General features: G+C 58.3%; 109 protein-coding genes, 1 riboswitch and 1 other annotated feature (1 of these 111 running past the window's edge). Of the genes, 43 read left to right on the top strand and 66 right to left on the bottom strand.

The annotated features are described in order from the left end of the window. On the bottom strand, positions 1 to 154 hold the 5' portion of the coding sequence (gene hchA, locus G5332_RS13145) for a glyoxalase III HchA (protein ID WP_323969944.1). Its footprint begins 710 nt before the window's first position; the window shows 154 of its 864 coding nt (coding positions 1-154); its start codon is at positions 152 to 154; its stop codon lies beyond the left edge, outside the window. Between the two features lie 145 nt (positions 155 to 299). Further along, positions 300 to 1172, bottom strand: coding sequence for a LysR family transcriptional regulator (locus G5332_RS13140; RefSeq protein ID WP_042055160.1), 873 nt, complete (start codon positions 1170 to 1172; stop codon positions 300 to 302). A gap of 135 nt (positions 1173 to 1307) precedes the next feature. Between G5332_RS13140 and G5332_RS13135 the strand changes: the two genes are divergently transcribed. Next, a complete protein-coding gene (locus tag G5332_RS13135; protein ID WP_376888696.1) occupies positions 1308 to 2336 on the top strand; it encodes an NAD(P)H-quinone oxidoreductase in 1029 nt (342 codons plus the stop codon). A 308-nt stretch (positions 2337 to 2644) separates the two neighbouring features. Here the strand turns inward: G5332_RS13135 and G5332_RS13130 are convergent, their stop codons facing one another. Both G5332_RS13130 and tkt read right to left on the bottom strand, forming a co-directional pair. Further along, the gene (locus G5332_RS13130; RefSeq protein WP_376888698.1) at positions 2645 to 3565 is read right to left on the bottom strand and encodes an FRG domain-containing protein; all 921 of its coding nucleotides are present in this window, start codon (positions 3563 to 3565) and stop codon (positions 2645 to 2647) included. A 174-nt stretch (positions 3566 to 3739) separates the two neighbouring features. Next, positions 3740 to 5731 (bottom strand): transketolase, encoded by a 1992-nt coding sequence (tkt, locus tag G5332_RS13125; RefSeq protein ID WP_149153405.1) that lies wholly within the window; start codon positions 5729 to 5731, stop codon positions 3740 to 3742. A gap of 349 nt (positions 5732 to 6080) precedes the next feature. Here tkt and metK point away from each other — a divergent pair, with 349 nt between their 5' ends. The 7 genes from metK to ruvX all read left to right on the top strand — a co-directional run bounded on the left by metK (position 6081) and on the right by ruvX (position 11624). Then, positions 6081 to 7232 carry a methionine adenosyltransferase gene (gene metK, locus G5332_RS13120; protein ID WP_005343827.1) on the top strand — a complete coding sequence of 384 codons (1152 nt, stop codon included), beginning with the start codon at positions 6081 to 6083 and terminating at the stop codon, positions 7230 to 7232. Between the two features lie 68 nt (positions 7233 to 7300). After that, entirely contained in the window at positions 7301 to 7828 is a 528-nt protein-coding gene (locus G5332_RS13115) for a SprT family zinc-dependent metalloprotease (RefSeq protein ID WP_075114977.1), read from the top strand. A 73-nt stretch (positions 7829 to 7901) separates the two neighbouring features. Next, entirely contained in the window at positions 7902 to 8606 is a 705-nt protein-coding gene (locus G5332_RS13110; protein WP_376888701.1) for an endonuclease, read from the top strand. 63 nt (positions 8607 to 8669) lie between these two features. Continuing rightward, positions 8670 to 9401 (top strand): 16S rRNA (uracil(1498)-N(3))-methyltransferase, encoded by a 732-nt coding sequence (gene rsmE / locus G5332_RS13105; protein ID WP_376888703.1) that lies wholly within the window; start codon positions 8670 to 8672, stop codon positions 9399 to 9401. Positions 9402 to 9452: 51 nt separating this feature from the next. Beyond that, complete coding sequence (gshB, locus tag G5332_RS13100; protein WP_421249711.1) at positions 9453 to 10403, top strand: glutathione synthase; 951 nt, start codon at positions 9453 to 9455, stop codon at positions 10401 to 10403. Positions 10404 to 10603: 200 nt separating this feature from the next. Then, the gene (locus tag G5332_RS13095; protein WP_005349793.1) at positions 10604 to 11158 is read left to right on the top strand and encodes a YqgE/AlgH family protein; all 555 of its coding nucleotides are present in this window, start codon (positions 10604 to 10606) and stop codon (positions 11156 to 11158) included. 43 nt (positions 11159 to 11201) lie between these two features. After that, positions 11202 to 11624 (top strand): Holliday junction resolvase RuvX, encoded by a 423-nt coding sequence (ruvX, locus tag G5332_RS13090; RefSeq protein ID WP_005343821.1) that lies wholly within the window; start codon positions 11202 to 11204, stop codon positions 11622 to 11624. A gap of 60 nt (positions 11625 to 11684) precedes the next feature. On the opposite strand, the gene dtpB is transcribed toward ruvX, so the two are convergent. The 3 genes from dtpB to G5332_RS13075 form a co-directional block, all read right to left on the bottom strand. Further along, the gene (gene dtpB / locus G5332_RS13085; protein ID WP_421172806.1) at positions 11685 to 13190 is read right to left on the bottom strand and encodes a dipeptide/tripeptide permease DtpB; all 1506 of its coding nucleotides are present in this window, start codon (positions 13188 to 13190) and stop codon (positions 11685 to 11687) included. 710 nt (positions 13191 to 13900) lie between these two features. Beyond that, entirely contained in the window at positions 13901 to 14863 is a 963-nt protein-coding gene (gene yidZ, locus G5332_RS13080; RefSeq protein ID WP_421311276.1) for an HTH-type transcriptional regulator YidZ, read from the bottom strand. Positions 14864 to 14881: 18 nt separating this feature from the next. Next, on the bottom strand, positions 14882 to 16054 hold the full coding sequence (locus G5332_RS13075; RefSeq protein ID WP_421172804.1) for an MFS transporter: 1173 nt from the start codon (positions 16052 to 16054) through the stop codon (positions 14882 to 14884). 324 nt (positions 16055 to 16378) lie between these two features. On the opposite strand from G5332_RS13075, the gene G5332_RS13070 reads away from it, so the two are divergent. Genes G5332_RS13070 through G5332_RS13060 form a run of 3 tightly spaced genes read left to right on the top strand, consistent with a single transcriptional unit; the run spans position 16379 to position 20305 of the window. Continuing rightward, entirely contained in the window at positions 16379 to 17308 is a 930-nt protein-coding gene (locus G5332_RS13070) for an AAA family ATPase (RefSeq protein ID WP_421259450.1), read from the top strand. After that, positions 17308 to 18303 carry a DUF58 domain-containing protein gene (locus G5332_RS13065; RefSeq protein ID WP_421259451.1) on the top strand — a complete coding sequence of 332 codons (996 nt, stop codon included), beginning with the start codon at positions 17308 to 17310 and terminating at the stop codon, positions 18301 to 18303. Before G5332_RS13070 ends, G5332_RS13065 begins: the two co-directional genes overlap by 1 nt. Beyond that, positions 18290 to 20305, top strand: coding sequence for a transglutaminaseTgpA domain-containing protein (locus G5332_RS13060; RefSeq protein ID WP_421259452.1), 2016 nt, complete (start codon positions 18290 to 18292; stop codon positions 20303 to 20305). Before G5332_RS13065 ends, G5332_RS13060 begins: the two co-directional genes overlap by 14 nt. Positions 20306 to 20367: 62 nt before the next feature. On the opposite strand, the gene G5332_RS13055 is transcribed toward G5332_RS13060, so the two are convergent. After that, positions 20368 to 21798 carry an alanine/glycine:cation symporter family protein gene (locus tag G5332_RS13055; RefSeq protein WP_042055130.1) on the bottom strand — a complete coding sequence of 477 codons (1431 nt, stop codon included), beginning with the start codon at positions 21796 to 21798 and terminating at the stop codon, positions 20368 to 20370. A gap of 701 nt (positions 21799 to 22499) precedes the next feature. Here G5332_RS13055 and tal point away from each other — a divergent pair. Both tal and G5332_RS13045 read left to right on the top strand, forming a co-directional pair. Continuing rightward, complete coding sequence (gene tal / locus G5332_RS13050; protein WP_236381375.1) at positions 22500 to 23450, top strand: transaldolase; 951 nt, start codon at positions 22500 to 22502, stop codon at positions 23448 to 23450. A 160-nt stretch (positions 23451 to 23610) separates the two neighbouring features. Beyond that, the gene (locus G5332_RS13045) at positions 23611 to 23793 is read left to right on the top strand and encodes a DUF3545 family protein (RefSeq protein ID WP_005338547.1); all 183 of its coding nucleotides are present in this window, start codon (positions 23611 to 23613) and stop codon (positions 23791 to 23793) included. Positions 23794 to 24080: 287 nt separating this feature from the next. Here the strand turns inward: G5332_RS13045 and accA are convergent, their stop codons facing one another. From accA to rpsB, 17 genes are all read right to left on the bottom strand, one after another. Continuing rightward, positions 24081 to 25031, bottom strand: coding sequence for an acetyl-CoA carboxylase carboxyl transferase subunit alpha (accA, locus tag G5332_RS13040; RefSeq protein ID WP_005338549.1), 951 nt, complete (start codon positions 25029 to 25031; stop codon positions 24081 to 24083). 15 nt (positions 25032 to 25046) lie between these two features. Further along, positions 25047 to 28526, bottom strand: coding sequence for a DNA polymerase III subunit alpha (gene dnaE, locus G5332_RS13035; protein WP_042055125.1), 3480 nt, complete (start codon positions 28524 to 28526; stop codon positions 25047 to 25049). A 38-nt stretch (positions 28527 to 28564) separates the two neighbouring features. Then, a complete protein-coding gene (gene rnhB, locus G5332_RS13030; RefSeq protein ID WP_216951877.1) occupies positions 28565 to 29155 on the bottom strand; it encodes a ribonuclease HII in 591 nt (196 codons plus the stop codon). A 117-nt stretch (positions 29156 to 29272) separates the two neighbouring features. Continuing rightward, on the bottom strand, positions 29273 to 30412 hold the full coding sequence (gene lpxB, locus G5332_RS13025; RefSeq protein WP_040098041.1) for a lipid-A-disaccharide synthase: 1140 nt from the start codon (positions 30410 to 30412) through the stop codon (positions 29273 to 29275). Next, positions 30405 to 31196, bottom strand: coding sequence for an acyl-ACP--UDP-N-acetylglucosamine O-acyltransferase (gene lpxA, locus G5332_RS13020; RefSeq protein WP_005338557.1), 792 nt, complete (start codon positions 31194 to 31196; stop codon positions 30405 to 30407). Before lpxA ends, lpxB begins: the two co-directional genes overlap by 8 nt. A 5-nt stretch (positions 31197 to 31201) precedes the next feature. Next, entirely contained in the window at positions 31202 to 31663 is a 462-nt protein-coding gene (gene fabZ, locus G5332_RS13015; RefSeq protein WP_005338559.1) for a 3-hydroxyacyl-ACP dehydratase FabZ, read from the bottom strand. Positions 31664 to 31687: 24 nt separating this feature from the next. After that, positions 31688 to 32707: a UDP-3-O-(3-hydroxymyristoyl)glucosamine N-acyltransferase gene (lpxD, locus tag G5332_RS13010; RefSeq protein WP_421172798.1), complete on the bottom strand. Its 1020-nt coding sequence runs from the start codon at positions 32705 to 32707 to the stop codon at positions 31688 to 31690. A gap of 3 nt (positions 32708 to 32710) precedes the next feature. Next, positions 32711 to 33223, bottom strand: a complete 513-nt coding sequence (locus G5332_RS13005; protein WP_033116088.1) for an OmpH family outer membrane protein — start codon at positions 33221 to 33223, stop codon at positions 32711 to 32713. 149 nt (positions 33224 to 33372) lie between these two features. Further along, positions 33373 to 35904: an outer membrane protein assembly factor BamA gene (bamA, locus tag G5332_RS13000; protein ID WP_421172797.1), complete on the bottom strand. Its 2532-nt coding sequence runs from the start codon at positions 35902 to 35904 to the stop codon at positions 33373 to 33375. Between the two features lie 34 nt (positions 35905 to 35938). After that, positions 35939 to 37291, bottom strand: coding sequence for a sigma E protease regulator RseP (gene rseP, locus G5332_RS12995; protein ID WP_266134120.1), 1353 nt, complete (start codon positions 37289 to 37291; stop codon positions 35939 to 35941). After that, positions 37291 to 38487, bottom strand: a complete 1197-nt coding sequence (ispC, locus tag G5332_RS12990; RefSeq protein ID WP_005338569.1) for a 1-deoxy-D-xylulose-5-phosphate reductoisomerase — start codon at positions 38485 to 38487, stop codon at positions 37291 to 37293. The genes rseP and ispC overlap by 1 nt, the downstream gene beginning before the upstream one ends. Further along, positions 38487 to 39344 (bottom strand): phosphatidate cytidylyltransferase, encoded by an 858-nt coding sequence (locus G5332_RS12985; RefSeq protein ID WP_026034918.1) that lies wholly within the window; start codon positions 39342 to 39344, stop codon positions 38487 to 38489. The genes ispC and G5332_RS12985 overlap by 1 nt, the downstream gene beginning before the upstream one ends. Positions 39345 to 39371: 27 nt before the next feature. After that, positions 39372 to 40148: a polyprenyl diphosphate synthase gene (uppS, locus tag G5332_RS12980; RefSeq protein WP_216951881.1), complete on the bottom strand. Its 777-nt coding sequence runs from the start codon at positions 40146 to 40148 to the stop codon at positions 39372 to 39374. Positions 40149 to 40220: 72 nt separating this feature from the next. After that, positions 40221 to 40778 (bottom strand): ribosome recycling factor, encoded by a 558-nt coding sequence (gene frr, locus G5332_RS12975; protein WP_421172796.1) that lies wholly within the window; start codon positions 40776 to 40778, stop codon positions 40221 to 40223. Positions 40779 to 40826: 48 nt separating this feature from the next. After that, the gene (gene pyrH, locus G5332_RS12970; protein ID WP_005343782.1) at positions 40827 to 41561 is read right to left on the bottom strand and encodes a UMP kinase; all 735 of its coding nucleotides are present in this window, start codon (positions 41559 to 41561) and stop codon (positions 40827 to 40829) included. A 71-nt stretch (positions 41562 to 41632) separates the two neighbouring features. After that, entirely contained in the window at positions 41633 to 42514 is an 882-nt protein-coding gene (tsf, locus tag G5332_RS12965) for a translation elongation factor Ts (RefSeq protein ID WP_005343781.1), read from the bottom strand. 104 nt (positions 42515 to 42618) lie between these two features. Further along, the gene (rpsB, locus tag G5332_RS12960) at positions 42619 to 43347 is read right to left on the bottom strand and encodes a 30S ribosomal protein S2 (RefSeq protein ID WP_204385178.1); all 729 of its coding nucleotides are present in this window, start codon (positions 43345 to 43347) and stop codon (positions 42619 to 42621) included. Positions 43348 to 43718: 371 nt separating this feature from the next. On the opposite strand from rpsB, the gene map reads away from it, so the two are divergent. The 4 genes from map (at position 43719) to G5332_RS12940 (ending at position 48752) form a co-directional block, all read left to right on the top strand. Beyond that, the gene (map, locus tag G5332_RS12955; protein WP_216951883.1) at positions 43719 to 44507 is read left to right on the top strand and encodes a type I methionyl aminopeptidase; all 789 of its coding nucleotides are present in this window, start codon (positions 43719 to 43721) and stop codon (positions 44505 to 44507) included. An 84-nt stretch (positions 44508 to 44591) separates the two neighbouring features. Beyond that, entirely contained in the window at positions 44592 to 47240 is a 2649-nt protein-coding gene (gene glnD / locus G5332_RS12950; protein ID WP_421249717.1) for a bifunctional uridylyltransferase/uridylyl-removing protein GlnD, read from the top strand. A gap of 174 nt (positions 47241 to 47414) precedes the next feature. Continuing rightward, positions 47415 to 48242, top strand: a complete 828-nt coding sequence (gene dapD, locus G5332_RS12945) for a 2,3,4,5-tetrahydropyridine-2,6-dicarboxylate N-succinyltransferase (RefSeq protein ID WP_005338581.1) — start codon at positions 47415 to 47417, stop codon at positions 48240 to 48242. A gap of 126 nt (positions 48243 to 48368) precedes the next feature. Then, a complete protein-coding gene (locus tag G5332_RS12940; RefSeq protein ID WP_005338583.1) occupies positions 48369 to 48752 on the top strand; it encodes a DUF3461 family protein in 384 nt (127 codons plus the stop codon). 269 nt (positions 48753 to 49021) lie between these two features. On the opposite strand, the gene ptsG is transcribed toward G5332_RS12940, so the two are convergent. From ptsG to G5332_RS12910, 6 genes are all read right to left on the bottom strand, one after another. Beyond that, positions 49022 to 50452, bottom strand: a complete 1431-nt coding sequence (gene ptsG, locus G5332_RS12935) for a PTS glucose transporter subunit IIBC (protein ID WP_005338586.1) — start codon at positions 50450 to 50452, stop codon at positions 49022 to 49024. A 423-nt stretch (positions 50453 to 50875) separates the two neighbouring features. Further along, on the bottom strand, positions 50876 to 51847 hold the full coding sequence (locus tag G5332_RS12930) for a MalM family protein (protein WP_421172794.1): 972 nt from the start codon (positions 51845 to 51847) through the stop codon (positions 50876 to 50878). Between the two features lie 91 nt (positions 51848 to 51938). Beyond that, positions 51939 to 53258, bottom strand: a complete 1320-nt coding sequence (locus G5332_RS12925; protein WP_302054505.1) for a maltoporin — start codon at positions 53256 to 53258, stop codon at positions 51939 to 51941. Positions 53259 to 53788: 530 nt separating this feature from the next. Next, positions 53789 to 54229: a flavodoxin gene (locus G5332_RS12920; protein ID WP_216951888.1), complete on the bottom strand. Its 441-nt coding sequence runs from the start codon at positions 54227 to 54229 to the stop codon at positions 53789 to 53791. Between the two features lie 90 nt (positions 54230 to 54319). Then, positions 54320 to 55093: a tRNA pseudouridine(65) synthase TruC gene (gene truC, locus G5332_RS12915; RefSeq protein ID WP_041202291.1), complete on the bottom strand. Its 774-nt coding sequence runs from the start codon at positions 55091 to 55093 to the stop codon at positions 54320 to 54322. Next, positions 55090 to 55425, bottom strand: a complete 336-nt coding sequence (locus G5332_RS12910; RefSeq protein WP_005338596.1) for a YqcC family protein — start codon at positions 55423 to 55425, stop codon at positions 55090 to 55092. The genes truC and G5332_RS12910 overlap by 4 nt, the downstream gene beginning before the upstream one ends. A gap of 276 nt (positions 55426 to 55701) precedes the next feature. On the opposite strand from G5332_RS12910, the gene G5332_RS12905 reads away from it, so the two are divergent. The 5 genes from G5332_RS12905 to G5332_RS12885 all read left to right on the top strand — a co-directional run bounded on the left by G5332_RS12905 (position 55702) and on the right by G5332_RS12885 (position 58629). After that, complete coding sequence (locus tag G5332_RS12905) at positions 55702 to 56742, top strand: DUF3549 family protein (protein ID WP_421172792.1); 1041 nt, start codon at positions 55702 to 55704, stop codon at positions 56740 to 56742. Between the two features lie 111 nt (positions 56743 to 56853). Next, positions 56854 to 57153 carry a DUF3301 domain-containing protein gene (locus G5332_RS12900; RefSeq protein ID WP_042657215.1) on the top strand — a complete coding sequence of 100 codons (300 nt, stop codon included), beginning with the start codon at positions 56854 to 56856 and terminating at the stop codon, positions 57151 to 57153. Between the two features lie 74 nt (positions 57154 to 57227). Continuing rightward, positions 57228 to 57464 carry a DUF2789 family protein gene (locus G5332_RS12895; RefSeq protein ID WP_005338602.1) on the top strand — a complete coding sequence of 79 codons (237 nt, stop codon included), beginning with the start codon at positions 57228 to 57230 and terminating at the stop codon, positions 57462 to 57464. A gap of 79 nt (positions 57465 to 57543) precedes the next feature. After that, the gene (locus tag G5332_RS12890; protein ID WP_421249718.1) at positions 57544 to 57840 is read left to right on the top strand and encodes a DNA-binding protein; all 297 of its coding nucleotides are present in this window, start codon (positions 57544 to 57546) and stop codon (positions 57838 to 57840) included. Between the two features lie 3 nt (positions 57841 to 57843). Continuing rightward, positions 57844 to 58629 (top strand): Zn-ribbon-containing protein, encoded by a 786-nt coding sequence (locus G5332_RS12885; RefSeq protein ID WP_421249719.1) that lies wholly within the window; start codon positions 57844 to 57846, stop codon positions 58627 to 58629. Between the two features lie 104 nt (positions 58630 to 58733). On the opposite strand, the gene syd is transcribed toward G5332_RS12885, so the two are convergent. Continuing rightward, positions 58734 to 59282 (bottom strand): SecY-interacting protein, encoded by a 549-nt coding sequence (gene syd, locus G5332_RS12880; protein ID WP_201943214.1) that lies wholly within the window; start codon positions 59280 to 59282, stop codon positions 58734 to 58736. Between the two features lie 204 nt (positions 59283 to 59486). Between syd and queF the strand changes: the two genes are divergently transcribed. From queF to G5332_RS12845, 7 genes are all read left to right on the top strand, one after another. Further along, the gene (queF, locus tag G5332_RS12875; protein ID WP_101530823.1) at positions 59487 to 60335 is read left to right on the top strand and encodes an NADPH-dependent 7-cyano-7-deazaguanine reductase QueF; all 849 of its coding nucleotides are present in this window, start codon (positions 59487 to 59489) and stop codon (positions 60333 to 60335) included. Between the two features lie 177 nt (positions 60336 to 60512). After that, positions 60513 to 62795, top strand: coding sequence for a hypothetical protein (locus G5332_RS12870; RefSeq protein ID WP_421249720.1), 2283 nt, complete (start codon positions 60513 to 60515; stop codon positions 62793 to 62795). A 79-nt stretch (positions 62796 to 62874) separates the two neighbouring features. Next, entirely contained in the window at positions 62875 to 64488 is a 1614-nt protein-coding gene (locus tag G5332_RS12865) for a GGDEF domain-containing protein (RefSeq protein WP_216951894.1), read from the top strand. A gap of 148 nt (positions 64489 to 64636) precedes the next feature. Beyond that, positions 64637 to 65992, top strand: a complete 1356-nt coding sequence (ppnN, locus tag G5332_RS12860) for a nucleotide 5'-monophosphate nucleosidase PpnN (RefSeq protein ID WP_019445906.1) — start codon at positions 64637 to 64639, stop codon at positions 65990 to 65992. 135 nt (positions 65993 to 66127) lie between these two features. Beyond that, positions 66128 to 66928, top strand: coding sequence for a flap endonuclease Xni (xni, locus tag G5332_RS12855; protein WP_421172786.1), 801 nt, complete (start codon positions 66128 to 66130; stop codon positions 66926 to 66928). Positions 66929 to 67087: 159 nt separating this feature from the next. Further along, positions 67088 to 68095, top strand: a complete 1008-nt coding sequence (locus G5332_RS12850) for an isocitrate dehydrogenase (RefSeq protein WP_005349723.1) — start codon at positions 67088 to 67090, stop codon at positions 68093 to 68095. Between the two features lie 117 nt (positions 68096 to 68212). Further along, a complete protein-coding gene (locus tag G5332_RS12845) occupies positions 68213 to 68671 on the top strand; it encodes a hypothetical protein (RefSeq protein ID WP_139410971.1) in 459 nt (152 codons plus the stop codon). Between the two features lie 82 nt (positions 68672 to 68753). Here G5332_RS12845 and rlmM read toward each other — a convergent pair whose 3' ends face one another. The 6 genes from rlmM to dinB form a co-directional block, all read right to left on the bottom strand. Next, positions 68754 to 69848 (bottom strand): 23S rRNA (cytidine(2498)-2'-O)-methyltransferase RlmM, encoded by a 1095-nt coding sequence (gene rlmM / locus G5332_RS12840; RefSeq protein ID WP_005338617.1) that lies wholly within the window; start codon positions 69846 to 69848, stop codon positions 68754 to 68756. Beyond that, entirely contained in the window at positions 69841 to 70227 is a 387-nt protein-coding gene (locus G5332_RS12835) for a DUF423 domain-containing protein (RefSeq protein ID WP_421172785.1), read from the bottom strand. The genes rlmM and G5332_RS12835 overlap by 8 nt, the downstream gene beginning before the upstream one ends. Positions 70228 to 70278: 51 nt before the next feature. Beyond that, entirely contained in the window at positions 70279 to 70908 is a 630-nt protein-coding gene (locus tag G5332_RS12830; RefSeq protein WP_216951897.1) for an alpha/beta family hydrolase, read from the bottom strand. Next, entirely contained in the window at positions 70901 to 71821 is a 921-nt protein-coding gene (locus G5332_RS12825) for a transcriptional regulator GcvA (RefSeq protein ID WP_185227590.1), read from the bottom strand. The genes G5332_RS12830 and G5332_RS12825 overlap by 8 nt, the downstream gene beginning before the upstream one ends. Positions 71822 to 72105: 284 nt before the next feature. Next, positions 72106 to 74247, bottom strand: a complete 2142-nt coding sequence (locus G5332_RS12820) for a methyl-accepting chemotaxis protein (protein ID WP_421249722.1) — start codon at positions 74245 to 74247, stop codon at positions 72106 to 72108. Between the two features lie 66 nt (positions 74248 to 74313). Continuing rightward, entirely contained in the window at positions 74314 to 75369 is a 1056-nt protein-coding gene (dinB, locus tag G5332_RS12815) for a DNA polymerase IV (protein ID WP_421249732.1), read from the bottom strand. Positions 75370 to 75500: 131 nt separating this feature from the next. On the opposite strand from dinB, the gene G5332_RS12810 reads away from it, so the two are divergent. Then, entirely contained in the window at positions 75501 to 75707 is a 207-nt protein-coding gene (locus G5332_RS12810; RefSeq protein WP_019445898.1) for a hypothetical protein, read from the top strand. A 111-nt stretch (positions 75708 to 75818) separates the two neighbouring features. Here the strand turns inward: G5332_RS12810 and G5332_RS12805 are convergent, their stop codons facing one another. Together G5332_RS12805 and G5332_RS12800 are read right to left on the bottom strand one after the other, a co-directional pair. Next, positions 75819 to 76379 carry a DJ-1 family glyoxalase III gene (locus G5332_RS12805; RefSeq protein WP_421311275.1) on the bottom strand — a complete coding sequence of 187 codons (561 nt, stop codon included), beginning with the start codon at positions 76377 to 76379 and terminating at the stop codon, positions 75819 to 75821. A gap of 37 nt (positions 76380 to 76416) precedes the next feature. Next, a complete protein-coding gene (locus G5332_RS12800) occupies positions 76417 to 77370 on the bottom strand; it encodes a ketopantoate reductase family protein (RefSeq protein ID WP_421311274.1) in 954 nt (317 codons plus the stop codon). Positions 77371 to 77571: 201 nt separating this feature from the next. Here G5332_RS12800 and G5332_RS12795 point away from each other — a divergent pair, with 201 nt between their 5' ends. Beyond that, positions 77572 to 78054, top strand: a complete 483-nt coding sequence (locus G5332_RS12795) for a YajQ family cyclic di-GMP-binding protein (protein ID WP_216951900.1) — start codon at positions 77572 to 77574, stop codon at positions 78052 to 78054. A gap of 97 nt (positions 78055 to 78151) precedes the next feature. Here G5332_RS12795 and G5332_RS12790 read toward each other — a convergent pair whose 3' ends face one another. From G5332_RS12790 to G5332_RS12770, 5 genes are all read right to left on the bottom strand, one after another. After that, complete coding sequence (locus G5332_RS12790; protein WP_216951901.1) at positions 78152 to 78994, bottom strand: outer membrane protein OmpK; 843 nt, start codon at positions 78992 to 78994, stop codon at positions 78152 to 78154. Between the two features lie 156 nt (positions 78995 to 79150). After that, positions 79151 to 80530 (bottom strand): AmpG family muropeptide MFS transporter, encoded by a 1380-nt coding sequence (locus G5332_RS12785; protein WP_216951902.1) that lies wholly within the window; start codon positions 80528 to 80530, stop codon positions 79151 to 79153. Between the two features lie 172 nt (positions 80531 to 80702). Further along, positions 80703 to 81290 carry a peptidylprolyl isomerase gene (locus tag G5332_RS12780; RefSeq protein WP_335830618.1) on the bottom strand — a complete coding sequence of 196 codons (588 nt, stop codon included), beginning with the start codon at positions 81288 to 81290 and terminating at the stop codon, positions 80703 to 80705. A 2-nt stretch (positions 81291 to 81292) separates the two neighbouring features. Then, positions 81293 to 81877: a YajG family lipoprotein gene (locus G5332_RS12775; RefSeq protein ID WP_005349692.1), complete on the bottom strand. Its 585-nt coding sequence runs from the start codon at positions 81875 to 81877 to the stop codon at positions 81293 to 81295. 17 nt (positions 81878 to 81894) lie between these two features. Next, positions 81895 to 83028, bottom strand: a complete 1134-nt coding sequence (locus G5332_RS12770) for a methyltransferase (protein ID WP_421249723.1) — start codon at positions 83026 to 83028, stop codon at positions 81895 to 81897. Between the two features lie 204 nt (positions 83029 to 83232). Here G5332_RS12770 and G5332_RS12765 point away from each other — a divergent pair, with 204 nt between their 5' ends. The 9 genes from G5332_RS12765 to nqrM all read left to right on the top strand — a co-directional run bounded on the left by G5332_RS12765 (position 83233) and on the right by nqrM (position 91112). Continuing rightward, positions 83233 to 83547 carry a BolA family protein gene (locus G5332_RS12765; protein ID WP_005343682.1) on the top strand — a complete coding sequence of 105 codons (315 nt, stop codon included), beginning with the start codon at positions 83233 to 83235 and terminating at the stop codon, positions 83545 to 83547. A 451-nt stretch (positions 83548 to 83998) separates the two neighbouring features. Beyond that, positions 83999 to 85342 carry a Na(+)-translocating NADH-quinone reductase subunit A gene (locus G5332_RS12760; protein ID WP_216951904.1) on the top strand — a complete coding sequence of 448 codons (1344 nt, stop codon included), beginning with the start codon at positions 83999 to 84001 and terminating at the stop codon, positions 85340 to 85342. A gap of 3 nt (positions 85343 to 85345) precedes the next feature. Next, positions 85346 to 86575: an NADH:ubiquinone reductase (Na(+)-transporting) subunit B gene (locus G5332_RS12755; protein WP_227341210.1), complete on the top strand. Its 1230-nt coding sequence runs from the start codon at positions 85346 to 85348 to the stop codon at positions 86573 to 86575. Further along, positions 86565 to 87353 carry a Na(+)-translocating NADH-quinone reductase subunit C gene (locus G5332_RS12750; RefSeq protein ID WP_005343676.1) on the top strand — a complete coding sequence of 263 codons (789 nt, stop codon included), beginning with the start codon at positions 86565 to 86567 and terminating at the stop codon, positions 87351 to 87353. Before G5332_RS12755 ends, G5332_RS12750 begins: the two co-directional genes overlap by 11 nt. Beyond that, on the top strand, positions 87346 to 87978 hold the full coding sequence (locus tag G5332_RS12745; RefSeq protein WP_033114212.1) for an NADH:ubiquinone reductase (Na(+)-transporting) subunit D: 633 nt from the start codon (positions 87346 to 87348) through the stop codon (positions 87976 to 87978). Before G5332_RS12750 ends, G5332_RS12745 begins: the two co-directional genes overlap by 8 nt. Positions 87979 to 87981: 3 nt before the next feature. Next, positions 87982 to 88578 carry an NADH:ubiquinone reductase (Na(+)-transporting) subunit E gene (nqrE, locus tag G5332_RS12740; protein WP_227341212.1) on the top strand — a complete coding sequence of 199 codons (597 nt, stop codon included), beginning with the start codon at positions 87982 to 87984 and terminating at the stop codon, positions 88576 to 88578. 32 nt (positions 88579 to 88610) lie between these two features. Then, positions 88611 to 89834 carry an NADH:ubiquinone reductase (Na(+)-transporting) subunit F gene (gene nqrF, locus G5332_RS12735; RefSeq protein ID WP_216951907.1) on the top strand — a complete coding sequence of 408 codons (1224 nt, stop codon included), beginning with the start codon at positions 88611 to 88613 and terminating at the stop codon, positions 89832 to 89834. A 3-nt stretch (positions 89835 to 89837) separates the two neighbouring features. Next, the gene (locus G5332_RS12730) at positions 89838 to 90878 is read left to right on the top strand and encodes an FAD:protein FMN transferase (protein ID WP_216951908.1); all 1041 of its coding nucleotides are present in this window, start codon (positions 89838 to 89840) and stop codon (positions 90876 to 90878) included. Positions 90879 to 90887: 9 nt separating this feature from the next. Then, on the top strand, positions 90888 to 91112 hold the full coding sequence (gene nqrM, locus G5332_RS12725) for a (Na+)-NQR maturation NqrM (RefSeq protein ID WP_216951909.1): 225 nt from the start codon (positions 90888 to 90890) through the stop codon (positions 91110 to 91112). A gap of 66 nt (positions 91113 to 91178) precedes the next feature. On the opposite strand, the gene G5332_RS12720 is transcribed toward nqrM, so the two are convergent. The 17 genes from G5332_RS12720 to G5332_RS12640 form a co-directional block, all read right to left on the bottom strand. Beyond that, complete coding sequence (locus G5332_RS12720) at positions 91179 to 91724, bottom strand: DUF3833 domain-containing protein (RefSeq protein WP_421231401.1); 546 nt, start codon at positions 91722 to 91724, stop codon at positions 91179 to 91181. A gap of 14 nt (positions 91725 to 91738) precedes the next feature. Then, the gene (locus G5332_RS12715; RefSeq protein WP_421231402.1) at positions 91739 to 92281 is read right to left on the bottom strand and encodes a chalcone isomerase family protein; all 543 of its coding nucleotides are present in this window, start codon (positions 92279 to 92281) and stop codon (positions 91739 to 91741) included. Beyond that, a complete protein-coding gene (locus tag G5332_RS12710; RefSeq protein ID WP_421231403.1) occupies positions 92238 to 92459 on the bottom strand; it encodes a TIGR02450 family Trp-rich protein in 222 nt (73 codons plus the stop codon). The genes G5332_RS12715 and G5332_RS12710 overlap by 44 nt, the downstream gene beginning before the upstream one ends. After that, entirely contained in the window at positions 92456 to 92932 is a 477-nt protein-coding gene (locus G5332_RS12705; RefSeq protein WP_421236219.1) for a DUF2878 domain-containing protein, read from the bottom strand. Before G5332_RS12705 ends, G5332_RS12710 begins: the two co-directional genes overlap by 4 nt. A 2-nt stretch (positions 92933 to 92934) precedes the next feature. Then, positions 92935 to 94191 carry a class I SAM-dependent methyltransferase gene (locus tag G5332_RS12700; RefSeq protein ID WP_421249724.1) on the bottom strand — a complete coding sequence of 419 codons (1257 nt, stop codon included), beginning with the start codon at positions 94189 to 94191 and terminating at the stop codon, positions 92935 to 92937. After that, positions 94191 to 94973 carry a DUF1365 domain-containing protein gene (locus G5332_RS12695; protein WP_421249725.1) on the bottom strand — a complete coding sequence of 261 codons (783 nt, stop codon included), beginning with the start codon at positions 94971 to 94973 and terminating at the stop codon, positions 94191 to 94193. The genes G5332_RS12700 and G5332_RS12695 overlap by 1 nt, the downstream gene beginning before the upstream one ends. Then, a complete protein-coding gene (locus G5332_RS12690; RefSeq protein WP_421249726.1) occupies positions 94970 to 96229 on the bottom strand; it encodes an NAD(P)/FAD-dependent oxidoreductase in 1260 nt (419 codons plus the stop codon). Before G5332_RS12690 ends, G5332_RS12695 begins: the two co-directional genes overlap by 4 nt. Further along, entirely contained in the window at positions 96226 to 96960 is a 735-nt protein-coding gene (locus tag G5332_RS12685; RefSeq protein WP_421249727.1) for an SDR family NAD(P)-dependent oxidoreductase, read from the bottom strand. Before G5332_RS12685 ends, G5332_RS12690 begins: the two co-directional genes overlap by 4 nt. Beyond that, positions 96957 to 97385, bottom strand: a complete 429-nt coding sequence (locus G5332_RS12680) for a nuclear transport factor 2 family protein (protein ID WP_421249728.1) — start codon at positions 97383 to 97385, stop codon at positions 96957 to 96959. Before G5332_RS12680 ends, G5332_RS12685 begins: the two co-directional genes overlap by 4 nt. Position 97386: 1 nt before the next feature. Continuing rightward, positions 97387 to 98808: a deoxyribodipyrimidine photo-lyase gene (phrB, locus tag G5332_RS12675; RefSeq protein ID WP_421249729.1), complete on the bottom strand. Its 1422-nt coding sequence runs from the start codon at positions 98806 to 98808 to the stop codon at positions 97387 to 97389. Next, the gene (locus tag G5332_RS12670; RefSeq protein WP_421249730.1) at positions 98805 to 99692 is read right to left on the bottom strand and encodes a MerR family transcriptional regulator; all 888 of its coding nucleotides are present in this window, start codon (positions 99690 to 99692) and stop codon (positions 98805 to 98807) included. The genes phrB and G5332_RS12670 overlap by 4 nt, the downstream gene beginning before the upstream one ends. 69 nt (positions 99693 to 99761) lie before the next feature. Next, positions 99762 to 100709 (bottom strand): YbgA family protein, encoded by a 948-nt coding sequence (locus tag G5332_RS12665; protein WP_088869993.1) that lies wholly within the window; start codon positions 100707 to 100709, stop codon positions 99762 to 99764. A 180-nt stretch (positions 100710 to 100889) separates the two neighbouring features. Beyond that, positions 100890 to 101540, bottom strand: coding sequence for a porin family protein (locus G5332_RS12660; protein ID WP_216979351.1), 651 nt, complete (start codon positions 101538 to 101540; stop codon positions 100890 to 100892). 188 nt (positions 101541 to 101728) lie between these two features. After that, positions 101729 to 102301: a DUF3157 family protein gene (locus G5332_RS12655; RefSeq protein ID WP_227341230.1), complete on the bottom strand. Its 573-nt coding sequence runs from the start codon at positions 102299 to 102301 to the stop codon at positions 101729 to 101731. 106 nt (positions 102302 to 102407) lie between these two features. Beyond that, complete coding sequence (locus G5332_RS12650; RefSeq protein ID WP_227341232.1) at positions 102408 to 103244, bottom strand: hypothetical protein; 837 nt, start codon at positions 103242 to 103244, stop codon at positions 102408 to 102410. Positions 103245 to 103323: 79 nt separating this feature from the next. Continuing rightward, the gene (locus G5332_RS12645) at positions 103324 to 103602 is read right to left on the bottom strand and encodes a DUF6482 family protein (protein WP_216979354.1); all 279 of its coding nucleotides are present in this window, start codon (positions 103600 to 103602) and stop codon (positions 103324 to 103326) included. A gap of 18 nt (positions 103603 to 103620) precedes the next feature. Beyond that, positions 103621 to 104232 (bottom strand): HAD family hydrolase, encoded by a 612-nt coding sequence (locus tag G5332_RS12640; RefSeq protein ID WP_216951922.1) that lies wholly within the window; start codon positions 104230 to 104232, stop codon positions 103621 to 103623. A gap of 170 nt (positions 104233 to 104402) precedes the next feature. After that, positions 104403 to 104524, top strand: a sequence feature (Phe leader region). A 38-nt stretch (positions 104525 to 104562) separates the two neighbouring features. On the opposite strand from G5332_RS12640, the gene pheA reads away from it, so the two are divergent. Beyond that, complete coding sequence (gene pheA, locus G5332_RS12635; RefSeq protein WP_101323838.1) at positions 104563 to 105735, top strand: prephenate dehydratase; 1173 nt, start codon at positions 104563 to 104565, stop codon at positions 105733 to 105735. A 77-nt stretch (positions 105736 to 105812) separates the two neighbouring features. Here pheA and G5332_RS12630 read toward each other — a convergent pair whose 3' ends face one another. Both G5332_RS12630 and G5332_RS12625 read right to left on the bottom strand, forming a co-directional pair. Continuing rightward, on the bottom strand, positions 105813 to 106238 hold the full coding sequence (locus G5332_RS12630) for an LPP20 family lipoprotein (RefSeq protein WP_421172770.1): 426 nt from the start codon (positions 106236 to 106238) through the stop codon (positions 105813 to 105815). A gap of 10 nt (positions 106239 to 106248) precedes the next feature. Further along, positions 106249 to 106869, bottom strand: a complete 621-nt coding sequence (locus tag G5332_RS12625) for a FlgO family outer membrane protein (RefSeq protein ID WP_005338718.1) — start codon at positions 106867 to 106869, stop codon at positions 106249 to 106251. A 206-nt stretch (positions 106870 to 107075) separates the two neighbouring features. Between G5332_RS12625 and G5332_RS12620 the strand changes: the two genes are divergently transcribed. Further along, the gene (locus G5332_RS12620) at positions 107076 to 108230 is read left to right on the top strand and encodes a flagellar assembly protein FlgT (RefSeq protein WP_421172769.1); all 1155 of its coding nucleotides are present in this window, start codon (positions 107076 to 107078) and stop codon (positions 108228 to 108230) included. Positions 108231 to 108306: 76 nt separating this feature from the next. Here the strand turns inward: G5332_RS12620 and G5332_RS12615 are convergent, their stop codons facing one another. Beyond that, a complete protein-coding gene (locus G5332_RS12615; protein ID WP_216951924.1) occupies positions 108307 to 109251 on the bottom strand; it encodes a chemotaxis protein CheV in 945 nt (314 codons plus the stop codon). Between the two features lie 139 nt (positions 109252 to 109390). After that, positions 109391 to 112426 (bottom strand): glycosyl hydrolase family 18 protein, encoded by a 3036-nt coding sequence (locus G5332_RS12610; protein ID WP_421311273.1) that lies wholly within the window; start codon positions 112424 to 112426, stop codon positions 109391 to 109393. A gap of 116 nt (positions 112427 to 112542) precedes the next feature. Further along, positions 112543 to 112625: riboswitch (cyclic di-GMP riboswitch) on the bottom strand. A 293-nt stretch (positions 112626 to 112918) separates the two neighbouring features. On the opposite strand from G5332_RS12610, the gene G5332_RS12605 reads away from it, so the two are divergent. Then, the gene (locus G5332_RS12605; RefSeq protein WP_150997670.1) at positions 112919 to 115102 is read left to right on the top strand and encodes an ExeM/NucH family extracellular endonuclease; all 2184 of its coding nucleotides are present in this window, start codon (positions 112919 to 112921) and stop codon (positions 115100 to 115102) included. Positions 115103 to 115343 lie beyond the last annotated feature (241 nt).

Genomic DNA, 115343 nt, shown 5'->3' with positions numbered 1-115343 from the left:
AGCGCCCCTCCCGATAGGGAGCGGGATAGTCAGCCCCGGCAAGGTCAGATTTGCGCGAGGTGAACTGGCTCAGGGAGTAGGGCGACGGAAAGAAAGCATTCTGCTCTGCCGGATCCGGGGTCGGTTGTTTATCGTCAACAAGCATATCGGTCATGGGTCAGGCTCCAGTAGTGGTGGACTCGGTCTCACAGTATTGACTGGCAGAGACCAAGTAAATGAGGGTTTTCCCTCAACCGCCATGACGATGGCAAGAGGTGTGACCGCGCTGCGACAAAACCTGAACAGAATCCCCGCCAGACTTAGGCCATCGCGGCAAATGCCCTGACGATGGCATCCATGACCGCCCTGACCCGCGCGGCATGCTGCACATCCTGATGGGTCACCAGCCACACATCGTAGGATTGCTGTAACTGCCGCTCGGGCCAGACCCGCACCAACCCGGCTTGCTCGGCAAGCGGAACCGCCACCTCGCCAAGCCCCAGCCCCATCAGCAGGGCCTGACGCAGCATCAGGCTGGTATTGACCCCCGCGGCGACCGTGGCCCCCTCGGCCGCCTCTTCGAGCATCATTGGCGAGCGAGCGCTCTGCCAGTGGGGCTCATACACCACCAGCGAATGGCCCGCAAAACCGGTGCCCGCTTCGGGAATGCCATGGCGAGCCAGATAGTCGGCGGAGGCATACAACCCGACCGGCCAGGAGGCCAGCTTGCGAATAATCAGGTCGGGATTGTCCGGCTTCACCGTCCGGATCGCGATATCCGCTTCCCGCAGGGACAGATTGACCACCTGGGTCGAGGTATTGAGGATGACCCTGATATCGGGATAACGCTGATGCAGCTCGGTCAGGGCCGGTATCAGAAAATCCATCCCCAGGGTGTCTGTGGTCGCCACACTGACCTCCCCAACCAGGCGGTTGTCGACCCCTTGCGCCGCCCGCACAAAATCAATGGCTGCCAGCTCCATCTGCTGGGCGCTGGCCAGCACTATCTCTCCGACATGAGTCAGCACATACCCTTTGGATGTGCGGAGAAACAGCGTGGCCGCCAGACGATGCTCCAGTGCGGCAATCCGCCTGCCAATGGTGGCCTGATCGACCCCGACCACACGGGCGGCGCCCCTCAGGCTCCCTTCCCGATGCAACGCCAGAAAAATTTTCGCATCATCCCAGTTCATCACGACTCCCGGTTGAAATGCATTTTTGCATTACAGGTGAGGGATAATACTGCGTTTATTCATCAGCAATCTCCACTATCTTGGTGCTCATCCCATCCGGGGAACCTCATATCACCTCGTTACAAGGAGCCGCTGATGCATAACGCCTATTCCATTCCCGCCACCATGAGCGCGGTAGAAATTACCCAGCCCGGTGGCCCCGATGTCTTGCAACTGACCACCCGCGCCACACCGGCGCCCAAGCCCGATGAGGTTTTGATCCGGCACTATGCGACCGGCATCAATGGGCCGGATGTGATGCAGCGCAAGGGGCTCTACCCGCCTCCGGCAGGAGCATCGGATATTCCCGGGCTGGAGGTTGCCGGGGTCGTGGTCGCCAAGGGGGAGCAGGTTACCCATCTCAAGGTTGGCGACAAGGTCGCCGCGCTGATTTCGGGTGGCGGCTATGCCGAGTACAGCGTCGCCCACCAGAGCAATGTCCTGCCCCTGCCGCCCGGATTGAGCTTTGTCGAAGCCGCGGCGCTGCCGGAAACCTTTATGACGGTCTGGTCAAATATGTTTGAACGGGGTCAGTTTAAAAAAGGGGACATTATCTTGATCCATGGCGGTGCCTCCGGTATCGGCACGACAGCCACCATGCTGGCCAAGGCATTTGGCGCCGCCAAAATCATCACCACGGTCGGCTCACCCGAGCAGCAGACCGCCAGCATCAAGCTGGGCGCGGATGTGGCCGTACTCTACAAGGAGGAAGATTTTGTCGAGGTCGTGCATGCCGCCACCGATGGGCATGGCGCCGACATCATTCTCGATATCATTGGCGGGGAGTATGTCGCGCGCAACTATGCGGCGGCCGCCATCAATGGCCGCATAGTCCAGATCGGCATTATTGCGGGCGCCGCCCCCAATCTGGATCTGTTTCCCATGCTGCAAAAGCGGCTGACCCATATCGGCTCTACCCTGCGCTCGCGTACTCCTCAGGAAAAAGCCGAACTGATTGCCCAACTGCAAACTCATGTCTGGCCATTTATCGAACGCGGCGAGGTCAAACCGCAGGTTTACCAGACCTTCCCGCTGGATGAGGCCGCTGCCGCTCACCATTTGCTGGATTCAGGCCGTCATATCGGCAAGCTGGTATTAACCATGGCGCCGTTGTCGTCAGATTGATAAAGCCCATCGTGAAGCAGGCCGAGGTGGATGCGGTGATGTCCAACGCGGAAAGCACCCCGCCGCAGGTGTAAGGGTTGCAATAAATAGAGACCGGCTATATGTCGGTCTCTTTTTTGGTAACAGGAGGGAGCATTATTTTTATGGCATCGTCTTAATGAACGTGAACGTTCGATTACGCTTCGCTAATTTAACCTACGAACTACGAGCTAGCTCAAATTGATATCGTAACCTTCGATGCGTAAAACAACATGATTCTGTCGTAAGGTTTTCATGATTAACTATCAATCGTCACCCATCATTACATCCTATTTATATTGATGCATTGACAACAATTGTTTAGCAACCCCATCATAACCAGGGAATATACGTGCGGAGTCATAGCCCAACTTATCTAAAATACGACTCCCTTTAGCTGCTTCGCTACACGGTAAAATAAATCTCTTAAAAATATTAGGCACTCTAGTATCATGCTTAATTTGAGAAATTATTAGTTCATCTAATGGTCTTCTATCTGTTAGCGCAGCGACCTGACCCAACATCATAGCTTGTAGCTCTGAAGTATGAGGCTGAACCATAATAGGCCAATGTGTAAATAATCCTTTTTGTGCACTGATATTGGGGTTCGCGGCATAATGAGGGGTTACGAAATTGACATTAATCGAATTAACTGTAGGTTTTAAAAAAGAAAGGTACTCTTTATTTAAAGCCCAAACGCATAACTTTGTATTTTTATTTAATGCTCCTCTAAATGCAAAATATAATGCAACATAAATATCATATGTCCAGTCGAGTAAACGAGTTGGTATCCCATAATGTTGAGCAAGCCCTGCAGTTTCTAATAAATCACTGGGAATCCATGTTTCACTATAATTATTATTTGTCATCCCCATAAAATCAAAATCCTGAGACAAATTTTCTCGAACTCTTGATGATACTGGAACGTCTAAACCACGTTGGTCTGCCAGTCGATAAAATGAACGCAACAGATGATATTCAGCAGAAATTTGCCACCTTTGCCATAGATGCTGTGGCTCTATAGGCTTACCCAAACCGCAAACATGCCAGAATTGATCAATATATTCTAGCCGCAATGCAGTCGGAATTAGTTTATAGTGTTCTTGCCCATGCCCTCGAAAAATATAGCCATTAATATCAGTTTCATTTCCCCAAGGGGATATAAATTCAAAAAGTTCCTCTACCTTTCCAAATTCAACTGTTTCTATCATAGAAAGTCACCACAATCGTATTTTTCACATAACAACCATTCATTGACACTCAATGCAATATAAGTAACTAATTTATTTTTAACAGTTTCCATATTTGTAGGCATCGCAACGATTTTATAAAAAAAGCGCCTCCCGAAGGAGGCGCTTTTCAGTTCTATACACAGCAATTAGCTATTACAGGGACTCTGCGGTCGCAACCACGTTTTCCACGGTAAAGCCGAATTCCTTGAACAGCAGCTCGGCCGGTGCAGACTCACCGAAGGTGGTCATACCGATGATCTTGCCGCCGAAACCGACGTACTTGTACCAGTAGTCAGCGATGCCGGCTTCGATGGCCACACGCTTGGTGACGGAGGCCGGCAGGACGGACTCTTTGTACTCGGCAGACTGGGCGTCGAACACGTCGGTAGACGGCAGAGAGACCACACGCACGGCACGGCCCTTGGCAGTCAGCTGCTCATAGGCGGCAACGGCCAGTTCCACTTCGGAACCGGTGGCGATCAGGATCAGCTCCGGCGTACCGGCGCAATCCTTCAGCACGTAACCACCCTTGGCGGTATCAGCCAGCTGCTGGGCAGTACGGTCCATCTGAGCCAGGTTCTGACGAGAGAAGATCAGAGAGGTCGGGCCGTCGGTACGCTCGATGGCGTGTTTCCAGGCGATGGCAGATTCAACTTGGTCACACGGACGCCAGGTGCTCATGTTCGGAGTCAGACGCAGGGAGGCGATCTGCTCAACCGGCTGGTGAGTCGGGCCATCTTCACCCAGACCGATGGAGTCGTGGGTGTAAACGAAGATAGCGCGCTGCTTCATCAGGGCGGCCATGCGCAGGGCGTTGCGAGCGTACTCCATGAACATCAGGAAGGTAGCGCCGTAGGGGATGAAACCACCGTGCAGGGCGATACCGTTCATGATGGCGGACATGCCGAACTCGCGTACACCGTAGTGGATGTAGTTGCCGGAGGCATCGTCGTTGGTCAGGGACTTGGAGCCGGACCACATGGTCAGGTTGGACGGAGCCAGGTCAGCAGAGCCGCCCATGAACTCCGGCAGCAGCTTGCCGAAGGCTTCCAGAGAGTTCTGGGACGCTTTACGGGTCGCAATCTTGGCCGGGTTGGCTTGCAGGGTTTCGATGATCTTGGCGGATTCGGCAGCCCAGTTGGCCGGCAGTTCGCCAGCGGTGCGGCGCTTGAATTCGGCAGCCAGCGTCGGGTGAGCGGCTTCATAGGCGGCGAACTTGGCAGCCCAGTCGGCTTCCAGTGCAGCGCCCTTCTCCTGAGCGTTCCACTCGGCAGCGATATCGGCCGGGATAACGAACGGCGCGTGGTCCCACTTCAGGAAGGCACGAGCAGCTGCGATCTCGTCGTTGCCCAGCGGTGAGCCGTGGCAGTCGTGAGAACCGGATTTGTTCGGGGAGCCGTAACCGATGATGGTGCGGCAGCAGATCAGGGTCGGCTTGCCGGTCTCGGCCTTGGCGGCTTCGATGGCGGCGTTGATCGCTTCCGGGCTGTGACCGTCAACAGCCGGGATAACGTGCCAGCCGTAAGCTTCGAAACGCTTGACGGTGTCGTCGGTGAACCAGCCTTCTACGTGACCGTCGATGGAGATACCGTTGTCATCCCAGAACGCGATCAGTTTGCCCAGTTGCAGGGTACCTGCCAGGGAGCACGCTTCGTGGGAGATACCTTCCATCAGGCAGCCGTCGCCCATAAAGGCGTAGGTGTAGTGGTCAACGATGTCGTGGCCCGGCTGGTTGAACTGCTCAGCCATGGCTTTCTCGGCGATCGCCATACCAACGGCGTTGGTGATGCCCTGACCCAGCGGGCCAGTGGTGGTTTCCACGCCCGGTGCATAGCCGTACTCCGGGTGACCCGGGGTGCGAGAGTGCAGTTGGCGGAAGTTTTTCAGATCGTCGATGGAGAGGTCATAACCGGAGAGGTGCAGCAGGGAGTACAGCAGCATGGAGCCGTGGCCGTTGGAGAGAATGAAACGGTCGCGGTCGGCCCACTTGGGGTTGTTCGGGTTATGTCTGAGGTGGCTACGCCACAGCACTTCGGCGATATCCGCCATTCCCATGGGGGCGCCCGGGTGACCGGAGTTGGCTTTTTGAACGGCATCCATACTCAATGCACGAATGGCATTGGCAAGCTCTTTACGAGAAGGCATCTGAATCTCCTGCGATTGCTTCATTTGATGGCCAAGATTAAGGCGCGTTATTGTCCCAGCAGGGCGCGCGGCGTGCAAATATTATCTGGATGAATAAAGTGGCTTTGGGAGGACAATCGCTTTTCTTGCCCTCTATTGGCCAAAGCAACCAGAGAAAAACGTTTGATTTCCATCCCTTTCGGGATAGGAGAGCACCGCTTGTGACCCATTGGACACTGCGCGACAAAATAGTGCTGGCAATCGCGGGGGGCGCTAATTAATATAGACGTCCAGATGTAGATACCTCTACACCATCCCATTCACCCGGTTATTGCTGTGGCGATAACCCAGACAAGCTGAGATTCATATCATGGCAAAGCTGTTTACTTCCGAGTCGGTCTCCGAAGGCCATCCAGACAAGATTGCGGACCAGATCTCCGATGCGGTACTGGACGCCATCCTCAAGCAAGATACCAAGGCCCGTGTCGCCTGCGAGACCCTGGTCAAGACCGGTATGGTCATGGTGGCCGGCGAAGTAACCACCTCTGCCTGGGTTGATATCGAAGAGATCGTGCGTGATACCGTGCGTGAAATCGGCTACACCCACTCCGACATGGGCTTCGACGCTGACTCCTGCGCCGTGCTGAACGCCATCGGCAAGCAGTCCCCGGACATCAACCAAGGTGTTGACCGCAGCGATCCGCTGGAGCAGGGCGCTGGCGACCAGGGCCTGATGTTCGGCTACGCCACCAACGAAACCGACGTGCTGATGCCGGCCCCCATCACCTACTCTCACCTGCTGGTGAAGCGTCAGGCTGAAGTGCGCAAGAACGGCACCCTGCCGTGGCTGCGTCCGGATGCCAAGAGCCAGCTGACCTTTGCCTACGACGACGCAGGCAAGATCATCGGTGTCGATGCCGTTGTACTGTCTACCCAGCACGCTGAATCCATCAGCCACAAGGATCTGGTTGAAGCGGTACGCGAAGAGATCATCAAGCCGGTGCTGCCGGCCGAGTGGGTCAACAAGGACACCAAATACTTCATCAACCCGACCGGCCGTTTCGTTATCGGCGGCCCGATGGGTGACTGCGGTCTTACCGGTCGCAAGATCATCGTCGACACCTACGGCGGCATGGCTCGTCACGGTGGTGGCGCCTTCTCCGGTAAGGATCCGTCCAAGGTTGACCGCTCCGCTGCCTACGCCGCCCGCTACGTTGCCAAAAACATCGTGGCCGCCGGTCTGGCCGATCGCTGTGAAATCCAGATCTCCTACGCCATCGGTGTGGCCGAGCCGACCTCCATCAGCGTCGAGACCTTCGGTACTGCCAAGGTTGCCGAGGATCTGCTGGTCAAGCTGGTACGCGAGCACTTCGAACTGCGCCCGTATGGTCTGATCGAAATGCTGGATCTGAAGCGCCCAATCTATCAGGCCACCGCTGCCTACGGTCACTTCGGTCGCGACGAGTTCCCGTGGGAGCAGACTGACAAGGCCGAACTGCTGCGTTCCGCCGCTGGCCTGTAAGGCTCGCTGTTGTGATAAAAGGGGAGCCTGGCTCCCCTTTTGCTTATCCGCCATTTGACGAGATGTTGATGTCTGCCACCCCTGCCCAGCTTGTCGCCCTGCTGCAACAACGCGTAGAAGCCTGCTTTGTGCAGGCCGAGGCGCGCCTTGGCCGCACCTTCCCCCGCCCGCGGATCTACTGCAATATGCGGGGCCGGGCGGCGGGATCTGCGCGGCTGCAAACTTGGGAGCTACGCTTCAATCCCGCCCTCTATCAGGCCAACCAGCAGGCGTTTCTGGATGAGGTCGTGCCCCACGAGGTGGCCCATCTGCTGGTCTATGCCCTGTGGGGTGAAGGTCGCGGCAAAAGCCGGGTCTTGCCCCACGGCCGTCAGTGGCAATCGGTGATGCGGGAGGTGTTCGGCCTTGAGCCCAGAACTACCCACAGCTTCGATCTGGCGGTATTGGCCCAGCGCACCGTGCCCTATCGCTGCCTCTGCCAGCAGCATCAGCTCTCTATTCGCCGCCACAACAAGGTGGTGCGCGGCGAGGCCCGCTATCACTGCCGCCGCTGCAAGCAGCCGCTGGAGCGGGAACGGCCGGAGCCAGAGCAGTAAGCCAGCTTGTGTCGCGCCCCTGTGGTAGGGTGCCCGCCATCGTTCGTCAATCACCCCGTTTGCAAGGAATCCCATGCGTTTCATCTCCTCCCTCGCCCTGACCCTGCTGGCCGGTTTACCGCTGCTCAGCTCCCCCCTGCACGCCCAGACCTTTCGCGAAGCCAAGCAAGATCTGGTGAAGCTCTATCGCAGCCAACCTGCGGTCACCACCTTCTACTGCGGCTGTGACATCGACTATCAGGGCAAGAAAATGAGCCCGGATCTCGCCAGTTGCGGCTATGAGCCGCGCAAGCAGGCCAAACGCGCCGCCCGCATCGAGTGGGAACACGTGGTCCCGGCCTGGGAGTTCGGCCACCAGCTGCAGTGCTGGCAGGATGGCGGTCGCAAGAACTGCGAGAAGGTGAGCCCGGAGTTCAACAAGATGGAGGGGGACATGCACAACCTCTTCCCCGCCATTGGCGAAGTGAACGGCGATCGGGCCAACTACCGCTTCTCCGACTGGAACGGCAAGCCGGATCAGTACGGCCAGTGTCAGATGCTGGTGGATTTCAAGGATCGTCGGGTGCAGCCGCCCAAGGGGCCGGTACGGGGCCAGATTGCCCGCGCCTACCTCTACATGAGCCAGCAGTATGGGCTGCGTCTGGCAGCGCAACAGCGTAAACTGTTTGAAGCTTGGGACAGGCAGTACCCGGCAGAGGGCTGGGAGTGCGAGCGCAACCGCCGCATCGGCAAGCTGCAGGGCAATACCAATCCCTTTATTGAAAAGCAGTGCCAATAACCCCATCTATGGACACAAGGGATTTAAAATCCCTTTTCTTGAACCCGAGACTGACACTGAGCCATGCGCATTCCACGTATCTATGAACCGGCCACCCTGCAAGTTGGCCAGACCATCACCCTGTCGGAAGACGGCGCCAACCATATCGGCCGGGTACTGCGCATGCAGCCGGGCCAGCAGCTCGAGCTGTTCAATGGCGATGGCAATCAATATCCCGCCACCATCGCCAACGTCGGCAAGAAGTCGGTGGACGTGACCATCGACAGTTGTGACGCCCAATCGGTGGAGTCACCGCTGGCCATCCACCTCGGTCAGGTGATCAGCCGTGGCGACAAGATGGACTTCACCATCCAGAAATCGGTGGAGCTGGGCGTCACCTGTATCACCCCGCTCTTCTCCGAGCGCTGCGGCGTCAAGCTGCCAGCCGATCGACTGGAGAAGAAGCGCGAGCAGTGGCAGAAGGTGGTGATCAGCGCCTGCGAACAGTGCGGCCGCAACGTGGTGCCCGAAGTGCGTATGCCAATGGAGCTGGACGCCTGGCTGGCGGAAGAGACCAAAGAGCTCAAGCTCAACCTGCACCCGCGCGCCGAGTACAGCATCAACACCCTGCCCGTTCCCGAGCATGGCGTGCGCCTGCTGATTGGCCCGGAAGGGGGCTTGTCGAGCGACGAGATCGCCCGTACCGTGCAGGAAGATTTCAAAGAGATGCTGCTGGGGCCGCGGGTGCTGCGCACCGAAACCGCCGCACTGACGGCGATAACTGCGCTGCAGTGCCGTTTTGGCGATCTGGCCTGAAGCAGGTTTTAAGAATCTCACTCGCAATCGAGCCACAAGAAGGATATTCGGATGACCATTAAACTCGGCATCGTGATGGACCCCATCTCGGCCATCAACATCAAGAAAGATTCCAGCTTTGCCATGCTCGAAGAGGCGCAAAAGCGCGGCTATGAGCTCTTCTATCTGGAGATGAAGGATCTCTACATGGAAGCCGGTCGAGCCTTTGGCACCATGCGCCCGCTCACCGTCAAATATGACTATGCCGACTGGTACACCCTGGGCGAGGTGGTGGATCAGCCCCTCTCCAACCTCGATGTGATCCTGATGCGCAAGGATCCGCCGTTCGACACCGAATTTATCTACGCCACCTACATGCTGGAGCGGGCCGAGGATGAGGGTTGCCTTATCGTCAACAAGCCGCAGAGCCTGCGTGACGCCAACGAGAAGCTCTACACCGCCTGGTTTGCCGAGCACACCCCGACCACGCTGGTGACCCGCCGCGCCGACAAGCTGCGCGCTTTCCACGCCCAGCACAAAGACGTGATCCTCAAGCCGCTGGACGGCATGGGCGGCGCCTCCATCTTCCGCATGAAGGAGGATGACGCCAACGTCGGTGTGATTATCGAAACCCTGACCGCCCACGGCAGCCAGTACTGCATGGCGCAGACCTATCTGCCCGCCATCAAGGATGGCGACAAGCGGGTACTGGTAGTGAACGGTGAGCCGGTTCCCTACTGTCTGGCGCGCATTCCGGCGCAGGGGGAAACCCGTGGCAATCTGGCGGCCGGTGGCCGTGGTGAAGCACGTCCCCTGAGCGAAGCCGACTGGGCCATCGCCCGCGCAGTGGGCCCGACGTTGAAAGAGAAGGGGCTTATCTTCGTTGGCCTCGATATCATCGGCGACCGCCTGACCGAGATTAACGTCACCAGCCCGACCTGCATTCGCGAGATTGAAGCGGCCTTCGACGTGCACATCACCGGTATGCTGATGGATGCCATCGAGCATCGGCTGGGCAAATAATCACCAGGAAGGCTAACCGGCCTGTTGTGGGGTAACCGCCCCCGACAAGCCCGAAAAAAGAGAGGGTGGCCCGGCGCCACCCTCTCTGTTTCAAGACAATCCGGACAGGGGCGGGATCTCGCCCAGCCCAAAAAGCGGTTTTTCCCATGGGGATCAACTGCCATAATTGACCTCAAATACCTTTGCACTATTTGGCCTCTATGCAAACACTGCAAAATCACTTCCTGCTTGCCATGCCAAGCCTGACGGATCCTTACTTCGAGCGTTCGCTGGTCTATCTGTGCGAGCACAACGAAGAGGGCGCCATGGGACTGGTCGTCAACATTCCGGTGGAGATGTCGCTGGAAACCATGCTGACCCAGCTCCAGCTCAATCCGCCCAACAACCCGGAACTCAAGCAGCCGGTGCTGCAAGGGGGGCCGGTTCACGCCGATCGCGGCTTCGTGCTGCACAGCTTCCGACCCGGTTTCAACTCCACCCTACAGGTGGGGGATGAGATGATGGTGACCACCTCCAAGGATATTCTGGAAACTCTGGGTACAAGCGAGGCCCCTGCCCATTGGCTGGTGGCCCTTGGCTATGCCGGCTGGAGCGCCGGGCAGCTGGAGCAGGAGCTGGTGGATGGCGCCTGGCTGGTGATCCCCCCCAATCCGGCCCTGGTGTTCAAGACCCCCATTCACAAACGTTGGCAGCAAGCCGCCGCCAGCATAGGGGTGAACCCGGTTCACCTCTCCAGCGATATTGGCCACAGCTGATCGGCTGGCCCGCACCGCTCTCTATTTCGAGGATTTATCAGTTATGTCATCACGCAGCATCATGGGCTTTGACTATGGCACCAAGAGCATTGGCGTCGCCATCGGTCAGGAGCTGACAGGCACAGCCCAGCCTCTGCGCGCCCTCAAGGCCAACGACGGCATCCCCAACTGGGACGAGATTGAGAAGCTGCTCAAGGAGTGGCAACCGGACCTGCTGGTGGTCGGCCTGCCGCTGAACATGGATGGTACCGATCAGGAGATCACGGTACGGGCCCGCAAATTCGGCAACCGGCTGCATGGCCGTTTCGGCAAGCCGGTGGAGTTCAAGGATGAGCGACTCACCACCACAGATGCCCGCGCCCGTCTGTTTGAGCGAGGCGGCTATCGCGCGCTGGAAAAAGGCAGTGTGGACGGAGTATCGGCGCAGCTGATCGTCGAAGCCTGGATGGAAGAGCAGTACAACTAAGCCATCAACAGCAAGGCAAGGGTCGCAGCCCTTGCCTTGTCTCGCACTATCCTCCCCTCATTACGCCTGTGATTGACCCGCGACCAGCCCCTCGGCCTCTGTCGGCGTCGCATTCATCATCCGGTTGAGCCAGGGCACCATCAGCCCCATCACCACCGCAATCAGCAGGGTCGCCATTCCGATCTTGCCAAACACGCCGGTGTAAATGGGCAAGGTTTGCAGCGGATCCGTCATCCCTTGCGGCACGGCGGTAAAAGTCGCCACATAGCCCCCCAGCAGGGACGCCATCGCCTGAGTCAGGAACCACATTCCGAGAATGAAGCCCATCAGCCGTTGCGGCACCAGCGCAGCCACCATCGCCAGTCCCAGCGCACTGATCATCAGCTCTCCCAGACTCTGGAACAGGTAGATAAGCACCATAAACCAGGGGGAGGTCAGCCCCTGCTCATCGGCAAACCACCAGCCGGATGCCGCCGCCGTCAGAAAGCCCAGCGAGCAGAAGAACATCCCGAGGGTGAACTTGAGCGGCATGGTGAGATCCCGCCCCTTGCTGCCCATCCGGGTATAGATCATCGCGAGTACCGGGCTACCCACCACCACCCAGAAGGGGTTGAGCGCCTGGAAGCTGATTGGGTTGACGCTCATGCCCAGCATTTCGTGGTGCATGTTGTTGATGGCAAAGAAGTTCAGAGACGTCGGCATCTGGGCGTAAAGCACATAGAAGAGCACCGCCTCCAGCATCAGCACGAAGGCCACATACATCTTGTTGCGACCCACGGTGTCGAGCTTGAACGCCTCGCGGAAAAAGAAAATCACCACGGCGATAGTCACCGTCATCAGCACCATGTTGGCGATCACCACGTGGTGCATCAACCAGGCACAAAAGAAGACCATGACCACCGAGCCAGCCAATACCATCAGCAACTTGCCGTAGTTGAGGGGCAGATGATCCGGCTCGGAGCCAATGTCTTTCACCATATTGCGGCAGGCAAAGAAGGTGAGCAGCGCAATCACCAGCCCGACACCGCAGAGGTTGTAGGTGACGGTATAGCCGTAGTGATCGGCGATGACCGGAGCCAGCGACAGGGAGATAAGCGAGCCGATATTGATCGACATATAGAACAGGGTAAAAGCCCCATCCAGCCGCGGATCTTTTGGCTGGTAGCATTTTGACAGCAGGCTGGCCGGATTGGCCTTGAACAGGCAGTTACCAACTGCAATGGTGCCCAGCGCATAGAAAATCAGGTCGGGATTATAGATAGAGAGGCCGGTCATGAAATAGCCGATAACCAGAACCACGGCCCCCAGCACCATGGTGCGCTTGGTACCGAGAATATGGTCGCCGACATAGCCACCGACCGAGATCAGGCCATATACCAGCGCCGAGAAGGCACCGAAGGTAATAAAGGATTGCTCTTGGGAAAATCCCAGTTGCTGTACAAAGAAAACCGCCAGGATCCCCTGCACGCCGTAATAACCGAAGCGCTCCCAGAGTTCGACGAAAAATATCATGAAGAAGGGTTTGGGCTGTTGTAACAACCCGGTCGGTGCTGTTGCTGGACGCATATCAACCTGCCTTTGCTGAGTTTTATTTTTATTAATCTGGTGGTGGCTGCCGCACTATTTTTTGCCCCGCCATTGCCATAACGGGGAGCGCAGTCAGCCTGCCAATCTGGCTATTTTCGGGTGCACGCGCCCCGTTCGATGAAAGGTGTCTTTCATCTAGCCGGTTTCAATTACGGGTTATCGGGGGATGGTGAGTGGCGTCTCCCAGTACAGTTGCCGGCTCCGGGTTCGACCTTTGCTGCATCCCTTTACTCAAGCCGGTCTATCAACCTTGATGCTTATTCCCCTCTGCTCCGTCACTCATGGCTGGTGGCCAGATAGCCGGGGCATGGCACGGCTACAGACGACCTGTGGGGCTGGCTCACGCCGCGATCTACTGGCTATCACACTACACAGGCGCTATCTAACCCCGCCATTCCAAGGGGTGTCATGCTATATCACTGCAAATACAGGAACTTAATGGTCGATCACACTTTAAAAGTGACCATCAGTGAAGTTTTCTAATGAAACCACATGAATTTTTTTCGTGAAAAGAGCTTCACTCGAGACGTGCAACCAAGGCCAATCTGTGCATAAAGAGAGTTGAATGGCACACAGTTGAACCCGAACTCGGCACTTAAGTCGTGCTAAAGCCCACTCATCCGGGCGATCCAACAACAAAAAGCAGAAGCTGATGGCTCCGGCTGATCATGGGCACAGTCACGGCCACATTAGCGTGGCGATTCATCGTTGTAGAGTCGCCGGATCTCGTTGCGCAGCCACATCACCTTGGCATCCTGATTGTGCCGCTTGTGCCACAGCAAGATGAAGGCGATCTCCAGCTGGGCGTAGAGCTTCTCGGGGAGCGGCAGCGGCATGGCGATCAGATTGCCGTGATGCCGACTGGCATAACCACCACAGTAGGAGGGGGCCACCGCGATCAGCTCGTGGCTCGACTGGGAGGCAATATGCAGCGCCTGCTCGAAACTGGCGACCATGATGGGCACCTCCCGCTTCAGCCCCTCATCCTCCAGCAGACTGTCGAGGGCCCAGGTATCGTTCGCTTCCCACACCATGCTGATCTGGGGACAGGCCAGAAAGTTCTCCAGCGACCACTTCTGCTCTAGCAGGGGGTGATCCTTGCGCAGAAAAACCACCGGACGATCAGTGAACAGCACCTCGTGATCGATGTAATAAGGCAAGCGGTTGACCTTGGCCTGAGAGCGGCCATGGGTCTCGCGGGCGCAGAAGCCGAGATCTGCATCGCCATTGACGATGTCGTTGAGGGAGTGGTGATCCCACCCCAGCATCCTGACCACCGAGTTGGGGTACTTCTGGTAGATGGTCATGGGCAGATCGCTCAGGAAGCTGATGTAGAAGGGGGACTCCATCACCAGCGTGAAACGGGCACCGTCGGGGATCGCGTCGCTATTGAGCGAGGTGATGCTGTCGGTGAGCTGGAACCAGACCTTCAGCTCTTCCTCCAGGGTCAGGGAGAGGTTGGTCGGCTGCAACCCCTGCCGCACCCGCACAAACAGGGGATCGTCAAACCACTCCCGCAATTTGGCCAGAGACTTGCTCACCGCCGACGGAGTGACACAGAGCTTTTTGGCCGCCCCTGCCACACTGCGCTCCTGCATCAGGTACTTGAACACCACCAGCAGGTTCAAATCGAGTTCACCCAGATTGCGCATATCCCCTCTCATCTTCCATCAGCACTGCGACCGCGCTTCACGAAGCGCGAGCCATGGTAACAGCCCTTTGACAGCCAGGTAACTGAGCAGAGCCAGCATCAGGGCATAGATCAGCATCTCGGACGGAGTAAAGCCGAGCCGGCCAAGCAACCAGATATAGAGGCCGGAGAGGCTGATCTGCATGATGCAGAGCACGGCGCTGGCAAACGCCACATTGTGCTGGCAACCGTCGAGCGCCTCCCCCATCGCCACCCCGAAGCCACAGGAGAAGCCGACACAGACCAGCGCAAACCCCGGCAGCAACAGATGGATATCGCCCCCCGCCTGCCAGCTGCCGAGCAGTGAGCACGCTGCCAGCAGATAGCAGAGATGAGACACCGCCAGCACTTTCTGTTTGCCCAGCCAGCGCAACAGCAGGGGCGTCAGGAAGGAGGTGGACATGCTCACTCCGGCCATCACCATCATCACGATGGAGTACTGCTCGGTGGTGAAGCCAAACTCCTTCATCAGGATCAGCGGCGAGACGCTGACATAGACCAGAATGGCGGTCACGCTGGTGCTGGTCAGCAACGAGATCAGCATAAAGCGCGGGGAGCGCAACAAGGTAAATGGCAAACCTCCAGCACTCTCCTGCCTGTTTGCCGGCCGGGTCTCCTTGAGCAGCAGGAAGTTGATCAGACCGGTCAATGCCGCCACCAGAGCCATCGTGACGAAGATCCCCTGCCATTGAAAACGGGAGAGGATAAGGTAGCCCAACACTGGCGCCAGTACCGGAATGACGCAGATAACCCCGTTGATCATGGAGAGGGCCATCGCCAGCCGCTCTTCGCTCAGCACATCCCGCAACACGGTAAAAGTCATGATATAGAGCGCCCCCGCCCCGACCCCCTGCCAGAATCGCCCCAGATAAAACTGGGTGACATCGGCTGAATGGGCCGCCACCAGCGAGGCGGCTAGAAAGATGATGGCACCGCCCAGCACCACGGGACGACGCCCATAACGATCGGCAATCATCCCTCCCAGCAGGACTGTCGCAGCCATGCCAAAGAGGTAGATGGAGAAGGCGGTGTGGATCTGCGCCTCGTTCGCCTGCAGGCTCTCGGCAATCCGGGGGACGGCGACCAGATAGAGATCGATGCCAACCGGATAGAGGATGATCATCAGAAAGGCGCACAGCAGAAAAGTTCTCATTGAGGCTCCGTAACAGAAATCTGGCTCCTGTTCTGCCAAAAGCGCGGCAAACAGCAGGCAAGCAAGTGACTATGCGGAGCACTATAGGGGGGGGCTACCACCCCACCTAGTGAAGAGATGGCGATCGGTACATTCCAATCAGGAAATATTGTATTGGGCTACGTGCCTGAGCAGCCATATTTAATTGACCAGACCACAGCAATGAACCATGTCGCCTCCCGTTCATAACCATCCCTGCGCTGCGTTTTTACCACCCGTTAGTTATCCGCCTTCGCCCTTGCGGGCGTATTAAGCTGTAGGGGCGACGCAACACAGGGAATGTGTATGAAGGGAATGAATAGAGAAGATCAGATTGCCGGGCTGCTGGCGGCACTGGAGCAAGTCATTCTGGGCAAGCCGCTGCAACTGAAAATCGCGCTTGTGACCCTGCTGGCGCGCGGTCATCTGCTAATCGAGGATCTGCCCGGCATGGGCAAGACTACCCTGGCCCACGCGCTGGCGCAGGTGCTGGGGCTTGCATGCCGGCGGATGCAGTTCACCGCCGATCTGCTCCCCGCCGATCTGCTTGGGCTTCAGATTTTTGCCCCCCAGCAACAAACATTTCGCTTTCACCCCGGCCCCATCTTCACCCAGGTACTGCTGGCGGACGAGATCAACCGCGCCAGCCCCAAAGTACAAAGCGCCCTGCTGGAGGCGATGGCAGAGGGCAAGGTGAGCATTGAGGGGAATACGCACCCACTCCCCGATCCGTTTTTCGTCATCGCCACCCAGAATCCGGCGGATCAGGCGGGCACCTATCCGCTGCCGGAGTCCCAACTCGACCGCTTCGCCGTGCGACTCTCGCTGGGTTTTCCGCCGCGAGAGGCGGAGCGCCAGCTACTGCGGGGCCACCAACCGACTGGCCCATTGCCCGCCATGCTGAATGCCGCCGAGCTGGCTGCCCTGCAAGCGGAAGGTGATGCCATCCATGTTTCCGATGCCACCCTCGACTACCTGCTGGCGCTGGTGCACCAGAGCCGCTTTGATGGGGATCTGCCACAGCCCCTCTCCCCCCGTGCAGCCCAGACCTTGCTGGCGGTGAGCCGGGCCTGGGCGCTGGTTGCGGGACGGCGCTTTGTCACGGTGGAGGATGTGCAGGCAGTCTTCCCCTATGTGGCCGAGCATCGGCTGCGGGGCAGCTTTGGCGTGCAGCACGGCGAAGCCTGTCCCCTGAGCCAGCGGTTACTGGACAGGGTCGATCCGGACAATCCCTGATGAGCAAATTGCTAAACCGTTGGCAGCAGTGGCGAGCCCGCTGGCAGCGACGCTGGCTCGACCGCCGCATTCCCCCGGCCCGCCAGATCACGCTGGGTACCCGCAGCCTCTTTATCCTCCCCACCCGCATGGGGCTGCTCTATCTGCTGGTGCTGCTCGCCATCTATCTGCTAGGCACCAACTACCAGAACAATCTGGTGCTGCTGCTGGCCTACTGCCTCGGCAGCCTGTTTATGGCCGCAATGTGGCTTACCCACCGCAACCTGTTGGGGCTGGAACTGCTAGGGGGCCCGCTGGTGCTGGGGGAAGCGGGTAGCCAGCTACCTATCCGTATCTTGGTGCAAAGCCCTCGCCCGGTGCAGGCGCTCCGGTTTAGCCTCAACGAAGGCACCCTCTGGCTGGCACAGGCTGACGCTGTGCCCAGCACAGTTATCCTGCCAGTATCGGGCTCGCGCCGTGGGCCACTGCCCCTTGGCCGATTGCGGGTCGAGAGCCGCTACCCCCTCGGTCTGTTTCGCTGCTGGTCCCTGCTGGACTTGCAGTTGGAGGGCTGGCTCGCCCCCAAACCGGCGTTCGGGGCGCTAAGAGGGGAACATGCGACCGAAAGCAAGGGGCATCAGGGCCAGCCCGCTCCGGCCACTCTCGGTGACTTTGACTCTCTGCGGACACATCAGGCCGGTGAACCACTGAGCCGGGTCGCTTGGAAGCAACTTGCCCAAGGGCGCGGCCTGCTGACCAAGCAGTTCCATGAACCGCAGCAGGATGAGACTCACCTCACCTTGCAGCGGGTCGCGGGCGGGGATCTGGAGCAGCGGCTGGCGGTGCTGGCCTGGTGGTGCGCCGATTACGGCAAGCGGGGCATCCCCTTTACCCTGACACTGGCAAACCAGACGCTGGGGCCCGATAGCAGCGCCGCCTTTGTGCAGCGCTACCTGCTGGCACTGGCCCAATTCGATGCAACACCACCGAAGATCACGCCAGATGCTGCTCGATAACCGCCGCCTGCTGCCACTCATCGCCCTGCAACAGCTGCTGCTGGTCGCGGCGCTCTGGCCCCAGTTGCAACTCTGGGTAGTGGCAGTGGGCGCCATCACTCTCGGCGTCCGGGCCATGATGCTGTGGCGCGGCTTGCCGCCCCTGCCTGCCCGCTGGTTGGCGCTGCTGGCCATCACAACCGTGGTGTTGCTGGGGTTGCAGTGGCGCACATTGGGCACCCTGCCCGCCCTGATCAATCTGCTCTGGCTCGGCTATAGCCTCAAGATGATCGAGGTACGGCGCGAGCGGGATATCGAGCAGGTGCTGCTGCTCGCCTTCTTCCTCATCGCGCTGGCGCTGGTACAACGCCAAAGCATCGGCTGGACAGCCGGGATGGCAGTGGCACTCTGGCTGGCAGTGACCGCGCTGGTGACCGCCGTCGTCCCCGAGCAGAAACGGCCTTGGCGCAGTGCGGGGAGCGCCCTGCTGCTGGCGCTGCCCTTGCTTATCACCCTGTTTATACTACTGCCAAGGCTGCCGCCCCTCTGGCAGATGCCCACCACCAGCCGTGCCCTGTCCGGCCTCTCGGAAGAGCTGGCCCCCGGCGATATCAGCGAACTGGTCAACTCCTCGGAACTGGCGTTTCGGGTAAGCTTTGCCGATGGCCCGCCCCCTGTCCGCGAGCGCTATTTTCCGGTGATGCGCCAAGAAGTTTTCGATGGTCAGCGCTGGTTGCTGAGCCCCGAGGTCAAAGCATGGCAGCAGACAGTGCCGGTGCAGACCGGGCTGACCCTTCTGGCATCATCTTCACGGGCAAGCAATCAGCTGGCAGATAGTCCATTACCCGCCGGGAGCTACGAGGTGATCGCCGAGCCCCAGCGCCACCGCTGGGCCTTTGCCCAAAGTGAACCGACTATTCTGACTGGACCAGTGCTGCTCACCCCCATTCACACCCTCTATCGGCAGGGGAGCGGCGAGGTGGCAATCCGTTATCGCATTGGCCGCGGCGAAGCACAGATCGAGGACGACCACCAAGCCGCTCAGCGCAACCTGCAACTGCCTGGCGGGGGCAACCCAAGAGCGCGCGCCCATGGCCAAGAGCTTGCGGCACGCTATCCGGATCGCAGCGCGCTGGTAGCCGCCCTGCTCGAACAGTTTCGCAGCCAATCCTATTACTACACCCTGACACCGCCACGGCTTGGCAGTGACGGGGTGGATGAGTTCCTGTTCGATACCAGGCGCGGCTTTTGCGGCCACTACGCCATGGCGACTGCCTTCGTGCTGCGCGCCGCCGGTATTCCGGCACGGCTGGTCACCGGTTATCTCGGCGGCGAGTGGAATCCCAGAGGCAACTATCTGGCGGTACACCAGTTCGATGCTCACGCCTGGGTGGAGTATCTCGATGAAGGGGGCTTATGGCGGCGAGTTGACCCCACGGCGGCAGTGGCACCGGAGCGCATTGAAGGCGGCGTGAGGGAGGCCCTGAGCGACGAGTTTACCGCCGCCGACCCCCTCGCTCTGCAGCGTTATCGCAACTGGGCCCTGCTCAATCAGCTGCGCTGGTGGGGCAACAATATCGACTACCAGTGGAGTCGCTGGGTGATTGGTTACGATGCGGGCCAGCTCTGGCAGCAAATTGGCCTGCGCTGGCCTGCACTGGCGGGACACACTCCCTGGTTGATCCTCGCCAGCCTGATGCTGGTCGCCCTGCTGGTGAGCCTGCCCCTGCTGTTGCCCGCCCGTCTGCCGCCAGAGCGGCGCATCTGGCAACCCCTGCTCAAACGGGGCAAACGCAGCGGCTATTCCCCAGAGCCTGCCGAGAGCATGGGAGCATGGTGCGAGCGGCTGGCGCGGCTGCGCCCCGACCTTGCCCATCCCCTGCTAAAGAGTGCGTGGCTCTATCGCCGCTGGCGTTATGCCCCCCTCAACGACCGGCAACAAGGGCGCTGCTGGCGCCAGTTGCAACGGCGTGTCAGACAGCTCGCCCAGCGCTGGGATCAGCTGCAGAAGAGCGGCTCATAAAAGAAGGGGGAGCCACCGGCTCCCCCTTCAGGTTTTAATCAAGAGGTTTGACTCACCGCTTGTTATTTTTTGGTCGGATTGTCCCAGATCCCCTCTTCCAGCTGGGAGCGGATCTCGGGGTACTTGTTGGCATCAAAGGTAGGCACCTTGCCCAGCCTGAGCTGGTCGTTGTAATCCTTGGCCAGCTTGATGGCGACGCCGGAGAGCAGCAGGATAGCCACCAGGTTGACGATGGCCATCAATCCCATGGAGACATCAGCCATTGCCCAGACGGTCGGCAACTCGCCCACAGAGCCGAACATCACCATGCCCAGCACAAACATCCGGAACAGCATCAGGCCGCCCTTGTGGTTGTGCTCGAGGAACACCAGATTCGTTTCGGCATAGGAGTAGTTCGCCACGATAGAGGTGAAGGCGAAGAAGAAGATGGCCGCCGCGATAAAGATGTTGCCACCGCTGCCAATCTGGGAAGAGAGCGCCCGCTGGGTCAGCTCGACACCGGTCACGCCGGAGCCCGGCTCAAACTGACCTGACATCAGGATGATGGCGGCGGTACAGCTGCAGATGACGATGGTATCCATAAAGACCCCCAGCATCTGCACATAACCCTGGGAGGCCGGGTGCGGCGGATAGGGAGTGGCAGTCGCTGCAGCGTTGGGCGCAGAGCCCATGCCCGCTTCGTTGGAGAAGAGACCACGCTTGATACCGTTGATCATCGCCTGGGAGATGGCATAACCCAGCGCACCCGAGCCAGCCTGCTCAATCCCGAAGGCGGACTTGATGATCAGCATGAAGACATGGGGCAACTCGGTGATGTTCATCGCCACGATCACCAGCGCCAGCAGGATGTAGGCCAGCGCCATAAAGGGCACCACCAGCTCGGCAAAACGGGCGATACCACGAATGCCGCCGAAGATAATCAGGCCGGAGAGCGCCACCAGCGCCAGACCGCTGACCCAGTCAGGAATACCAAACGCCACCTTCATCGCCAGACTGATGGAGTTGGCCTGCACCGCGTTGAACACCAGACCAAATGCCAGGATCAGGCAGAGCGAAAACACCACCCCCATCCAGCGCATGCCAAGGCCTTTCTCCATGTAGTAGGCCGGGCCACCACGGTAGTTGCCATCCTCATCCTTGACCTTGTAGAGCTGGGCCAGGGTGCTTTCGACGAAGGCGGTCGCCATGCCGATAAAGGCAATCAGCCACATCCAGAAGATGGCGCCGGGGCCGCCCAGATAGATGGCGACAGCCACACCGGCCAGGTTGCCGGTGCCGACACGGGCGGCAAGGCTGGTACAGAGGGCCTGGAAGGAGGAGATGCCTGCATTGTCCGATTTACGGCTGTTTTTCAGCACGGAAAACATGTGGCCAAAGTGACGGATCTGGATAAAACCCAGGCGGAAGGTGAAAAAGATACCGACCCCGATGAGCAGGTAGATGAGCACGGCTCCCCACATCAGGTCGTTTAGCATCGCAATCAAGGTGTCCATAATTCTCTCGTTGTTATTCACATCCATGGCCAGTCTGCGCTGACCGTTTTCTGTCTGTCGTTTAATTAGCGTTTCGCTAAAGGGGCGGAATCTAGCACAGCGGGAGAGCCCGGAATAGTGATCCCGGTCACGCGAGACACAAAAAACGAACGGTAAAAGCCCATAAAGCTCCATTTAAATCGCAAACTTTCAACAAACTCAATAATTCAATCAGACAGGCCACCATTAAGCCCCATAAGAGAACCATTTTGATATATCCCTGATGAGCTATCCGAAAACGCAAACGCTTGCATGAAATGGCTTTCAAACGGAGACATTTCGCCAAACGTTTTCGCTGTAATTAAATTTCAAGTACGTAGCGAGATAATTTATGTGATCGACGACACAAATATGGATATTGGCTAAAAAAGTTCAGCTGAAAGCAAACCGGAGCGAGGTCGGGAGGAAATGTAAAAAACCTTACTAATCATATAGTTTCACGCCATAAAACGGGATGACTCAACAGCCTGAATGTTTAACAACCAAGCGCCCCTATTGCAGGATGCAGCACATCAGTATTAATTAGGCAGGCAATGACGATGGGCCGCCCCCATCGCGCTTTTCTGAGCCTGAGGCACCAAGATCCTGTAATTTTATTTCAGAACCACCGTCTCAAGCCCGCAACCCAGGGATTACTCCCTCATTAAGAGATGATATTCGCTATGGCCGATAAATTAACCCAGCTGAAAGCCCTGACCACTGTTGTTGCCGACACCGGTGATATCGAAGCCATCAAACGCTATCAGCCCATCGATGCCACCACCAACCCCTCTCTGGTTCTGAAGGCCTCCGAGATCCCCGAGTACGCTCCGCTGATCGAAGACGCCATCAAATGGGCCAAAGCCCAGAGCCAGGACAAGGCACAGCAAATCATCGACGCGGGCGACAAGCTGGCCGTCAATATCGGTCTGGAAGTGCTGAAGATCGTTCCGGGCCGTATCTCCACCGAAGTGGATGCTCGTCTCTCCTTCGATACCGAAGCCAGCATCGCCAAGGCGCGCAAGCTGATCCGTCTCTACAACGAAGCGGGTATCAGCAACGACCGCATTCTGATCAAGCTGGCCTCCACCTGGGAAGGGATCCGTGCCGCCGAGGTACTGGAGAAAGAGGGCATCCAGTGCAACCTGACCCTGCTGTTCTCCTTCGCCCAGGCCCGTGCCTGTGCCGAAGCCGGTGCCTTCCTGATCTCCCCGTTCGTAGGCCGCATCCTCGACTGGTACAAGGCCAAGCACAACCGTGACTACACCGCCAGCGAAGATCCGGGCGTGGTCTCTGTCACCTCCATCTACAACTACTACAAGCAGCACGACTACCCGACCGTGGTGATGGGCGCCAGCTTCCGCAATACTGGCGAGATCCTGGAACTGGCTGGTTGCGACCGCCTGACCATCGGCCCGGCCCTGCTGGAAGAGCTGAGCAAGACCGAAGGGGCCGTGGTACGTAAACTGGACTACACCGGTGAGCGCAAGGCCAAACCGACTCCGATGACCGAAACCGAATTCCGCTGGGAACTGAACCAGGACGCCATGGCTCACGAGAAGCTGGGCGAAGGCATCCGCATGTTTGCCATCGACCAGGGCAAGCTGGAAACCATGCTGGCAAGCCGCCTGTAATCGGTTCTTTTTTCTGATAAAAACCGGGCCCCTACCAAGGGGCCCGGTTTTTTTTCATGGGCTTTTTTAGCGCTGTCATAGAGTCGTCACGAAAACGTTTTAATTTCAGATTCGTTATGTTATACGGGTGGTGAAAACGATAAAAACCAAGGAGGGAGCCATGGAAATGTTCAACTTCGATTATGACGAGGTGGTTGAACTCGGTTCGCGTAGCCGCGGGACAACGGGAAAAAAACGTAAATGGCGTGAAATCGAGGCGTTGAAAGACAAACATCGCCTGCAGAAGGAGCTGCAATCCATCGATATCGCCTATGAAGGTCTTACAGACGAGATTGAACTGTAATACCGCCAGACACCTGTAAAAGCGCTCCGCACAGCCGGGGCGCTTTTTTATGCCGCAATAGGATGATCACGTGGCTTGTCATGCCATCGCCAGCGATGCCAAAGGATGCTGTAGGCTACTGACAGCCATCACCAACAGCATGGCATACCAACCCTGCCCCTCACCCGCGAAGACTGAGCTGTGCCGTTTCAGGGCACGTTGGGGCACTCACCTGAATGACAGAACAACCGCAATAAAAAGCCCCCGTCGCTGACGGGGGCCTGAATACTCGGGGCTGACGGCTGCGCTTAGCAGTAGCCGTAGCCCAGCAGACGCTGGTAACGCTGCTCCAGCAGTTGCTCGGTATCGAGCGGACGCAGTGCGTCCAGATCCTGCTTGATGCGGGCCTTGAGGTTTTTGGCCATCTTCTCCACATCGCGGTGGGCACCGCCGAGGGGCTCGTCGATCACATGGTCGATCAGCTTGAGCTCTTTCAGACGCTGGGCAGTGATCCCCATCGCTTCGGCAGCCACGGAGGCCTTGTCAGCGCTCTTCCACAGGATGGAGGCACACCCTTCCGGCGAGATGACGGAGTAGGTGGAGTACTGCAGCATGTTGACGCGGTCACCCACGCCAATGGCAAGCGCACCACCGGAGCCACCCTCACCGATCACGGTGCAGACCACCGGCACGGTCAGACCGGCCATCACTTTCAGGTTGCGGGCAATCGCTTCGGACTGGCCACGCTCTTCGGCACCGACGCCGGGGTAAGCGCCCGGGGTGTCAATAAAGGTGATGATCGGCATCTTGAAGCGCTCGGCCATCTCCATCAGACGCAGGGCCTTGCGGTACCCTTCCGGACGCGGCATGCCGAAGTTGCGCTTGATCTTCTCTTTGGTCTCGCGACCCTTCTGATGACCAATCACCATCACCGGCTCACCGTCGAGACGGGCGATGCCGCCGACGATAGCCTTGTCATCGGCATAGGCGCGATCGCCAGCCAACTCGTCGAAATCGGTGAAGATATGCTCGATATAGTCAAAGGTGTAGGGGCGCTGGGGATGACGCGCCATCTGGGATACCTGCCAGGCCCCCAGATCACCGAAGATCTTCTTGGTCAGCTCTTCGTTTTTCTTCTCCAGCCGGCGGATCTCGTCTTTCAGATCCACGGCGTGATTGCCTTCACTCACATGTTTGAGTTCATCAATCTGCGCCTGCAACTCGGCAATCGGCTGTTCAAAATCCAGAAAAAGACTCATAGGGCCTTAGAACCTCTAATCAAAAACCAATTCAACCCGCTCTCGTCCAAGCAGGACTCGCAAGTCATCTATCAGTTGATCGGTGGGCGTCACCCGCCACTCGGTACCGAGCGTCAATCGCACCCGGGAGCCGGGGCGACGATAGTTTACCTGAACCGGACAGACTCCGGCACGGGCGGGCTCCAAAATCTCGCACAAACGCGGGAAAAAGCGATCATCAATCCGCTGTTCATCGAGGGAGATGCGGATTGCTCTGGCAAAACGCTCCCTCGCATCGTTGATATCCAGTAATTCTCGAGCCGACATTTTAAGGCCACCGGAGAAGTCATCAAAGCTGACCTGTCCAGAAACCACCAAAATGCGGTCTTTTTGCATCAATTCTTCATATTTTTCCAGCGCTTCACTGAACAGGGTCACATCGAGGCGACCGGAACGGTCGTCCAGAGTGAAGATCCCCATCTTGTTGCCACGCTTGGTCACCATGCTGCGGGCCGCAATCACCAGCCCCGCCGCCGTGGTCACGGTATCGCGTGAAGTGGGATGCAGATCGCACAGGCGACCCGAAGTATAACGACGCAATTCGCTGCTGTACTGGTTGATGGGGTGGCCGGTGAGATAGAGCCCGAGGGTCTCGCGCTCCCCTTCCAGCCACACCTTGTCAGGCCAGTGCGGCACGTTGGCAAACGCCTTCTTGACGTCGTCAATCTCTTCGGTGAGCACGCCGAACATGTCGACCTGCCCCACCGCCTGCGCCTTGGCGTGCTGCTCGGCGGCCCGCATCGCCTCCTCCAGGGTCGCCATCAGGGCGGCGCGGTGGGGGCCGAGCCGATCCATGGCACCGGAGAGGATCAGCTTCTCCATCACCCGCTTGTTGAGCTTCTTGATGTCGACCCGGTTGCAGAAGTCGAACAGATCGCGGAACGGGCCGTCCTGATCCCGGGCGCTGAGGATAGCGTCAATAGGGCCTTCACCCACCCCTTTCACCGCCCCGATGCCGTAGACGATATGACCCTCTTCGTTGACCGAGAAGCGATAGCGGCCGGTGTTCACATCCGGCGGGATCACGGTCAGCCCCATCCGCTGGCACTCGTCCACCAGGGTCACTATCTTGTCGGTGTTGTCCATATCGGCGGTCATCACCGCCGCCATGAACTCGGCCGGGAAGTGGGTCTTGAGCCAGAGGGTCTGGTAGGAAACCAGCGCATAGGCGGCGGAGTGGGACTTGTTGAAGCCGTAGCCCGCAAACTTCTCCACCAGATCGAAGATCTTCATCGCCAGTTCGCCGTCGACGCCATTCTTGACGGCGCCCTCCTCGAAACCGGCCCGCTGCTTGGCCATCTCCTCGGGCTTTTTCTTACCCATCGCCCGGCGCAGCATATCCGCGCCACCCAGCGTATAACCCGCCAGGGTCTGGGCGATCTGCATCACCTGCTCCTGATAGAGGATGATGCCGTAGGTCGGTTCCAGAATCGGTTTCAGGCTCTCGTGCTGCCACTTCTCGTCCGGATAGGAGATCGCTTCATTACCGTGTTTGCGGTCGATGAAGTTATCCACCATGCCAGACTGGAGCGGGCCCGGTCGGAACAGGGCCACCAGTGCGATCATGTCTTCGAAGCAGTCGGGGCGCAGCCGCTTGATGAGATCCTTCATGCCGCGGGATTCCAGCTGGAATACCGCTGTGGTCTCGTAGCGTTGCAGCAGGTCGAACGACTTCTTGTCATCGATAGGGATGGCGGCGATATCCACCGGCGGCTTGCCCTCTTTGGCAAGACGCGGGTTTATCATGCCGAGCGCCCAGTCGATGATGGTGAGAGTGCGCAGACCCAGGAAGTCGAACTTCACCAGACCGGCGTACTCCACGTCGTTCTTGTCAAACTGGGTGACCGGGTGATGGCCCTCATCATCGCAGTAGAGCGGCGCAAAGTCGGTGATCTTGGTGGGTGCGATCACCACGCCACCGGCGTGTTTACCAGCGTTGCGCACCACCCCTTCGAGACGACGAGCCATGTCGATGAGGTCTTTGACCTCCTCATCCTGCTCGTAGAGTTCGGGCAGCTTGGGCTCGGCCTCGAATGCCTTGGCGAGCGTCATCCCCGGATCCGGCGGAATGAGCTTGGAGATGCGATCGACAAAGCCGTAGGCATGGCCCAGCACCCGGCCCACGTCCCGCACCACAGCCTTGGCCGCCATGCTACCGAAGGTGATGATCTGGGAGACCGCCTCCCGGCCATACATGTCGGAGACGTGCTCGATCACCTCGTCGCGTCGGTCCATGCAGAAGTCGACGTCGAAGTCGGGCATGGATACCCGCTCGGGGTTCAGGAAACGTTCGAACAGCAGGTCAAATTCCAGCGGGTCGAGGTCGGTGATCTTGAGGGCGTAAGCCACCAGAGAGCCCGCCCCCGAGCCCCGGCCCGGGCCAACGGGAATGCCGTTGTCCTTGGACCACTGGATAAACTCCATCACGATGAGGAAGTAACCCGGGAAGCCCATCTGGTTGATCACTTTCAGCTCGACATCGAGGCGCTCGTCATACTCGGGACGTCGCTCGGCCCGCACCGCCGGATCCGGGAACAGGAACTCGAGACGCTCCTCCAGACCCTCTTTCGATTTGGCCACCAGAAAATCTTCGGTGGTCATGTCGCCGGTCGGGAAGTTGGGCAGGAAGTATTCGCCGAGACGCACCGTCACGTTGCAGCGCTTGGCGATCTCCACCGTGTTTTCCAGCGCTTCGGGGATGTCGGCGAACAGCTCCGCCATCTCCTCCTGACTGCGCAGGTACTGCTGGGGGCTGTAGCGACGGGGGCGGCGTTTGTCCATCAGGGTATAGCCATCGTGGATGGCGACCCGGATCTCGTGGGCATCGAAGTCATCGGCGTTGAGGAACACCACCTCGTTGGTGGCGACCACCGGCAGCTCGAACTCGGTGGCGATGGCCACCGCCATGTGCAGGTAGACCTCTTCGTCGGGTCGACCGGTACGCAACAGTTCGAGGTAGTAGGCATCGGGGAAGTGAGTCTGATAGAAGGCGACACACTGCTCGGTCATCTGCCGGTTGCCCTTGAGCAGGAACTTGCCCACATCCCCCTCGCGCCCGCCGGAGAGGACGATCACCCCCTTGGCATGCTCGGCGAGCCAGCTCTTGTCGATAACCGGCCGCCCTTGCACGTGGCCGCGCTGGTAACCGCGGGAAATAAGCAGGGTGATGTTCTGGTAGCCGTCGTTATCCATGGCGAGCAGGGTGAGACGGAACTGCTCGTCGCCGAGCTCATCGCTCTGCACCCAGAAGTCGGCACCGACGATGGGCTTGATCCCCTTGCCGTGGGCCGCGCCATAGAAGCGCACCAGACCGCACATGTTCATCTGATCGGTCAGCGCCAGCGCCGGCATGTTGTTGGCCGCAGCCGCCCCGACGATGGGGTTGATCTTCTGCAGGCCATCGACCATGGAGAAGTCGGAGTGGACTCGCAGGTGGATAAAACGGGGGTCAGCCATCGTCATCTCCTCTCGCTGCTCAAACTAAATGGCATGGTCTACTCGATCCCCAGTGCGCGGCGCACCGGTTTGAAGCTCTTGCGATATTCGGGCAACGGGCCACGCTCGGCCAGAATGGCGAGGTGATCCGCAGTCGGATAACCCTTGTGACGGGCAAAACCATATTCGGGATGACGGCTGTCCAGCTCGGTCATCTCCGCATCGCGGGTCACCTTGGCGAGGATCGAGGCGGCGCTGATGGCGGCCACCAGGCTATCGCCCTTGACCACGGCACGCGCTTCCATCGGCAATGCAGGGCAGCGGTTGCCATCGATAAAGACCAGCTCGGGGGTGACCTTCAGTCCCGCCACGGCTCGCTGCATCGCCAGCATGGTGGCATGCAGGATGTTGAGCTCGTCGATCTCCTCCGGAGTTGCACGACCGATGGCCCAGGCGAGCGCTTTCTCTTTGATCTCGTCAAACAGGGCGAGGCGCTTCTTCTCGGAGAGCTTCTTGGAGTCGTTGAGCCCTGCGATCGGATTGGCGGGATCGAGAATGACCGCAGCGGTGACCACGTCACCCACCAGGGGGCCACGACCCACTTCGTCCACACCGGCAACCAGCTTGTCGTCAGGAATATCGATCATCATCTTGTAGCCTTGAATCAAAACAGGCCCCGTGGGGCCTGACAGGGGTCGACTGGCGCAGCATTACCGCTCGAAAAGGATGAACGGGTAGCGCGGCGCAATCGACGGTCCGAAATAGCGTTATCTGCCGAGCAGATCCGCCACCGCATCGGCGGCCTGCGAGTCGGCATTGCAGCGGATCAGCTGGTGCAGCTCGGTGAAGGTATTGACCAGCGCACTGTTGTCGTGCTCGAAGTACTTGCTCACCTCTTCCACCAGATTCTCCGGGGTGCACTCGTGCTGGATGAGTTCCGGCACCAGCATGCGACCGGCCAGCAGGTTGGGCAGAGAGACAAATTCGGTCTTCACCAGTCGCTGGGCCAGCCAGTAGCTGAAGGGCTTGAGCTTGTAGCCCACCACCATCGGCTTTTTCACCAGCATGGCTTCGAGCGCTGCGGTGCCAGAGGCCAGCATCACCACGTCGGCGGCGATCATCGCCTCGCGGCCCTGCCCTTCCAGCAGCACCATGTCGAGACCCGGCGCTACCTCGGCCTTGATGGCCATAAACTGCTCACGCCGTTTCTGGTTGACCAGCGGCACGATGAAGCCGAGATCCGGATAGCGCACCGTCAGGTGTTTGCACGCCTCGAGAAACAGGGGAGACATAAAGCCCACTTCTGCGGTTCGGCTGCCCGGCAGCACCGCCAGCCAGCGGCGATTGGCATCGATACCGAGATTACGACGCACGGCAGCCTGATCCGGCACCAACGGAATATCATCCGCCATGGTGTGACCGACAAAACGGCAAGGGGCGTCGAAGCGGTCGTAGAAGGCTTTCTCGAACGGCAGGAAGGCGAGCACCATGTCGGTAGCGGCCTTGATCTTGTGAATGCGGTTCTGACGCCAGGCCCACACCGAGGGGCTGACATAGTGAACCGTCTTGATACCGGCGCGGCGCAGTTTCAGCTCCACTCCGATATTGAAATCCGGTGCATCCACGCCGATAAAGATATCGGGCGGGTTGGCAATAAAGTGGCGCAACAGTTCGCGACGGACCTTGAGGATGCGCGGCAGACGGCCCAGCACCTCGGTGATCCCCATGACGGAGAGCTCTTCCATCTCGAACAGGGCCTTGACGCCGAGGGCCTGCATCCGCGGCCCGGCGATCCCTTCAAACTGCGCATCCGGGTAGCGGGCCTGCAGCTCGCGCACCAGACCGGCAGCCAGAATGTCGCCGGAGACCTCTCCGGCGACGATACCGATACGAACCGGATCAGGCACGGATGATCCCGCGCTCGTTGTCTTTGAGGAAGTCCACATAGAGCTGGACAGCCGGTTCGGCTTGCGCCATCTCGATCAGCACCGGCAGCACCTCTTCGATGGTCTTGCCGGAGCGGAAGATCTCTTTGTAGGCACGCTTGACGGCAGAGATGGCCTCGGCGCTGAAACCGCGGCGACGCAGACCTTCGGAGTTCACCCCGAAGGGCTTGGCGTAGTTGCCGGCAGCCATCACGTAAGGCGGTACGTCCTTGTTCAGGGCGGCGCAGCCACCGACGAAGGCATGGGAACCGACGCGGCCGAACTGGTGAATGGCGGATAGACCACCAAAGATCACGAAATCACCGATCACCACGTGGCCAGCCAGGGTCGCGTTGTTGGCGAAGATGCAGTTGTCACCAATGATGCAGTCGTGGGCAACGTGGACGTTGACCATGAACAGGTTGCCGCTGCCCACCTTGGTCAGGGATTGATCCTGAATGGTACCGCGGTGGAAGGTGCAGTTCTCGCGAATGACGTTGTTGTCGCCAATCTCGAGGAAGGTGCGCTCACCGGCGTACTTCTTGTCCTGGCAATCCTCACCGATGGAGGTGTGCTGGAAGATCTTGTTGCCGCGACCAATCTTGGTCGGGCCCTTGATCACCACATGGGAACCTACCCAGGTGTTGTCACCGATTTCCACCTCGGCGCCGATGACAGAAAAGGGGCCGATTTCAACCCCTTTACCGATCACGGCAGACTCATGGACGATGGCAGTATCGTGAATGATGGCAGTCTGGTCGATCACGTGTGTTAAACCTCGCGTTTGGCGCACATCAGCTCGGCGGTACAGACCACTTCACCGTCGACGGTAGCGACACCGGTGAACTTGGCAATACCGCGACGCTCTTTCAGGAACTCCACGTCGAGCACCAGTTGGTCACCGGGGCCGACCGGACGCTTGAAGCGAGCGTTGTCGATTGAGGCAAAATAGTAGAGTTCGTTGGGAGACGGCTTGCCCACCATGGTAAAGGCCAGGATACCGGTGGCCTGTGCCATCGCTTCCAGGATCAGTACGCCAGGGAACACCGGCTTGGCCGGGAAGTGCCCCTGGAAGATCGGCTCGTTGAACGAGACGTTCTTGATGGCGCGCAGGGTTTTGCGCTCATCGCTGATCTCGTAGTCGTCTACACGATCCACCATCAGAAACGGATAACGGTGGGGCAGCAGATCCATGATTTCCTGGATACCCAGGCTCTTCTTTTCAGTAGTCAAAACAGTACCCTATACCAATCGTGATTATTCTTGATCCAGCTTCTTCTCAAGCTTGCTTAACCGCTTGTGCATCTCTTCGATACGCATCACCCGGGCGGCGGTCTTGCGCCACTCTTTATTGGTTTGCAGAGGGATGCCGGAAGAGTAGACACCGGGCTCGGTAATGGGTCGCATCACCATGGCCATACCGGTAACGGTGGCCTGGTCGCAGATCTCCATATGCCCGTTAAAGACGGAAGCGCCGCCAATGATACAGTATTTGCCGACCTTGAGACTACCAGCCATCACTGTGGAGCCCGCCACGGCGGTGCCGTAACCGATCTCCACGTTGTGGGCGATCTGGCACTGGTTGTCGATGATGACGTTGTCAGCGATGCGGGTATCTTCCAGCGCACCGCGGTCAATGGTGGTACAGGCACCGATCTCGACCCGGTTGCCAATGGTCACACCGCCGAGCTGGGGGATCTTGATCCACTCGCCACGCTCGTTGGCATAACCGAAACCATCGGCCCCGATCACTGTGCCGGATTGAACCAGACAGTCGGTGCCCATGGTCACATTGTGATAGAGGGTGACGTTGGCCCACAGCCGGGAGCGGGCTCCCAGCCGGGTATTCTTGCCAACGAAACAACCCGGGCCAATGCGGACATCGTCACCCAGCACAACGCCGGATTCGATCACTGCATTGGCACCGATGGCCACTCTCTCGCCCAGTTGCACGTCAGCCGCGATAACGGCGCTCGGATGGATATCCATGGCCGGCTGCGGGGTGGTGTCCAGCAGTTGGGCTACCCGGGCAAAGCCCACATAGGGGTCTTTGAGCACCAGGGCATTGGTGGGACAAAATGGCAGATCCGCTTCTGTAATGAGCACGGCGGTCGCCTTGCTCTGCTCCAGATAGTGCCGGTACTTCTTGTTGGACAGGAAGGTAATCTCACCCTCCCCGGCCTTTTCGAGTGTCGCTACCTTGCGGATTTCCAGGGTTCCGTCGCCATGGACCTGGGCCCCCAGTTGCTGGGCCAGCTGTGCGAGAGTGAATGCCATCAATTAGTTGCTCTTGCTTACCTGAGAAATAACCTGGCCGGAGATGTCCAGCTTGCTGGCGGCATACGGGGCGGCATTGCGCTCCAGCACCAGATCGTAACCATTGCTCTTGGCGATGGAATCGATGGCAGCCTGTACCTTGGTCAGGATCTTGTTGCGCTCTTCGGACTGACGGCGGCCGTTGTCCTGCTCAAAGGCTTGACGCTTCTGGTTGAACTCCATCTGCAGCTTGGCTAGCTTCTCCTGGCTCTGCTTCTTCTGCTCGGCGCTCATGAAGGCCTCATCCTTGCGGAACTTCTCGACCAGCTTCTGGCCTTCCTGTTCCAGCTTCTGCAGCTCGCGCATACGCGGCTCGAACTCGCCTTTCAGCTTGGCGGCAACGGCTTCACGCTGGGGCAGCTTTTGGAACACTTCGCCCATGTCGACCACGGCAATCTTGGTCTCAGCGAAGGCAGAACCCATGCCGGCAGCCATCAGTGCAAAGCTCAAACCAGCTACTTTCAACGCTTTATTCACACTTACTCCTTGTTCCCTCATGGCGAGGGCTACCTGATTTACCCGATTATGCAAGCGGCGTTAGGACCGTCTTGTTACCTGGTGAGGCACGCATACCGCGCGTCCCATCATTGAAGACCCCCACCGCATGGGTGGGGGCGAAACTCTGCTTAGAAAGTACGACCGATGTTGAAGGAGAAGACTTCGGTGCGATCCCCTTCATATTTCTTGATCGGCTTGGCCAAGGCAAACACCAGCGGGCCCATCGGCGAGAGCCACTGCAGGGAGACACCGGCAGAGACCCGGATATTGCCCGGGTTGGAGTAGTCCTGACTCAGATAGTTGCAATCAGAACCGGCGGCGCAAGGATATGCTCCGTTGGCAAAATCAGTGCTCCAGACGGTACCTGCGTCCATAAAGACGGTGGAACGGATCTGCGGACGATAGGTCTCGGAAACAAACGGGGTCGGGAAGACCAGCTCCAGTGAAGCGACGGCCAGAGCGTTACCACCCACCGAGGTGTCGGAACCTTCGTAGTAGCCAGTTTCACACGGCTGAGAACCCGTGCAACTACCAGCACCCGGCTTGTTGTAGGTCTTGTAGATCGCCTTGGGACCAATGGTATTGCTCTTGAAGCCGCGTACTGTATCGAAACCACCGGCATAGTAGTTCTCGAAGAACGGCAGCATGGAGTCATCGCCATAGCCGTTACCGTAGGAGACACGACCCTTGCCGATCATTACCCAACTGTGATCCGCATCGAGCGGGAAGTAGTGGGCATCTTCGGCAGAGAGCTTGTAGTACTGCAGCTCCATGCCCGGCACGGTCACCTTGGCGTTGATACGCTGACGATCGCCAGAAGTCGGGAACATCCCCTTGTTCAGGGTAGAGCGGGTCCAGCCAGCGGTGACATCAACGGTCACAAAGTCGAGGTTGGAACCATCCTGTGAGTAAGCATTCCAGAACTGATCCATCTGTACCGACTGGCGGTTATCATTCCACTGATCCCAGCAGTAGGTATTGCCATCAGTATCCGGATTGTCCTTCAGACACTCCTGATAGTTCTGGGCATTGAATGACGGACGGCTCAGCTTGGTGCTCTCGATACCGGTACTGAAGTCGAGACGGTTGAACTCGTTGACCGGGAAGCCGCTGGAGAGACGGAAACCGATGGTTTCGTTCTCGTAATCGACGATATCGGCATCATCGGCGCGGAACTGGTTGTAGTAGACCCGACCACCCAGGCTGACACCATCCACGGTGAAGTAGGGGTCGTTGTAGCTCAGGTCAACGTTCTTGGAGTAGTCGTTGGTGCTGGCATTGATGGAGACCTTTTTACCGGTACCCATAAAGTTGTCCTGGGAGATCCCCGCCTGCAGGCTCAGACCCGACTCGGTACCGTAACCGATACCGGCATTGATGGAACCCGCTGGCTGCTCCTTGACCTTGAAGTCGAGGTCAACCAGGTCATCGTTGCCCGGCACCCGTTTGGTGTCCACTTCAACGCTCTCGAAGTAGCCAAGGCGGTTGAGACGGCTCTTGGACTGCTCGATATTGTCGGAGGAGAGCCAGGTGCCTTCCATCTGGCGCATCTCGCGACGCAACACCTGATCTTCGGTGGTTGCGTTACCGCTGAAGTTGATGTTGCGCACATAGACACGGGGGCCCGGCTCAACGTTGACGATCAGCTCAACTTCCTTGGTCTTGTCATTGACCTGCGGGAAGGTGACCACTTTCGGATAGGCATAACCGTAACGGCCGAGGAACTTGGAGAGCACCTCTTCGGTATGAGTCACCTGACTGGCAGAGTAGGTGCTGCCGGCAGCAATCGGGATCAATCCCTTCATCTCGCCACTGCGATCGATCAGGTCACCCTTGAGCTGGACGCCGGAGACCTTGTACTGATCCCCTTCCTTGATGTTGAGCGTGACGTAGACGCCCTTCTTGTCGGGGGTCATGGAGACCTGGGTAGACTCCTGCTGGAAGCGGATATAGCCGCGGTCCATGTAGTAGGAGCGCAGGGTCTCGATATCACCGGCCAGTTTCTGCTTCTGATAGCGCTGATCGGCGGTGAAGTTCCACCAGGGCACTTCGTCGCGCAGGGAGAGCTGGGCAATCAGCTTCTCTTCAGGGAAGACGCTGTTGCCGACGATGTTGATCTGCTGGATCTTGGCCGCTTCCCCTTCCACGAAGGTGAACTTGAGGTCGACCCGGTTGCGCGGCAACGGGGTGACGATGGCCTTGACCTTGGCGGAGTATTTACCCACGCCATAGTAGAAATCTTCCAGTCCCTTCTCGAGGGAAGTGAGTACGGTGCGATCCAGCGGATCACCCACACGAATACCGGAGGACTCCAGACTCTGGGTCAGTTGCTCCTCTTTGATATCCTTGTTGCCGGCAAACTCGATGCTGGAGATGGTTGGACGCTCCTTGACCATCACCTGCAGCACCTGGCCATCACGGTAAACCTTCACATCCTCGAAGTTACCCGAGGCATAGAGCTTTTTGATGGCGCTGGCCAGAGCCACGGAGTCGACGGTATCACCGACCCGGATCGGCAGGTTCAACAGTGCGGCACCCAGGGTCACCCGTTGCAGACCTTCGACCTGGATATCTTGCACCACAAAAGAGGCAGGGGCCGCCTGGGCCAGGAAACTGGCACCCAGCAGGCAACTCAACACCAATGCTTTTTTAACAGCCATTTTGTTCTTATGTGTCCTTGTTGATGCTCTGGCCTCAGAGGCGAGCGAAATCGTTAAACAGCGCAATGCCCATCAATAACATCAGAATGGCGGCACCGATCCTGAAACCCACTTCCTGTATTTTCTCTGATACCGGCTTGCCGGTGACCGCTTCGATCAGGAAATAGACCAGATGGCCACCATCAAGCACCGGCAGGGGGAACAGATTGATAATCCCCAGATTGACGCTGATCAGCGCCAGAAAACTCAAGAAATAGACCAGACCATAGTCGGCACTGCTGCCGGCGCCCTTGGCAATGGAGATGGGGCCACTCAGGTTGTCCAGCGACACGATGCCACCAATCAACTTGCCAATCATGTCAAAGGTGAGCGTGATCAGGCTCCAGGTTTTGTCCGCGCCATGCCACAGCGCCTGCAAAGGCCCATACTGTAACAGAATTCGATATTCATCCGGTAATGGAACCAGTTGCGGTGAGAGACCGACGAATCCCACCAGCTTGCCCTGCACCTTGCGGCTATCCGGGGTCAGGGTCACGTTGAGATCACTGTTGTTGCGCTCAACCACCACTTGAAGGGGTTCGCCCGGTGCCTGCTGCACCAGTTCGACAAACTGGGCCCACGCGGTAATAGGCTGATCGCCGACCTGTTTGATACGGTCACCGACCTGCAGCCCCGCCTTTTCACTGGCACTCTTGGCCACCACTGCAGCCACGACTGGCAGCACTTTGCCACTCAGGGGGACGATCCCCAAGCTGCCGATAGGCGACTCTTTATCCGGATCGAAGGTCCAGCCGGTCAGCGACAAGGTTTTATCGGTGGCATAGCTGGTATTGGGTGCCTGCACCTTGAGAGTCACTGCATCATCACCCAGATGACTTATAAGAGCGTAGGTGACGCTCTCCCAGTCACCGGTCAGCTCATCGCCGACCCCGACAATCTCCATCCCGGGCAGCACACCCGCCTCGGCCACGATGGATGCCGGACGCACTTCACCGATCACCGGCTTGACGCTCGGCACCCCGATGATAAACATCAGCCAGAGGGCAAACAGGGCAAAGACGAAGTTGGCCATGGGACCTGCGGCGACAATCGCCATCCGCGCCCAGACACTCTTGTGGTTGAAGGCATACTGCTCGTCACCGGGCTTGAGTTCATCGACCCGGCCATCGAGCATCTTGACGTAACCACCGAGCGGGATCAGCGCCAGCACATATTCGGTGCCATCTTTACCCATCCGGCGCCAGATCGCCTTGCCAAAACCGATGGAGAAGCGCTCAACCTTGACGCCACAACGACGGGCCACCCAGAAGTGACCAAACTCGTGCACCGCGACCAGCAGGCCCAGCGCAACAACAAAAGCACCGATATTCCACAACACACCGCCCATCAGCCAAGCTCCTCAATCAAAGTGTGAGCACGGGCTCTTGCCGCACCGTCCAGGGCAAACAGATCATCGAGCGAGCCGACGGCGCTGCTCTCCAGCGCCAGCATCACTGCCTCGTTGATCCGGGCAATATCCATAAAACCGATGCGCCCGGCCAGGAAGGCGGCAACCGCCTCCTCGTTGGCCGCATTGAGCGCAGTGGTCGCCGCTTGTCCCTTCTGGCAGGCATTGATGGCCAGCGCCAGACAGGGGTAGCGATCATAATCAGGCCGGATAAAGCTGAACTCTCCGACACTGAAGAAATCCAAAGGTTCCACACTGGAGGGGATGCGATTGGGATAAGCCAGCGCATGGGCGATGGGGGTACACATATCCGGATTGCCAAGCTGGGCCAGCACGGAGCCATCCTTATACTGCACCATGGAGTGGATCACCGACTGCGGGTGGATCACCACCTGGATCTGCTCGGGCGCCGCATTGAACAACCAGCGCGCCTCGATGTACTCCAGCCCCTTGTTGATCATGGTGGCGGAGTCGACCGAAATCTTGGCCCCCATCGACCAGTTGGGATGAGCGATGGCCTGCGCCGGCGTCACCTTCGCCAGCTCGCTGATCTCGGTGTAACGGAACGGACCGCCGGAACCGGTCAGCAAAATCTTGCTGATCCCCGCCGCCGCCAGATCGCAAAAACCGGGCTGGCGCTGCACGGCAGTCGGCAGACACTGGAAGATCGCATTGTGTTCGCTGTCGATGGGTAGCAGCTCGGCGCCATGCTCGCGCACGGCCTCCATGAAGAAAGCACCGGACATCACCAGCGCCTCCTTGTTGGCCAGCAAAATACGCTTTCCGGCACGAACCGCAGCCATGGTCGGGGCCAGTCCGGCCGCCCCCACAATGGCGGCCATCACGCTATGGGCGTCGGGGTGAGCGGCAACCTCGCAGAGGGCTGCTGCACCAGACATGACCCGGGTCGCACTGCCGTGCGCTTTCAGACGGGCAGCCAGTTCACGGGCGGCATCCTCATCGACCATCACGGCAAAACGGGGGGAGAATTCGAGGCAGTCCCGCAACATGGCATCCACGTTGCGGGCGGCGGTCAACGCCAATACTTGCCAACTGCCCGGGTTATGGCGCAGCACTTTCAAGGTACTCTGACCAATGGAGCCAGAGGCCCCCAGAATAACCAGTGACTTGTGCATCAAAACTCCTGACTGAGTAGCAGATAACTGAGCAGAAACACCGGCAGGGCGGCGGTCAGGCTGTCGATCCGGTCGAGAATGCCGCCATGACCCGGCAACAGGGTGCCGGAGTCCTTGATGCCCGCCTCGCGCTTGAACATGCTTTCGGTCAGATCGCCGAGTACGGAGGCTAGCACCGCCAGCAGAGAGCAAAACAGCACGGTGATCATCTTGGCAGGAACAAATCCCATCGACCAGGTGACACCGATGGCCAGCAGGCTGGCGGTAAAGAGGCCGCCGCACATCCCTTCGATGGTTTTGCCCGGACTCACAGCCGGTGCCAGCTTGTGCTTACCGAACGCCTTGCCGAAAAAATACGCGCCAGAATCTGCCGCCCAGACCAGTCCCATCACGAACAACAGGATCCAGGCCCCCATCATGGGGTCATGGTAAAAGTTGTAACCACGGATGGCGACCAGCGACCAGAAGAAGGGAACCAGAGTCACCAGACCAAACAGCGACTTGAGCCAGATAGACTCTTTCCACAGCTTGGCGCTTTGGGGATAGCGCAGCACCAGCAGCAGACCCAGCAGCCACCAGCTTACCGCGGTCCAGAGCACGCCCATCACCAGGGGGTGCAGGTGAGGCGTCCAGAGTTGCTCCACCGGCAGCCAAAAGAGGCTGGCACCGAGCAACAGACAAAATACGATGGGTAACCATTGCTGCGGAGCAGCAGAGACAAACCCACTCCATTCGCGACTGGCCAACAAAAACACCAGCGCTGCCAACAGGGCAAAAAATTTCAATGGCAGAAAGAAGAGCGCCCCCAACACCAGGGGGATCAACATCAAAGCAGTAATAATTCGTTGTTTTAGCAAAAGAAACCTCTCTCTTGGGAGCGGGGTTTAGCCGGTCTGCTGCTCGGCGATCAATTCCCGTATCTGTTCACCCGTGCAACCGAAGCGACGCTCGCGGGCAACGAAAGAGGCAACCGCCTCACTGAACTCGGCCTCGTTGAAATCGGGCCACAATACCGGGGTAAAATAGAGCTCTGCATAGGCGAGCTGCCATAACACAAAGTTGCTGATGCGATGATCGCCACCGGTACGGATCAGGAGATCCACCGGCGGCAGGTCGGCCATACACACTTCGCGACCAAGCATGGATTCATCGATGTCATCGGCGGCCAGTTCACCGGCAACAACCGCGCGGGCCAGCTTGCGAGCCGCCTGAGCGATATCCCACTGGCCGCCATAGTTGGCCGCAATATTCAGGGTCAATCCCTTGTTATTGGCGGTCAAGGCTTCCGCCTTGGCGATTTTGGCCTGCAACCGATCACTGAAGCGAGCGGTATCGCCAATCACCCTGAGCCGGATCCCGTGACTGTGAAGTTTGTTCACCTCGCGGCCCAGCACGGTAATGAACAGCTCCATCAAGGCGCTGACTTCCCCTTCCGGACGACGCCAGTTTTCGCTGGAGAATGCAAACAGGGTCAATGCCTCGATCTTGGCTCGCGCAGCAAAGGTAACGGCCTCGCGCACTGACTTGACGCCCGCCTTGTGGCCATAAACCCGCATCTTGCCTCGGTTCTGGGCCCAGCGACCGTTACCATCCATGATGATGGCGACGTGACGGGGTAAAGACGAGTTGGCACAATCACCCAACGCAGCCAAAAGCGACATGGTTTTCTCCCACAAAGACAAAAGCGCCGTGCAGGGGCACTACACGGCGCTCGTAATATACCTTTCAGACGGTTAGATTTCCATTAGCTCCTTCTCCTTTACGGCAAGGGCCTCATCGACCAGCTTGATGTAGGAGTCAGTCAGTTTCTGGATCTCTTCCTGGGCGCGACGGTCGTCGTCTTCGGAGATCTCTTTGTCCTTCAGCAGCGCTTTCAGGTCGGCGTTGGCATCGCGGCGAATGTTGCGCACGGCAACACGGGCGTTTTCCGCTTCGGCACGGACGATCTTGGTCAGGTCGCGACGGCGCTCTTCGGTCAGCGGCGGCAGCGGCACGCGCAGGGTCTGGCCATTGCTGGAGGGGTTCAGGCCCAGATCGGAGGTCAGGATCGCCTTCTCTACCGCCTGGATCATGGAGCGGTCAAAAATGGAGATGGAGAGGGTGCGAGCATCTTCTGCCACGACGTTGGCCAACTGTTTCAGCGGAGTGGCAGCACCGTAATACTCAACCTGGATGCCGTCGAGCAGGCTCGGGTGAGCACGGCCAGTACGGATCTTGGACATCTGGGTCTTGAGTGATTCGACACTCTTGCCCATACGCTCCTTGGCGTCGTTTTTAATCTCGTTGATCACAGCGGTTTTCCTTTTGGCGAACGAGCCGCCATGCGGCTCGCATCTATATTATTTGCTGACGTAATGGATCAGGGTACCTTCCGGCTCACCCATGATAACCCGGCGCAAAGCGCCCGGCTTGTTCATGTTGAACACCCGGATCGGCAGATCATGGTCACGTGCCAGAGTAAAAGCAGCAAGATCCATCACCTTGAGCTCTTTTTCAAGAACTTCATCATAACTCAATTCATGGTACAGCACGGCATCCGGATTCTTGACTGGATCTTCGTTGTATACACCATCAACCTTGGTGGCCTTGAGCACTACATCGGCTTCGATCTCGATCCCGCGCAGGCAAGCCGCAGAATCGGTAGTGAAGAAGGGGTTGCCAGTACCGGCAGAGAAGATCACCACTTTGCCTGCACGCAGCTGGCTGATTGCCTCGGCCCAGCTGTAGGAATCACAAACCCCTTGCAGGGAAATGGCAGACATCAGACGGGCATTCACATAAGCACGATGCAGAGCATCACGCATGGCCAGACCGTTCATCACGGTTGCCAGCATACCCATGTGGTCGCCCACCACGCGGTTCATGCCCGCCTTGGCAAGACCGGCACCACGGAACAGGTTGCCGCCACCGATGACCAGACCGACCTGAACACCCAGCTCAACCAGCTCTTTGATCTCTTGGGCCATCCGCTCCAGCACTGCCGGATCAATGCCGAAACCCTCGGATCCTTGCAGGGCTTCACCACTCAACTTCAGAAGAACACGTCTGTATGCAGGTTTGGGATTGGTACTCATGTCACTGATTCCTGGTCATATAAAGACCGCGACATAAGTCGCGGTCTGGGGAAACGGAAAAACCGGTTCGATTAGGCCTTTTGAGCGGCCGCGATTTGGGCTGCAACTTCAGCAGCGAAATCGGTCTCTTGCTTCTCGATGCCTTCGCCCACTTCGAAACGGGTGAAGGAGACAACGTCAGCGCCTTCTTTCTTCAGCAGCTCGGCAACAGTCATGGAAGGATCTTTCACGAACGGCTGACCAGTCAGGGAAACCTCACCGGTGAACTTCTTCATGCGACCTTCAACCATCTTCTCGGCGATCTCTTTCGGCTTGCCGGAGTTGATGGCGATGTCGATCTGGATTTCGCGCTCTTTGGCAACGACTTCAGCAGATACATCTTCAGGCTTGACGAATTGCGGGCTGTTGGCTGCAACGTGCATGGCCAGATCTTTGGCCAGTTCGTCGGAACCACCGGTCAGCTTGGTGATAACACCGATGCGGGAACCGTGAACGTAGGTGCCCAGGTTGTCACCTTCAACCAGCATCACGCGACGCAGGTTCATGTTCTCACCGATCTTGGCGATCAGGTTGGTGATGGTCAGCTCTACGGATTCGCCGTTGCCAAAATCAGCGGCTTTCAGCGCATCAACGTCTGCGATCTTCTGGGTAGCTGCGATCTCGACGATCTTCTGACCCATGGCCAGGAAACCGGCATCCTTGGAAACGAAGTCAGTCTCGCAGTTCAGCTCGATCATGACGGCAACGTTGCCTTCGGTACGGGCGAAAATCACACCTTCAGCGGCGATACGGCCAGCTTTCTTGGCGGCTTTGGCCTGACCGGATTTACGCATGTTCTCGATGGCCAGCTCGATATCGCCGTTGGCCTCTTCCAGTGCTTTTTTGCAATCCATCATGCCAGCGGCGGTGCGCTCGCGCAGTTCTTTTACCAGGGCGGCAGAAATGTTTGCCATGTCCAGTATCCTCGGTCTTGAATTGACAAGAAACAGGGGCCACAAGGGCCCCTGCTAACCAATTACATCAGCTTGGTTAATAAGGGCTTTGCAGACCTTATCAATTACTCAGCTTCAACGAAGCCATCTTGTTCGGCTTGAACAACGATGTCCTGCTCGCGAGCTTCCAGTACGGTGTCAGCAGCAGCATTCAGGTACAGCTGTACGGCACGGATAGCGTCGTCGTTACCCGGGATGACGTAATCAACGCCGTCCGGGTTGGAGTTGGTATCAACGATGGAAACTACCGGGATACCCAGGTTGTTGGCTTCTTTGATAGCGATGTGCTCGTGGTCGGCATCGACAACGAACAGAACGTCAGGCAGGCCGCCCATGTTCTTGATACCACCCAGGCTCTTCTCCAGCTTTTCCATTTCGCGAGTACGCATCAGCGCCTCTTTCTTGGTCAGCTTCTCGAAGGTACCGTCCTGGCTCTGGGTTTCCAGATCTTTCAGGCGCTTGATGGACTGACGAACGGTTTTCCAGTTGGTCAACATGCCGCCCAGCCAGCGGTGGTTAACATAGAACTGGTCGCAACGCTCAGCGGCTTCTTTTACGGCTTCAGACGCGGCACGCTTGGTACCTACGAACAGTACCTTGCCTTTCTTGGCAGCTACGGAGCTGATGAAGTTCATGGCATCGTCAAACATCGGAACGGTTTTTTCCAGGTTGATGATGTGAACTTTGCTGCGGGCACCGAAGATGTAGGATTTCATTTTCGGGTTCCAGTAACGAGTCTGGTGACCGAAGTGAACGCCGGCTTGCAGCATGTCGCGCATAGAAACTTTAGCCATTTTATACCTCTATATTGGGGTTAGGCCTCCACACATCCCATATAACCGACCCGTTAAGGCACCCCGGCATATGTGTCGATGTGTGTGTGTTGTTTAAGTAAGGGTGATGAAATCGGGACGCAAGTTCCCCATTCCGGCGCGCTTTATACCATAACTTTGTTCAGGACACCACCGGCCGACACTCTAAACAGGTGTAAATCTGGATCCCGCCAGAGGAGGTTGCGACTGCCATTTGACGCTGTGATGACAATCACACTGGAAGTACGCGGGGGTTGCGGATAAAATTTTGGCCTGATTGCAAACGCATCTATTTTTCATTACCTGATTGCCGGACATCGATAGATGCGCGATCAGGTCCCAAGAGAGATCCCATGTCCATTAAAATCAAGACACCGGAAGAGATTGAAAAGATGCGCGTTGCCGGCCAATTGGCCGCCGATGTGCTGGTCATGATTGCGCCCCATGTCAAAGCTGGCGTCACCACTGACGAACTGAACACCCTCTGCCACAACTATATTGTCGACGTGCAGCAGGCCATCCCGGCCCCGCTCAACTATCACGGTTTCCCCAAATCCATCTGTACCTCGGTGAACGATGTGATCTGCCACGGCATCCCGAACCACAAGAAGCTGCGTGATGGCGACATCATCAACCTCGACATCACCGTTATCAAGGATGGCTACCACGGCGATACCTCGGCCATGTTCATCGTGGGGGAAACCACCCCGCTGCGCCGCCAGCTCTGCAAGGTTGCGCAAGAGAGCCTCTACGCTGCCATCAAGAAGGTGCGTCCGGGTGCCTGCATCACCGAAATTGGCGCCGTGATCCAGCCCATCGTCGAGAAGGCCGGCTTCTCCGTGGTGCGTGACTACTGCGGCCACGGCATCGGTGCCGAGTTCCACGAAGAGCCGCAGATCCTGCACTACCGCAACAGTGGCAAGCTGGAGCTGAAAGCAGGCATGTGCTTCACCATCGAGCCGATGGTCAACAGCAAGAAGTATCACTGCAAGGTCAATCCGAAGGATGGCTGGACCGTGACCACCAAGGATGGCGGCGACTCCGCCCAGTGGGAACACACCCTGCTGGTGACCGAGGATGGCTGCGAGGTACTGACCCTGCGCCCGGACGACACTATCGACCGCTTCATCAAACACAGCTAACATCGAACCCCGGCCCTTGTGAAAAGCGCCGGGGTTTTTACTGCCTGTTTCAGCCAGATGCCTGCCACTTGTGTGTGAGATGCCATGGACGCCAGCCTGCTTTCCCCCCATTTGTTACCCGATGATCAGCTCACCCGCGATAACTGCAAAGAGTACCTGAGCCGCTTTCTCGGCTGGCTGCACGCCCGTTTCGATGCCGGTGACAACATCATCGAGCTGGTTGCCACCCGCTCCGAATACATGGATCAGTTGCTCTGCCGCCTGTGGCAGAAGTTTGGCTTCGACAAGAGCGACCTGACCCTGATCGCGGTGGGGGGCTATGGCCGCGGCGAGCTGCACCCCCACTCCGATATCGACCTGCTGATCCTCTATGACGGCGACGAACTGGACGAAGTGTTGGGACTACGCATTGGCGAGTTCATCACCCTGTTGTGGGATCTCAAGCTGGAGGTGGGTCAGGCGGTGCGCAACGTGGCGGAGTGCCTCGAGCAGGGGCGCGCCGATATTACGGTCGCCACCAACCTCATCGAGGCCCGCTACATCACTGGTCGCCAAGAGGGCTTTCGGCAACTGAAAGAGGCCACCGGCCCCCAGCACTTCTGGCCAAGTGAAGCCTTCTTTCGTGCCAAGCGCCAAGAGCAGGCGGAGCGGCACCAGCAGTTTCTCGGTACCGCCTACAAACTGGAGCCGGATCTCAAGTGCAATCCGGGCGGCCTGCGCGACATTCAGACCCTGGCCTGGGTCGCCCGTCGCCACTTCGGCGCCACCACCTTGTTCGAGATGACCAGCCACGGCTTTCTCAACCGCGCCGAGTATCGTGAGCTGCTCGACTGCCAGAATTTTCTCTGGAAGGTGCGCTTTGCCCTGCACATGGCCATCAACAAGGGAGATAACCGCCTGCTGTTCGATCGCCAGCGCACAGTAGCCCAGATGTTGGGGTTCGAGGGGGAAGGCAACACTCCGGTCGAACAGATGATGAAACGCTTCTATCAGACGGTGCGGCGGGTCTCCGAGCTCAACGAGATGCTGCTGCAGCTGTTTGACGAAGCCATCCTCGGCAACACCGCCATGGATGTGCGCCGCCTCTCCGACGAGTTCCAGCTCCGTGGCCGCCTCATCGATGCGGTGGATGCGGAACTGTTCAGCCGTGAACCGGCCGCTATCCTGCGCCTCTTCTATCAGATGGCCCAGCATCCCGAGATTGCGGGTATCCACTCGGCCACCCTGCGCCAGCTGCGCGAGGCGCGGCGCAAACTCAACTGCTGGTTGCAGGACTTGCCTGACTGCCGTCGCCTGTTTATGGCGCTGCTGCGCCATCCCAACGGCATCGGCCTGCCGCTCACCCTGATGCACAAATACGGCATCCTCGCCGCCTATCTGCCGCAATGGAACCTCATCGTCGGCCAGATGCAGTTCGACATGTTCCACGCCTACACGGTAGATGAGCACACCCACCGGCTGCTCAAAAACATTCACCAGTTCCCCAATCCGGCCAGTCGCCAGAGCCACCCGCTCTGCCACGAGGTCTTCACCCGGCTGCGCAAACCTGAGCTGCTCAGCATCGCCGCCCTGTTCCACGATATCGCCAAGGGGCGGCGCGGCGATCACTCGGAGCTCGGCGCCGTCGATGCGCTGGAGTTCTGCCAGCTGCACGGCCTCGATCGCTACGAGAGCCGACTGGTCGCCTGGCTGGTGCGCCACCATCTGCTGATGTCGGTCACCGCCCAGCGCCGCGATATCTACGATCCCGACGTGGTCACCGATTTTGCCCAGAAGGTGCGCGACGAACAGCATCTCGACCTGCTCTACTGCCTCACCGTGGCCGATATCTGCGCCACCAACGATACCCTGTGGAACGACTGGAAGGGCACCCTGCTGCGGGAGCTCTACTTCGCGACCCAGAAGGCGCTGCGCCAGGGGCTGGAGAACCCGCCCGACATGCGGCTGCGCATTCGAGAAAACCAGCGTCAGGCCAAGCAACTGCTGGCGCAACGGGATGTATCGGAAGAGGCGATCAACCAGCTCTGGGGCGACTTCAAGGCCGACTACTTCCTGCGCCACAGCCCGGAGCAGATCGCCTGGCACTGCCGCCACATCATCAAGCATGGCGACAATCCGGCACCGCTGGTGATCATCGGCAAACACCCGACCCGCGGCGGCAGCGAGGTGTTTATTTACTGCCGCGACACGCCGAATCTGTTTGCCACCGTGGCCTCGGCGCTGGATCAGAAGAACCTTAACATCCACGACGCCCAGATCATGAACTCGCGCAGCAACTATGTGCTCGATACCTTCGTGGTGCTGGAGCCGAGCGGCGAGCCCATCAGCCCCAACCGCACCGCCACCATCAAGAAGGCGCTGGAGAAAGCGCTGCAGGAGCCGGGCAAGCTGGTACTGCGCAGCAAGCCGTTGTCGCGCCGCCACCGCCAGTTCAGCGTACCGACCCGGGTAGTCTTCCTGCCCCGCTCTTCGCCCACTAAAGGGGAGAGCCGTCACACCCTGATGGAGCTGACTGCCCTCGATACCCCCGGCCTGCTGGCGCGGATCGGTGCGGTTTTCCAGCAGTGCGGACTGTCGCTACACGCCGCCAAAATCGCCACTTTCGGTGAGAGGGTCGAGGACTTTTTCAGCCTGACCAGCCTCGATGGCGAGCCATTGACCGCCGAGCAGCAAAAACAGCTGGAAGAGCGACTGGTACACCAGCTCAATCCCCAGCAGTCGGTACTGGATTAAGCGAAGAGTGATTCGAAAGAGGCTGATTGTCGGGCGTTTTTTGCCATACCAAACAACTGGTTGGCGCACACAGGATGAAGAAATGGCCGCTGGCCGGAAGAATTCCGGTCAACCCCTTAAAAACAGTCGGAAAAGTGTGATACAACAAACAGAATTTTTTAAAGGAAACCTGTTATGACCGAGTTGCAACAGATCATTGAAGCGGCCTTCGAGCGCCGCGACACCATTACTCCGGGCTCCGTGGATAGCGCCACCAAGTCCGCCATCCTGCAAGCCATCGACCTGCTGGACTCCGGCAAAGCACGGGTTGCCGAGAAGATCGCCGGTGAGTGGGTTGTCCATCAGTGGTTGAAGAAAGCGGTACTGCTCTACTTCCGCATCAACGACAACGGCATCATCAAGGGCGACGATGCCCAGTACTACGACAAGGTTCCCCTCAAGTTCTCCAACTATACCGCCGAGCAGTTCAAGGAAGCGGGTGTGCGCGTGGTGCCGCCGGCAACAGCTCGCAAAGGCTCCTTTATCGCCCCCAATACCGTGCTGATGCCCTCCTACGTCAACATCGGCGCCTTCGTTGACGAAGGTACCATGGTCGATACCTGGGCCACTGTCGGCTCTTGCGCCCAGATCGGTAAGAACGTCCACCTCTCCGGCGGCGTCGGCATCGGCGGCGTACTGGAGCCGCTGCAGGCCAACCCGACCATCATCGAAGACAACTGCTTTATCGGTGCCCGCTCCGAAGTGGTTGAAGGGGTGATCGTCGAGGAAGGTTCCGTCATCTCCATGGGCGTCTTCATCGGCCAGTCCACCCGCATCTATGACCGTGAAACCGGCGAGATCCACTACGGCCGCGTACCGGCTGGCTCCGTGGTCGTCTCCGGCTCCCTGCCCTCCAAGTGCGGTAAATACAGCCTCTACGCGGCGGTGATCGTCAAAAAGGTCGATGCCAAGACTCGTGCCAAAGTCGGCATCAACGCCCTGCTGCGCTCCATCGACGAGTAATCAGCATTGCTGTGATGAAAGGGCGCCTGATGGCGCCCTTTTCATTTTGGCGCCCCTGTCACAGGCAAGCCATGAGGCATCGGTTAAGATGGATGGGACAGGATCGTTTCAAACCGAGGAAGCCTGATGTACGAGAATCTGAAGAGCCTGGGGATCCAGGATCCCGCCTCCGTCGACAGCTATACCCTGCGCCAGGAGGCCAACCACGACATCCTCAAGATCTACTTCAAGAAGCAGAAAGGCGAGTTCTTCGCCAAGAGTGTCAAATTCAAGTATCCACGCCAGCGCAAGACCATGCTGGTCGACTCCGGTACCCATGAGTACAAGGATGTCACCGAGATCAACGCCAACCTCAAATATGTGGTGGATGAGCTGGACAACCTGACCCAGGGCGTCCATCAGCAGGCCGACCCGGACATCAAGCAAAAGATCCTGCGCGACCTGCGCCATCTGGAAAAAGTGGTACAAAACAAGATCAGCGAAATCGAACGGGATCTGGAGAAACTCTAACCCTCCCCCTCTTGCTTAAAGAGCGCCCAATGTGGCGCTCTTTTTATTGGCTGACTTTATATAGGTTTATCAGGTGATGACATGCGATAAGTCGAGCGAGGCACACCAGCGGTTGTGCCGACATAGGGCATCCCGTTACACATCGCATCTTGGGTAACGAGACTCCTGCCGAGTTCGACCTGCTGTGACTCGCACGATCCATAACCAGAAATAGCAAGAGGGAGGCTTTCGCCTCCCTCTTCAAACACGCTGATATTCAGGCAACAGGATTAGTTGCTCTTCATCCAGATGTCCATGTCGGTTTTCAGGTTGTCGGACTTGGTACCGAAGATGGCTTGAACGCCGGAACCAGCCACTACCACACCGGCAGCACCCAGTTTCTTCAGACCAGCCTGGTCAACCTTGGCAACATCTTTCACACCAACACGCAGACGGGTGATGCAGGCATCCAGAGAAGCGATGTTCTCTTTACCACCGAAGGCGGCAACCAGAGCAGCAGACATCTCGTCTTTGCCTTGGCCAACGGCCTCTTCAGCAGTCTCGTCTTCACGACCCGGGGTTTTCAGGTTCATGGCACGGATAACGAAGCTGAATACGACGTAGTAGATAGCCGCGTAAACCAGACCCAGACCAACCAGCAGCAGCATGTTGTCGGCACGCGGTGATTGCACCACGAAGTCGATGAAGCCGTTGGAGAAGGTGTGACCGTGTACGATACCCAGAGAGTTGGTCAGCACATAAGCCAGACCAGCCAGTACAGCGTGGATGGCGTACAGAACCGGAGCGATGAACAGGAAGGAGAACTCGATCGGCTCGGTGATACCGGTCAGGAAAGAGGTCAGGGCTGCAGAGGCCATGATACCAACGATCTTGGCGCGGTTTTCCGGCTTGGCAGCGTGAGCAATGGCGAACGCAGCAGCAGGCAGACCGAACATTTTGAACAGGTAGCCACCAGCCAGCTGACCAAAACCGTTACCGGCAGCGCGGGAAGCGTCATCAGCAGTCAGGAAGCAGGTCATGATACCGTGAACAGTTTCACCGGCACCGTTGACGCAGGTACCAGCCTGATAGAAGAACGGTACGTTCCAGATATGGTGCAGACCGAACGGGATCAGGGAGCGCTCAACCACGCCGTAGATACCGAAGGCCAGTACCGGGTTCTGGTTGGCAGCCCAGTCAGAGAAGGCACCGATGGCACCACCCACTGGCGGCCAAATCACGGACAGGATCACACCCAGACCGATGGAGAGGAAACCGGTGATGATGGGTACGGCACGTTTGCCCGCGAAGAAGCCCAGGTATTCTGGCAGCTGGATCTTGTAGAAACGGTTGAACGCCCAGGCAGCGATACCACCGGCCAGGATACCACCCAGCACGCCGGTTTCGATGGTTTCAACACCCATCACAGGTGCCATGACCTTCAGGGTTGCGACCATGATGCCGTAGCCAACGATGGCTGACAGACCGGATACACCGTCGTTATTGGTAAAGCCCAGAGCAACACCCACTGCGAACAGCAGGGCCATCTGGCCAAATACGGAACCACCGGCTTGCTCCATCAATTGGGAGACAATTTCCGGCATCCAGCTGAAGTGGGCAGCACCCACCCCCAGCAGAATACCTGCGACTGGCAAGACTGATACTGGCAGCATCAGCGCCTTACCAACCTTTTGCAGATTAGAGAAAGCATTTTTGAACATTGTGTGCGCTCCTGAATGGATTGTCGTCCCTGAACGATCTATCTGGATGAAATAAGGACTGATTCATTCAGATATCTTCGAGTCGGGCTTGTTTATTTTGACCATCAGAATATAACCCAGCGGGTCATAAATTGCTGCTTTCGAAGGCGGGGGAATATTGAATTTGGAGGGAAGATCACAACTTGTTTAGCGGCTAAAAAACGCATCTAATAGAAATTAATAATCCGCATTATCACTCTATTACAAAGACATATAAATAGCAGTTTCACTTTGTATTTTAATAATGCCATTTACATCAAATAGCAACTCACTGTAACAGAATGTAACGGCGTGATTTTTATTTATTACAGTCTACCGATTAAAAAGGCCTCCAACAAGGGAGGCCTCAATAAATATATCTGACCAATAAATGGTCGTATTATTCTATTTTTGCGACCGCTTGACCGCATCAATAAACACGCTTTTTGCCTTGGTTGAACCAGCCCGCTCGGCCTCGTTCACCAGCTTCATCGCCTTGTCGATATCCCCCGTCTTGACCGCTTTTTCGATCTGGCTCTGGTAGAAGGCTTCTGTTTCACTCAGCATGGCAGGAGCAGGTTTGGCTGCGACCGCAGCTGTTGCAGTTGTGGTAACGGCTGCAGTCGTCGCTATCGCGGCAACCTGCTGACCCTGGCTCATGGCCACCTTATCGGCATATTCGGGTTTGAATACCGCATCAAGACCACTTCCACGGGCCATATCTTTGACTTTGATCTGCACCAAACCCCAAGGGGAGTGCGGGATCACCGGATCCTTGATATCAGGCTCAACGGTACCATTAGCACGAGCAAACGCTTTTGATGGATGAAGGATTGTTGTGCTGCCAGAGAGTTGGTCCGCAGGCGCATAGACGATCATGTATGTTTCGCTGGCCGGGTTGCCAGGCATGCTGCGGTCAACAAAGAGACGCCCTTCGATACGGTCGTTATCGAGCAGGTGAGCAGGCTGATAACTGAATACAGACTCACCCAGTACGCGAGTCACCTTGAACTCGGCATCCAGCATAATGACTTTGGGCACCATCACGGTTTTGCTCACCTGTGATGCCAGGCTAATCGCCAGATTACCGGTGTTGGCCGGCAGGCGATAAGCCGCAAAGTAACTCATCCCCTCATCAAACTGAAAAGTGGGTTGCTTGCCATCGATGGCCAGCAAGGTCTCACCTTCAGGCAAGGGGGCATAACTGAAATCTTTAAACGCCACACAGCAGCTGGAGGCTTTGGCCAACGCTTGCTTGGCTTGATCTGCATCGCTCAAGATAGAGCCATGTTCTTGCAGAGGAACAACCATGTTGCCGGCACAACCGGTTAATAGCGCAGTGATTACGGCTGCAATAGACATCTTTACCCGTTTCATTTTTCTTATCTCCATAATCCGGTGGCCGTGATCCGGCGAAACAAAACTGCCCCCATAAGGGGGCAGTCACTAACTTAACTTAAACTTTTGCTTACCACCAAGCTTCTGCTTGCACACCAAACTGGTAGGTGTCTTTGGAGGTATTGCCTTCGAAGACTTTCTTGTCTTCGTCGTTAGCCAGGTAGGAGGCGAACACACGGATTTCCGGACGGGCCCAGAAGCTGGAACCAGCAGACCAGGCTTGAGCCAGGGTCAGCTTGTAGCCGGCATCTTTGTCTTCGCTGCCATTGGTGGACTTGTTGTTGTCCTTGAAGTAACCGCCTTCAAAGATGGTCTTGTTGAAGTCATCCCACTTGTACATCGGGCGAACAACAACAGACATGGTTTCCCACTTGTCGTTGCCGTCCCACATTTCGTTGCCTACACCGTAAACCAGCTGGTGACCCATCTCCCAGGAGTTGCCCATCGGAACAACGCCCCAGTTGATGATACGGAAACCGTCAGCACCGTCTTTGGCTTCAGCGCCGTACCAGGAACCATCGCCATAGAAAGCCATGGTCTTGGAGTAACCTTCGGTACCGTATTGCAGCACGGTTTTGTTGAAACCACCGAGGATGCCAGCGGTCAGTTCAGCAGTCAGCATCACGCCATCTTGCGGATTCTTTTTCAGTGCTTTCTGATCGTTGGTCTCATTGACCAGAGCATAGTCAACGCCCAGTTCCAAGGACGCATCGGTCCACAGCGGGATGCCGGCATAACGCAGATCCAAGGTGTTAACGTTCAGATCTTCATTCTTCTGATAGGTCGGGTTACCGTTGCCATCCACTCCGGTTTGGGTGTACTGGCCAAACACATCGGCAGCGCTGCGATCGTTGCGTACCCATGCGAAAGAAACTTTACCCGGACCAGCCTGGATGCCTTCGATACCAGCACCGGCACCGGAGATGTTCCAGTAGTAGAAGTCGGAGATGTGGATGTCATGGCGTTGATAGTAACGCTTACCAGCCCACAGGGTTGCTTCAGGAGCAAAGTTCAGCAAGCCTTTGGCTTGTACGTTGAACTGACGCAGAGCGAAGTCGGAATCACCATTGCACTGCTTGGCATCGAAGTTACAAACAGTACCGGTACCTTCCCAGTCGTTTGAACCGTTGGAAGCCATGGCAAACATGGAATCAACATAGAAAGTCTTGCCATCTTTGTTGAATACTTCCTGACCCAGTTGCACTTCACCGTAGGTATCATTTTCGTTACCAAGACGGCCAACTTTATTGACGTTGTATTTAACCATGTCGCCGTCGCCGGAAACACCGACGCCGGAACGGAAATAACCGTGGAAATCTACGGCAAAGGCGGCTTGGGAAGCCAGGGCGGCAGTAACAGCTGCTGCAATCGGGAGCCACTTCATTTTCATTGTCATATTCCTTATTTCCCGCAGTGAGGAGTGTGATCCTGAATATTCAACTTCTTATCACCATGTAATCCTCTTGGTGATAACCGAGGTTGATTATAGGGAGCGTATTTCACGACAAATATGAAGCGACTCACAAAATGGCGACAAATCGCTCGGCAAACGATCGCCACAACAACAACAAGTAAAAAAGCCATCAACTGCGCAATTAAAATCCGGAAAACAAGAAAAACACACAATAACAACAACTCTGAAAGCGTTATCATTAATTAATTCGCGATAGAACTAAAGTCATTATTTTACGTTCGAATGACAAAAACATGACTGAGATCGCTTTCAAGATGGAACTTTTATTTGGATGACGGGTCTGCGGTGCGCGTGAAACCATTACGGCAATGGAATGCTAAAAGGGGAAAATACCCCTCCGCCATCAGGGGAAATATGCGTTGCAGAGTGAGATGGTTTTTGTGCAAATAACAATCCCCTGCTACTTAAGGCTCAGGGGATTGATATGGCTCTATTCAAGAGAATATTCAGGGCTGAATATCCCACTTTTTCAGCCAGCTGAGTGCCACCTGTTCGGGTTCATCGTGCACGGTGGCATCCAGCTCCAGCGGGGAAATCACTCGCGTGGCCCCCAACTCTTGCAGCAATCCGTCCAGCCGACGGCCCGCGCCACAAAAATGGTCATAGCTGCTGTCCCCCATGGCAATCAGGGCATAACGCAATCCCTTAAGCCAAGGTGCCTTGTCGGCCAGCTCGCTGGCAAAAGGCTGCAGATTGGGTGGAATGTCCCCCTGCCCGGTGGTGGCACTGACCAGCAATAAAAAACGGCCGGGGTCGATGTCCGCCAGCCGTGCTTCTTCGTGCAGGGTACAGTGATGCCCCTTGCGTTCCAGCTCATCTGCCAAGGTCTCGGCCACCAGCATGGCTGCGCCGTAGACAGTTCCTACCACGATATCGATCTGCGCCATTCTCCTCTCCCTGCTTGAGTCACTCTTTTGAGCAACTCTATCAGCAAGCTGGCGTCAGATGCCACCGATTCAGGGCTGAGCATCAGGCGCTTAGTAGTCGCTCTCGCTGGCGGGCCAGCCCAGCTCGGCAAACAGGCGCAGCACATCCTGACCGAGTGGCGCCTGGATCCGCATCGGCACCTTGAGCACAGGATGGGTAAAGCTCAGGGTGCGGGCCACCAGCAGCAGCCGCTCGCAACCGAAGTGCTCGCGAAAGAAACGGTTGTGACGACCATCCCCGTGGGTGGTATCCCCGACGATGGGGTGGAACAGGTGATCCATATGGCGGCGCAACTGATGCTTGCGACCGGTCTTCGGGAACAATCTGACCAGACTGTAGCGACTGGTAGGGTGCTTCTTGGAGACCGCGTGGGGCAGCTCGACCTGATGCAGGCGACGGAAGGTGGTGACGGCATCCTGCGCCGGGCGATCCGGGTTGCTCATGGCATCGGCAATCTTGTCCAACTGCTCCTTGAGGGGATAGTCGATCACCCCCTGCTCGGGCGCCCAGCCACGCACCAATGCCAGATACTCCTTGTGCACCTGACGTTGGGTGAAGGCTTCAGTGAGTGCGCGGGCAATCACCGGATCGAGCGCAAACAGCAGCACGCCTGAGGTGGGACGGTCGAGGCGATGCACCGGATAGACATGGCGACCGCCGATGAGATCCCGGGTCATCTGCATGGCAAAACGGGTCTCGCCCTTGTCGAGCCAGCTGCGATGCACCAGCAGACCGGACGGCTTGTTGACCGCCACCAGCCACTCATCCTGATAGAGCAGGGTCAGCTTCAGGTCACTCTCTTCTCGGGTTTGATCTGGCATCATTGTTCTATCACTTTGCCGGAGAGCAGCAGATCGAAGCGGGCGATCAGGCGCAGCAGCGCTTCAGCTTCGGCCAGATCTTCTTTGTAGACTTCGCTGGCCATGGGATAAAGGGAGACGCTGGTGGGCAGCGGCGCCTGCAACATCACCAGCTGCTCCATGCGCGGGATCAGCACGAACTGCAGCCACTGATCAAAGCTCAGGGTATCGACACAAAAAGGCAGGGTGCTTGCCAGGGCTTCGTCACCGGGATGGTCAGCTTGCCAGCGCTCAAGGCGCTGCAACTCGGCGGTGAGTTCCCCCAACAGGCCAGCTACCAGCAAATATTGATTCATCTCGCTCTCTTCCTCATAACCACAGATTGATCCGCTGACCCGACAGGGTCAGCCAGGATGCCGATACATTCGGTCGCGCAGCACCGGCGATTCTGCCGGCTCATCGACATACACGGCAGCCAGCGCGGCCTGCCGACTTTAAAAAAGGGCGATACTATACACCTCCCCCCGCATGGCTGCCATGTTGATATCTGCCGCAACGCGCGTCTGCTGCCACTGGCTATCCTCGGCAAGGGCCTTATAATCGGCCCGCATCACCATTAGCCGGATCTCACCATGTCTGTGACGCCTACTGCCATCAATACCTTGACCGAATTTCTGACTCAGGCTGGCACCCAGTTCCAGCTGTTTGACATGGGCCGCCAGGTGCGGCCACTGGCCAGCGACACCTTTGTGCGCATCGAACAGCAGCAAGAGCCCTACCCCTGGCCGCTGCAACAGCACGCCTGGTTGGGTGTGCACTTCTTCCAGCCGAGCGAGTCTCGCCACTACCTCTGGTTCCTCAAGTTTGCCCTCGATGAGCGCGGCCTGCTGATGTCAAATGGCCCCAAGCTGTTCATGGATCAGGTGGTGGAAACCCTGGGCTACAAGCTCACCGGCGATCTGGATGAAGAGAAGGCCCAGCGCTTGGCCGACAATCCCTACACCTTCCGCCCGGCGGAGGCAAAAATGGCCAGTCTGCACGCCAAGCTGGCGCGCCAGCTGGAGCAGGCCCCTTCCGCCTATTACGATGCCCTCTGCCACTATCTGGCCGCCCCCAACGACACCGGTTGGCAAACGCTGGGGCTGCAGGGCTTTGCCGATCTGGCCGAGCGACTCCATGATGAGCGCAATCTGGCGCTGATCTGCAAGGCGCTGCCCAAACTACCGCAAGAGCCGCTCTATGCACTCTGCCAGAGCCTTGAAAACGCCCCGCTGCCGCCGGCAGTACAAGGCGCCCTGCTCGAGCGGATCGGCAAGGAGCAGGAGTGCGCCGCCCCCAACCCGGAGACCCTGGCCTACCTCTGCCGCGCGATGGCCTCCTGTCCCGGCAGCTCTTTGCGCACCAACAAGCTGCTGACCCTGCTGCAAACCCAGCCGAGCCCGGCGCTGCTGCTCGCCATTGCGGGCCGGCTCTGGCCCGACCTGAAAGATGCCAATCTGCTCAGCCACTATCTGGAACAGCTGGCACTGCAACCGACCCAGTTCTTCAATCAGGTTTTTGCCGAGTTGGTCACTTTACCGGCCCTGCGCAATGATATGCTGGCCAGACTGCGTGACCCCGACCGCAGCGATGCGCTGGGCAAGGCCATCGGCCGTCTGTTTGCCTCGGCCTGATCCCTCGCCCCCCCCTCACGCCACTAGGCAACACGGCGGGAAATAGAAAAGGAGATCGGGAGTACCGAGCAGGACTCCCGGTTATCGACATCACGATAAGGAAGCCCGCCTATGGGAGAGATGCTCGGAATTTTGTTGCTGATTGCGATTGCCGGCCTGTTCTGGCTGCAACGCCAACAGGCAGAAGTGGCCTGGCAATACATGCGCCGCTACTGCCAGCACCATGATCTGCAACTGCTGTCGCTGGCCCGCAACCGGCGGGAGCTGGCCCGCAATCCCCTGCGGCTGCTGACCCACTATCAGTTTGAATTCTCCAGCGATGGCGAGAGCCACTATCAGGGCACCCTCAAGATGCAGGGGCTGCACGTCGTAGGCGTTGATCTGCCACCCCATCGCATCCCCTCTGCCTGATCTCCACTCTCGTCTCTGCGCCCGATGGCTGTGCCTGTCTATAATCTCAGGGATTAAACAAAGGGAGAGACGAGATGGAACCCCTTGTCCACGATCTGCCAGCCCTGTTTGCCCAGCTCGGGATGGCCAACGACGAGCTGAGCCTGCACCGCTTTGTGCACGACCATCACCTCGACAATGAGACCCTGCTGCCGGAGGCCGGTTTCTGGAACGCCGCCCAGGCCAGCTTTCTGCGCGACGCCCTGTGGAACGACTCCGACTGGTGTGAAGCGATCGACCAGCTCGATGTGATGCTGCGCCAACCCCGCTAAGCCGCCCTTTCCTCCCCTGCCGGCTTTGGTTAAGATCCCGCCCCGATATCGATCCCCCCTTCTCACCCAGAGCATGCTTATGTCCGCCCACGAGATCATCCGAATTGCCAACGAGCTGGCCGCCAAGGGCCTGACGCCCACCACTGCCATGATCAAGGCCCGCCTCACCCAGCCTGTGCCGATGGCCGAGCTGCTGAAAGTGCTGAGCCAATGGAAGCAGCAGCCAGTTGCGACCGCCGAGAGCGAGCTCCTGCCAGAGGCTGTGCCTCAGCCAGCACCGGCGCTCACCCTGCAGCAACTCGCCGAACAGCTCGCGCGCATCGAACAGAAGGTGGATCGCCTGACCGACCTGCTCCTCCAGCAGAAGCAAGGCTGAACCATGTATATCATCGAACTCTGCTTTGAGTGCTACCGCGATACCTCCCTTGGCGACGCCGAGCGGGCCATCGTCAACTACCTAGACATGCTGCGTTATCAGGGCCAGATCCTCGGGCGGGAGTTCCCCACCAGCATGCATGAGGGCTATTTCGTCAGTCGGGTGGTCTGCCCAGAGCAGGATAGCCTGCACCCCGACAACCAGAGCGAGCTGGTCAAACTGGCCGAACAGCAGCTCAATCAGGCGGGGTTGCTGGCGCCCAAACTCCAGCTGCAGGGAGCGGATCTGCTCTCCGACAGCACAGATCCTTGCAGCCAGCAGGGCGAGCGGCCGAGCTGGATGATGCTCTACACCAGCTTCCTGCACACCTGCTCGCCGCTGCGCTGTGGCGACCACTTCGCCCCGATTCCGCTCTACCAGCTGCCCGCAGTCGCCAACGGAGATCAGAAGCAGATCATCAAGTGGCAGGAGGATTGGGAGGCGTGCGATCAGTTGCAGATGAACGGCTCCATCGCCGAACATGCGGCGCTGCACGAAATCGGCGAAGTGGGCAGCCGCCTCTACCGGCGCGGCACCGATCTGGCCAAACGGCTGGAAGTGCTGAGCGGCATCCCCACCTACTACTACCTCTACCGGGTGGGCGGGCTGAGCGCCGCCGAGGAGAAGGCGCGCCCCTGCCCCAGCTGTGGCGGTGAGTGGGCGCTGGCTGCGCCGCTGCACGAGATCTTCGACTTCAAATGCGACAGCTGCCGACTGGTCTCCAACCTCTCTTGGGATTTCAAGGATTGAGCCTTCACTTGAAGGCTGCTTTCGCTAATTGAGATGGCAAATGTCCGATTACGCTTCGCTAATCGAACCTACCCCTTGCTCTCAACTCCTGCTGGATGGGGAGCTTATTGCGGCAATGTCTCCAGCCGTTCCAGAAACGCCGGCAAAGAGGGCGCCAGCGTCAGACGGCGGCCTGAATCGAGCCACTCCAGCCACACCTGACCACTCTCGTTATCCAGCGAGATGAGCGTCATCTCGTTGCGGGTGGTGGCAATAAAGATGGAGGGGGTTCGTTTTAACTTCCGCAGCATCAGCAGGTGGCCGATGAGGTTCTCCCTGAGCAGGTCGAGATCCGCGTCGTTCCATGGCAGGATCAATTCAAGGCGCAGCCCCTTGAAAAGGCAGGGGATGGGGCGGCTGAACCAGTGCCCGAACAGGGCAATGGCGCCGGGATGAATCGTCAGCTCGAGGGCATCGGCCATGGCTGTAAAATCGGCGGGTTCGGGACGATGGTGAGGACGCCAGGCCACCCGACCATCGGCAGGCTCACCAAGCTGGCAGGGGGAACGCCAGTCCGCCTCCCACTCGCACAGGGGCAGGCCTCGTCTGGCCTCGCCATCCCGTTGCCAGCGGGCAAAAAAGTGCTCCAGGGCAGACAAAACTTGATCCGACATCGAAAATCCCCACAATTGCTGGCAAAGTCCGCTATTGCACCACCAAACCCGGTAACAGACAAGGTTGCCAGCCGACCTAGTGACCCGGGAAACAGAACCCGGGATACAGAGAGGCCGACGCCCAAGCCAAGCGGCTGCAACCATCCGGCCCTGCAATGGCCCGTTTCATTCCACTCATCATGAGCACATTACGTGAGCAACCCTGTGAGCAAACAAGATAGATACGCCGGGGCCAGCGCCCTGACCGGCCTGAGCCTGGGCCAGCAATCCGATTACATTAGCCAGTACACCCCCTCCCTGCTGCAGCCGGTTCCACGTAGCCTGAACCGGGATGATCTCAAGCTGGGCGATGACCTGCCCTTTAGCGGTTGCGATGTCTGGACCCTCTATGAGCTCTCCTGGCTCAATGCCAAGGGCAAGCCGATGGTGGCGGTGGGTGAAGTGGCCATTCCGGCCACCAGTGCGAACCTGATCGAATCCAAATCCTTCAAGCTCTACCTCAACTCCTTCAACCAGACCCGTTGCGACTCTATCGAGGCAGTCGCCGCCATGCTGACCAAGGATCTGAGTGCCTGTGCCGGTGAGACCGTCAAGGTGACCCTGTTCCCCCTCGACAAGGCGCCGCACCAGATTGCCCTGCTGCCCGGCGAGTGCATTGATGAGCAGGATATCGAGGTAGACAATTACGAGTTTGATGCGTCCCTGCTGCAAGGGGCGGCCGGCAGCGAGCAGGTTGAAGAGACTCTGCACAGCCACCTGCTCAAATCCAACTGCCTGGTCACCAGCCAGCCCGACTGGGGCTCCGTGGTAATCCGCTACAAGGGGCCGAAACTCGATCGGGAGAAGCTGCTGCGCTACCTCATCTCGTTCCGCCAACACAACGAGTTCCACGAGCAGTGCATCGAGCGGATCTTTATCGACCTCAAGCACTATTGCCAGCCTGAGCAGTTGACCGTCTATGCACGCTATACCCGCCGCGGCGGCCTCGACATCAACCCGTTCCGCTCCGATTTCGAAGCCGTGCCAACCAACCTGCGTCTGATCCGTCAATAAGAGCAGACGTTGATAAAGGGCTTCCCGGTATCACACCCGAGCGCCCTGCTATCTCAACCCTGCTGGCGCCTTGATGCATCCGGCTACAAAGGAGCCTGAGCACACCATCAGTAAACGCTGGACTCGCAGGGGTGGGCTTGGATAACATGCCAACACCTCTGCGCCGTCCTTAATCCAATGAATCAACTGTTTTTTCTGGCTATGATGATGTCTTCTCTGTCCGCTCCGAATCTGGATCTGGACAAGGAGCAACTATCCCTGGATCTGCAACAGGCCCAATCACTGGTGCTGACCGACCCTGCCAGATGTGTTCAGATCACCTCCGCCTTTCTGACGCGTGCGGCCAATAATCCCCAGCAAATCATCAGTAATCGTCAGGAGTTCGGCTATCGCGAGCCTCTGCTCAGCTACAGCACCGTTTCGCAAACCATCGGAGCACACCTGCTTGAAGGGGAGTGCCGAATCCAGCTTGGCCAATATCAAGCTACCCAGCAAACCCTCGACAAGGCGATGGAACTGGCGGAGAGAGAGCGCCAACCCGAACTCAAGGCCCACGCCCTCTATCTCAAAATCCGTAGCCAGGGGCTAAGGCAAGATGGCCAGAACAACAGCCGTATCCTGCTGGAACAATTGGACGAACAGCTGGCCCGTCCCGACCTCAAACAGAGCCAGTTACAGATCTATAGCCGCCTGCAACGCACCAGCTACGAGATTGAAAATCAGCATCTTGAAGACGCCAAGACCCATCTGGCGGATGCAAGGATCTGGGCTGCCAAAGCCACCAATCCTCTTGCCAGCGCCTGGGTCAGCGCCATCAGCGGCGACCTTTATCGTGTGCTGCAACAACCCCAGCTGGCACTGGGTGAATATATCGATGCCCAGCAGCAGGCCAAGAATCTCAACGACCCGCTCTTTCTCGGCTTGCTCTCCAACCAGATAGTCAAACTCTATCAGCAAGAGCAGGAGCCCCAGAAAGCACTGCAATATGCCAATGAAGCGGCCAACTATTTTCACTCCATCGGCAATCCGTCACTGCTATGCGACTCACTTATCGTGCTGGCCCGACTCAACCGCGATCAGGGCGACCTCAATATGGCGCTGGTCTACTTCTTCAATGCGCTGGATTTGCTTGATGAGGGAAGCAGTCGGCCGCAGGCCTCTCTGCTCAAGTACGAGATAGGCAAAACCTATCTGCAAAGCGGTAACCTCTCGCTGGCCGGCAACTACCTCAATGCATCCCGGCAGTCCCACGAGTTGGGCGATGCCAAAGAGCCGCTGATCGATACCCTGCTGTTGCTCGGCGAGCTCTATCTGAAGAAGCAGGAGGCGGCCATCGCCATCCTGCAGCTGGAAAATGCCCGGGCACTGGCCAATCAGGTAGGCGACACTCGCCGCCAGTACGAAGTATTCCGCCTGTTGTCACTTGCGTATGAACAGAAGGGATACCTGCACCAGGCCCTCGACAGTTACAAGCGCTTCCATCGTTTGGGAGAAGAGGTTCGCCAGCAGGAAATTGATCAGGAGCAGGCTGCGATCCGCGACAACTATGTCCAAGTTGAACGGGTACAACACATCAAGGAGCTGGAGCAGCAGCTTAACAACAGCCAGCACCAGCAGGAGCGCTATCTCTGGTCGAGCATTACCACCAGCCTGCTGCTGGCGCTCTTCATCTACCTCTTCTTCACCCTCTGGCTCAAATTGCGTACCGCCCGTCTGCAACTGAAACGCACTGGCGAGGCCCTGCTGATCGAACCCCGTTCCGGACTTGCCAACTGGCAGCGGCTGATGAATCGCTGGCCACGAGAGATGGCAAAACGCCAGCTGAAATCGGAGCGCTGGTATCTGAGCGAAGAGCACAGCGAATTCGATGACAAGCTGCACTACCTGTTGTTCAGGGTGCCCTTTATGGTCAACACCCTCGAGCGCCACGGCTATCAGGTCAGCCGTGAAATCGAGCAGGCGTTCGGCATCTATATGGATACCCTGACCCCGCAAGATGGCCGTATCTATGACTTGCGGGAAGGGCACATGCTGTACGTTGTACCGCAGCGCCACGTGACCAACCTGCATCAACTTGCGGGAGACCTGCTAACCGCAATCGCCGCCTTCCCTTGCCAATACGAGCTTGATCGCCAGATAAGCCTGGGGATTGTCAGCCACCCCTTCCTGCCCAAGGCGGCGACCGCGCTCGATCACAATGGCCTGTTCGACCTCTGCTATCTCGCCCTGTCGGGAGCCATTCAGCTCAGTGAAAAATACCGGCAAAACGCCTGGTTGGAGCTCGCCGCCATCGATTGCCAGCAGGCTGCATTTTTTAATGGGGATGTGTGGCAATGCGGCTTGATGGCAATTGACAAGGGGCTGGTAAAAGTCAATTCTTCTCATGAAAAGCAATGGGTTAACTGGCCCAGCCTCGCAAGGATGCAAGCTGCTGAAGGCCAGCTGGCAAATAATAGATAACAGACGACACTCAACCTCGGGTTCGGCCACTGTTGCTATCCAACACCAAAAACAATAATGACAACAGGGCGACCTGATAATGAATGACATCGCTGCCGTAGCAGGACAATTGGCCAGGCTCAGGGAATCCCTCCAGCAAAAACAGCTGGAGCTCGACGGCGTTCTCTCCTTTTCCGATGCAGAGCGAGCTCGTGGCATCCAGTTTATCAACAAGCTGATGCTCTCTTGCCGCGGCTTCGATCGCGAGCTGGATAATCGCTTCGCCAAACTCAAGCAGAGACTGGATAGCAATCCCGCATTCACTTCTCTGGATGCAGAGCTACTTGCCATCGAGAAGTTGCTGCAGCAGCACAGCAATGCACTGGAAGAGTCGCTCACCCTGACCCAGGCAGCCATTGATCTTGGCTCAAAACAGCTAAAAACCATCAAGGGCTTCCCGGAAGAGACCCGAAAATCCCTCAAGGAATTTCTGAAAAGCCCCGCCGGCTATGGTATTGCCGATCATCAAAAGAAGGTGATCCGCCTGCTTGAATTCTATCAGCAGGCGATCAAGATCCAGCTGCTGCCAAGCCAGCCACTGTCCGGCTCTTCAGCGCCCCAACAGCAAGAGAGCGAGCCCGGTTGTGAACCCCAACCTGATGTTGAGCCGTTTGACCTCAAAGATCATGCGCGTATCGCAGACGAACTGCAGCGGCTGATCACCGAACTTGATTTCGCCGGTTCAATTGGCGAGAGCCTCGGGGATATCCGCCGTCAACTGCTGATCGGCATCAATCCTGCCATGCTGGCAGAGACCTGTATGCAGGTCATCGAACTTATCATCGAAGGCACCCGCGAGGAGCGCAAAGCCTCCCGCGCCTTTCTCAGCTCCCTCAACGAGAGCCTGTCAGCAGTGCATGTCGGCTTTACCGAATCCCTCGATGAGGGGCGTGCGCTACAAAATGAAACCCGTGAAACCCGCGAAGCTCTGGTCTGCGAACTGCAGGCGATCGACCACTCCCTGGCCAGCCATAACTCCATCGATGCGCTCAAGCGTGCCATCTCCGGCCATATGGGCGCCATCAATCTGCTGCTGCAAGAACGGGAAAGTACCGCAGCACGGGAACGTCACCTGCTCACCCGCCTCTCCACCATGGAGTCCAAGCTGCGCTTGATGAAGGATGAGACCGCCGAATACAAGAAGCGGCTGACCATTCAGAAGCACAAGCTGTTCCTCGACAGCCTGACTCAGGTACACAACCGGGCCGCCCTCGACGAGCGGCTGGAGCAGGAGTTCAAGCGCTGGCTTCGCTACCGCACTCCGCTCTGCATGGCGATCATCGACATCGATCACTTCAAGAACATCAATGACAATTATGGCCACATGGCCGGCGACAAGGCGTTGAAGGTTGTTGCCAAAGCGCTGCAGAGCGCCCTGCGTGACACTGACTTCATCGCCCGTTTCGGCGGCGAAGAGTTCGTGGTGCTGCTGCCCAATATCAACCCGGACAAGTTCCAGAAGCCGCTGGAAACCCTGCGCCAGACCATCAAGAGCATCCCGTTCCGTTTTCGCGATGCCAAGGTGGAGATCACCATCTCCATCGGCGCAACCCTGTTCAAGGATGGTGACAACCCCTCCGATGTGTTCGAACGGGCGGACAGAGCGCTCTACCACTCCAAGAACGCAGGTCGGGATCAAGTGACACTGGCCTGAGTGGTGACTAAAAAAACAGCGAACAGTCGTCGCCCTATTTCCCTCCCCCCTCCGTTGCCACTACTATCAAACTCAGGGGATGCAACATGGCATCCCTTTTCTCCCCAGGGAAAAAACACAACGATAACAAGTGAGTAAAGGGGAACCTATGATTACGCACATCAATCCCGTCGGCAGCATGGATTTGCTGTCACAGCTTGAGGTGGATCGCCTCAAGCAGACTGCCTCCAGCGATATCTATCAACTGTTTCGCAACTGCTCGCTGGCAGTGCTCAATTCCGGTAGCCATACCGACAGCTCCAAGGAGATCCTGGAGCGCTTCAAATCATTCGACATTCATGTGATCCGGCGCGAGCGCGGGGTCAAGCTGGAACTGTTCAACGCCCCCGAGCACGCGTTCGTCGATGGCGAGATCATTCGTGGTATTCAGGAGCACCTCTTCTCGGTGCTGCGCGACATTCTCTATGTCTCCAACCAGCTTGAATCGAACCGGCTGGTCAACCTCACCAATTCGACTCATATCTCCAACGTGGTGTTCGCCATCCTGCGCAACGCCAAGGTGATCCTGCCTGGCGCCGATCCCAACCTGATCGTCTGCTGGGGTGGACATTCGATCAACGAGATCGAGTACCAGTACACCCGCGCCGTGGGCAGCGAGCTGGGCTTGCGTGAGCTGAACATCTGTACCGGTTGCGGCCCGGGAGCCATGGAGGGCCCGATGAAGGGGGCCGCCGTCGGCCATGCCAAACAGCGGGTGCGCAACGGGCGCTACATCGGCCTCACAGAGCCCTCCATCATTGCGGCCGAGCCGCCCAACCCCATCGTCAACGAGCTGGTGATCCTGCCGGATATCGAGAAACGGCTGGAAGCATTCGTGCGTCTGGGCCATGGCATCATCATCTTCCCGGGCGGGGTCGGCACCGCCGAAGAGCTGCTCTATCTGCTCGGCATCATGATGCATCCGGCCAACGAACGACAACCCATGCCCATCATCCTGACCGGCCCGAAAGAGAGTGCCGACTACTTCCGAGCCATCGACGACTTCATCAAGGCGACCCTCGGTGAACCGGCGACCAAGCTCTACCGGATCATTGTTGGCGATGCACCGGAAGTGGCCCGAGTGATGAAGGAGGCGATGCCGAAAATCCGCGAATACCGCAAATCGGTCGGTGATGCCTACTCCTTCAACTGGTCCCTCAAGATTGAGCCGGAGTTCCAGCTCCCCTTCGAACCGGATCACGCCAGCATGGCCAGTCTGGATCTGCACCGCAACCAGCCGCCCCAGTTGCTGGCCGCCAACCTGCGTCGTGCCTTCTCCGGCATCGTCGCCGGCAACGTCAAGGAAGGGGGCATTCGCGCCATCGAGAAGAAGGGCCCCTTCAAGCTGCACGGCGACAAGGAGCTGATGCACCTGATGGACAAGCTGCTGGAGAGCTTCGTCAAGCAGCAGCGGATGAAGCTGCCGGGCAGTCAGTATGTGCCTTGCTACGAAATCGTCCGCTAGGGTACAGATACATCATCGACAGAGGGGCGCATCGGCGCCCCTCTTTATTGGCGCTATGCCTTCCCGACCGCCATCAATCCCCCATAAGGCGAGCGGTTTGTTACAATGGGGCGTCCCGACCGCCAAGAGTGCCCCATGTCAACTATCCGGCCACACCTGCTCATCATCGATGCCCTCAACCTCATTCGCCGTCTGCACGCGGTACAGGCCCAGCAGGCACTGACCCCTGCCCAGGCGCTGGTTGCAACCCGCGCCAACCTCATCAATACCTGCCGCAAGCTGCTGGCCAATAGCGAGCCAACCCATGTCATTGCCGTGTTTGATGGCGAGGTGCACAGCTGGCGCAAGGAGGTCTATCCGGCCTACAAGGAGGGGCGAACCCCCATGCCCCCTGAACTGCGTGAGGGGTTGGCGCCCCTGCAGGATGCCTTTTGGGAGTGCGGGGTCGACGCTCTGCTCTCCGAGACCGATGAAGCGGATGACCTTATCGCCACCCTCGCCAGCGGCATCGCCAGCCATGGCCATCAGGCGACCATCATCTCCACCGACAAGGGGTTCTGCCAACTGATCTGCCCGCAGATCCGGGTGCGCGACTACTTCAACAAACGCTGGCTGGATGCCGCCTTCGTCCAGCAGCAATATGGGGTAGCGCCTAATCAGCTGGTCGACTTCTGGGCCCTGACCGGCATCGGCGGTTCCAATATCAAGGGGGTTCCGGGGATCGGCCCCAAGACCGCCACCCAGCTGTTGCAGCAATATGGCAATCTGGCAGCCATGCTCGAAGCCTGCCAGCAAGAGGACGCCGCCAAGCCACTGATCAAACTGCGCCAACATCAGGATGAGGCCCTGCTGGCCCAGCGGCTGGTGCGCTTGCAGCGGGATATTCCGCTGGGATTCAACCTGCGGGACATCCGCTACCCGCCCCAGCCAGACTGAAGTGCCGAACAAAAATGCAGGCAAGGGCGTGAACCATGACGAGACTCACCCTCGCTGTTGATAAAAGTGAGTAGAATGTAAAGGAATGTGGTTGGTTTGCTGAGTAAATGCTATAAAGCAGCCCCATCCTCCCCTATACCCTGGAAGTGGAACCCTCTCATGTCCAAAAGAAAAATTACCGTGATCCCCGGCGACGGCATTGGCCCCAGCATCATTGAATCAGCCATCCAGATCCTGACCCATGCGGGCTGTGACTTTGAGTACGAATACGCTGATGCGGGTCTGGTTGCCCTCGAAAAGCATGGCGAGCTGCTGCCCCAGGCGACCCTGGATCTGATTGAGAAGAACAAGGTGAGCCTGAAAGGGCCATTGACCACACCGGTCGGCGGCGGTTTTACCTCCATCAACGTCTCCCTGCGCAAGAAGTTCAACCTCTACGCCAACGTGCGTCCGGTCATCTCCTTCAAGGGCACCAGAAGCCGTTACGACAACATCGATATCATCACGGTGCGTGAAAACACCGAAGGGATGTACTCGGGTGCAGGTCAGAAGCGCAGTGATGACAACAAGAGTGCCGAGGCGATGAGCATCATCACCCGCGAAGGGGCCGAGCGCATCGTCAAGTTCGCCTTCGAGCTGGCCCGTCAGGAAGGGCGCAAGAAGGTCACCATCATCCACAAGGCGAACATCCTCAAGTCGACCTCCGGCCTGTTCCTCGAAGTGGCACGTGAAATCGCCAGCCACTACCCGGATATCCAGAGCGAAGAGATGATCGTCGATGCCGCCTGCATGAATCTGGTGATGTACCCGGAGCGTTTCGATGTCATGGTCACCACCAACCTGTTCGGCGATATCCTCTCGGACCTGTGCGCCGGTCTGGTCGGCGGCCTTGGCATGGCGCCTGGCGCCAACATCGGCGATGGCGCGGCCATCTTCGAAGCGGTCCACGGCTCTGCGCCTGACATAGCTGGCAAGAATATCGCCAACCCGACCTCGGTGATCCTCGCCTCCATCCAGATGCTGGAGTACCTCGGCATGCAGGATAAAGCAGAGCGGATACGCGAAGCAGTACGAGCCACCATCGAATCCGGTGATCGGGTCACCCGCGATCTGGGTGGCACGGCTTCCACCAGCGAATTCACCCAGGCCATCATCGATCGTCTGTGAGTTAATTCATTGATTTTAAAAGGGAGCTTCGGCTCCCTTTTTTATATTTCCGAATCCTTTGCCACTCCCCAAACAGCAACTATGTTCAATAGAGAAGAAGAACAGGGAGTGTTTTTCATGAAGGGATACGGGTGCTATCTGGTTTCGGGTCTGATGCTGATTTGTGGTACTGCCAGTGCTTTCGAGCAGGATCAACAGACCCAAACCGCCAAACTGCCGCAGCAGGAAAAACGGACTGCCACCGAGGTATGGCGCTCGAGCCTGAATACCAACGACCTGCTCAAGGCACCCAAACCCCTGTCGTTTGGTATTGAAGTCTCCACCGACAACTTTGGTAATCAAAAGATCACCTCCTACCCGCAGCTTAATCTGACCCCGGAAAAGAGCGTCAGTCTGTCGGTCGAACGCTTCAGACCCAAGGTCAAGTTCAAGGCTGGCGGAATGAACACCGCCCTCAGGCTGAGAGGAGACGGGATAAAGATGCAGTTCAATCCGGTAGACAAAACCATCCCGCTGCAGATAGAGATCAAGGTGACCGACGACGAATCCTCCCTGCGCCTCGATTACCGTTTCTGATATTTTCCGGCAGCCGAATAGCAAAAGGCCGACAGCTTTCCCTGTCGGCCTTGGTATTTATCGTACAGGCAGAACTGCTACATCACGCCTTGGGCTCGAGTTTGGAGACCCAGTACTTGTTGTAAACATGCACGGTGATCTCTTCTCGATCGTGATAGAGCTGCTTGGCCTGGATCACGAACGCGTTGTCGATCTCCTTGAGCATTTCGCGCAACACCTCGATATTGTGTACCGATTCAGCATAACGCTTCTTCATCGGCAGCTTGAGGTTGAACATCGCCTCCTGGCAGTCGCCCTCACGGAACCAGTCTGCAATCATGTGAACGACCCGCGCCGGTTTATCGACCATGTCGCACACCAGCCAGTAGGTGTTCTTCTTGCTCGGACGCCAGACGAAACCGTCATCCCGGATATGCTTGACCTGACCGGTATCCATCAGGGATTGGGCCATCATGCCGTTGTCGACCGCCGTCACCATCATGCCACGACGCACCAGCTGATAGGTCCAGCCACCCGGACAGGCACCCAGATCCACCGCCTTCATGCCTGAGCAGAGACGCACATCCCACTCTTCCCGCGGCACGAACACGTAAAACGCCTCCTCCAGCTTGAGGCTGGAGCGGCTCGGTGCATCGGCCGGGAAGCGCAGGCGCGGGATCCCCATGTGGAATCCGGAGTTGTTGAACGAATAGGAGTAACCCAGCAACACGTGATCATTGGCCATGAAGAAGGCGTGGAACACCGGACGGTTCGGCGTCTCCTTCTTGGTCAGGATCTCGTTGCTGCGCAGCGCCTGACGCAGCGGCACGGTGAACTTGCGGCAGAAGGCCGACAGCTCTTTCGCTTCGTTGGTATCCGCGGTTTCGACCCGCAGATCACCGCAAATGGTGTAGTCACTCACCGCCTCAAGGATCGGGGAGATCCTGTCCGCGACATCCAGATCCTTCAACTCATGGGTGACCACCAGCATCTGGCGGATGAAGATGAGCTCCCGGAACGGCAGCTTGCGAGCCAGCAGGTCCGCCTGCTCCTCGTCATACAGTTCGAAGATCACATAACCGCTGTCGTCCTTGACCCGGGCGAAACCGTAGCACTGCATGTTACCGGCACGCTCGGTGATCTCTGCAGCCGCCTCTTTCTCAAAACCGGGGCGGCAATAAAGCAGCAGATTATTCATTTTTTCCTCCAAGACGACAGCCAGCCCAGATCAGGGCCGTCCATCCCAACATAAAACAGAGGCCACCGGCCGGGGTAATCAACCCCAGCCCCTTGCTGCCAAGCAGCACCATGGCGTAAATACTGCCGGAGAATCCGATGATCCCCAGCACAAAGGCGGTGCCAGCCAGGTGGATCACCCTGCTGCGCACACCACACCAGCCCAGAACCAGCAGGGCCAATGCGTGAAAAAACTGATATTGCACGGCGGTATTGAACGCCGCCAGACGCTCGGGCGTAATGCCGGTCGCCGCCAATCCATGGGCGCCATAAGCCCCCAGCATGGTGGCCGTCAACCCGAAGAAACCAGCCAGTATCAGCCAATGTCGATGGATCTGCATCCTCACTCTCCCTCTCTCATCGAGGCTGGCAATCAAACCAACCCTATCGTGCTATCCGTGCCGGGCCACAAAATGGCTGATGGCCGCCGCCGCATGCTGCATATTCTCCTGCTCACTCACACCACTGGCTTTACGCGGTTTGAAACCATGATCACCATCGGTCAACCAATGGACCGATACGGCGGGTGAGAAGGGGAAATCGGCCAGTTCGGCGCGACTACCGAAGGTGTCGCGCTCCCCCTGCAACAGCAGGGTTGGCACTGCAATGTGCTTGAGTACCTCGCCTCGCCAACTGTCGGGCTTGGCCGGAGGGTGGAAAGGATACCCGAGAATGAGCAATCCTGCAGCATTCATCTCACCCTCGCCTTCACGATACAGTTCCGCCGCCATCCGCCCACCCATCGACTTGCCCGCCAGAAACAGCCGTGGATGGGCAAACTCGCGGATCATGTCGCGCCAATGGGCGAGCAGCACAGGCGCCCTGTCAGGCGGGCGGCGCTTGCCATCCTGTGCTCGCCTGGTCATGTAGGCAAAGTTGAAGCGCACCACTTCGATATCCGGCCCGGCCAGCAGGCGTGACAACTCGGCAAGAAAGGGGTGATCCATCCCTGCACCTGCCCCGTGGGCCAGCAAAATGCGAACGGGGGCATCAATTGCCCCCTCGCGGATCACATCAGGCATCGGCGAGCCTTGCCCTGCGACGCGCCTCTTCCTGCTCCACCAGCTCCAGCATCCAGTCGCGGAAGGCAACGATCTTGCCCTGATCCGACTGTTGCTCCTGGCACACCAGATAGAAAGCATTTTTGCTCACCAGCACCTGCTCGAACGGGCAGATAAGGCGGCCGGCCTCAATCTCGGGTTGTGCCAGCACGCTGTGGCCAAGCGCCACCCCCTGGCCGTGGATCGCCGCCTGGATCACCATGGTGGAGTGGCTGAAGATGGGCCCCTGATTGACGTTGGGGGCATCGATATCGAGCTGGCGGAACCAGGCCTTCCAGTCGCGGCGGGAGGTATCGTGCAGCAGGGTATGAAGAGTCAAATCTTGCGGTGTACGCAGTGGCTTGGATCCCGTCAGCAGCAAGGGGGAACAGACGGGGATCAGGTATTCGGTATGCAGCTTGTCACTACGCAGACCAGGCCAGTTGCCGCGCCCGTAGTAGATGGCCACATCCACATCATCGGTGAGCGACCCTTCATCGAGATCGACCGCCTTGATCCGCACGTCGATATCGGGGTGGCGCTCGCTGAACTTGACCAGCCGCGGCACCAGCCACTGGATGGCGAAACTCGGCTGCAAACTGACAGTCAACGCCCCCTTGGCACTGCGGGCCAGCAGCTTGTCGGTCGCCTCTGAGATGGAGGCAAAGATGTCCTTGATATCCAGGAAATAGCCCTGTCCCTCTTCGGTCAGCAACAAGGAGCGGTTTTTGCGGCGGAACAGCTTGATGCCAAGATACTCCTCCAGCGCCTTGATCTGGTGACTGATGGCAGCCTGAGTCACAAACAACTCTTCTGCTGCGCGGGTAAAGCTTAAGTGACGAGCCGCAGCTTCAAACGCCTTGAGGGCATTGAGCGGGGGTAAACGACGAGACATGACACCAGCCGACGATGAGTTTTTCTAATGGGGCGCATTATAATTTGTCGGTTGCGGGTCGACCAGTGAATAAACATAATTCGCCCAGCAATCAGTCGTCATATGGCTCACATTTTCTACTACGTGTTGGTTTACATGTGTTTTTAGTGAGTCTTTCGACTGTGATTGTGGTGTTGTGTTTCTTCCTCTGCGGGAAGAGGGGCTCAAATCTCACCGGTTTGACCCAGTCTGTCATCTGAATGTGTTTGGCGCCTCCAGCTGGATGGCGCCTTTTTTCATCCCTTCTATACCTTGAACTGCCCCACCAGCTGCTGCTGTTTGTCCGCCAGCGCAGAGAGCTCGCGACCATTTTCGGCGGAGGTCGCCGCCTCGGCCCGAATGGTGTGGCTCACATCGCGAATATTGCTGACATTGCGGTTGATCTCGTCTGCTACCCGACTCTGCTCCTGCGCCGCCCGGGCAATCTGCTCGTTCATCTGATGGATGGTGGAGACCGACTGGATGATCTGCTCCAGCACCTGTACCGAGAGATCTACCTTGGCAAGCGTCTCGTCAGCTTGGTCATGACCATCGCGGATAGCCTTGACCACGGCGCCGGTACCGGATTGCAGTTGGCTGATCAGGGTCTGGATCTCGACGATGGCATTCTGAGTGCGACCGGCCAGATTGCGCACCTCATCGGCCACCACGGCAAAACCTCTCCCCTGTTCACCGGCTCGCGCCGCTTCAATGGCCGCATTGAGTGCCAACAGGTTGGTCTGCTCGGCAATCCCCTGGATTACGATGAGGATGTCATTGATGTTGCCGCTGTTGGCCGAGAGATGCTCGGCTACCGGCTGGGCATCATTGATGATGGTCATCAGCTTGCGCATCGCCTCCTGGGTGTCAGCCACCACATACTTGCCTTCTTGCGCCGCGGCATCCGTCGTGTTGGCGGCAGTGACGGCTGCGCTGGCATTGCCCGACACCTGCATAGCCGTGGCACTCAGCTCTTCAAATGCCGTCGCCACCAGATCGATCTCCTGATACTGGGCCTGCATGCCGCTGCTGGTGCGCTCAGCCACTTGCGCGGCTCGCTCGGCACTGTTGCGCGTACCGGAGACGGTATCAATCACCTGACTGATGGTGGATTGCAACTTGTTGAGGAAGCTGTTGAACCACTTGGCCAGCTCGCCGATTTCGTCTTGCCGCTGGATCTCGATACGCTGGGTCAAATCCCCCTCACCGCTGGCGATATCCTTGAGGCGGGCAACCACGGCGCGGATGGGCGCCACAATCTGGCGCGCCATCAACCAGATAAAACTTAGGGCCACCAGCGAGATCAAGATGCCGATCAACAGTTGCGAGACCACGCTGCGACTGGCCTCGCTGGCCAGTTCATCCTGCAGTTGCTGGGCCGAGGCCAGCACCACGGTGCGCGGCAATTCAATGTAGATACCCCATTTACGTTCAGTGCCACGCATGGAGACCGGGACAAAGGTCTGCAACAAGGTGCCATCGCTGCTCCAGCGAGTCAGCTCCTGACCCTGACTGAGCCAGCCTTTCAGCTCGCTGGCCAGCCCCTGATACTTCTGATCCAACCCCCGCCCCATGGTCACATCGAACTCATCGGCTCCCGCCACGCGCCCCTCGTGACTGACCAGCAAGATTCTGCCCTTGCCGTCATAGAGCTCCTTGTCCATGGCGCTGACCAGACTCTGCAAAGTGGCCAGCGAGATATCGACCCCGACCATCCCCAGCAAGGTCCCCAGCTCCAGCAGCGGGACCGTCACCGAGGTCATCAATATCTGTTTATCACCCACATCGTCCAGATAGGGCTCCAGCAGGCAGAGGGCACGGGTGCGAATGCTGCAGCGATACCACTCGTTTTCGATGCCACCAGCCTCGGTCGGGCTCTCATCGGCCAGTACATCTTCATTCTGCACTTCCGGCTCTATCTTGCCGTTGTCATAGGCCCAGTAACTGGAAAAACGCCCCTTGTCGTTGGAACCCAGCGCCGTTGAGCCCTGATAGTTGCTGTCTTCCCCATCCAGCTGATCAGGCTCGAACACCGCATAGACACCAAGCAGATTGGTCGATGAGGCAACGGCATCGTGCAGTTGCTGATTGACGGCGCTGCGCAGCGCCTCCGAATGGACAAAGTTCTCGGCCGCATTCTTGCGCTGGAACAACACGCTCTCCGCCAGCAAACTGGCGCGGAAATAGGCCTCATCGAGATAGCTGGTCACCTTGGCCGCCTGCTCCGAGCCCATCGCCTTCATCCAGTTTTCGGCAGACTGCTGCGCCTCGTGCATGGTGGCTTGCCGCACCTGCTGTTGCATCTTGTTCGCGTTGTAAATCGAAGAGGCAACCAGAGCGGCGGCTGTCACCAACAGACAGCAACCGGCGATCAGGGTAATCCGACCCTGGACAGAAAGAGCGCTCATGCCAATATTCCTACGTCATACAGATATGGATAGATTATCGACTTTATAAACAAAAACTTAACTCTCTCACAGCAAATCCAGCGAGAGTTGATTAACTTCACCCTCTTGTGGCAAACCCACTACCAAGCCCAGCAGGCGAACCGAACGCCCTTGCGCCCGCTGTAGCCCCTCTTTGAGCAGGGGAACGAACAAGGCTGGCTGATAGCCACCCTGACTGCGATAGACGGTGGTCTGGTGGAAGTCGGCAAACTTGAGTTTAATCCCCTGCCCCATCACCTGCTCGGCAGGGCACGCCAGCTGAAATCGCCGCTCAAGCTCCGGCAACAGTTGTTGCAATACCGTCAGGCAGGCGGCTTCGTCACAAACATCGCTCGCCAGGGTGGTCTCCACACCGATGGTTTTGCGGATCCGGTGCGCCTGCACCGGCTGTTCATCCAGCCCCCAGATCCGGGTCGTCAGCATCTCCCCCAGCTTGCCAAAACGGCTGCACAGCTCTTGTGCCGACAAGGCCCGCGCATCCTCACAGGTGTAGAGCCCCTGAGCCTCCAGCCGCTCGGCGGTCTTGCGCCCCACCCCAGGCAGTTTGCCGAGGGGCAACTGGCAGACAAATTCGGCCACTTCGTCGGGACGAATGACAAACAGACCATCGGGTTTGCGCTGCTCCGAGGCGAGCTTGGCGAGAAACTTGTTGGGGGCCACTCCGGCCGAAGCGGTCAATCCCAGTTCGGTGACGATGGCTTGCCGGATCTCTTGCGCCATCAGGGTGGCGCTGCCGCCACAGCAAGGACTGTGGGTCACGTCGAGGTAAGCCTCATCCAGCGACAGCGGTTCAACCTGATCGGTATAGCGGAGGAAAATGGCCCTGAGCTGACGGGAGATATCCTTGTACACCGCCATTCGCCCAGGGATCAGTACCAGCGGTGGGCAGAGTTTTTTCGCCAGCGCGCTCGGCATGGCGGAGCGCACCCCGAACCGGCGCGCCACATAGTTGCAGGTCGAGATGACGCCGCGCCGCTCGGAGGCCCCACCGATGGCGAGCGGCACCTCCCGCAACGCCGGATTGTCCCGCATCTCCACCGCGGCAAAAAAGCAGTCCATGTCGATATGGATGATCTTGCGCATACCACTGTATAAATAAACAGACATGGCATCATCTTACCCCAAGGATAACCGCAGCTCTATCTCTCTCGTTGCGGCTAAAATAGTAGACTCCAAGGAGACCTTTACTACCACAATGACAAGGAGCGTTCGGGATGAAATATCTTTGGTTGGGACTCTGTTTGCTGCCGCTGACCGGCATCGGCAAGAACAACCCGACGGCAGAGTGCCGCTGGCTGTACGACCGGATTGAGATACTGGAACAGGCCATCAAGAAAGGGGACACACTCGGCACAGAGCAAGAGTTGTCACGCTGGCGTGAAGAGTTTCGCAAGAAGAAGTGCAAACAGTACGACTACTGAGCCGGACAAGATGGCGTGACCGACAACGGCAGATAACAAGCGGGCCCCGATCAAGATGACCGGGGCCCGTTTTTCAAAGCATGGCCAGCTTGATTCTGCAGCAGAGTGCGCTCAAGGCAGCACCATAGGGCCAGCCACGGCGGTAGCCACGTCATCCCCGCGCAGCACCCGAACCAGTTCAAGGGCAAACTCGATGGCACTGCCCGGCCCCTGGCTGGTGATAAGGCGATGAGCCTCATCCCTGACTACCCGCTCACGTGACAGCTGCGATGTCGGCAGTCGGGACTGAAAGCCGGGATGACAGGTGACGATGGCACCATCCAGCAGGCCGTGATGTTGCAGCACCACCACGGGGGCGGCGCAGATGGCAGCGCGCCAGCGACCAAGAGCAGCCTGCTCTTTGAGCAGTTCGATGACCAGCGGGGTATCACGGATCACTTCGCTGCCGGGCAGACCCCCAGGCACCACAATGGCTTCAAAGTCCCGACGGTTCAGCTCGTCGATATGACAATCTGCCACCAGCTGCACCCCACGAGATGCCTTGATCTGACGCTCACCATGCGGGCAACAAGAGGCAAGCACCACCTCGATGCTGGCACGCACCAGGGTATCGACAATGGCGACCGTCTCTATCTCTTCCGACCCGGGGGCCACCAGCACCAGTACACTCACGTTCGCCTCCTTGCTGCTTGCTCTGTCATGTAACGGATCAGGCGGCCTGACTCTTCTCTTTGATCGCCTGATAGAGACCCTGATTGACCGGCACGGCAATGCCATGCCGGGCAGCCTTGACCAACAAGAAGCCGGTGATGGCCTCGATCTCGGTCTCGCGTCCCAGCTCCATATCCTGATACATGGAGGAGTAATTGTCAGCGGTCAATTCCACCACTGTCATCACCCGGCGCTGCAACTCTTCGGCCGTGGTTGCAACTCCTTCAGCACACATCACATCCGCCACCTCCACACAGATCTGCTGCAGGGCATCGGCAAAACGGGGGCCAGCCAGCTCGCCGTTTTTCAGCTTGTAGAGGGCCGTCAGGGGATTGATGGCACAGTTGATGGCCAGCTTTTGCCACTGGCGTGCCACTATCTGCTCATCCCAACCCGCCTGACCCAATGCCTGCGCCAACTCATCTGCCAGTGATGCATGAGCCTTGGCTGCCTCGTTAAATGGCCCCAACCAGGTTTCCCCCTTGCCGGTATGACGGAACACGAAATGGCCCGCTTTCATGGCACCATGGCTGGTCACCCCTGCAATCACCGGGTTATGCGGAAACATCTGGACCACCTTCTCGGCAATCCCCATCCCGTTGTGCAGCAGTACGATCGGCACGCCAGCATCCAGATGGCCAACCAGTGGAGCCAGGGCGCCAACCACCTGACTGGCCTTGGTCATCACCAACAGACGCTGGATTTTTCCCGGCTGGCCGGCAAATGCACGTTCGATATTGAGCAGCTGTACCTGCCCCTCCAACGAAGTAAAGTCAAATCCGGGGTGCAGGGTAGATTGATGATGCTCACGCAACAAGACTCGGGTGGATTGACCGCTCTGGGTCAGCAGGGAGGCAAAAACGCCGCCGAGAGCTCCGCACCCGAGCAGTGTCCACTTGGGCGCTACAGGTGGCATAACGGGTTGTCGGGAATTTTTTAATCCGCTTGGCATGATGTGACTCTGTCAGGGTAAGGGTTGCAATCCTCTCAACCTGTTACCGGGAATAAATGAAAAATAGCGCGAACGGACACTAACGGGTCCAACCTTCCTGTGCGCAGGGGATTCTAGCAGAGCACTCCCATCAAAATCAGCAAATTTGCCGTATTTCTGGTAGATTTGGCCCCCGATAACGCAACATGAGGAGCTTCGGCTATGCCGTCATTCGATATTGTCTCTGAAGTCAAAATGAACGAGGTGTTGAACGCAGTCGACAACGCCAATCGTGAACTGGCCACCCGTTTCGATTTTCGTGGGGTAGAAGCCAGCTTCGAGTTGAACAAAGAAGAGGTAAAGCTGGAAGCCGATGCCGATTTCCAGCTCAAGCAGATGGTCGAAATCCTGCGCGGTGCCCTGCTCAAGCGCAACATCGAAAACAGCTCCATGGAAGTGGGTGACTCCGTTCACTCCGGCAAACGCTTCCACCTGACCGTCAAGTTCAAACAGGGGATCGAGAAAGAGATCGCCAAGAAGCTGGTCAAGCTGATCAAGGACTCCAAGATCAAGGTACAGGTCGCCATCCAGGGTGATGAAGTACGTGTCACCGGCAAGAAGCGTGACGATCTGCAAGAGACCATGGCACTGGTCCGTGGCGCCGACCTGGGCCAACCGATGCAGTTTCAGAATTTCCGCGACTGATGATGGGAGAGAAGGGCTCTCCCTTCTCCTCTTCTTTAATCGTCCGAGCATAAAAAAACCGGAGCCAATGCTCCGGTTTTTTGTTCCCCAAGTTTTATTAGAACTTGTAGGTAACAGAGAAGTAGTGGCTGAAGCCGGTGCTCTTCCACGGGGTACCGTCGTAGGCTTTGGAGCCATCTTTGGTACCGTAGGCATCCATGAAATACTTCAGGCCATAACCAACCGCGTAGCGATCGGAGTGCCAGTAGATACCGTGGAAGGTGGCCAGGTTGTCGCTGGTACGGTCAGCACGGTCATGGGTATCCAGGCCGAATTGATAATCCAGATAACCCTGGTAGGAGACAAAGCTGCCATTGCCGAAGGTATAGAAAGGCTTGAACCAGTTCATGGAGAACTGATAACCGTTCCACTCACCTTCTTCTTCGGTGAAGAACTGGTTCTCGGTGGCGTGACGTGCATACAGGTTCATGCCAACCTTGCCAAACCAGGGAACCATCACATCGGCACCCAGACCCAGCTGGTTTTCCATCTGCTTGTCACCAACGTTGTTCAGGTTGGCAATGTAAAGCTCTTGCACAGGACCAAAGGAGAGATCTTTACCTGTCAGCGCATCCAGAGACATACGCGGTGCAAACTTCATGAACAGGTTCTGACCATGGTGTTTATTGCTGTGACGGGAGTCGAAAATATCGAATACGTCGACGTAACCGTACAGGTCAAACAGGCCGGAGCGACCACCGAACTCCATCTCAAAATAGGTATCGTTGTAGTCCTCTTCACCGGTAGTGAAAGGGCGCTGGTCGATGGTGTGCATGACGTTGAACTGCATCCACTTGTAGTCATTCTTGTGGATATCACCGCTGTAGTCAGCAGCAAAGGCTGGAGTTGCGGCAGCAGCCAGCAGACCGGTAGCGATCAGAGTCTTGGTAAATTTGGCCATTTTATTGGTCTCTTGTGCGTTAGTTGAGGTTTTCCGTAGCCTGCCCACAAGGAGCGAGAGGAATTCTAATCAAATAAAATTGGGGGTGAAACAACTTCTCGGGAACTTTATCCGGAAGTGTGAATCTAATCACCCCCGATTCTACGCAAACGCTTGCTATTTGTCAGCAACTGAGAACAACTCACCCCCTTTACGGGCGACCAGCACAATCAACAACAACACGGGCAAGCCCAACAAACTGGTGCCGACAAAGAAGGCGCTGTAGCCAATCTGCTCCACCACCTGCCCGGAAAAACCGGCCAACAACTTGGGCAGCAGCAACATCACCGAGCTGAACAGGGCGTATTGCGTCGCTGAAAACGCCACATTGGTCAGGCTGGAGAGATAGGTCACAAAAGCTGCGGTGGCGATGCCGGCGCTGAGGTTATCGAGCGAAATGATCAGGGTCAGCAGCTCCAGGTTGTGACCAACCTGATGGAGCAGGGCAAACAGCAGATTGGTGCTGGCGGTGAGCAGCGCCCCGAGAAACAGGATCCGCAGCGTGCCAAAGCGCATCACCAGCACGCCCCCCAGTGCCGCCCCCACCAGCGTCATGATAACGCCAAACACCTTGGTGATAGTGGCGACTTCGGTCTTGCTGAACTGCATATCCACATAGAAGCTGTTGGACATCACCCCCATCACCACATCCGCAATCCGGTAACAGGCGATAAGCAACAGGATAAGCAGCGCCGAGCGACCATAACGGCGAAAGAAGTCGGCAAACGGACTCCAGACCGCCTCATAACCCCAGGCTCCGGCACTTGCCAAGGGGGCGGGCCACCCCTTTTCCTGCAGCAGTGCCTTGCGCTCTGCCTGTTGTCTGCCCTGACCGGCCAGATCGATATCAGGTTCATGGCAGAACAGCGTGGTAATCACCCCGAGTGACATCAGACCGGCCATCACCAGATAGGTGATCTGCCAGCCACGATAGTCATAGCCGCTGTTGCTGCCAAACCAGGCTGCCAGCGCCAATGCGCCGGCACCGGCGATGATCATCGCCAACCGGTAGCCAGTCATGTAGGAGGCCGCCATCGCAGCCTGCAGTCGCTCGGGCGCGGATTCGATGCGATAGGCGTCGATCACGATATCCTGAGTCGCCGAGGCAAAGGCCACCAGCAGGGCGAACAAGGCCAAATGAGTCAACCCGCTCTTGGGATCACAAAACGCCATCCCTACCAACGCAGCCGCGATCAATAGCTGGGAGAAGAACATCCAGCTACGACGACGCCCCAACAGGGTAGAGAGCAGTGGCAATGGCATACGATCCACCAGCGGCGACCACAACCATTTAAAGCCGTAGGCCAGCGCCACCCAGCTCATGTAACCGATATCGGTCAGGCTGACATCGGCCTCGCGCAACCAGAATGAGAGGGTGCCAAATACCAGCAACAGCGGCAGACCCGATGAAAAGCCCATGGCAAAGAGAATGAGTACTCGGGCTTCGAGATAAACAGCGAGCGATTCCCGCCAACTCGGTGTGCGGATCATATTCAACTACCTGACGACTTTGGAAAAGTGCGTCATTTTGGCAGGTTGATGGCAGATAGCCAAGGCAAGCAAAGAGATAGGCAAAAGAAGCCCGGATAGAGAAAAGGCCCATCCCGAACGGGATGAGCCTTGTATTGTGATCTGACGAGGCGAGGTGACGAACCGCGTCCGGCGAGAGTTACTTGCCCGCTTTCTTGTCGACTTTCTTGTCTGCCGGAGTTTCTGCCAGCAAGAACACCTTCTTCAGAATGATGGGACTGGTCGGCACATCATTGGCACGCAAAATGGGGCTGTAACCGGTCTGTACCTGGGCCAACTTGTCCAGCACCTCCATCCCCTGCACCACCTGACCGAACACGGTATAACCCGCGGCGCCACCGGCGTTGAGGTTATTGTTGTCGACCAGATTGAAGTAGAACTGGCGAGTAGCGCTGTCGACCGCCTGGGTGCGAGCCATGGCGATGGAGCCACGCTTGTTGGGCAGACCGCCACGCGACTCGTTGACCACCGGCTCATAAGTCGGCAGCTGCTGGAACTGCTGGTTGTAACCCCCACCCTGCACCACGAAATCCTGGATCACCCGGTGGAAGATACTGCCGTCATAGCTGCCATCAGCCACGTAGCGCAGGAAGTTCTTCACCGTCTGGGGCGCCTGCTTAGGAGCCAGCTCCACCACGATATTGCCGTGGTTGGTCTCCATTCTGACTTTCGGGCCTGCGAACGCCAGCGGGGCGATCAGCATGGCCAGCAACCAGAGTTTTTTCATCATCAGACCCCTGCACCGTTCGGTTGACCTTTCAGGTAACCGCGCAGCGCGTCATCCGCCATGATCTGCTGCAGCACGCTACCCAGTTGCAGGTTCAGTGTAGACTCCAGGTCGGCCATGCTTGGCTCGCTCGGGCTCTCCTTGCTGGAGGACATGTTGAACTGCTTGGTCAGACGGTTGCCCTGAAAATCGGCGATCACCTGCAGGCTGACGCGGGATTTGGTGACATAGGTAAAGGTCTTCTCTTCCACATTGACTGCGGCGTTGGAAATCACCAGCGTCAGGTTGGTGGTGCCACTGTTGCCCACTTCCAGACCCTGGCTGCGCAGACCTTCGGCCAGCCGCTCGGCCATCAGCAGGTTGAGCGGACGCTCGCTGTTGACCAGCACGGGCGCTTTCTCTTTATGTTTGATGGAGAAGACGTAGGCAGCCTCACGCTTGTCTACCCCTTCCATGGTGATGCGATTGCCAGAGTAGTATTGCTGGTTGGCGGGGATCACCTGCGGATTGAGCAGCGCTGTCTCCGGCCAATGAGTGGCACACCCGCCCAGCATCAGGGCGGCCAGCAGCAAGAGTGACTTTTTCATCATGGTTTCCTTTGGCTTTAGCGTTTGATGGCTTTCAAAATAACGAATTTGCTGTTCGACGCAACGACTTGTGCGTTGGCAAACAAGCGCTTGAGTTTGTTGTGATAGTCCAGATGACGGTTGCCTACTATCCAGAGTTCACCCCCTTGAGGCAACACCCGGTGCGCATCGCTGAACATCTGCCAGGCGATATGATCGGTGATCGCCTGTAGCTGATGGAAAGGAGGGTTGCAGAGGATCCGATCCGCCGAGCCGACCGCCACCCCGTCGAGACAGTTATTGACCATAAAGCGGGCACGCGGCAGTGCATCAGGCAGATTGTGCTCGACGTTGAGCTGTGCCGAGGCGACTGCCATATAGGATTCATCGATAAAGGTCACCTCCACCTCGCTGTCTTTGGCGAGCAGCGACAGACCCAGCACCCCGTTGCCACAGCCCAGATCGATCACCTTGCGGGCACTGTGGATGGGCAGGTTGTCCAGCATAAAGCGGGCACCGATATCGAGACTGGTGCGCGAGAAGACGTTGGCATGGTTGTGGATGAGCATGCCACTCCCCTCCAGCGGCCAGACAGTCGGGAAGGGGTTGGCCAGCGCGGGACGTTCTGCCTGCGGCTCGCAGTGAATGAGGCGCGCCTTCTTCCAGGCCAGCGAGGTACGGGTAGGCCCCAAATACTTCTCGAACAACTTGAGGGTGGAGGTATGAATATCCTTCGCCTTGCCGGCAGCAATAACGCGGGTTGCCGGTGTCACCACCGCACGCAATGCCAGCAGCTGCTGCTCCAGCAGTGCCTGATATTTGGAGACCTTGATCACCACCAGCGCAGGGGCATCGGGCAGCGGCGCCAGCGCATCCTGCAAGCGGATACCACCCGCATCCAGTCCGTTTTCGGCCAGATTGGCCAGGGTCGCCCGCTCACTGATGTAGGAGTCGGTGACGCAGCAGGGGAAGTGCGGATGCAGATAGGCGGCCAGCGCGCCAAAACCGTCATTCATGATGATGACGGGGCCCGCCTGCTCGAGGGGAGACTCCGCCAGGGTGTTGATCAGGTATTCGTCAGCCGCATCCCAGGCTTGCAGGGTCTCCTGACTCTGGCGCGGATAGCGGTAGAGCGTGAGCTGGCAATGGGGAGTGTCGAGAAGGGTTTGCATAGGAAGAGTCCAACCTCGGCTTGATTCGTGTATACAGGCGCCAGGGGCGACGCAAAGTGGCGCTATTCTAGCGAGGAGCAGGAATTTCACCAGTTCGATGCGCATCAAGGGGGCAACTGACGGGTGATTTCCCTCTTACGGGGGCTTATTCCATCCCGCGACTGCCGATAGAATGGCCCGACATTCACTCTGGAAGCCGATCCGATGACTATCCAACAACTGATTGAAGCCAAGCTGACCGCCGCCCTCTCCCCTACCGTGCTGGAGGTGATCAACGAGAGCCACATGCACCGTGTGGAACCGGGATCTGAGAGCCACTTCAAGGTGGTGATCGTCAGCGAACAGTTTGCGGGTCAGCGCCTTCTCTCTCGGCATCGTCAGGTCAACGCCATCCTGGCCGATGAACTGGCCGGCGCTGTCCATGCACTTGCACTGCATACCTACACGGCAAGCGAGTGGCAGGAGAAGGGTAAGGCACCACGCACACCAGCTTGTGTTGGCAACCCCTCGCACTCCTGAACGGCTAGCTGTCACCCATTGCTCTGACCCACCACCCTATGGGTGACAAACAAACAAAAATTAAACAAAAAGCCGCCAGCCTGCTGATCCTGACAACCATAAATAGGTTTTTAATTCAGTTTTCCCTGGCGGCTTAGTCACAGCCTTACACAAGCATACCCCCATGGGGGTATTAAACTAAAAAAACCTTTAAAACCACAGCTTACAAGGAATTCAGGGGTTATTCATTGCAGGTTAATTTTGTGATGACGCAGGGATTTTGCCTATTTGGCATGGCAGAAAATGGGCCTTAAGTGGTAGACTCAAGCGCTTTTGAGTGACCTCGCATGTTGAATAATTGCTGAGCCTGACCACCCGGCGCAGCCACAACAGCGACTCATTCAACCACCCGTCGTGATGTATTTCTCGGCGCTAACCAACCTCTCTTCCCGTAACGGTAGTGCAATTAAGTATGATTACAATCAAAAGAGGACTGGACATCCCCGTGCTGGGTGCGCCAGAGCAAGTAATCTACGATGGCCCCGCCATCACCCGTGTTGCTACACTGGGCGAGGAGTTCGTGGGGATGCGACCTACTATGTTCGTCAAAGTAGGTGATCGCGTCATCAAAGGTCAGGAGCTCTTCGAAGACAAGAAGAATCCCGGCGTTAAATTCACGGCCCCCGCCACCGGCGTAGTTTCAGAGATCAACCGTGGAGCCAAACGTGTGCTCCAGTCAGTGGTCATCGACCTCGACGGCTCCGATGAGCAGGTGACCTTCGAGCATTTTGCCTCTTCCGAGCTGGCCAAGCTCGAGCGCAGCAAGGTGCAAGAGATCCTGGTTGCATCAGGTCAGTGGATAGCACTGCGCACTCGCCCGTTCAGCAAAGTCCCTGCGGTTGGCTCAGCCCCGCGCGCCATCTTCGTGACCGCGATGGACACCAACCCGCTGGCTGCCGATGCCGAGCTGATTATCAAGGAACAGCCGCAGGCCTTCCTCGATGGTCTTGCCGTATTGACCCGCCTGACCGACGGCACCGTCTATGTCTGTAAAGGCGAAGGCAGTCTGCCTCACTCCTCTTTGGCTCAGGTCAAGGAAGAGATCTTCGTCGGTCCGCACCCTGCCGGTCTGCCGGGTACCCATATCCACTTCCTGGATCCGGTCAGCAGCACCAAGGTGCAGTGGCACATCAACTATCAGGATGTGATCGCATTCGGCAAGCTGTTCACCACCGGTCAGATCTGCACCGACAAGGTGATCGCCCTGGCCGGCCCGAATGTGCTCAAGCCGCGTCTGCTGCGTACCCGTCTGGGGGCCTGCATCAGCCAACTCACCAACAATGAGCTGCGTGCCGATGAAAACCGCGTCATCTCCGGTTCCCTGCTGAGCGGCGCCAAGGCTGAGGGTGTTCACGACTATCTGGGTCGTTACCACAATCAGGTCTGTGCACTGGGCGAGGGTCGCGAGAAAGAGTTCCTGGGCTGGATCAACCCCAGTGCCAACAAGTTCTCCATCACCCGCACCACCCTCTCTCATCTGATGAAGGGTCGCCTTATCAACTTCACCACCACTACCAACGGTAGTGACCGTTCCATGGTGCCTATCGGCAACTATGAACGGGTGATGCCACTCGACATCCTGCCTACCCTGCTGCTGCGGGACATGGTCTCCGGCGATACCGACGGTGCGCAAGCACTGGGCTGCCTGGAGCTGGATGAGGAAGATTTGGCCCTCTGTACTTTCGTTTGCCCCGGCAAGACCGAGTACGGCCCTATCTTGCGTGAGTGCCTGACCAAGATTGAACTGGAAGGTTAAGCGATGAGTTTCAAGCAACTTCTTGAAAATATGGAACATCACTTCGAACCGGGTGGAAAGTACGCCAAGTACTACGCCCTGTTCGAAGCGGCGTATACCCTGTTCTATACCCCGGGTAGCGTTACCCGCAATGCCGCCCACGTCCGTGATGCGCTCGATCTGAAGCGCATGATGATCATGGTGTGGCTGGCCGTGTTCCCGGCCATGTTCTGGGGCATGTACAACGTTGGCAACCAGGCCATCGCCGCCATTGCCCACATGGGCTCGGCAGCCGGTGCCAGCAGCTGGCAATATGCCCTGGCGACCATGCTGGGTGCCTCCCTCGATCCCGCTGTTGCCGGTATCGGCAGCAAGATGCTGATTGGCGCCACCCACTTCTTCCCGATCTACATCACCGTCTTCTTTGTCGGTGGTTTCTGGGAAGTGCTGTTTGCCATGGTGCGCAAGCACGAGATCAACGAAGGCTTCTTCGTGACCTCCATCCTGTTTGCCCTGATCGTGCCGCCCGAGCTGCCCCTGTGGCAAGCTGCGCTGGGCATCACCTTCGGTGTGGTAATGGCCAAGGAAGTGTTCGGTGGTACCGGCAAGAACTTCCTGAACCCTGCGCTGGCAGGTCGTGCCTTCCTGTTCTTCGCCTACCCAGGCCAAATCTCCGGTGACGCAGTCTGGGTTGCCGTTGATGGCTACTCCGGTGCAACCGCGCTGAGCCAGTGGGCTCAGGGCGGCCAGATGGCGCTGATCAACGGTGCCACCGGTCAGGCTATCAGCTGGATGGACGCTTTCCTTGGCAACCTGCCGGGTTCCATCGGTGAAGTCTCCACCCTGATGATCCTGCTGGGTGCGGCCATGATCGTCTATATGCGCATCGCCTCCTGGCGCATCATCGCCGGCGTGATGGTCGGTATGATCGCCACTTCCCTGCTGTTCAACGTCATCGGTTCCGATACCAACCCCATGTTCAACATGCCGTGGCACTGGCATCTGGTACTGGGTGGCTTCGCCTTCGGTATGGCCTTCATGGCGACCGACCCTGTCTCCGCCGCCTTTACCAACAAGGGCAAGTGGTGGTACGGCGCCCTGATCGGCGTGATGGTCGTGCTGGTTCGCGTGGTCAACCCTGCGTTCCCGGAAGGCATGATGCTGGCCATTCTGTTTGCAAACCTGTTTGCTCCCCTGTTTGACCACTTCGTCGCTCAGGCAAACATCAAGCGGAGGATTGCTCGTGGCGTTTAATAAAGACTCAACCTTCGGCACCATCAGCGTGGTCACCGGCCTCTGTCTGGCCTGTTCCATCGTGGTATCCGTTGCTGCCGTTGGCCTGCGTTCTACCCAAGAGGAGAACAAGGCGCTGGATAAACAGAGCAATATTCTCTCCGTAGCCGGCGTGGACATCAGCGATGTAGCCAAGCGCGATCTGGCCAAGCTGTATGGCGACAAGATCGAAGCCCGTCTGGTGGATCTCGCCACCGGTAACTTTGTTGACGGCGATGCCGACAACTTCGATACCAAACAGGCGGCCAAAGATCCGGCGCAAAACATCCGTCTGGCTGCTGCCGAGGACAAGGCTGGCCTGCGCCAGATCTCCAAGCTGGTTCCGGTGTTCTTCGCCAAGGATGCCGATGGCAAGATCGACAACATCATCCTGCCCATCTACGGTCAGGGTCTGTGGTCTACCATGTATGCCTTCGTCGCGGTTGCCGCTGATGGCCAGACTATCAAGGGCATCACCTACTATGACCACGGTGAAACCCCTGGTCTGGGCGGTGAAATCGAAAACCCGGCCTGGCGCGAGCTGTTTGTCGGCAAGAAGCTGTTCGATCAGGATGGCATGCCGGCGCTGCGCGTCATCAAGGGTCACGCTCCGGCGGGCTCCGAGCACGAGATCGACGGTCTCTCCGGCGCCACCCTGACCGGTAACGGCGTACAGCATACCTTCGACTTTTGGATGGGTCCCAAGGGCTTCGGTCCTTTCCTGGCCAAGGTTCGTGCAGGAGAAATCAACAATGGCTGACAAGAGCGAAATGAAAAAGTTGCTGTTGACTCCAGTGCTGGGCAACAACCCCATCGCCTTGCAGGTGCTGGGTGTCTGTTCCGCACTGGCGGTTACCAGCCAGATGAAGACAGCGTTTGTAATGACCCTTGCGGTCATGGCGGTCACCGCCTTCTCAAACCTGTTCATCTCCCTGATCCGCAACCAGATCCCGAACAGCGTGCGGATCATTGCCCAGATGGCGATCATCGCCTCGCTGGTTATCGTGGTTGACCAGGTGCTCAAGGCGTATGCCTATGACATCTCCAAGCAGCTGTCAGTCTTCGTCGGTCTCATCATTACCAACTGTATCGTGATGGGCCGCGCCGAAGCCTACGCCATGAAGAGCGCGCCGCTCCCCTCCTTCCTGGATGGTATCGGTAACGGTCTGGGCTATGGCGCCATTCTGCTGAGTGTCGCGACCGTGCGTGAACTGCTGGGCTCCGGCACCTGGTTTGGCATCGAGCTGCTGCCGCTAGTGAACAACGGTGGCTGGTATGTACCCAACGGCCTCCTGCTGCTGCCGCCGAGTGCATTCTTCATCATTGGTCTGATCATCTGGGGCGTGCGCACCAAGGATCCCAAGCAGGTGGAGGCGAAGGATTAAGGTATGGAACACTATCTGAGTCTGTTGATTAAATCGATCTTCATCGAAAACCTGGCACTCTCCTTCTTCCTGGGGATGTGTACCTTCCTGGCGGTATCCAAGAAGGTCAAGACCTCCATGGGTCTGGGTATTGCCGTTATCGTGGTGCAAACCATCGCCGTACCGGTCAACAACCTGATCTACAACTACGTGCTGAAGGCCGGAGCTCTCTCCCCTGACCTGGATCTGAGCTTCCTGAGCTTCATCACCTTTATCGGGGTGATCGCAGCGCTGGTACAGATCCTGGAGATGGCGCTGGACAAGTACTTCCCGGCTCTCTACAACGCGCTGGGCATCTTCCTGCCGCTTATCACCGTGAACTGCGCCATCTTCGGTGGCGTCTCCTTCATGGTGCAGCGTGACTACACCTTCGTGGAGTCTGTGGTCTACGGCGTGGGCTCAGGGGCAGGCTGGATGCTGGCGATCGTTGCGCTGGCGGGTATCCGCGAGAAGATGAAGTACTCCGATGTTCCGGAAGGCCTGCGTGGTCTGGGCATCACCTTCATCACCGCCGGTCTGATGGCGCTGGGCTTCATGTCCTTCTCTGGTATCTCCCTGTAATCGGCTTTCCTGCAATCAGAAAGGAACGATAGATGGAAATTATTTTGGGTGTGGTCATGTTTACCGTGATCCTGCTGGCACTGGTGGCAGTCATTCTGTTCGCCAAGTCCAAGCTGGTGACCGCGGGCGACGTGACAATCAGCATCAATGGTGACCCGGCCAAGGCTGTGACCAGCCCGGCCGGTGGCAAGCTGCTCGGCGTACTCGCTGGCAACGGTATCTTCGTCTCTTCCGCCTGTGGCGGCGGTGGCTCCTGCGGCCAGTGCAAGGTACGGGTGAAATCCGGTGGCGGCGACATCCTGCCGACCGAACTGGATCACATCAGCAAGGGTGAAGCCCGTCACGGCGAGCGTCTGGCCTGCCAGGTCACCGTGCGTGGCGACATGGACATCGAACTGCCGGAAGAGATCTTCGGGGTGAAGAAGTGGGAATGTACTGTTATCTCCAACGATAACAAGGCCACCTTCATCAAGGAGCTCAAGCTGCAGATCCCCGATGGCGAGAGCGTACCGTTCCGCGCCGGTGGTTATATCCAGATCGAAGCGCCGGCTCACCACGTCTACTACAAGAACTTCGATATTCCCGAGGAGTATCGCGGTGACTGGGATCGCTTCAAGATTTTTGAGCTGGAGTCCAAGGTCGATGAGCCGATCATCCGTGCCTACTCCATGGCAAACTATCCGGAAGAGTTCGGCATCATCATGCTGAACGTGCGTATCGCGACCCCACCCCCGAGCAACTGGACTGCCCCTCCGGGACAGATGTCCTCCTACATCTTCAGCCTGAAGGCTGGCGACAAGGTGACTATCTCCGGTCCGTTCGGTGAGTTCTTCGCCAAGGATACCGATGCCGAAATGGTATTCATCGGTGGTGGTGCAGGTATGGCGCCGATGCGTTCCCATATCTTCGACCAGCTGCGTCGCCTGAAGTCCAAGCGCAAGATGAGCTTCTGGTACGGTGCCCGTTCCAAACGCGAGATGTTCTATGTCGAAGACTTCGACATGCTGGCGGCCGAGAACGAGAACTTCACCTGGAACGTAGCCCTGTCCGATCCGCAACCGGAAGACAACTGGGATGGCTACACCGGCTTCATCCACAACGTGCTCTACGAGAACTATCTCAAGAACCACGAAGCGCCGGAAGATTGCGAGTTCTACATGTGTGGACCTCCCGTGATGAACGCAGCCGTCATCAACATGCTCAAAGATCTGGGCGTTGAGGACGAAAACATCCTGCTGGATGACTTTGGTGGTTAATCCATGAACAGCGTTGTAAAGACCTGGCTAGCCTTCGGGCTAGCCTTTTTCTTGACAGGGTGCGGTCAGGAAAGCACGGTCCAGTCGAAACCGGAGATCCATATCACCGGCAGCACCATGGGCACTTACTACTCCATCAAGGTGGCGGACAACGTCATCAGCGATGCAGCCAAGTTTCAGGCCGAGGTCGATGTACTGCTGGAGCGAGTCAACGATCAGATGTCCACCTATCGCCCCGATTCCGAACTGTCGCGCTTCAATCAGCACCACAGTTCGACACCGGTAGTGGTATCGCGGGACACCGCGCGGGTCATTACAGAAGCCATTCATATTGGCCGTGAGAGCCAGGGGGCGCTGGACGTCACCGTCGGCCCCTTGGTCAATCTGTGGGGCTTCGGTCCGGACAAACGGCCGACCAAGATGCCATCAGAGGAGCTGATCACCCAGACCCGTCAGAAGACCGGCCTGGGCAACCTGCACGTCATCACTTCGGTCGATGCCGACACCCTGCAAAAGGACATCCCGGATCTTTACGTTGATCTCTCCGCCATTGCCAAGGGCTTTGGTGTCGACAAGGTGGCCGAGTATCTGGAGTCTCTGGGTGCGCGCAACTATCTGGTGGAGATCGGCGGCGAGCTGCGGATCAATGGCGTCAACGGCAAGGGACACCCCTGGCGCGTTGCCATCGAAAAGCCGACAGCCAATGCCGGTTCGGTGCAGGAGGTGATCGTTCCGGGTGACAACGGAGTGGCCACTTCGGGCGAATATCGCAACTACTATGAGATGGATGGCCAGCGCTTCTCCCACACCATAGATCCACGCACCGGCAAGCCAATCCAGCACCGCATGGTGTCGGTCACCGTGATCCACCCCTCCTGCATGACCGCAGACGGGCTGGCGACCGTATTCATGGTAATGGGACCGGAGAAGAGCCTGGCCTATGCCAAAGAGCGCGGCCTGGCGATCTTCGTGATCACCAAGACGGACAACGGCTTTGAAGAGGCCTACTCCGATGCGTTCAAACAGTATCTGGTCAGGAAATAGGGAGGATAGATGCAGGTTTTTCTGATCACCTTCGGGGTATTCATGCTGGTGATAGCCGCCATGGCTATCGGCTATATCTTCCAGAAAAAATCCATCTCCGGCTCCTGTGGCGGTCTGGGAAGCGTTGGCATCGAGAAAGAGTGCGACTGCCCCGAGCCCTGCGACAATCGCAAGAAGAAGATGGCCAAGGAAGAGGCCCGTCGCAAGATGCTGGAAGAGAACCGCATCATCTGATGACTCTGATTGTTCGATAAACAAAAGCGCGCCATCGGCGCGCTTTTTACTGGGCGTTATCTTGCGTTAACGGTCAGGCTGACGTTCGATATAGAGGATCACCTCGCCAAGATGGATACCGAACTTGCTGATCTCGGCACGATTGATCAGACGATCTTCGTCCAGCAGATACATCCAGTCATCGAAGCTCACCCGCACTACCTCGCCATCCGGCAGCGCCAGATCAAGCTGATAATGCCAGTTGAGGGCAAACCCTTGACTTTTACCCATCGCCTCCCCCACCACATCGGAAGCAGTACCTCGCCAGTGACCGTCAACCCCCTTGCTCAGATACCAGGTACGGGTCTGCTGGCGGCCATCATCAAAGTAGAACTGCTCGAACAGCTCTCCCTTGCCATCCTTCCAACGACCCACCATCTCGACCCGAAAGCGACTGGTCACTTCGCCGCTGCGGTCGGTTACCAGGCCGTGAGCCACTAATTTACCGTTGAAGAAACGGGCGAGATCCCAGCTTGGCCCCTGCCCCCGATAGTCATCGAGACTGGCACCACAGCCGCTCAGCAGCAAAAAAGGGAGCAACAGCAACCAGCGGTATGCACGATAGAAAAACATTGGAAACTCCATGTTCAGGGTTGGCCACGCAGGCGGCGGGTCAGGGCGGGATCGCGGCTGTTGTCAGCCAGCCAGATGGCGAGAAAAGCGGCCGAGAATTGCGGATCGGCCAGAGTGCCGAGGGGTTTTTCCTGCCACCAGAAGTGGCCTGCCCCCTCCTTGTCGACATAGAAGGTGAGCTTGTCGCCTGCCTGCACATCGGGCCAGAGTGCAGCGAGCTGGCCGAGCCAGCGCTGACGCTCGGCGTCAGTGCCAAGACCTAGCCGCTGCCACTCGGCGGCGGTGGCGCTCAGCAGATCTTCCCGCTCGATGGATCGGGCATAGGTGAGAGTCAGAGCCTGTGGATAGTGACCGGGCTGATAGCGCCCGCTCGCGCTGTAGAGGGTGGCATCGTAGAGCTTGAACCAGAGCCAGTTCATCTCCCCCTGCCCGACCGGGCGCAACTGCTGCCAGGGGGCGGCAGAAGCCTGCACTGCGGTTGCAGCAAAGAGCGCAAACGCCAGCATCAGCGGGTTAATTCCACCCCATATGCCAGTGGTTGGGGTCTTCCAGTTCATGCCAGTCCATCTCCTGTTCCTGCAGGGTGTTGATATCCTGCATCACCACCTGCATCAGCTCCCCTTTCGCGTTCCGCTGGCAGGCAACCACCAGATAGAAGCGATCAGCGAGCTCATGCTGGCCCTCTTTGGTCCATTTGGAAAAAAGCAACGAGTCGGTCGAAAAGGTGTTTGTCATGACTCACCCTCCAGCTTGACCATTACCCACAGGAGTACGGGTAACCACCACATCCAGATCACTGCCAGCAGCGCCGTGCTGATCCAGATGCCCCAGGGTAAGTTTACTGCCCCCATGGCGGCCCCCGCCACATAGGAGGAGGTGCCGCCAAATACGCCAAACAGCGCCTGCTGCCAGCGAGGCAAGCTCAGCAGCCAGCGCATACCGTGGGCCAGCGTCAGGGCAAAACCGAGCCAGAGCAGCACCAGCCAGAGGGGAAAACCGGACGGGAACCGGAACAGGCCGAGCTGCCAGAGCAGGGCATCCAGCAGACAGCCGACGACCGCGATGGGAAGCAGCCGCCAGTCACGCTGGCGGCTGGGTGAGAAGAGAAAGTGCAGCAGCAACATTGCCAGCAGCGGGCCCGGCTGCTGCCACTTCACCGCCAGCAACCAGTAGAGGTTGAACCCCAGCAGGTGAGCCCACTGCCACATGGTCAGTGACCGCTTACTGGCACATCACCCGACCAGCCAGCGGGCCCCGGCTTGGCGGCCTCCAGCTGCACCAGACTGATGCTGCGCTCCCAGAATCCCCCCTCGCAATAGGCAAAGTAGAAGTGCCACAGCCGGATGAAATCCTGGCTGTAACCGAGCTTGGGCAGCTCGGGTGCCAACGCCAGAAACCGCTCGCACCAGTGAGCCAGTGTACGGGCATAGTGATGACCGTGATCGTGCAACCGCACCAGCTGCATGTCGGTCTCACGCGCCAGCAACCCCGCCATCTGGGAGACGCTCGGCAGGCAGCCACCGGGGAAGATGTAACGCTGGATAAAATCGACCCCGCGCAAGTACTGGGCATGGCGCTGATCGGCGATGGTGATGGCCTGAATGAGCAGACGGCCACCGGGCTTGAGCAGCCGCGACAGCTGGCGGAAATAGTCGGGCAGGAAGGCGTGCCCCACCGCCTCGATCATCTCGATGGAGACCAGCTTGTCATACGTCCCCTCCAGTTTGCGGTAATCCTCCAGCAGCAAGGTGATGCGATCCCCCAGCCCCTCCCGCGCAATCCACTCCTTGGCGTAGTCATGCTGGGCCCGGGAGATAGTCGTGGTGGTCACCCGGCAGCCATAGTGGTGGGCGGCATAGACGGCGAGGCCGCCCCAGCCGGTGCCGATCTCCAGCAGATGATCGTCAGGGCCCAGCTCCAACCGCTCGCAGATGGTACGCAGCTTGGCCTGCTGCCCCTCTTCCAGAGTGGCGTCGGCGCTCGGGTAGATGGCGCTCGAGTACTGCATATGGCTGTCGAGAAACCCCTGATAGAGGGTATTGCCGAGATCGTAGTGGGCGGCAATGTTGGAGCGCGAGCCGGTCAGGGTATTGCGATTAAGCCAGTGGCGCACCTTATTGAACGGGAAACTGAGCCAGCCGAGGCGCCGCTCAAGGGAGTCGAGCAGGGTCAGGTTGCGGGCCAGCAGCCGCACCAGCGCCACCGGATCCGGGCTGGTCCAGAGCCCCTCCACCCAGGTTTCCCCAGCGGCGATGCTGCCTCCCAGCAACAAGCGACGATAGAAGGCCGGATCCTGCACCACCAGTTCGGCATGCAGATCGGTGCCCGCGACGCCAAAGCTGTGCCGCTCACCGCCATCCCGCAGCAGCAGTTGGCCATGTTCGAGGCGACCCAGCAGATTGAGCAGCAGTTGTCTTGCCCCCTTGTCGATGAAAGAGGCAGAGAGGGTTGATTGAGCAAGTTCCATTAGCGGCTCTCCGGATGGGTAAAAATCGGTGTTCGTTTGATAAATAGACGCAGGGCCTGCCAGTAGATCCCGAGCAGCACCTTCATGGTCATCCAGGGCCAGCGGGTCAGCAGGGCTACCAACCCCTTGCGCGACAGCGGTTCGCGCGTGAGCGCAAGGGTTGCGTCAAACAGCTTGGCCTCACCGGATACGGGATGACTCTCGATATGGATCAGTGTCTCCTGCGCGGGCGGCCTGATGCGCCAGTGGTAACGCATCGCCAGCCCCATAAAGGGGGAGACGTGGAAATCCTTGTCATGGGGCGCCAGCGCCGCCAGATCCAGCAGGTAGTAGTGACGCTCGTTCCAGGGGGTGTTCGACACCTCCGCCAGCAGATAGCGCGCCTCTCCCTGTCGGTAGCAGAAGTAGAAGTTGACCGGGCTGAAGTAGAACCCCAGACAGCGCACGTTGCCGAGCAGCAGCACCCGTCCCTCGGGGTCGGCATCGCCACCCAACTCGCTCACCTTCTGCCACACCGCCTGCTTGAGGCTACCCTCGCTGCCCTTGAGATAGTCGTGGCGGTGAAACGAGAGCAGCCCTGCCCGCTCCACCCCGAACCAGCGACCCTGATCGAGCTGCGGCAGCTCGTCGAGATCCAGTCCCAGCATAAAGAGGCTGTAGGAGAAGGCGTGGGGCCGCGGTGCAAAACGGCGGTGGCGCACCGATCCCTGCCAGATGGCACTGGTGACGCCAGCCAGTTCGTCGGCACCCTCATGTTCGGTGACCACGGTGGCGCCGTTCATAGCTCGGCCCCGAAGCGCTGGGCAACGTCCAGCGCACTGCGCACCCCATCCTCATGGAAACCGTTGTACCAGTAGGCACCGCAGAAGTGGGTATGCTGCTGGCCGCAGATCTCCGCACGCCGCTGCTGGGCGGCGATGGAGGCCTGGTTGAACACCGGATGGTGGTAGACGAAGCGGCGCAGCACCTTGCTCTCATCCACCTTGCCCTTGGGGTTGAGGCTGACGCAGAAGGGCTCTGGCGAGTTCACCCCCTGCAGGATGTTCATGTTGTAGCTCACCAGCGGCCGCGCCTCGTCGTTGCCATCGAGCTGATAGTTCCAGCTGGCCCATGCCTTGCGGCGGGTGGGCAGGCAGCGCGCATCGGTATGAAGCCAGACATCGTTGGCCTGATAGGGCATGTCGCCGAGAATCGACTGCTCCTGCTCGCCGGGATCCGCCAGCAGCGCCAGCGCCTGATCGCTGTGGCAGGCGAAGATCACCTCGTCAAACCGCTCCTCGCCGTAACTGCTCTGGATCACCACCCCATCCGCGTCCCGCCGTACGCTCTGCACCGGACAGGCGAGTCGGATCTGCGACTGCCAACCCGCGGTGAGTGGCCCGATATATTCCCGCGAGCCGCCCGGGATCACGTACCACTGGGGGCGATTGGCCACATCCAGCAGACCGTGGTTGGCAAAAAAGCGCAGGAAGAAACCTAGGGGGAAGGCGCGCATATCGGCCAGGGTCGATGACCAGATCGCCGCCCCCATCGGCAAGATGTAGTGGCGGGCGAAGTAGTCGCTAAACTCCCCCGCCAGCAAAAAATCCCCCAGAGTCAGCTCGGGGACTGCATCCTGATGTTGACCATCTGCCAGCCAGGCTCGTGCCTCCCGGTTGAACCGCAAAATCTCGGCGACAAAACCGTAGAAACGGGGACTCAGCAGATTACTGCGCTGGGCAAACAGGGTGTCGAGGTTGTGGCCGTTGTACTCCAGCCCCTCCGGGCTCTTTACCGAGAAGCTCATCTCGGCCGGTTGGCGCGCCATGCCGATCCGTGCCAGCAACTTCAAGAAGTTGGGGTAGGTGCGATCGTTGAAGACAATAAAGCCGGTGTCGATGGCATAGCTGCGGCCAGCCTGATTCACATCGACGGTCGCAGTGTGGCCGCCCAGAGTCGGCGCCGCCTCGAACAGGGTGATGTCATGGTGTTTGTGGAGCAGAAAACCGGCGGTGAGCCCCGAGATCCCTGAACCGACGATGGCGATCTTTTTCTTCATGAATGGCTTCCTTTCGATACGAGTGCGCGGCCAAGGCGCAGCCAGAGCCCCACCGGCAGCGCACCAAGCAGGCGCAGCAACCAGATGAAACGGCGGGGAAAGTGGATCTGGTGACGACCAGCGGTCAGCCCGTCCATGATGGCACGGGAGGCCTGCTCCACCGTCACCAGACAGGGCATGGGAAAATCATTTTTGGCGGTGAGCGGAGTCTGGACAAAGCCGGGGCGGATCAGGGTCACCCCGATCCCTTTGCTGGCCAAATCGAGGCGCAAGGTATCCGCCAGATAGTCGAGGGCCGCCTTGGAGGCGCCATAGGCCTCGGCTCGTGGCAGCGGCAGCCAGCTCACCGACGAGCTGACGATGGCCAGCCGAGATCCCGCCCCGAGCAACGGCAAGAAGGCGGCCAAAGCATGGCCGGTGGCGGTCAGATTGGTGTCGATGACACGGGCAAACAGCTCGCTGTCAAACCCATCGCCGACATCCATGTACTCGCAGTTGCCTGCGTTGAGGATTAGCAGATCAAGGGATGGCAGCGTAGCAGCCACCCCGTTCATAGCGGCCAGATCCCGGGCATCAAATTGCAGCGGCGTGACGCCATCCAGCCCCAGCGCCTGCAGCCGTTCGCCATCGCGGCCACAACCCCACACCTGCCAGCCTGCCCGCCGGTAATCCAGCGCCAGTTGACGACCGATGCCGGAGGTCGCGCCTGTAATAAGCACCCGGCCGCTCATGCGCCCAGCCTCATCTTGATAGTGCGCACCACTGGCCCGAGCAGCGGCAACTGCTCGTAGAGCATGGCGCCCAGGTCAAAATAGTCCCGGTGCTGGCACACCTTGCCCGCCTCGTTGAACTCGAGGCGGGTGGCCCCCTCCACCGTCACCGGCTCACCACCACGCAAGCTGGGGTGGGAGAAGGTCATGGTCCAGCCGAGCCAGGCCTGCTGCCCTTGCTGCTGCTGACTGGTAATGACGAAGCGACAGTAGGCGAGGCGCTGATAGAGGGCGGCAAAATAGTCGCCAAGGGCCGCCAGTCCCTCGATACGGTGCGCAGGATCGGTAAAGACCACCTGTTCGGCATAGACCTCGGGCAAGCGGTGCAACTGCTGTTTGTCCAGTTGCTGATAGAGGCCAATAAAGCGGGCCAGCGGCTCGTTCATCCTATTTCTCCAGAGAGCGAAACATCTCGATGGCTCTCACCCGGGCAACGGCGTGATCCACCATGGGTGCCGGATAATCACGTTGCCCCTTGAGTCGCAGCCAGTCGTGGGGCTGATGCACATAAGCGGCGGGAATATCGGCAAGTTCAGTTACCCAGGTACGGATAAACTCCCCTTGTGGATCAAATCGTTGCCCCTGAGTGGTGGGGTTGAAGACCCGAAAGTAGGGGGCCGCATCGGCACCGGTGCCCGCTGCCCACTGCCAACCACCGTTGTTGGCCGCCAGATCCCCATCGATGAGCCTACTCATGAAGTAATCCTCCCCGAGCCGCCAGTGGATATGGAGATCCTTGGTGAGAAAGCTCGCCACTATCATTCGCAGCCGGTTGTGCATCCAACCGGTGGCGTTGAGGCAGCGCATCGCTGCATCGACGATGGGATAGCCGGTCCGTCCCTCGCACCAGGCGGCGAAGGCATCCGGATCCCAGCTCCACGGCAAGGCGGCAGTCTCCGCCTTGAAGGGGCGATTCATGGAGAGAGTCGGGATCAGCACCAGCAGGTGGCGATAGAACTCGCGCCAGATGAGCTCATTAAGCCAGACAAAGCCGGGCTGAGCCTTCGACTGGGGCCGATAGCCAAGCCGCTGCTGGAGCGCCGCCACGCACTGACGGGGGCTGATGATGCCCGCCGCCAGATAGGGGGAGAGCACAGAGGTGCCCGCGATGGCAGGAAAATCCCGGGTCTCGCCATAGTCGAGCACTGCCTGCTCCAGAAAAATGTTCAAACGACGCAGAGCTTCTGCCTCCCCCACCGGCCAGCGGGGATCAGCCGTCAGCTCGCCGAGCCCTTCATCAACCAACTCCCGCTCGGCCAGCGGCTGCCACGGCAACGACTCGCCACGGCGCGCAGGAGCGCGATGAATGACAAACCCCTCCTCGTCGAGGGCCTTGAGCCAGGCGCGGCTGAAGGGGGTGAACACCTTGAACATCTCACCCGAGCCGGTCAGCACCCGCCCCGGCGGCAATACGCAACAGCCGTTGAACCAGTGACAGCTCACCGCCAGCTCTGCCAGCGCGGCGCTGACGGCATGGTCGCGACGCTGCTCATCGATCTCGATAGCCTGATTGGCATAGAGCTGGGTCACCTCCAACTCGCGGCAGAGGTCTGCCAGCGCAGCGGGCGCCTCGGCAAAAGTCTCCACTCGCAGCAGATGGAGCGGGATGCCAAGGGCCGCCAGCTCGCGGCCCAATTCATCTACCTGCGCCAACATAAAGCGCTGACGGATGGGGGCCATTTTGTGCTGCCGCCACTGGGTAGGAGAGATGATAAAGAGCGCGGCCACCGGCTCATCACCGGCGCAGGCATGCCGCAGCGCAGGGTTGTCGGCAAGGCGCAGATCGTTGCGAAACCAGACCAGTTTCATGACTTTTTCCTCCCGCGTCCGCTGGTGCCAGCAGCATCTGGGGCATCCGCCATCAGCTCGGCAAGGCTCGCCTGCCAGCCATGGGCTTTAAGCCACTCATCGTCGTAGAGGCGCCCCAGCTCGCCAAACAGGCGCGTACCTGCGGGCCACCCGGCGGCCAGCTCCTGTTTGCCGAGCCCTGCCCCCAGCAGCACCAGCCAGGGGGTAACGGCACGCCCCTCCAGCAAGCTGGCATGGCGGGGCTCCACCGCCCCCAGCAGTTGCACCTCATAGCCCTGACCGATCAGCTCGTAGGCGGCCCAGATCAGGTCGAGAGGGCCCACCTGTCCCCAACTCGCCAAGGTGATCGGCACGCCCTTCTCCTGCTCGATCAGGTGGCGGGCGAAGCGGGTATGCAGCCAGCCCAGCCACACTTGTTGCAGCAGCTCGCCATCGGGCCGCTCGCGCCACAGCCCCAGCAGCCGCTCCACCAGCGGTTGCAGTACCCGGCTGCGCACCAGCTCGAACGGGTAGCTCGCCAGCAGGTCGTTGAGCTCGGCCTCCGCCTTGCGCTGGTTGAAGGCGAGCAGCGCCTGACTGAACTGCTCCAGGGTCTGCTGCCAGTGATCGCTCACCGGCTGGGCGTGGGGTTCGCTCAAGAGCCCCTTCACCTGCCCGATGCTCACCCCCCGCTCCAGCCAACTCAGGATCTCGCCGATCTGGCGAATATCCTGCTCGCTGTAGAGGCGGTGGCCCTTTTCGGTACGGGCCGGCTGCACCAGACCGTAGCGACGCTGCCAGGCGCGCAGGGTCACGGCGTTGATGCCGGTGAGGCGGGAGACCTCGCGAATGGGGTAGATCCCCTCATCAGCCAGAGGAGCAACTTCTTGCGGTAAATCAGACATGACAACGTCCATCAAACAGAGGGATGAAGCGCCCCGGCGCAAACAATGCGCCGGAGCAACAGAACGGATTCAGAGCCCGTAACGCAATTTGAGCGTATCGGGGTGTGGATTGAGATATACCTGCTCGGCGAGATAGGGATTGGGGTACTCGCGCAGGTAGTGACGGATCAGGGTGAGCGGCACCAGCAAGGGGAATATGCCGGTGCGGTACTTGTCGATGGTATCGGCAAGCTCCTGCTTCTGGGCCGGGGTCAGCACCCGCTTGAAGTAGCCCTGCAGGTGCATCAGCACATTGGTGTGACTGCGGCGGTTGGCTCGCAGGGTCAGCGCCGTCATCAATCCCTTGATATAGTTGTCGGCCACCTCCTGCAGGTTGGCGGACTTGCCCAGATTGCCGAGCAGCTTGCCAAGCGCCCGGTAGTGGGTGGTGGCGTGGGAGAGCACCAGATACTTGTAGCGGGAGTGGAAGCGGATCAGCGCAGAGGCGGTGATACCGCGGGCGCAGAGTTGCTGCCAGTCGTGGTAAGCAAAGACCCGCAGCACGAAGTTCTCCCGCAGGATGGGGTCGCACAGACGGCCATCCTCTTCCACCGGCAGCAGGGGGTTGGCCTCCATCAACGCCTTGGCAAAGAGGCCAATCCCCTCCTTGGCGCTCCCCTCGTTGTTGGCGCCATAGACCTTGACCCGCTCCATACCGCAGCTGGGTGATTTGGCACAGAGGATATAACCGGAGATGAAGTCGAGCTGGCGTGCCTTCTGCTCGCTGAAGGCAATCAGCTTTTCGGTGACATCGAAGCTACCGTTGCTCGCCTCGGCACGGATCTCGCCGTTGCGCTTGACCAGCCGGATGGCGGCGCGAGGCGCCCCTAGACCGATGGCCATCTCGGGACAGACGGGGTGATAGTCAAAGTGAGCGCCAAGATCCCGTTCGCAGAAGCTGGAGCGCTTGTGGCCCCCGTCGAAACGCACCTCTTGTCCCAGCAGGCAAGCACTGATACCGACTTTAATCTTGTACATGATGGCACTCCTTGTATAAGTCTTGATTCAGTTATAGCAGTTATACAAAAAAATGGAAGTTGTATAACTATTGCCGACTGATACGACACAAGGAGAAAAAAGAGATCACCGGAAAACGAAAAAACCCATGGCGAACGCCATGGGTAAAAATCAAGACACTACGGACTACTGGAAGGAGGATCAGAAGCTGTACTTCACACCCAGGCTGGAGATGGAGCCTTTCTGCAGATCCCAGCTGCGATAGGTGTAGTCGGCAGTCAGCGCCCAGTTCTGGTTGAGCTTGTAAGCACCGCCTACCTTGAAGTCATGCATATCGTCGGTCATGTTGGCGTAACGGTAAGCCGTGGAAAGCTCGATGTCGCCGATGTCGTAGCGCAGACCCACTTCACCGTACATGCTGCCACTATCCTTGCGAGCCACTTCGTCCCATCCCTTGTTGTTCTTGGCCAGCTCACGCTCAAGTTGATAGCCCATCAAACCGGTTTCGCCATAGAGATTGAGTCCTGTGCTCAGCGGGGTAAAGACACCGATACCCAGGCTGGAGATGGACATGCTGTCATTGCCGTCGTTGCGGGAGGTGAATTCGGTTCCGGCACGACCGTAGAAGTTGGAGCCAAAGCTCTTTGAGAGGTCCAGGCTCAGACCACCAAAATCACGGGTACCTTTGCTGGCAGCATCACGGGGAAATGCAGCGCTGTCTTGGCTAAGGTAATCAGACTTGGTGTGCGCCCAGGTCAAACCGCCCTTTGCGTAGCTGAACGCATCCTGTGCCAGAGCGGAAGTAGAGGCGAAACCGGCCAGAACCAGAAGAGATACAGTTGCTTTTTTCATGATGATAACTCCATGTGATTGGGCCCGTTGCTAGCGAGCTGGTATGGAGTCATTGTGCGGTCAGCATCCCGGCTTGCCGAGCGGCAAGCTGTTGCAAAACCATGTCAGATGTAAGCAGATATTTCCCGAGATGTCAGGGGTAACAAATTGCCGGCCCAATCGGTTTGCATGGGCCGGACAACACCAAATCAGCGGAAGACCACCTCATCAATTTCGACCCTGACCAAGGGCTGCCCGGTCAATCCGGCAGGACGGGGGATCTCGAGGGCCAACGACGGACGGACTTGCCCCTTGCGCAGATAGGTCTCCGGCAGGCGGTTCTCGGCAACCCAGAAACGGGCCTCCTGACGGCTCAGCTGCACTCCGTCAGCACTGAACAGGGTCACCATGCCACGCACCCCGACCACATTGCGGGTGCCGGTATTGCTCACCATAAAGGTCAGCACCAGCGGGTCAGATCCCTCGATCTTGTCCAGCTTGACCACCACACCGTCGCGTGCTGCTTGTGACAGCAATTCGGGGTTGGCCTTGGCCTGATCGGTCAGCACCGGAGCAGCAACGGCCACCACGGCCCCAGCCTTCCCATCAGCAGCCACGCCCTGTACGGACTCGGCCGGTTTGACCACCAGATACTCCCAGGTAAAGTCATCGTTGAGCTGAACCTGCCGACCATCGGGCAGCGTCACCCGAGAAAGAGGGGCAGCCTGCGCCAACACGGGGGAGAGGCACAGGGCAATCAGCAGACGGGAGAAGGGTTTCATAGGGCGAAGCTCGGCAACAGGTGAAAGGGCGACAGTATAAACAGTCCCGCCACCCCTTGCCTATGACGGCACTCACGTTCTGGCTCCGGCGTCGCTTGCCCACGGGCTAGATGGCAAGATCGTGCCGCTCTTTGTGCGCCATATCCAGAGTCACCAGATCGAACTCGGTCCTCTTGAGGGCAGAGAGAATATCCGATTGCATATCAAAGGCCTGAGCACGCTGATGCTCGGGCAGACGCACCCGGGCCAGGGTGGTAGAGCAGTCGCACAGGGTATGGAAAAAGACCTGCGCCTCATCCAGCCCCATGTCGGCCAGCATCTGTTCGGCCTGATCCACCATTCGTAGATAACGTTGCTTCAACTGCCGTGGATTGGTGAAGCGATTGCTGAGGCAACCGTTGCTCCCTTTGCCCCAACGACCGAGCTGACGCTTGTTGAAGCCATAGCGAAAATCACGGCTCATCACCCCGTTATCGGCAAAAAACCAGATGGTGTTGGCAGGCAGTGAGCCGAACTGGGCAAGATAGTCATCACGCTCCTCCACCGCGGCCGGAACCAGCAACGGCAGATGAGCCCATTCCGGACGAGCCTGCACATACTCACCAATGCGGCGAACCGGATCGATCAACCCCTCCATATTCGGCAGGCGATCGCAAAAGATGATTTCGTCACTCTTGATGACCCAGTGATCGATGCCATAACGCTGGCAATAACGGCGGGCTCGGGCCACTTCGCTGCGGCTGCGGGTCGGATTATCGAGGGTGATGGCGCGGATCTTGATCCCGCTGGCACGGCACAAATCGATGCTGTAACAGGATTCCAACCGCCCCGAAAAAGAGACTATCAGCTCGTCAAAATTTGCCAGTCGCTCAATCAGCTGCAGCTCCCTGGCTTGAAAAGAGTGATCATATCCCTGATTCAAGACAACAACATTGGCATCCATTAAACAGCTCCGGATGATAAACAGGTGGCTTATTGTGCGGGAAACAAGCTGAATAGGCCCTTACAGAGTCAGGTTAAAATTAAAACTTGATGATTATTTCCCGTGATTCATCCATAAAATCAATACCTTGAGCGTCATACACTCGCAATCTGGCCTGATGTACCCGATGGGCTCGCAAAAAGCCCTGCGCCTGATCCAGCGAGGTGAAGGTCAGGTGCTCCCCCTCGCTGTCGGTCAGACAGAGGTACTCCCCTTCCGCCTCGATACAGAGCTGATAACCACTGCCATCCTTGCAGGCGATGATCAGGGTTGCCTCGGGATAGTGACTGAGCCAATTGCGAAACCGGCCATGCTCCATAGTACTCCTGGAGGGGCATCACCCCTTGTCGGTGACAGGCAAACTGCCCAGCTCACCCAGTTGCTGACGGCAACTCGCCACGTCGGTAAAGACGATCCCCCTGATGCCGAGGGCCTCGGCGGCCGCAATATTGGCGGGACTGTCATCAATAAAGATGCACTCTGCCGGTTTCAGATCAAACGACACCAGCAGATAACGGTAGATATCCGGCTCCGGCTTCATCATCCGCACCCGCGCCGAGACCACCTTGCCGCTGAAAAAGCGCCAGAAATCCTGATGCTGCTCCAGCCAGTCGATGCTGGCGTGCCCCATGTTGGAGAGGGCATAGAGCGAATGGCCCGCTCCGTGCAGCTCGGCTATCAGGGTTAGCATAGCGGGATCTGGCAGCAGGGAAGCGGGAACTGCCTGTAAAATGGCCAGATTCTCCGCCGTCGAGAGGCCAGTGCGCGCTTGCGCTTCCCGGGCCATGTTGTGGAGCGACATGGTGCCTCTGTCTACCTCCAGCCAATCCGGGTGGTTAAAGAGCTGCTCGGCCAACTGTTCGGCCCCTTGCGGACCACGCACCGAACGCACTATACCTACCGGATCCCAGCTCACCACCACCCGTCCCAGATCGAAAATAATCGCCATCGTCTTTACCTCCCCCACGGGGTGTCAGTCATCAAAACAGAGTCAATAGAAGATCGCTCATACGCCATTTTCTTAACCGGATACCCTGCCCCCATCCCCGCCCGCGGGCAAGTTTTACTTGCATCAGACCGGCAAATCCCTTAATGGTTATGACGTTACTTCAAGGACACACCTATGCACGCACCATTCTTCTTTGCTTTCTCGTTTATCCGGCCCGCTTGAGGGAAGGCCTGTCGTCGTGTGAACAGAAAGCAAAGACGAATCGAGCCTCCCCTAGCGGAGGCTTTTTTTTGCATTAATATCAATCGATTACTTGGATAGGGAACAATCATGGCAACGCTCGACGAGATCAGACAAGACATCACCCGGTTGGATCAGGAGCTGCTTGCCCTGCTGGCGAAACGCAAGGCCCTCAGCATCGAGGTCGCCCGTGCCAAGCAAGCCAACCCGCGCCCCATTCGTGACCACCAGCGGGAGCAGGAGCTGCTGGTTGCCCTGATCCAGAAAGGGCGCGTGCTGGGGTTGGATGCCCAGTACATCACTCGCATCTATCACACCATCATCGAAGACTCTGTGCTCTCCCAGCAGGCCTATCTGCAGAGCCTGCTCAACCCGGAGCAGCAGGAGCCGATGACCAGCGTCGCCTATCTTGGGCCGCGCGGTTCCTATTCCAGCCTGGCCGCACGCAAATATCTGGCGCGCTACAAGGATCAGGTGATCGAAGTAAACTGCCAGAACTTCCGTGAAGTACTGGATGCGGTGGAGTCGGGTCGCGCCGCCTTTGGCGTGCTGCCCATCGAAAACACCAGCTCGGGCTCCATCAACGAAGTCTATGACGTGATGCAGCACACCAGCCTCTCCATCGTCGGCGAGCTGACCTACCCCATTGAGCACTGCATTCTCACCGCCGTGCCGACCGAGCTGAGTCGCATCAAAACCTTCTATGCCCACCCGCAGGTGTTCCAGCAGTGCTCCCACTATCTGAGCAAGCTGGAAGGGGCGCGTCACGAGATCTGCGACTCCTCCTCCAGCGCCATGATGAAGGTGAAAGAACTGGCCAGCCCGGAGGCCGCCGCCATCGGCAGCGCCGCCGGTGGCGAACTTTATGGTCTGGATGTGCTGGCCGAGCAGCTCGCCAACCAGAAAGAGAACTACAGCCGCTTTATCGTGGTGGCGCGCAAGCCCATCGACGTGGCACCGCAGATCCCGGCCAAGACCACCCTCATCATGTCCACCTCCCAGAAACCGGGCTCGCTGGTCGAGGCGCTGCTGGTGCTGCGCAGCCACGAGATCAACATGACCAAACTGGAGTCCCGTCCGGTGCAGGGCAACCCGTGGGAAGAGATGTTCTATCTGGATGTCTCCGCCAACCTGCAGACCCCGGCGATGCAGGCCGCACTGGTGGAGCTGACCAAGATCACCCGCTATATCAAGGTGCTTGGCTGCTACCCGAGCGAGGATGTGAAACCCACCGCAGTGCCGCCGGTGCTGATGGGGAGCTAACCAGCCCACAACGACAAAAGGCGAGCAGGGTGCTCGCCTTTTGTTTTGATGCCGGTTTTCACGGCACGCCCATCAACTCAGAACTGACCGGCCATCAGCTGGTTGATGTTGTAGAGGGCGCGGGTATCGAGCTCCATCTCGGTGGCATAGGTATTGCCGCGCGGATAGGAGGCAACCACCCGGGCACCACGCACCACCCCCGCCACAGAAACATCCAGCGAGTTGGAGGTCTGGGTCAAGTCGCGGTAGCTGCTCTGACCGTGCACCTGCTGACCATTGAGCTGCTCGGCCAGCTCGCGATAGGCATCCATCTTGGAGGCGCGAATGGCTTGCAGCATCTTCTCCGACTGGGAGGGGCCGGGCTGGATGTCGATCACCGCATACCCCACCGCCTTGAGCACCGGAAAATCATCGGGCTTGCCACCCTGGGTGTAATCCACCACCCGGTTGTAGCTGCAACCGGTGAGCAAGAGTGCCAACAGGCAACCAAACAAGATCTTCATGACTCGCTCCTCACGGGGTCAGGTTGACTAGATGACCGCCCGGCCGGGCCTGACTGTCACGCATCAGATAACCGCGATTGATCGATGCCCGACCAAACGAGTTGTTGGCACCGAACAGATATTTTTGCGGGATCAGGCTCTGGGCCGTGGTCTCAACCATCTTGGTGCGCATGTCGATAACGCGGGCGTTGACCAGGATCCCCTTGCTGTTGCGGCTGAAGGTGCCGACCAGAATGCGGGAGATCGGCAAACGGGAGGAGAGCTCCTTGTAGTTGCGGCTCAGTACAAAATCCCCCTGCGGCGTCACCTTGATACTGCCGGTCAGCTTGAAGTCCACCACCACCTCGCCGCGGCGGTTGAGCTCGTAGATAAAGCTCTCCTCAATCTGTTGCCCCATCCAGTTGGTATCCTGCAGGGTATCGAGATCGACGAAAGAGGCCACCGCGATGGGCTCGGTCAGGGTGGTCAGCGATTTGCGCTCCATCAGCTGGTCGGTCATACGTGCCACCAGCCAGTTGAGCTCCATCCCCTGCGCCGCCTGACGGGGGTCACCCTGATCCCGATTGATAGGGTCGGAGCCGCACCCGGTCAATGCCAGGGCAAGCGCCAACGCCGTGATGAGTTTGTTCATGGATACCTTTCCTGTATCTGCACCTGATTTGTTATCGGACGCGCCGGACAAAGCTTGAGCCGGGAATGAGGCATGATTCTTGCTTTTTAATGGACATCGTCAGCGCCAACGTGCGCTGCCACTTGGAACGTGTTGTGATCCATGTCGGCCAGCAGGCGCCATTTCCTCAAAATGGCGCGGCTGCCCGCCAACTCAAGGTATCTGCTATGAAATTACCGCTGCTGTTGACCCTGCTGCTGGCCAGCCTGAGCGCCCGAGCCGAGCTTATCGAAGCGCAGGGCAGCGCCGCCATTCTGGGGGGCGATGAAGTCTATGCCCGCGAGCAAGCAACTCGCGACGCCCTGCGTCAGGCCCTGCTGGCAAGCGGCGCGGCAGTCTCCAGCGTCCAGCGTCTGGAAAATGGCAGCCTGCGATCCGAGCAGATCCAGATCCGCTCCGGCGGCGACATTCGCCAGTATCGGCTCAAGCGGGAAGAGGTGCGCAACGGCCGCATGTATATCACGCTAGTGGCCGACATTCAGGCCGAGCGCCAGATCTGCCAGACCCAGCACTTCGCCAAGGATTTGACACTGGTGAGGCTGCGGATGCGCTATCCGGACCAAGCCAGCTACGGCGCCATGGACGACATGCCGGAAAACCTCTCGCGGCGGCTATTCGAAACTCTCGCCAATGCGCCGCAAGGGGTCGCGGTGCGCCAGTGGCTGGATGAAAACCTGCGCATCGATCCGCTCCATCTGCAACAGGGAGATCGCAGCGCCCTCGAGGAGATCAAGGCGCTCAGCCTGCGTACCGACAGCCAGTATCTGGTGCTCGGCAGCATCGACGATCTCTCCATAGAGCCGCAAGGCAACCAGCTGACCAGCTGGTATGAGGATCCCGTACGTAACTTTCGCATGCAGCTCTACCTGTTTGACGGCATCAATGGCAGCCTGGTCAACCGCAAGGTCTACGAAGGGCGCGCTACCTGGACCTTTGGCAAGCGGGAACAGGTGGGCAGCAGCAGCGGCCAGTTCTGGCAGTCAAGTTATGGCCAGGAGGTCAACTACCAGTTGCAACAGGCGGCTCAGGATCTGGTAGCCCAGCTCACCTGCGCCCCGGTCACCGCCCGGGTGGTCGGCCAGAACGAACGCGGCCCCTACATCAATCTGGGGCGGCGCAACGGCATCAAGCTTGGCGATCAGTTCCGCATCCAGCACAACGCCGACTTCATCGACCCCTACGGCAAATCGCGCATGATGCGCAACCCGGCCGACGGCCTGTTCGAAGTGGTGCAGGTGTTCGACGATGGCGCCATCATCAGCAGCCAGAACAAATATACGCCGTTTAACATCCAGAATGGGGATTTGGCTGTATTGGAATAGGTGCCAGAGAGTTACCGGCGCTTACGGCATCTCCCGAGTTTCCCGTTGTTATGGTTCACCAGTGGATTGGTATCGGTCAGTTTCCCAACACCTGACGCAACCTCTCCTGCGCAACGCCCACCAGCAGGTCGGGCTGGAACTTGGAGATAAAGCGATCACAACCCACCTTCTTGACCATGGCTTCGTTGAAGTTGCCGCTCAGGGAGGTATTGAGGGTAATAAAGAGATCGGACATGCGCGGATCACTGCGCACCTCGTGGGTCAGCCGGTAGCCGTCCATCTCAGGCATCTCGGCATCGGTGATCATCAGCAGGATCTCGTTGGTCACCTTCTTGCCAGCATCGCACCACCCCTTGAGCAGGGTCAGCGCCTGCAAGCCATCCTGACACTCGATAACCTCGAGTCCCAGCTGGCCAAGAGTCTCACGCACCTGGGTGCGGGCGGTGCTGGAATCATCGACGATCAGCACCTTGCGGCCGTGCATCTCGGGCAGGATCTCCCGATCCAGCACCTCTTCGGAGATGCGGATGTCATAGGTGATGATCTCCGCCAACACCTTCTCCACATCGATGATCTCGACAATCTGATCGACGCCATCTTCCGGAATGCGGGTGATGGCGGTGAGGTAATTGGCGCGCCCGGCGGAGCGCGGCGGTGGCAAGATATCCTTCCAGGTCATGTTGACGATATTGGCCACCTGCCCCACCAGAAAGCCCTGAATGGTGCGGTTGTATTCGGTGATGATGAGGTTTGATTCACTGTCGATGGGCATGGGGCGCATACCAATGGCACTGCGCAGGTTGATCACCGGGATCGAGGTGCCGCGGATATTGGCCACCCCGCTGATATTGTGATGGGAGCCCGGCATCTTGCTGAGATGGGGCAACTTCACCACTTCCCTCACCTTGAAGACGTTGATGGCGAACATCTGGCGGGTGCCGAGACGAAACATCAACAACTCAAGGCGGTTTTCCCCCACCAGTTGAGTTCGTTGATCAACGGAATCCAATATACTCGCCATACACTGATATCCATCTGATTATTAATCGACTCTAGTATAGAGGCTGCCTGCCAGGAAGGGCAGGCGCATTTTCAACCAGAGTGACCAACCAGATAAAAAAAGTGAGGCCGAAGCCTCACTTATATCATTGATTTTAAAATCAATAACTACAGACAGACTTCCAGCTGCCGTCGCTTGCCTTGGGCTCGCTGCTGGTCCACCAGTTGGCCTGCCACACCATCTTGTTATGGGTGATGCGATCACCACCATTGGCATGATCCCCCTGCGGCCAGTTCGGGTAAGCCTTGTAGGAGGCCGGGTTGACGTTCTGGCTGCTGCAGGTGGCGCCGCCCGGGTTCTCACCGCCACCATTGCTGCCCAGCACGGCCTCCGGCAGGGTCGGGAACTCAGCCTTGAGGCCCGCAGTCTGGGTGCCGCTGATGATGCGGATACCGCTCGGCACACCGGCGGCCGGCAGATAGTAGGTCATCGCCACTTCCACGTCGCTGCCCGGCGCCCACGCCTTCCAGGTCGGCAGCGTAAAGGCCGCCTTGTGGAAGTCCTTCTCGCCCGCGATGCCGTCGGAGTTCTGGTTGCCACCGCTCTCCACCACTTTCAGCCCCATCCCGCTTTGGTCGGTGATGGTGTCGGAGGTGGAGGTAGGCACCAGGAACTCGATGCGAGTACCGCCCGGAATGGTCTGGGTCGAGTTGTTGGTAAGCTTCAGGGTCGGATTGATCGGGTAGTTGGAATCCCCCTCCTTGAAGCCGGAGAGGCTCACCGCGATGTCGAGCTGGGCGGTTGGCGCCGCCAGATCGTTCTGCTTGGTGTTGTACTTGGTCGCCTTGGCAAACTTCTCGTAGGCGAGCGTGGTCAGCGTGCTGCCCATGCCGTACTCGTTCTTGGCCGGATCGAAGGCGTAGTCACCCGCCATCTCCCAGAACATGACCCCGCCCAGGCCCCGCTTGATGATGTAGTCAAGCTTGTGGCCCATGGACTCTTCATCTTCGGTGGAGAGGAACACCTTCTTCTCTTCGTTCCACAGCCAAGGCGCCTGCGCCTTGTCATCGTAGTAACGCACGTACTTGCCCTGCATCACGTGGGCCGGGTTGTTGGGATCCAGCCCCCAGGCCTGGCCGTAGCTCGGCATGGTGGTGATACCCAGGCTGGCGGCGTTCTCCAGGTTCTTGGCATGCCACATGGGCACGGCGCCACCGCCGATCTCCTTGCCGTTCTTGTCGAGATCGTGCCAGATGTTGTCGATGCCGACCGCCCCGTTGCCGCACGGAATGGTGCTGCCACCGGTGCCCGGCTGACAATCGCTCTGGCTCGGCAGGGCTGCCTTGCCGGCCAGGCCGTGGGTGCCACCGCTGACCCCTTGCCAGCCGCGGGTGTAGTAAGGCACGCCCACGTTGATCTTGCCGGCCGCCAGGGCGCCACGGAAGTAGTGGGCAGACCAGGCCGCGTTGAGGTAGCCGATACCGCCAAACTGGCTCTGGGTATAGACGCCCCAGTGGGCAAGTTCGGCATCCGCCTTGTTGTCAAACAGGGCGGCGTTGTGACCGACGAAGTTGTTCCAAGCGCCGTGGAAGTCGTAAGTCATCAGGTTGACGTAGTCGAGGTACTGGGTGACCTGGAAGTTCTCCATGCCGCGCAGCAGGTAGGCCGAGGCCGGCGAGGCGATGGTCAGCATGTACTTGCGACCATCCTCGCTGCCGGCGCTGTCGAGCTTGCTGCGCAGAGTCTGCATCAGCACCTTGTAGTTGGCAAACAGCTTGCCACGGCACTGGTTGGAGAGCGGGAAGTCGTTGGGGTTGCCCGCATCCTTCATCGAGGTGGGGTATTCGTAGTCGATATCGACCCCATCAAAGCCGTACTGGCGGATAAAACTCACCGCCGAATCAGCCAGGGTGTTGATACCGGCAGTATTGACCGAGCAGTCACCCTTGGTGGTGGCGGTATAGAAGCCGCGGGTATCGGCCCAGCCCCCCACCGAGATGAGGGTCTTCACGTCCGGATACTGCTTCTTGTACTTCGACAGCAGGTTGAAGTGGCCCTTGTAGGCGAATTCAGGATCCATCTCGGCACCCGGCACGCCATCCCAAGTCATCTTGGTGGCAGCATCGTCCACCTTGATGGTGTGGCTCTGCTCATCCACCGCCGCGAAGGCGTAGTTGATGTGGGTGATCTTGTTCCATGGAATATCGCTCACCAGATAGGCAGGCAGGCCGTTCTTGCCGGTGCGCCAGGAGGTGAAGTAGCCGATGACCCGGCGGGCATGGTCATCCCCCATGCACTCGTAGCCATCCGGGCGATAGATCTGGCGAATGTCACAAGAGAGGTTGCCACCGGTGGGCGGCAGCGCGGCCTCCTCGACATTGACGGTCACCGCCGCCGACTCACCGCTCAGATTGCTCTTGTCAGTAGCCACCAGCTTGAGGGCGGTACTCCCTTTGGCATCCGGCGTCCAGTTCACCTGCCAGGGGGCAGTAGTGTCTTCACCAATCTTCTTGCCATCGACATAGAGCTCGACTTTGGCCACATCGTTGTTGGCATCTGTGACGTTGCCACTCACCGCCACACTGCGACCCAGGGTCACCTTGGCGCCGCTGCCCGGGCTGCTAATGCTCACCTTGGGCGCCTCTGACGCGACCACGGCGGCGACGTTGAAGCTCGAATCCGCCTCGCTCAGCACCTTGCTATCTTTATCCAGCGCGCGAGCCTTGAGGGTATGGGCCCCCACTCCGGCGGCGCTCCAACTGGCACTCCAGGGCGAGGCGCTCGCCATGGCGACCAGCGTGCCGTCGACAAGATATTCCACCCGGGCCAAGGCCGTCACTGGGCCACTCAGGGCCACTGCCAGCGCCACGCTGGCTCCTTCATTAAAACTGGCACCAGCAGCCGGTGAGCTGACTGCCACACCGAGCGCAGGAGGGGGCACCTCGCCACCATAGGGCTTCCAGGCATCGGCCCAGACTACACCTACCCCCGGCTCATAGTGATAGGGGGATGCCCCGCACCAGCCTGAATAGGGAAATTCTTTGCATTCATAGAGGGCACCGACGTTGCTGACGATATCGCCAGCCTTGTAGGCAGTACCGGATTTATAGGCGGGATAAGCGGCCTGAGCCCAGGCGGGCGCAGCCGCAAGGGCGACCAGCATGGCAAGCCTGCTGGGTCTGAAGAGCTGTTGCATATTGTTATCTTCCTTGTTTTGTCTTGGCATTGGTCACCAAGGCAAAGAACAATCGCAACCTGCATGATGGGCGCAGACAACTGGCAATGGACCTGCCACAAAAACCACCCCTCACCCAGGGAAACCCCGCTATCTGGATCCACGATCGAGACCGGAAGCATTGCGCCCCGGCATCACTGCCGGTTTGCCCTTTACCTGGGTTCCGTGAGGAACGAACCCAGTATAGGAAGGCGACAAGATCCCCTCAATCTTTATTCTCAAAGAGAATTATCCCCTGCCACGAAAGCGTCATGATCACAGAGTTAAAATTGATTGAATTATCAAAAAAATCATATCGTTACTGGGATCATAAAAACGCTTTCCCGCACCTTCCCAGATTCATTTAATGTGCGTTGGCTCACTGGTATGACATGCCAGAAATGTGACAATGCGCGCCCTTGGTCAACGAGCCAAGGCTATGGAATCACTGGCAAAAATAAAAAAGGAACACCTATGAAAGGTACTCGTACCCTGCTGTCGCTGGCCGTGGGGCTGGCACTTGCATCCTCAGGCGCCCATGCGGCATTTGTCTGCCCGTCCGATCCGGCTCAACTCACTCCCATCCCGACCATTCAGGGCACAGGCTCCGCCAGCGCGCTGGCCACCCAGACCGTGACCGACAAGAACGGCAATGTGACCGGTAAAATCAGCACGGGCACCTTCAACGTTCGCGGTATCGTGACAACGCTGGGCCAAAGCCTGACCAAGGGTTTCTATCTGACTGACCCGGTGGGAGATGGCAATCCGGCCACCTCTGATGGCATCTTTGTATATCTGAACGACAAAGACTTCGCGACCAAATATAAAGACATCAAACCGGGGGCTGAACTCTGCCTCGAAGCCAAGGTCGAGGAGTACTACGGCGGCACCCAGCTCAAACCCACCTTCGAATCCAGCAAAGCCCGCCTGCAAGTCACCGCACAAGGGCTGAATGTGCCGACCAGCGTACTGCAGGTCAATGAAGGGGAGACGCTGGCGCAAGCGCTCGATCGCCACGAAGGGATGCGGGTACGTCTCGACAGCAGCAGTGACCTGCACCTGACCCGCAACTACGGCTTCGACTACAAGGTCTATCGCAACAACGTAGAGTTGGCCCACAAAACCCCGCTGATCAAACCGACCCAACTTCATGTTGCCAGCAGTGCGGACGCTGTCGCACTGGCCACCAAAAATGGCAGCAACCGTCTAGTGGTTGAGTCTGATTACAAAGCACCGGATGGCGTACTGCCCTGGTTCCCGAGCTGGGATGCCGATCAGGGATATCTGCGCATCGGTGATCAACTGACAGGGCTGGAGGGGGTGATCGTATACAACAAGGATGCGTTCCGTCTGGTGGTACCGAGCGATGTCACCCTGACTGCCGGCGCCCTGCTGCGCAGCCCTGAAGAGGATCGTCAAGACGCGCCGGCTCGCCTCTCTGGCAGCGATCTGCGGATCGGCAGCTTCAACGTGCTCAACTACTTCACCAGTCATTCCAGCATCGGCGGTGCACTCAATATCCTGTGCAAGGATCAGGCGGATGCCGACAACGCCAAAGGTTGCAACCGGGGTGCCAAGAGCCAGCCCGAGTTCGAGAAACAGCGCACCAAGATCGTCAATGCCATCACCGCAATGGATGCCGATCTGCTCGGCCTGATGGAGATGGAGAACAACGGCTTCGAGGATAACTCGGCCCTCCACAATCTGGTGACCCGCCTCAACGAACAGCAGAAGGATGCGAGCAAACACTACGCCTATGTGCGTCTGCCGGTCACTGCCCTTACCGATGGCAAGTTCTTCGGCGGCGACGCCATCATGGTGGCGATGATCTACCGTCCTGCCCTGCTCACCCCCAGCGGAGATGCCAGCGTCATCAAGCTGCCTGAGCAGCGCTACACCACTGGTGGTGTGGCCAAGACAGCCGGTCAGCGCGACTCGCTGGTTCAGACCTTCACCCTCGCCAAGAGCAAGGAGCCGCTGACGCTGGTGGTCAACCACCTCAAATCCAAGGGGTCAGGCTGCTACGAAAATGGCGATGGCAAGACAGAACCGGCCGACCTGCAGGGCAAGTGCACCGAGTTCCGGGTCTCTGCCGCCAAGGTGCTGGGTGAGGCGGTCAGCAAACTGCCGGGCCAGGTGCTGCTGGTGGGCGACTTCAACTCCTACGCCAAGGAAGATCCGATCCGGGTGCTGACCGACTACAACCCGGCCACCAGCGAACGGAAGATCGTATCGGCCTCCCACACCTTTATCGGTGATCAGTCCTATGAACAGCTCGGTCGCGAAGTGACTCGCAGCTACGGCCTGATCGATCTCAACGTCAAATTCAACAAGGATAAAGCCATCTCCTACAGCTACGACGGGGAGCTGGGCACCCTAGACTATGCCCTCGCCAACCCGGCGCTGGCCAGCAAGGTAGCAGGTGTCGCCGACTGGCACATCAACTCCTTCGAAAGCTCCCTGTTCGAATACGGCAGCCAGTACACCGGCACATTGCTCAAGTCTGACAACCCCTTCAGTGCCTCCGACCATGATCCCATCATCGTCGACCTGAGACTGGAGAGCGATGCCACCAAACCGGACACCTCCTCAGGCGGTGGTGCACTGGGACTCGGCCTGCTGGCCCTGTTACCGCTGGCCTGGCGACGTCGCCGTTAACCACAGGCGCATTTGCATAGTGCAAGCAAAGCCCGCGAGTCTCGCGGGCTTTTTCATTCAGGTCATTGGATTTACAAATGAAAGGCGCGGACGTATGGAGAAAATAAATGATGGAGAAAACAAAAGGCCACCGCGATGCGGTGGCCTTTTTGCTTCTTGTAACAAGAATTTGGTGGAGCTACGCGGGATCGAACCGCGGACCTCTTGCATGCCATGCAAGCGCTCTCCCAGCTGAGCTATA

The organism is Aeromonas sp. 603757, assembly GCF_049171255.1.
Classification (GTDB): Bacteria; Pseudomonadota; Gammaproteobacteria; order Enterobacterales; family Aeromonadaceae; genus Aeromonas; species Aeromonas veronii_A.
This window is presented reverse-complemented; position numbering and strand designations above follow the sequence as displayed.

Excerpts from the sequence above, each read along its gene's own strand:
- syd (WP_201943214.1), bottom strand. The coding sequence starts at position 59,282 with ATGTCGGATCAAGTTTTGTCTGCCCTGGAGCACTTTTTTGCCCGCTGG.
- G5332_RS12760 (WP_216951904.1), top strand. The coding sequence starts at position 83,999 with ATGATTACAATCAAAAGAGGACTGGACATCCCCGTGCTGGGTGCGCCA.
- G5332_RS12690 (WP_421249726.1), bottom strand. The coding sequence starts at position 96,229 with ATGAAGAAAAAGATCGCCATCGTCGGTTCAGGGATCTCGGGGCTCACC.
- uppS (WP_216951881.1), bottom strand. The coding sequence starts at position 40,148 with ATGTCGCTTTTGGCTGCGTTGGGTGATTGTGCCAACTCGTCTTTACCC.
- G5332_RS12745 (WP_033114212.1), top strand. The coding sequence starts at position 87,346 with ATGGCTGACAAGAGCGAAATGAAAAAGTTGCTGTTGACTCCAGTGCTG.
- G5332_RS13130 (WP_376888698.1), bottom strand. The coding sequence starts at position 3,565 with ATGATAGAAACAGTTGAATTTGGAAAGGTAGAGGAACTTTTTGAATTT.
- G5332_RS12905 (WP_421172792.1), top strand. The coding sequence starts at position 55,702 with ATGTCTGTGACGCCTACTGCCATCAATACCTTGACCGAATTTCTGACT.
- bamA (WP_421172797.1), bottom strand. The coding sequence starts at position 35,904 with ATGGCTGTTAAAAAAGCATTGGTGTTGAGTTGCCTGCTGGGTGCCAGT.
- G5332_RS12910 (WP_005338596.1), bottom strand. The coding sequence starts at position 55,425 with ATGAATCAATATTTGCTGGTAGCTGGCCTGTTGGGGGAACTCACCGCC.
- nqrM (WP_216951909.1), top strand. The coding sequence starts at position 90,888 with ATGCAGGTTTTTCTGATCACCTTCGGGGTATTCATGCTGGTGATAGCC.
- G5332_RS12720 (WP_421231401.1), bottom strand. The coding sequence starts at position 91,724 with ATGTTTTTCTATCGTGCATACCGCTGGTTGCTGTTGCTCCCTTTTTTG.
- G5332_RS12660 (WP_216979351.1), bottom strand. The coding sequence starts at position 101,540 with ATGAAAAAAGCAACTGTATCTCTTCTGGTTCTGGCCGGTTTCGCCTCT.
- G5332_RS12810 (WP_019445898.1), top strand. The coding sequence starts at position 75,501 with ATGAAATATCTTTGGTTGGGACTCTGTTTGCTGCCGCTGACCGGCATC.
- G5332_RS12625 (WP_005338718.1), bottom strand. The coding sequence starts at position 106,869 with ATGAACAAACTCATCACGGCGTTGGCGCTTGCCCTGGCATTGACCGGG.
- dtpB (WP_421172806.1), bottom strand. The coding sequence starts at position 13,190 with ATGCGTCCAGCAACAGCACCGACCGGGTTGTTACAACAGCCCAAACCC.
- yidZ (WP_421311276.1), bottom strand. The coding sequence starts at position 14,863 with ATGCGCAATCTGGGTGAACTCGATTTGAACCTGCTGGTGGTGTTCAAG.
- ruvX (WP_005343821.1), top strand. The coding sequence starts at position 11,202 with ATGTCATCACGCAGCATCATGGGCTTTGACTATGGCACCAAGAGCATT.
- tsf (WP_005343781.1), bottom strand. The coding sequence starts at position 42,514 with ATGGCAAACATTTCTGCCGCCCTGGTAAAAGAACTGCGCGAGCGCACC.
- nqrE (WP_227341212.1), top strand. The coding sequence starts at position 87,982 with ATGGAACACTATCTGAGTCTGTTGATTAAATCGATCTTCATCGAAAAC.
- G5332_RS13075 (WP_421172804.1), bottom strand. The coding sequence starts at position 16,054 with ATGAGAACTTTTCTGCTGTGCGCCTTTCTGATGATCATCCTCTATCCG.
- G5332_RS12765 (WP_005343682.1), top strand. The coding sequence starts at position 83,233 with ATGACTATCCAACAACTGATTGAAGCCAAGCTGACCGCCGCCCTCTCC.
- G5332_RS12835 (WP_421172785.1), bottom strand. The coding sequence starts at position 70,227 with ATGCAGATCCATCGACATTGGCTGATACTGGCTGGTTTCTTCGGGTTG.
- G5332_RS12620 (WP_421172769.1), top strand. The coding sequence starts at position 107,076 with ATGAAATTACCGCTGCTGTTGACCCTGCTGCTGGCCAGCCTGAGCGCC.
- G5332_RS12780 (WP_335830618.1), bottom strand. The coding sequence starts at position 81,290 with ATGAAAAAACTCTGGTTGCTGGCCATGCTGATCGCCCCGCTGGCGTTC.
- tkt (WP_149153405.1), bottom strand. The coding sequence starts at position 5,731 with ATGCCTTCTCGTAAAGAGCTTGCCAATGCCATTCGTGCATTGAGTATG.
- G5332_RS13095 (WP_005349793.1), top strand. The coding sequence starts at position 10,604 with ATGCAAACACTGCAAAATCACTTCCTGCTTGCCATGCCAAGCCTGACG.
- G5332_RS12640 (WP_216951922.1), bottom strand. The coding sequence starts at position 104,232 with ATGGCGATTATTTTCGATCTGGGACGGGTGGTGGTGAGCTGGGATCCG.
- metK (WP_005343827.1), top strand. The coding sequence starts at position 6,081 with ATGGCAAAGCTGTTTACTTCCGAGTCGGTCTCCGAAGGCCATCCAGAC.
- tal (WP_236381375.1), top strand. The coding sequence starts at position 22,500 with ATGGCCGATAAATTAACCCAGCTGAAAGCCCTGACCACTGTTGTTGCC.
- G5332_RS13045 (WP_005338547.1), top strand. The coding sequence starts at position 23,611 with ATGGAAATGTTCAACTTCGATTATGACGAGGTGGTTGAACTCGGTTCG.
- G5332_RS12755 (WP_227341210.1), top strand. The coding sequence starts at position 85,346 with ATGAGTTTCAAGCAACTTCTTGAAAATATGGAACATCACTTCGAACCG.
- G5332_RS12650 (WP_227341232.1), bottom strand. The coding sequence starts at position 103,244 with ATGGATGCCAATGTTGTTGTCTTGAATCAGGGATATGATCACTCTTTT.
- G5332_RS13110 (WP_376888701.1), top strand. The coding sequence starts at position 7,902 with ATGCGTTTCATCTCCTCCCTCGCCCTGACCCTGCTGGCCGGTTTACCG.
- G5332_RS13060 (WP_421259452.1), top strand. The coding sequence starts at position 18,290 with ATGCTGCTCGATAACCGCCGCCTGCTGCCACTCATCGCCCTGCAACAG.
- dapD (WP_005338581.1), top strand. The coding sequence starts at position 47,415 with ATGACCGAGTTGCAACAGATCATTGAAGCGGCCTTCGAGCGCCGCGAC.
- lpxD (WP_421172798.1), bottom strand. The coding sequence starts at position 32,707 with ATGGCATTCACTCTCGCACAGCTGGCCCAGCAACTGGGGGCCCAGGTC.
- G5332_RS12895 (WP_005338602.1), top strand. The coding sequence starts at position 57,228 with ATGGAACCCCTTGTCCACGATCTGCCAGCCCTGTTTGCCCAGCTCGGG.
- rsmE (WP_376888703.1), top strand. The coding sequence starts at position 8,670 with ATGCGCATTCCACGTATCTATGAACCGGCCACCCTGCAAGTTGGCCAG.
- G5332_RS12925 (WP_302054505.1), bottom strand. The coding sequence starts at position 53,258 with ATGAAAATGAAGTGGCTCCCGATTGCAGCAGCTGTTACTGCCGCCCTG.
- dinB (WP_421249732.1), bottom strand. The coding sequence starts at position 75,369 with ATGCGCAAGATCATCCATATCGACATGGACTGCTTTTTTGCCGCGGTG.
- G5332_RS12710 (WP_421231403.1), bottom strand. The coding sequence starts at position 92,459 with ATGACAAACACCTTTTCGACCGACTCGTTGCTTTTTTCCAAATGGACC.
- G5332_RS12615 (WP_216951924.1), bottom strand. The coding sequence starts at position 109,251 with ATGGCGAGTATATTGGATTCCGTTGATCAACGAACTCAACTGGTGGGG.
- G5332_RS12730 (WP_216951908.1), top strand. The coding sequence starts at position 89,838 with ATGAACAGCGTTGTAAAGACCTGGCTAGCCTTCGGGCTAGCCTTTTTC.
- G5332_RS13070 (WP_421259450.1), top strand. The coding sequence starts at position 16,379 with ATGAAGGGAATGAATAGAGAAGATCAGATTGCCGGGCTGCTGGCGGCA.
- G5332_RS12920 (WP_216951888.1), bottom strand. The coding sequence starts at position 54,229 with ATGGCGCAGATCGATATCGTGGTAGGAACTGTCTACGGCGCAGCCATG.
- G5332_RS12940 (WP_005338583.1), top strand. The coding sequence starts at position 48,369 with ATGTACGAGAATCTGAAGAGCCTGGGGATCCAGGATCCCGCCTCCGTC.
- G5332_RS12800 (WP_421311274.1), bottom strand. The coding sequence starts at position 77,370 with ATGCCAAGCGGATTAAAAAATTCCCGACAACCCGTTATGCCACCTGTA.
- xni (WP_421172786.1), top strand. The coding sequence starts at position 66,128 with ATGTCAACTATCCGGCCACACCTGCTCATCATCGATGCCCTCAACCTC.
- G5332_RS12605 (WP_150997670.1), top strand. The coding sequence starts at position 112,919 with ATGAAAGGTACTCGTACCCTGCTGTCGCTGGCCGTGGGGCTGGCACTT.
- nqrF (WP_216951907.1), top strand. The coding sequence starts at position 88,611 with ATGGAAATTATTTTGGGTGTGGTCATGTTTACCGTGATCCTGCTGGCA.
- pyrH (WP_005343782.1), bottom strand. The coding sequence starts at position 41,561 with ATGAGTACCAATCCCAAACCTGCATACAGACGTGTTCTTCTGAAGTTG.
- G5332_RS12610 (WP_421311273.1), bottom strand. The coding sequence starts at position 112,426 with ATGCAACAGCTCTTCAGACCCAGCAGGCTTGCCATGCTGGTCGCCCTT.
- G5332_RS12885 (WP_421249719.1), top strand. The coding sequence starts at position 57,844 with ATGTATATCATCGAACTCTGCTTTGAGTGCTACCGCGATACCTCCCTT.
- G5332_RS12850 (WP_005349723.1), top strand. The coding sequence starts at position 67,088 with ATGTCCAAAAGAAAAATTACCGTGATCCCCGGCGACGGCATTGGCCCC.
- G5332_RS12775 (WP_005349692.1), bottom strand. The coding sequence starts at position 81,877 with ATGAAAAAGTCACTCTTGCTGCTGGCCGCCCTGATGCTGGGCGGGTGT.
- G5332_RS13065 (WP_421259451.1), top strand. The coding sequence starts at position 17,308 with ATGAGCAAATTGCTAAACCGTTGGCAGCAGTGGCGAGCCCGCTGGCAG.
- ptsG (WP_005338586.1), bottom strand. The coding sequence starts at position 50,452 with ATGTTCAAAAATGCTTTCTCTAATCTGCAAAAGGTTGGTAAGGCGCTG.
- phrB (WP_421249729.1), bottom strand. The coding sequence starts at position 98,808 with ATGAAACTGGTCTGGTTTCGCAACGATCTGCGCCTTGCCGACAACCCT.
- G5332_RS13055 (WP_042055130.1), bottom strand. The coding sequence starts at position 21,798 with ATGGACACCTTGATTGCGATGCTAAACGACCTGATGTGGGGAGCCGTG.
- map (WP_216951883.1), top strand. The coding sequence starts at position 43,719 with ATGTCCATTAAAATCAAGACACCGGAAGAGATTGAAAAGATGCGCGTT.
- G5332_RS12790 (WP_216951901.1), bottom strand. The coding sequence starts at position 78,994 with ATGGCCAAATTTACCAAGACTCTGATCGCTACCGGTCTGCTGGCTGCT.
- accA (WP_005338549.1), bottom strand. The coding sequence starts at position 25,031 with ATGAGTCTTTTTCTGGATTTTGAACAGCCGATTGCCGAGTTGCAGGCG.
- G5332_RS12630 (WP_421172770.1), bottom strand. The coding sequence starts at position 106,238 with ATGAAGATCTTGTTTGGTTGCCTGTTGGCACTCTTGCTCACCGGTTGC.
- G5332_RS13135 (WP_376888696.1), top strand. The coding sequence starts at position 1,308 with ATGCATAACGCCTATTCCATTCCCGCCACCATGAGCGCGGTAGAAATT.
- G5332_RS12770 (WP_421249723.1), bottom strand. The coding sequence starts at position 83,028 with ATGCAAACCCTTCTCGACACTCCCCATTGCCAGCTCACGCTCTACCGC.
- G5332_RS12870 (WP_421249720.1), top strand. The coding sequence starts at position 60,513 with ATGAATCAACTGTTTTTTCTGGCTATGATGATGTCTTCTCTGTCCGCT.
- G5332_RS12700 (WP_421249724.1), bottom strand. The coding sequence starts at position 94,191 with ATGGAACTTGCTCAATCAACCCTCTCTGCCTCTTTCATCGACAAGGGG.
- gshB (WP_421249711.1), top strand. The coding sequence starts at position 9,453 with ATGACCATTAAACTCGGCATCGTGATGGACCCCATCTCGGCCATCAAC.
- G5332_RS12830 (WP_216951897.1), bottom strand. The coding sequence starts at position 70,908 with ATGCCTGATGTGATCCGCGAGGGGGCAATTGATGCCCCCGTTCGCATT.
- rnhB (WP_216951877.1), bottom strand. The coding sequence starts at position 29,155 with ATGATGATCGATATTCCTGACGACAAGCTGGTTGCCGGTGTGGACGAA.
- G5332_RS12825 (WP_185227590.1), bottom strand. The coding sequence starts at position 71,821 with ATGTCTCGTCGTTTACCCCCGCTCAATGCCCTCAAGGCGTTTGAAGCT.
- ppnN (WP_019445906.1), top strand. The coding sequence starts at position 64,637 with ATGATTACGCACATCAATCCCGTCGGCAGCATGGATTTGCTGTCACAG.
- G5332_RS12670 (WP_421249730.1), bottom strand. The coding sequence starts at position 99,692 with ATGTCTGATTTACCGCAAGAAGTTGCTCCTCTGGCTGATGAGGGGATC.
- G5332_RS12795 (WP_216951900.1), top strand. The coding sequence starts at position 77,572 with ATGCCGTCATTCGATATTGTCTCTGAAGTCAAAATGAACGAGGTGTTG.
- G5332_RS12845 (WP_139410971.1), top strand. The coding sequence starts at position 68,213 with ATGAAGGGATACGGGTGCTATCTGGTTTCGGGTCTGATGCTGATTTGT.
- ispC (WP_005338569.1), bottom strand. The coding sequence starts at position 38,487 with ATGCACAAGTCACTGGTTATTCTGGGGGCCTCTGGCTCCATTGGTCAG.
- G5332_RS13115 (WP_075114977.1), top strand. The coding sequence starts at position 7,301 with ATGTCTGCCACCCCTGCCCAGCTTGTCGCCCTGCTGCAACAACGCGTA.
- G5332_RS12900 (WP_042657215.1), top strand. The coding sequence starts at position 56,854 with ATGGGAGAGATGCTCGGAATTTTGTTGCTGATTGCGATTGCCGGCCTG.
- G5332_RS12890 (WP_421249718.1), top strand. The coding sequence starts at position 57,544 with ATGTCCGCCCACGAGATCATCCGAATTGCCAACGAGCTGGCCGCCAAG.
- rpsB (WP_204385178.1), bottom strand. The coding sequence starts at position 43,347 with ATGGCTAAAGTTTCTATGCGCGACATGCTGCAAGCCGGCGTTCACTTC.
- G5332_RS12820 (WP_421249722.1), bottom strand. The coding sequence starts at position 74,247 with ATGAGCGCTCTTTCTGTCCAGGGTCGGATTACCCTGATCGCCGGTTGC.
- pheA (WP_101323838.1), top strand. The coding sequence starts at position 104,563 with ATGGCAACGCTCGACGAGATCAGACAAGACATCACCCGGTTGGATCAG.
- truC (WP_041202291.1), bottom strand. The coding sequence starts at position 55,093 with ATGATGCCAGATCAAACCCGAGAAGAGAGTGACCTGAAGCTGACCCTG.
- G5332_RS12930 (WP_421172794.1), bottom strand. The coding sequence starts at position 51,847 with ATGAAACGGGTAAAGATGTCTATTGCAGCCGTAATCACTGCGCTATTA.
- G5332_RS12680 (WP_421249728.1), bottom strand. The coding sequence starts at position 97,385 with ATGAACGAGCCGCTGGCCCGCTTTATTGGCCTCTATCAGCAACTGGAC.
- G5332_RS13140 (WP_042055160.1), bottom strand. The coding sequence starts at position 1,172 with ATGAACTGGGATGATGCGAAAATTTTTCTGGCGTTGCATCGGGAAGGG.
- G5332_RS12705 (WP_421236219.1), bottom strand. The coding sequence starts at position 92,932 with ATGTGGCAGTGGGCTCACCTGCTGGGGTTCAACCTCTACTGGTTGCTG.
- glnD (WP_421249717.1), top strand. The coding sequence starts at position 44,592 with ATGGACGCCAGCCTGCTTTCCCCCCATTTGTTACCCGATGATCAGCTC.
- rseP (WP_266134120.1), bottom strand. The coding sequence starts at position 37,291 with ATGGGCGGTGTGTTGTGGAATATCGGTGCTTTTGTTGTTGCGCTGGGC.
- G5332_RS12715 (WP_421231402.1), bottom strand. The coding sequence starts at position 92,281 with ATGAACTGGAAGACCCCAACCACTGGCATATGGGGTGGAATTAACCCG.
- G5332_RS12665 (WP_088869993.1), bottom strand. The coding sequence starts at position 100,709 with ATGTACAAGATTAAAGTCGGTATCAGTGCTTGCCTGCTGGGACAAGAG.
- G5332_RS12685 (WP_421249727.1), bottom strand. The coding sequence starts at position 96,960 with ATGAGCGGCCGGGTGCTTATTACAGGCGCGACCTCCGGCATCGGTCGT.
- G5332_RS12865 (WP_216951894.1), top strand. The coding sequence starts at position 62,875 with ATGAATGACATCGCTGCCGTAGCAGGACAATTGGCCAGGCTCAGGGAA.
- rlmM (WP_005338617.1), bottom strand. The coding sequence starts at position 69,848 with ATGAATAATCTGCTGCTTTATTGCCGCCCCGGTTTTGAGAAAGAGGCG.
- G5332_RS12695 (WP_421249725.1), bottom strand. The coding sequence starts at position 94,973 with ATGAACGGCGCCACCGTGGTCACCGAACATGAGGGTGCCGACGAACTG.
- G5332_RS12655 (WP_227341230.1), bottom strand. The coding sequence starts at position 102,301 with ATGAAACCCTTCTCCCGTCTGCTGATTGCCCTGTGCCTCTCCCCCGTG.
- dnaE (WP_042055125.1), bottom strand. The coding sequence starts at position 28,526 with ATGGCTGACCCCCGTTTTATCCACCTGCGAGTCCACTCCGACTTCTCC.
- G5332_RS12645 (WP_216979354.1), bottom strand. The coding sequence starts at position 103,602 with ATGGAGCATGGCCGGTTTCGCAATTGGCTCAGTCACTATCCCGAGGCA.